Source organism: Sphingomonas sp. Sph1(2015) (assembly GCF_001970915.1).
Classification (GTDB): domain Bacteria; phylum Pseudomonadota; class Alphaproteobacteria; order Sphingomonadales; family Sphingomonadaceae; genus Sphingomonas; species Sphingomonas parapaucimobilis.
On record NZ_MQUI01000004.1, the window covers coordinates 1 to 113,533 of the forward strand.

Annotated in this window: 101 protein-coding genes and 1 riboswitch (1 of these 102 cut by a window edge); of the genes, 42 read left to right on the forward strand and 59 right to left on the reverse strand. The window is 66.9% G+C overall.

From position 1 onward, the window contains the following. Positions 1-120: 120 nt before the first annotated feature. Positions 121-2,142 carry a protein-disulfide reductase DsbD family protein gene (locus BSZ14_RS02465; RefSeq protein WP_076709650.1) on the reverse strand — a complete coding sequence of 674 codons (2,022 nt, stop codon included), beginning with the start codon at positions 2,140-2,142 and terminating at the stop codon, positions 121-123. A gap of 67 nt (positions 2,143-2,209) precedes the next feature. On the opposite strand from BSZ14_RS02465, the gene BSZ14_RS02470 reads away from it, so the two are divergent. Further along, positions 2,210-3,904 (forward strand): alkaline phosphatase family protein, encoded by a 1,695-nt coding sequence (locus BSZ14_RS02470; RefSeq protein WP_076709651.1) that lies wholly within the window; start codon positions 2,210-2,212, stop codon positions 3,902-3,904. A gap of 135 nt (positions 3,905-4,039) precedes the next feature. Here the strand turns inward: BSZ14_RS02470 and BSZ14_RS02475 are convergent, their stop codons facing one another. From BSZ14_RS02475 to BSZ14_RS02500, 6 genes are all read right to left on the reverse strand, one after another. Continuing rightward, on the reverse strand, positions 4,040-4,636 hold the full coding sequence (locus BSZ14_RS02475) for a DUF1989 domain-containing protein (RefSeq protein WP_076709652.1): 597 nt from the start codon (positions 4,634-4,636) through the stop codon (positions 4,040-4,042). Beyond that, the gene (gene gntA / locus BSZ14_RS02480) at positions 4,633-5,289 is read right to left on the reverse strand and encodes a guanitoxin biosynthesis heme-dependent pre-guanitoxin N-hydroxylase GntA (protein WP_241823610.1); all 657 of its coding nucleotides are present in this window, start codon (positions 5,287-5,289) and stop codon (positions 4,633-4,635) included. The genes BSZ14_RS02475 and gntA overlap by 4 nt, the downstream gene beginning before the upstream one ends. A gap of 411 nt (positions 5,290-5,700) precedes the next feature. Continuing rightward, positions 5,701-8,298: a methionine synthase gene (gene metH, locus BSZ14_RS02485; protein WP_076709654.1), complete on the reverse strand. Its 2,598-nt coding sequence runs from the start codon at positions 8,296-8,298 to the stop codon at positions 5,701-5,703. A gap of 128 nt (positions 8,299-8,426) precedes the next feature. Continuing rightward, a complete protein-coding gene (locus BSZ14_RS02490; RefSeq protein ID WP_076709655.1) occupies positions 8,427-9,473 on the reverse strand; it encodes a homocysteine S-methyltransferase family protein in 1,047 nt (348 codons plus the stop codon). 250 nt (positions 9,474-9,723) lie between these two features. Continuing rightward, positions 9,724-10,665, reverse strand: a complete 942-nt coding sequence (metF, locus tag BSZ14_RS02495; protein WP_076709656.1) for a methylenetetrahydrofolate reductase — start codon at positions 10,663-10,665, stop codon at positions 9,724-9,726. Beyond that, positions 10,662-11,624 (reverse strand): ArsR/SmtB family transcription factor, encoded by a 963-nt coding sequence (locus BSZ14_RS02500; RefSeq protein ID WP_076709657.1) that lies wholly within the window; start codon positions 11,622-11,624, stop codon positions 10,662-10,664. The genes metF and BSZ14_RS02500 overlap by 4 nt, the downstream gene beginning before the upstream one ends. Before the next feature lie 125 nt (positions 11,625-11,749). Between BSZ14_RS02500 and BSZ14_RS02505 the strand changes: the two genes are divergently transcribed. Further along, a complete protein-coding gene (locus BSZ14_RS02505) occupies positions 11,750-12,127 on the forward strand; it encodes a hypothetical protein (protein ID WP_042484946.1) in 378 nt (125 codons plus the stop codon). Between the two features lie 188 nt (positions 12,128-12,315). On the opposite strand, the gene arfB is transcribed toward BSZ14_RS02505, so the two are convergent. Both arfB and BSZ14_RS02515 read right to left on the reverse strand, forming a co-directional pair. Continuing rightward, the gene (gene arfB / locus BSZ14_RS02510) at positions 12,316-12,741 is read right to left on the reverse strand and encodes an alternative ribosome rescue aminoacyl-tRNA hydrolase ArfB (protein ID WP_076709658.1); all 426 of its coding nucleotides are present in this window, start codon (positions 12,739-12,741) and stop codon (positions 12,316-12,318) included. 11 nt (positions 12,742-12,752) lie between these two features. Continuing rightward, positions 12,753-13,394, reverse strand: coding sequence for an RluA family pseudouridine synthase (locus tag BSZ14_RS02515; RefSeq protein ID WP_076709659.1), 642 nt, complete (start codon positions 13,392-13,394; stop codon positions 12,753-12,755). 49 nt (positions 13,395-13,443) lie between these two features. On the opposite strand from BSZ14_RS02515, the gene BSZ14_RS02520 reads away from it, so the two are divergent. Next, positions 13,444-14,217, forward strand: coding sequence for a M15 family metallopeptidase (locus tag BSZ14_RS02520; RefSeq protein WP_076709660.1), 774 nt, complete (start codon positions 13,444-13,446; stop codon positions 14,215-14,217). A gap of 152 nt (positions 14,218-14,369) precedes the next feature. Here the strand turns inward: BSZ14_RS02520 and wrbA are convergent, their stop codons facing one another. Beyond that, positions 14,370-14,972 (reverse strand): NAD(P)H:quinone oxidoreductase, encoded by a 603-nt coding sequence (wrbA, locus tag BSZ14_RS02525; protein ID WP_042484900.1) that lies wholly within the window; start codon positions 14,970-14,972, stop codon positions 14,370-14,372. Positions 14,973-15,001: 29 nt separating this feature from the next. Further along, positions 15,002-15,736 carry a pirin family protein gene (locus tag BSZ14_RS02530; RefSeq protein ID WP_076709750.1) on the reverse strand — a complete coding sequence of 245 codons (735 nt, stop codon included), beginning with the start codon at positions 15,734-15,736 and terminating at the stop codon, positions 15,002-15,004. 131 nt (positions 15,737-15,867) lie between these two features. Here BSZ14_RS02530 and BSZ14_RS02535 point away from each other — a divergent pair, with 131 nt between their 5' ends. The 3 genes from BSZ14_RS02535 to ctrA all read left to right on the forward strand — a co-directional run bounded on the left by BSZ14_RS02535 (position 15,868) and on the right by ctrA (position 18,683). Next, positions 15,868-16,791 carry a LysR family transcriptional regulator gene (locus tag BSZ14_RS02535; RefSeq protein ID WP_076709751.1) on the forward strand — a complete coding sequence of 308 codons (924 nt, stop codon included), beginning with the start codon at positions 15,868-15,870 and terminating at the stop codon, positions 16,789-16,791. After that, complete coding sequence (locus BSZ14_RS02540; protein WP_076709752.1) at positions 16,788-17,882, forward strand: AI-2E family transporter; 1,095 nt, start codon at positions 16,788-16,790, stop codon at positions 17,880-17,882. Before BSZ14_RS02535 ends, BSZ14_RS02540 begins: the two co-directional genes overlap by 4 nt. 99 nt (positions 17,883-17,981) lie before the next feature. Then, positions 17,982-18,683 (forward strand): response regulator transcription factor CtrA, encoded by a 702-nt coding sequence (ctrA, locus tag BSZ14_RS02545; protein WP_076709661.1) that lies wholly within the window; start codon positions 17,982-17,984, stop codon positions 18,681-18,683. 173 nt (positions 18,684-18,856) lie between these two features. Here the strand turns inward: ctrA and BSZ14_RS02550 are convergent, their stop codons facing one another. From BSZ14_RS02550 to BSZ14_RS02560, 3 genes are all read right to left on the reverse strand, one after another. Then, on the reverse strand, positions 18,857-19,930 hold the full coding sequence (locus BSZ14_RS02550) for a choice-of-anchor A family protein (protein WP_042484889.1): 1,074 nt from the start codon (positions 19,928-19,930) through the stop codon (positions 18,857-18,859). Between the two features lie 99 nt (positions 19,931-20,029). Next, a complete protein-coding gene (locus BSZ14_RS02555; RefSeq protein WP_076709662.1) occupies positions 20,030-21,703 on the reverse strand; it encodes an amidohydrolase in 1,674 nt (557 codons plus the stop codon). 174 nt (positions 21,704-21,877) lie between these two features. Then, positions 21,878-22,321: an Lrp/AsnC family transcriptional regulator gene (locus BSZ14_RS02560; RefSeq protein ID WP_042484883.1), complete on the reverse strand. Its 444-nt coding sequence runs from the start codon at positions 22,319-22,321 to the stop codon at positions 21,878-21,880. A gap of 127 nt (positions 22,322-22,448) precedes the next feature. On the opposite strand from BSZ14_RS02560, the gene ald reads away from it, so the two are divergent. Beyond that, positions 22,449-23,555 carry an alanine dehydrogenase gene (gene ald, locus BSZ14_RS02565; RefSeq protein WP_076709663.1) on the forward strand — a complete coding sequence of 369 codons (1,107 nt, stop codon included), beginning with the start codon at positions 22,449-22,451 and terminating at the stop codon, positions 23,553-23,555. 369 nt (positions 23,556-23,924) lie between these two features. Beyond that, positions 23,925-24,137, forward strand: a complete 213-nt coding sequence (locus BSZ14_RS02570; RefSeq protein WP_076709664.1) for a DUF3072 domain-containing protein — start codon at positions 23,925-23,927, stop codon at positions 24,135-24,137. A gap of 4 nt (positions 24,138-24,141) precedes the next feature. On the opposite strand, the gene BSZ14_RS02575 is transcribed toward BSZ14_RS02570, so the two are convergent. From BSZ14_RS02575 to ccmC, 6 genes are all read right to left on the reverse strand, one after another. After that, positions 24,142-24,804, reverse strand: a complete 663-nt coding sequence (locus BSZ14_RS02575) for a hypothetical protein (RefSeq protein WP_083748053.1) — start codon at positions 24,802-24,804, stop codon at positions 24,142-24,144. Continuing rightward, complete coding sequence (locus BSZ14_RS02580) at positions 24,768-25,145, reverse strand: cytochrome c-type biogenesis protein (protein ID WP_076709665.1); 378 nt, start codon at positions 25,143-25,145, stop codon at positions 24,768-24,770. The genes BSZ14_RS02575 and BSZ14_RS02580 overlap by 37 nt, the downstream gene beginning before the upstream one ends. Next, positions 25,142-25,669, reverse strand: coding sequence for a redoxin family protein (locus BSZ14_RS02585; RefSeq protein ID WP_042484877.1), 528 nt, complete (start codon positions 25,667-25,669; stop codon positions 25,142-25,144). The genes BSZ14_RS02580 and BSZ14_RS02585 overlap by 4 nt, the downstream gene beginning before the upstream one ends. Further along, a complete protein-coding gene (locus BSZ14_RS02590) occupies positions 25,666-27,600 on the reverse strand; it encodes a heme lyase CcmF/NrfE family subunit (RefSeq protein ID WP_076709666.1) in 1,935 nt (644 codons plus the stop codon). The genes BSZ14_RS02585 and BSZ14_RS02590 overlap by 4 nt, the downstream gene beginning before the upstream one ends. Continuing rightward, positions 27,597-28,031: a cytochrome c maturation protein CcmE gene (gene ccmE, locus BSZ14_RS02595; protein ID WP_076709667.1), complete on the reverse strand. Its 435-nt coding sequence runs from the start codon at positions 28,029-28,031 to the stop codon at positions 27,597-27,599. The genes BSZ14_RS02590 and ccmE overlap by 4 nt, the downstream gene beginning before the upstream one ends. Positions 28,032-28,128: 97 nt before the next feature. Beyond that, the gene (gene ccmC, locus BSZ14_RS02600; protein WP_076709668.1) at positions 28,129-28,854 is read right to left on the reverse strand and encodes a heme ABC transporter permease CcmC; all 726 of its coding nucleotides are present in this window, start codon (positions 28,852-28,854) and stop codon (positions 28,129-28,131) included. 314 nt (positions 28,855-29,168) lie between these two features. On the opposite strand from ccmC, the gene BSZ14_RS02605 reads away from it, so the two are divergent. Further along, complete coding sequence (locus BSZ14_RS02605; RefSeq protein WP_076709669.1) at positions 29,169-31,232, forward strand: TonB-dependent receptor; 2,064 nt, start codon at positions 29,169-29,171, stop codon at positions 31,230-31,232. Between the two features lie 51 nt (positions 31,233-31,283). Here the strand turns inward: BSZ14_RS02605 and BSZ14_RS02610 are convergent, their stop codons facing one another. The 5 genes from BSZ14_RS02610 to BSZ14_RS02630 form a co-directional block, all read right to left on the reverse strand. Further along, the gene (locus tag BSZ14_RS02610) at positions 31,284-31,733 is read right to left on the reverse strand and encodes a MaoC family dehydratase (RefSeq protein ID WP_076709670.1); all 450 of its coding nucleotides are present in this window, start codon (positions 31,731-31,733) and stop codon (positions 31,284-31,286) included. Next, positions 31,730-33,583, reverse strand: a complete 1,854-nt coding sequence (locus BSZ14_RS02615; RefSeq protein WP_076709671.1) for an acetyl/propionyl/methylcrotonyl-CoA carboxylase subunit alpha — start codon at positions 33,581-33,583, stop codon at positions 31,730-31,732. Before BSZ14_RS02615 ends, BSZ14_RS02610 begins: the two co-directional genes overlap by 4 nt. After that, entirely contained in the window at positions 33,583-33,855 is a 273-nt protein-coding gene (locus tag BSZ14_RS02620; RefSeq protein ID WP_158069155.1) for a barstar family protein, read from the reverse strand. Before BSZ14_RS02620 ends, BSZ14_RS02615 begins: the two co-directional genes overlap by 1 nt. Before the next feature lie 5 nt (positions 33,856-33,860). After that, on the reverse strand, positions 33,861-35,459 hold the full coding sequence (locus tag BSZ14_RS02625; RefSeq protein ID WP_076709673.1) for a carboxyl transferase domain-containing protein: 1,599 nt from the start codon (positions 35,457-35,459) through the stop codon (positions 33,861-33,863). A 136-nt stretch (positions 35,460-35,595) separates the two neighbouring features. After that, complete coding sequence (locus tag BSZ14_RS02630; RefSeq protein ID WP_076709674.1) at positions 35,596-36,762, reverse strand: acyl-CoA dehydrogenase family protein; 1,167 nt, start codon at positions 36,760-36,762, stop codon at positions 35,596-35,598. 192 nt (positions 36,763-36,954) lie between these two features. Here BSZ14_RS02630 and BSZ14_RS02635 point away from each other — a divergent pair, with 192 nt between their 5' ends. After that, entirely contained in the window at positions 36,955-39,111 is a 2,157-nt protein-coding gene (locus tag BSZ14_RS02635; RefSeq protein ID WP_076709675.1) for a histidine kinase dimerization/phosphoacceptor domain -containing protein, read from the forward strand. A 162-nt stretch (positions 39,112-39,273) separates the two neighbouring features. Here BSZ14_RS02635 and BSZ14_RS02640 read toward each other — a convergent pair whose 3' ends face one another. From BSZ14_RS02640 to rpiA, 7 genes are all read right to left on the reverse strand, one after another. Then, the gene (locus BSZ14_RS02640) at positions 39,274-39,759 is read right to left on the reverse strand and encodes a biliverdin-producing heme oxygenase (protein WP_241823611.1); all 486 of its coding nucleotides are present in this window, start codon (positions 39,757-39,759) and stop codon (positions 39,274-39,276) included. A 20-nt stretch (positions 39,760-39,779) separates the two neighbouring features. Beyond that, positions 39,780-40,526, reverse strand: coding sequence for an HAD-IIB family hydrolase (locus BSZ14_RS02645; protein WP_076709677.1), 747 nt, complete (start codon positions 40,524-40,526; stop codon positions 39,780-39,782). Further along, entirely contained in the window at positions 40,523-41,344 is an 822-nt protein-coding gene (locus tag BSZ14_RS02650) for a Cof-type HAD-IIB family hydrolase (RefSeq protein ID WP_076709678.1), read from the reverse strand. The genes BSZ14_RS02645 and BSZ14_RS02650 overlap by 4 nt, the downstream gene beginning before the upstream one ends. Next, positions 41,341-42,324 (reverse strand): phosphogluconate dehydrogenase (NAD(+)-dependent, decarboxylating), encoded by a 984-nt coding sequence (gene gnd / locus BSZ14_RS02655; RefSeq protein WP_076709679.1) that lies wholly within the window; start codon positions 42,322-42,324, stop codon positions 41,341-41,343. Before gnd ends, BSZ14_RS02650 begins: the two co-directional genes overlap by 4 nt. 70 nt (positions 42,325-42,394) lie before the next feature. Beyond that, a complete protein-coding gene (tal, locus tag BSZ14_RS02660; RefSeq protein ID WP_076709680.1) occupies positions 42,395-43,519 on the reverse strand; it encodes a transaldolase in 1,125 nt (374 codons plus the stop codon). Beyond that, positions 43,519-45,606: a transketolase gene (tkt, locus tag BSZ14_RS02665; protein WP_076709681.1), complete on the reverse strand. Its 2,088-nt coding sequence runs from the start codon at positions 45,604-45,606 to the stop codon at positions 43,519-43,521. Before tkt ends, tal begins: the two co-directional genes overlap by 1 nt. A gap of 72 nt (positions 45,607-45,678) precedes the next feature. Beyond that, positions 45,679-46,350, reverse strand: coding sequence for a ribose-5-phosphate isomerase RpiA (gene rpiA, locus BSZ14_RS02670; protein ID WP_076709682.1), 672 nt, complete (start codon positions 46,348-46,350; stop codon positions 45,679-45,681). A 264-nt stretch (positions 46,351-46,614) separates the two neighbouring features. Here rpiA and BSZ14_RS02675 point away from each other — a divergent pair, with 264 nt between their 5' ends. From BSZ14_RS02675 to BSZ14_RS02685, 3 genes are read left to right on the forward strand one after another with little or no spacing between them, the layout of a single operon-like run. Further along, a complete protein-coding gene (locus tag BSZ14_RS02675) occupies positions 46,615-47,799 on the forward strand; it encodes an efflux RND transporter periplasmic adaptor subunit (RefSeq protein WP_083748062.1) in 1,185 nt (394 codons plus the stop codon). A gap of 7 nt (positions 47,800-47,806) precedes the next feature. Beyond that, entirely contained in the window at positions 47,807-51,034 is a 3,228-nt protein-coding gene (locus BSZ14_RS02680; RefSeq protein ID WP_076709683.1) for a multidrug efflux RND transporter permease subunit, read from the forward strand. Then, a complete protein-coding gene (locus BSZ14_RS02685; protein WP_083748054.1) occupies positions 51,034-52,599 on the forward strand; it encodes an efflux transporter outer membrane subunit in 1,566 nt (521 codons plus the stop codon). Before BSZ14_RS02680 ends, BSZ14_RS02685 begins: the two co-directional genes overlap by 1 nt. Positions 52,600-52,666: 67 nt before the next feature. On the opposite strand, the gene BSZ14_RS02690 is transcribed toward BSZ14_RS02685, so the two are convergent. From BSZ14_RS02690 to BSZ14_RS02715, 6 genes are all read right to left on the reverse strand, one after another. Beyond that, positions 52,667-53,032 (reverse strand): phasin family protein, encoded by a 366-nt coding sequence (locus BSZ14_RS02690; RefSeq protein ID WP_076709685.1) that lies wholly within the window; start codon positions 53,030-53,032, stop codon positions 52,667-52,669. A 111-nt stretch (positions 53,033-53,143) separates the two neighbouring features. Further along, the gene (locus tag BSZ14_RS02695; protein WP_158069156.1) at positions 53,144-53,617 is read right to left on the reverse strand and encodes a hypothetical protein; all 474 of its coding nucleotides are present in this window, start codon (positions 53,615-53,617) and stop codon (positions 53,144-53,146) included. Then, the gene (locus BSZ14_RS02700) at positions 53,599-54,057 is read right to left on the reverse strand and encodes a hypothetical protein (protein ID WP_042484774.1); all 459 of its coding nucleotides are present in this window, start codon (positions 54,055-54,057) and stop codon (positions 53,599-53,601) included. Before BSZ14_RS02700 ends, BSZ14_RS02695 begins: the two co-directional genes overlap by 19 nt. A 52-nt stretch (positions 54,058-54,109) precedes the next feature. Beyond that, a complete protein-coding gene (locus tag BSZ14_RS02705; protein WP_174435505.1) occupies positions 54,110-54,457 on the reverse strand; it encodes a hypothetical protein in 348 nt (115 codons plus the stop codon). Between the two features lie 53 nt (positions 54,458-54,510). Further along, positions 54,511-55,071 (reverse strand): helix-turn-helix domain-containing protein, encoded by a 561-nt coding sequence (locus BSZ14_RS02710; RefSeq protein ID WP_076709687.1) that lies wholly within the window; start codon positions 55,069-55,071, stop codon positions 54,511-54,513. Positions 55,072-55,223: 152 nt separating this feature from the next. Continuing rightward, entirely contained in the window at positions 55,224-55,424 is a 201-nt protein-coding gene (locus BSZ14_RS02715; protein WP_042484770.1) for a hypothetical protein, read from the reverse strand. A gap of 394 nt (positions 55,425-55,818) precedes the next feature. Here BSZ14_RS02715 and acnA point away from each other — a divergent pair, with 394 nt between their 5' ends. Continuing rightward, positions 55,819-58,506, forward strand: coding sequence for an aconitate hydratase AcnA (acnA, locus tag BSZ14_RS02720; protein ID WP_076709688.1), 2,688 nt, complete (start codon positions 55,819-55,821; stop codon positions 58,504-58,506). Positions 58,507-58,852: 346 nt separating this feature from the next. Here the strand turns inward: acnA and BSZ14_RS02725 are convergent, their stop codons facing one another. Continuing rightward, positions 58,853-59,527 (reverse strand): hypothetical protein, encoded by a 675-nt coding sequence (locus BSZ14_RS02725; protein ID WP_076709689.1) that lies wholly within the window; start codon positions 59,525-59,527, stop codon positions 58,853-58,855. 4 nt (positions 59,528-59,531) lie between these two features. Continuing rightward, positions 59,532-60,746, reverse strand: coding sequence for a TIGR04063 family PEP-CTERM/XrtA system glycosyltransferase (locus BSZ14_RS02730; protein WP_076709690.1), 1,215 nt, complete (start codon positions 60,744-60,746; stop codon positions 59,532-59,534). A gap of 97 nt (positions 60,747-60,843) precedes the next feature. On the opposite strand from BSZ14_RS02730, the gene BSZ14_RS19830 reads away from it, so the two are divergent. Beyond that, positions 60,844-61,005 carry a hypothetical protein gene (locus BSZ14_RS19830; protein ID WP_198930436.1) on the forward strand — a complete coding sequence of 54 codons (162 nt, stop codon included), beginning with the start codon at positions 60,844-60,846 and terminating at the stop codon, positions 61,003-61,005. Next, a complete protein-coding gene (locus tag BSZ14_RS02735) occupies positions 60,998-62,383 on the forward strand; it encodes a putative O-glycosylation ligase, exosortase A system-associated (RefSeq protein ID WP_076709691.1) in 1,386 nt (461 codons plus the stop codon). Before BSZ14_RS19830 ends, BSZ14_RS02735 begins: the two co-directional genes overlap by 8 nt. On the opposite strand, the gene BSZ14_RS02740 is transcribed toward BSZ14_RS02735, so the two are convergent. Then, positions 62,358-63,284 carry a right-handed parallel beta-helix repeat-containing protein gene (locus BSZ14_RS02740; protein ID WP_076709692.1) on the reverse strand — a complete coding sequence of 309 codons (927 nt, stop codon included), beginning with the start codon at positions 63,282-63,284 and terminating at the stop codon, positions 62,358-62,360. The genes BSZ14_RS02735 and BSZ14_RS02740 overlap by 26 nt on opposite strands. Before the next feature lie 94 nt (positions 63,285-63,378). Further along, positions 63,379-63,951: a type 1 glutamine amidotransferase domain-containing protein gene (locus BSZ14_RS02745; RefSeq protein WP_076709693.1), complete on the reverse strand. Its 573-nt coding sequence runs from the start codon at positions 63,949-63,951 to the stop codon at positions 63,379-63,381. Between the two features lie 123 nt (positions 63,952-64,074). Here BSZ14_RS02745 and BSZ14_RS02750 point away from each other — a divergent pair, with 123 nt between their 5' ends. Further along, positions 64,075-65,076 carry a DNA topoisomerase IB gene (locus tag BSZ14_RS02750; RefSeq protein ID WP_076709694.1) on the forward strand — a complete coding sequence of 334 codons (1,002 nt, stop codon included), beginning with the start codon at positions 64,075-64,077 and terminating at the stop codon, positions 65,074-65,076. 26 nt (positions 65,077-65,102) lie between these two features. After that, entirely contained in the window at positions 65,103-66,269 is a 1,167-nt protein-coding gene (locus tag BSZ14_RS02755; RefSeq protein WP_042484756.1) for a mechanosensitive ion channel family protein, read from the forward strand. Between the two features lie 109 nt (positions 66,270-66,378). Here the strand turns inward: BSZ14_RS02755 and BSZ14_RS02760 are convergent, their stop codons facing one another. After that, a complete protein-coding gene (locus tag BSZ14_RS02760; RefSeq protein WP_083748055.1) occupies positions 66,379-69,309 on the reverse strand; it encodes an L-glutamate gamma-semialdehyde dehydrogenase in 2,931 nt (976 codons plus the stop codon). A 458-nt stretch (positions 69,310-69,767) separates the two neighbouring features. Here BSZ14_RS02760 and BSZ14_RS02765 point away from each other — a divergent pair, with 458 nt between their 5' ends. Next, positions 69,768-70,247, forward strand: a complete 480-nt coding sequence (locus BSZ14_RS02765) for a pyridoxamine 5'-phosphate oxidase family protein (protein WP_076709696.1) — start codon at positions 69,768-69,770, stop codon at positions 70,245-70,247. 196 nt (positions 70,248-70,443) lie between these two features. On the opposite strand, the gene BSZ14_RS02770 is transcribed toward BSZ14_RS02765, so the two are convergent. Continuing rightward, positions 70,444-71,661: a polyhydroxyalkanoate depolymerase gene (locus BSZ14_RS02770; RefSeq protein ID WP_076709697.1), complete on the reverse strand. Its 1,218-nt coding sequence runs from the start codon at positions 71,659-71,661 to the stop codon at positions 70,444-70,446. 225 nt (positions 71,662-71,886) lie between these two features. Here BSZ14_RS02770 and BSZ14_RS02775 point away from each other — a divergent pair, with 225 nt between their 5' ends. Both BSZ14_RS02775 and BSZ14_RS02780 read left to right on the forward strand, forming a co-directional pair. Next, the gene (locus BSZ14_RS02775) at positions 71,887-73,680 is read left to right on the forward strand and encodes an ABC transporter transmembrane domain-containing protein (protein WP_042484743.1); all 1,794 of its coding nucleotides are present in this window, start codon (positions 71,887-71,889) and stop codon (positions 73,678-73,680) included. Between the two features lie 77 nt (positions 73,681-73,757). Further along, on the forward strand, positions 73,758-75,698 hold the full coding sequence (locus tag BSZ14_RS02780) for a beta-N-acetylhexosaminidase family protein (RefSeq protein ID WP_076709698.1): 1,941 nt from the start codon (positions 73,758-73,760) through the stop codon (positions 75,696-75,698). Here BSZ14_RS02780 and BSZ14_RS02785 read toward each other — a convergent pair. Continuing rightward, a complete protein-coding gene (locus BSZ14_RS02785; RefSeq protein ID WP_076709699.1) occupies positions 75,682-78,177 on the reverse strand; it encodes a family 20 glycosylhydrolase in 2,496 nt (831 codons plus the stop codon). The two genes, BSZ14_RS02780 and BSZ14_RS02785, sit on opposite strands and share 17 nt — an antisense overlap. 229 nt (positions 78,178-78,406) lie before the next feature. On the opposite strand from BSZ14_RS02785, the gene rnr reads away from it, so the two are divergent. Together rnr and BSZ14_RS02795 are read left to right on the forward strand one after the other, a co-directional pair. Then, positions 78,407-80,605 carry a ribonuclease R gene (gene rnr, locus BSZ14_RS02790; RefSeq protein WP_076709700.1) on the forward strand — a complete coding sequence of 733 codons (2,199 nt, stop codon included), beginning with the start codon at positions 78,407-78,409 and terminating at the stop codon, positions 80,603-80,605. A 182-nt stretch (positions 80,606-80,787) separates the two neighbouring features. Further along, the gene (locus BSZ14_RS02795; protein ID WP_076709701.1) at positions 80,788-81,756 is read left to right on the forward strand and encodes a glutathione S-transferase family protein; all 969 of its coding nucleotides are present in this window, start codon (positions 80,788-80,790) and stop codon (positions 81,754-81,756) included. A gap of 149 nt (positions 81,757-81,905) precedes the next feature. Here BSZ14_RS02795 and proS read toward each other — a convergent pair whose 3' ends face one another. Beyond that, entirely contained in the window at positions 81,906-83,438 is a 1,533-nt protein-coding gene (proS, locus tag BSZ14_RS02800; protein ID WP_076709702.1) for a proline--tRNA ligase, read from the reverse strand. Positions 83,439-83,530: 92 nt separating this feature from the next. On the opposite strand from proS, the gene BSZ14_RS02805 reads away from it, so the two are divergent. Further along, positions 83,531-84,427 carry a DMT family transporter gene (locus BSZ14_RS02805; protein ID WP_076709703.1) on the forward strand — a complete coding sequence of 299 codons (897 nt, stop codon included), beginning with the start codon at positions 83,531-83,533 and terminating at the stop codon, positions 84,425-84,427. A gap of 129 nt (positions 84,428-84,556) precedes the next feature. Here the strand turns inward: BSZ14_RS02805 and bluB are convergent, their stop codons facing one another. Further along, positions 84,557-85,180 carry a 5,6-dimethylbenzimidazole synthase gene (bluB, locus tag BSZ14_RS02810; protein WP_076709704.1) on the reverse strand — a complete coding sequence of 208 codons (624 nt, stop codon included), beginning with the start codon at positions 85,178-85,180 and terminating at the stop codon, positions 84,557-84,559. Positions 85,181-85,279: 99 nt separating this feature from the next. On the opposite strand from bluB, the gene BSZ14_RS02815 reads away from it, so the two are divergent. Beyond that, positions 85,280-85,537: a SemiSWEET family transporter gene (locus BSZ14_RS02815; RefSeq protein WP_198930437.1), complete on the forward strand. Its 258-nt coding sequence runs from the start codon at positions 85,280-85,282 to the stop codon at positions 85,535-85,537. Positions 85,538-85,715: 178 nt separating this feature from the next. Here the strand turns inward: BSZ14_RS02815 and gcvPB are convergent, their stop codons facing one another. The 5 genes from gcvPB to BSZ14_RS02840 all read right to left on the reverse strand — a co-directional run bounded on the left by gcvPB (position 85,716) and on the right by BSZ14_RS02840 (position 91,512). Continuing rightward, positions 85,716-87,272, reverse strand: a complete 1,557-nt coding sequence (gcvPB, locus tag BSZ14_RS02820; protein WP_042484719.1) for an aminomethyl-transferring glycine dehydrogenase subunit GcvPB — start codon at positions 87,270-87,272, stop codon at positions 85,716-85,718. Beyond that, complete coding sequence (gene gcvPA / locus BSZ14_RS02825; protein WP_076709754.1) at positions 87,269-88,627, reverse strand: aminomethyl-transferring glycine dehydrogenase subunit GcvPA; 1,359 nt, start codon at positions 88,625-88,627, stop codon at positions 87,269-87,271. The genes gcvPB and gcvPA overlap by 4 nt, the downstream gene beginning before the upstream one ends. Before the next feature lie 189 nt (positions 88,628-88,816). Then, positions 88,817-89,188, reverse strand: coding sequence for a glycine cleavage system protein GcvH (gene gcvH, locus BSZ14_RS02830; protein ID WP_042484716.1), 372 nt, complete (start codon positions 89,186-89,188; stop codon positions 88,817-88,819). 2 nt (positions 89,189-89,190) lie between these two features. Further along, positions 89,191-90,366, reverse strand: coding sequence for a glycine cleavage system aminomethyltransferase GcvT (gcvT, locus tag BSZ14_RS02835; RefSeq protein ID WP_083748063.1), 1,176 nt, complete (start codon positions 90,364-90,366; stop codon positions 89,191-89,193). Positions 90,367-90,528: 162 nt separating this feature from the next. After that, positions 90,529-90,637: riboswitch (glycine riboswitch) on the reverse strand. A gap of 236 nt (positions 90,638-90,873) precedes the next feature. Further along, a complete protein-coding gene (locus BSZ14_RS02840; RefSeq protein ID WP_076709706.1) occupies positions 90,874-91,512 on the reverse strand; it encodes a hypothetical protein in 639 nt (212 codons plus the stop codon). A gap of 102 nt (positions 91,513-91,614) precedes the next feature. On the opposite strand from BSZ14_RS02840, the gene ispH reads away from it, so the two are divergent. From ispH to rnhA, 3 genes are read left to right on the forward strand one after another with little or no spacing between them, the layout of a single operon-like run. Continuing rightward, the gene (gene ispH / locus BSZ14_RS02845; RefSeq protein ID WP_076709707.1) at positions 91,615-92,583 is read left to right on the forward strand and encodes a 4-hydroxy-3-methylbut-2-enyl diphosphate reductase; all 969 of its coding nucleotides are present in this window, start codon (positions 91,615-91,617) and stop codon (positions 92,581-92,583) included. A gap of 3 nt (positions 92,584-92,586) precedes the next feature. Next, complete coding sequence (thrB, locus tag BSZ14_RS02850; RefSeq protein ID WP_076709708.1) at positions 92,587-93,540, forward strand: homoserine kinase; 954 nt, start codon at positions 92,587-92,589, stop codon at positions 93,538-93,540. Positions 93,541-93,548: 8 nt separating this feature from the next. Beyond that, positions 93,549-93,986 (forward strand): ribonuclease HI, encoded by a 438-nt coding sequence (rnhA, locus tag BSZ14_RS02855; RefSeq protein ID WP_076709709.1) that lies wholly within the window; start codon positions 93,549-93,551, stop codon positions 93,984-93,986. A 39-nt stretch (positions 93,987-94,025) separates the two neighbouring features. On the opposite strand, the gene BSZ14_RS02860 is transcribed toward rnhA, so the two are convergent. The 4 genes from BSZ14_RS02860 to BSZ14_RS02875 form a co-directional block, all read right to left on the reverse strand. Next, on the reverse strand, positions 94,026-94,736 hold the full coding sequence (locus BSZ14_RS02860; RefSeq protein WP_076709710.1) for a GNAT family N-acetyltransferase: 711 nt from the start codon (positions 94,734-94,736) through the stop codon (positions 94,026-94,028). 148 nt (positions 94,737-94,884) lie between these two features. After that, positions 94,885-95,061, reverse strand: coding sequence for a YegP family protein (locus BSZ14_RS02865; RefSeq protein ID WP_076709711.1), 177 nt, complete (start codon positions 95,059-95,061; stop codon positions 94,885-94,887). 25 nt (positions 95,062-95,086) lie between these two features. Next, positions 95,087-96,172: an NAD(P)/FAD-dependent oxidoreductase gene (locus BSZ14_RS02870; RefSeq protein WP_076709712.1), complete on the reverse strand. Its 1,086-nt coding sequence runs from the start codon at positions 96,170-96,172 to the stop codon at positions 95,087-95,089. Beyond that, positions 96,169-97,107, reverse strand: a complete 939-nt coding sequence (locus BSZ14_RS02875) for an alpha/beta fold hydrolase (RefSeq protein ID WP_076709755.1) — start codon at positions 97,105-97,107, stop codon at positions 96,169-96,171. The genes BSZ14_RS02870 and BSZ14_RS02875 overlap by 4 nt, the downstream gene beginning before the upstream one ends. A gap of 50 nt (positions 97,108-97,157) precedes the next feature. On the opposite strand from BSZ14_RS02875, the gene BSZ14_RS02880 reads away from it, so the two are divergent. The 8 genes from BSZ14_RS02880 (at position 97,158) to BSZ14_RS02915 (ending at position 104,686) form a co-directional block, all read left to right on the forward strand. Next, entirely contained in the window at positions 97,158-97,652 is a 495-nt protein-coding gene (locus tag BSZ14_RS02880) for an A24 family peptidase (protein ID WP_076709713.1), read from the forward strand. A 50-nt stretch (positions 97,653-97,702) separates the two neighbouring features. Then, positions 97,703-98,728, forward strand: a complete 1,026-nt coding sequence (gene cpaB / locus BSZ14_RS02885) for a Flp pilus assembly protein CpaB (RefSeq protein ID WP_083748057.1) — start codon at positions 97,703-97,705, stop codon at positions 98,726-98,728. A 2-nt stretch (positions 98,729-98,730) separates the two neighbouring features. After that, on the forward strand, positions 98,731-100,281 hold the full coding sequence (locus BSZ14_RS02890) for a type II and III secretion system protein family protein (RefSeq protein WP_076709714.1): 1,551 nt from the start codon (positions 98,731-98,733) through the stop codon (positions 100,279-100,281). 26 nt (positions 100,282-100,307) lie between these two features. Then, a complete protein-coding gene (locus BSZ14_RS02895; protein WP_158069157.1) occupies positions 100,308-100,994 on the forward strand; it encodes a CpaD family pilus assembly protein in 687 nt (228 codons plus the stop codon). Beyond that, on the forward strand, positions 100,991-102,253 hold the full coding sequence (locus tag BSZ14_RS02900) for a pilus assembly protein CpaE (RefSeq protein WP_076709716.1): 1,263 nt from the start codon (positions 100,991-100,993) through the stop codon (positions 102,251-102,253). Before BSZ14_RS02895 ends, BSZ14_RS02900 begins: the two co-directional genes overlap by 4 nt. A gap of 5 nt (positions 102,254-102,258) precedes the next feature. Continuing rightward, positions 102,259-103,239, forward strand: coding sequence for a type II secretion system F family protein (locus BSZ14_RS02905; protein WP_076709717.1), 981 nt, complete (start codon positions 102,259-102,261; stop codon positions 103,237-103,239). Continuing rightward, the gene (locus BSZ14_RS02910; RefSeq protein ID WP_076709718.1) at positions 103,240-104,232 is read left to right on the forward strand and encodes a type II secretion system F family protein; all 993 of its coding nucleotides are present in this window, start codon (positions 103,240-103,242) and stop codon (positions 104,230-104,232) included. A 79-nt stretch (positions 104,233-104,311) separates the two neighbouring features. Further along, positions 104,312-104,686, forward strand: coding sequence for a hypothetical protein (locus tag BSZ14_RS02915; RefSeq protein ID WP_076709719.1), 375 nt, complete (start codon positions 104,312-104,314; stop codon positions 104,684-104,686). Positions 104,687-105,301: 615 nt separating this feature from the next. Here BSZ14_RS02915 and ppdK read toward each other — a convergent pair. The 3 genes from ppdK to BSZ14_RS02930 all read right to left on the reverse strand — a co-directional run bounded on the left by ppdK (position 105,302) and on the right by BSZ14_RS02930 (position 111,343). Continuing rightward, complete coding sequence (ppdK, locus tag BSZ14_RS02920; RefSeq protein WP_076709720.1) at positions 105,302-107,962, reverse strand: pyruvate, phosphate dikinase; 2,661 nt, start codon at positions 107,960-107,962, stop codon at positions 105,302-105,304. A gap of 124 nt (positions 107,963-108,086) precedes the next feature. Beyond that, complete coding sequence (gene glyS / locus BSZ14_RS02925; protein WP_076709756.1) at positions 108,087-110,456, reverse strand: glycine--tRNA ligase subunit beta; 2,370 nt, start codon at positions 110,454-110,456, stop codon at positions 108,087-108,089. Further along, positions 110,456-111,343: a glycine--tRNA ligase subunit alpha gene (locus tag BSZ14_RS02930; RefSeq protein ID WP_198930438.1), complete on the reverse strand. Its 888-nt coding sequence runs from the start codon at positions 111,341-111,343 to the stop codon at positions 110,456-110,458. The genes glyS and BSZ14_RS02930 overlap by 1 nt, the downstream gene beginning before the upstream one ends. On the opposite strand from BSZ14_RS02930, the gene BSZ14_RS02935 reads away from it, so the two are divergent. The 6 genes in view from BSZ14_RS02935 to BSZ14_RS02960 are tightly spaced (at most 55 nt apart) and all read left to right on the forward strand, a layout consistent with a single transcriptional unit that may run on beyond the window. Further along, complete coding sequence (locus BSZ14_RS02935; protein WP_076709721.1) at positions 111,294-111,488, forward strand: hypothetical protein; 195 nt, start codon at positions 111,294-111,296, stop codon at positions 111,486-111,488. The genes BSZ14_RS02930 and BSZ14_RS02935 overlap by 50 nt on opposite strands. Positions 111,489-111,543: 55 nt before the next feature. Then, entirely contained in the window at positions 111,544-111,747 is a 204-nt protein-coding gene (locus BSZ14_RS02940; protein ID WP_076709757.1) for a helix-turn-helix transcriptional regulator, read from the forward strand. After that, the gene (locus tag BSZ14_RS02945; RefSeq protein WP_139330268.1) at positions 111,725-112,174 is read left to right on the forward strand and encodes a hypothetical protein; all 450 of its coding nucleotides are present in this window, start codon (positions 111,725-111,727) and stop codon (positions 112,172-112,174) included. Before BSZ14_RS02940 ends, BSZ14_RS02945 begins: the two co-directional genes overlap by 23 nt. Continuing rightward, positions 112,171-112,362, forward strand: coding sequence for a hypothetical protein (locus BSZ14_RS02950; RefSeq protein ID WP_076709723.1), 192 nt, complete (start codon positions 112,171-112,173; stop codon positions 112,360-112,362). Before BSZ14_RS02945 ends, BSZ14_RS02950 begins: the two co-directional genes overlap by 4 nt. After that, positions 112,359-112,796, forward strand: a complete 438-nt coding sequence (locus tag BSZ14_RS02955; RefSeq protein ID WP_076709724.1) for a hypothetical protein — start codon at positions 112,359-112,361, stop codon at positions 112,794-112,796. The genes BSZ14_RS02950 and BSZ14_RS02955 overlap by 4 nt, the downstream gene beginning before the upstream one ends. A gap of 52 nt (positions 112,797-112,848) precedes the next feature. Next, on the forward strand, positions 112,849-113,533 hold the 5' portion of the coding sequence (locus tag BSZ14_RS02960; protein WP_083748059.1) for a TraB/GumN family protein. 215 nt of this gene lie beyond the right edge of the window; only the first 685 of its 900 coding nucleotides appear in the window; the start codon lies at positions 112,849-112,851; the stop codon falls past the right edge of the window.

Genomic DNA, 113,533 nt, shown 5'->3' on the forward strand with positions numbered 1-113,533 from the left:
CACGGGGAGGGGGACCGCCGCGAAGCGGGGGTGGAGGGGGATCGCCGCCAAGGCCTCGTTTCGTGGAGAGCCCCCTCCACCAGCCTGCGGCTGGTCCCCCTCCCCGTGCCGGGGAGGATCTTACGCCCCCAGCTTCTCCAGCATCGACGGGGTCAGCACCTGCGGCAGGACCTGCGGCGCCTTCGCGCCCGGTGCATAATAGAGGTACAGCGGCACCCCCGCCCGGTTATGCCGCTCGATAAAGCGTCCCAATACCGGATCGCCGTCCGTCCAGTCGCCGACCAGCACCGCCACCTTGTTGCGCGCAAACGCTTCGCGCACCGACGACCGCTCGATGGCGGCCGCCTCGTTGACCTTGCAGCTCAGGCACCAGTCGGCGGTGAAATAGGCGAAGACCGGACGGTTCGCTTTCCGCAGGTCTTCCAGCTTCGCCTCGGTAAAGGCGGTGTCGGCGGTCGCCTTGGCCACTGCGGCGGCGGGCTTGACCGTCACCACGATCCCGACCGCCAGCACCAGCGCCACGACAGCGGGCCAGCCCGCCCGCCCCTTGCCGCCATGCTGGCGCAGGCCCGTCCACCAGAAACCCAGCGACGCGATCAGCGCGGCGGCGAGGCCCAGCGTCATGCCGGTCACGCCAGCCTCCTGCCCCAATATCCAGGCCAGCGCGAGCGCGGTCAGGAACATCGGCACCGACAGGATATGACGAAGCCGCACCATCCACATGCCCGGCTTGGGCAGCCGCCGCCGCAGCGCGGGAACGAAACCGATCGCGATGAAGGGCAACGCGATGCCGATCCCCAGCCCAGCGAACACCGCCAGCGCGGCGGCAGCGGGCAGGACCAGCGCGGCGCCCAGCGCTCCCGCCATGAACGGTCCCGAACAGGGCGTGGCAACGAACGCCGCCAGCGCGCCGGTCGCGAACGACCCCATCGCGCCCGAGCGCCCGGCAAAGGCGGGCGTCGGCAGCTCGAACAGCCCGGCCAGATTGAACGCAATACCCGCGACCAGCAGCAGCAGGATGCCGATCACGCGCGGGTCCTGAAGCTGGAACGCCCAGCCCGCGCTCTGCCCGCCCGCCCGCAACGCCAACAGCACGACGCCCAGCCCGACGCACACCAGCACGACGCCCGCCGTATAGGCCAGCGCCTCGGTCCGGGCATGGCGTTCATCGCCGCCACCCTTGGCCAGGCTCAGCGCCTTGAGGCTCAGGATCGGGAAGACGCAGGGCATGATGTTGAGCAGCAACCCGCCCAGCACCGCGCCCAGAAAGGCCAGCGCGATCGCGCCGAAGCCATGGTCCGAAGTCGCGCTCGCCCCGGCGATCGCCCCCGGCTTGGCGGCGAAGGACAGTCCCTGCCCCTCGCCGATCGACAACACGCCCGACACCGGCCCCGGTGTCGGCACGGCGGCGGCGGGCATGGCGAGGATCAGCTGGTCGCCGCTCCGCGTCATCGCTTGCGGCGCGGCATGGTCGATGATGCCGCTGCGCTCGGGGTAGAAATAGGCGTCCTTGACCGCGACCGACGCGGGCAGCGGCACCGCGATCCGCACCTGCTTGCCTTGCGTCTCGATCACCCCGTCGCCCCCAAGGGGCTTGGGCAAGGCGGCGCGCCACCGGTCGAACTCGGCGCGCCGGGCCGGATCGATCGCGCCGTCACCGACCGTCATCGTCGTCGACAGAGTCTGGCTCTCGGGCACGCAGATCGTGTCGGTGCAGACCAGATAGTCGAGCTTCACCGTGACCGGCAGCGGGGTCCCCTTGGCGAGCCCCGCAGGCACCGAAAGGTCGACGAGCAGCGTGAAGGGCCGCTCATAGACATAGTTCATCAGCCCGGCGATCTTCAGCCGCCCCGGCACCGGATAGCGCAGCTCGCCCGCGCTCACGCCCTTGGGCAGCGTCCAATGCGCCTCGGTCGGGAGGCCCGCATCGCCGCCATTCTTCCAATAGCCATGCCAGCCCTTTTCAGGCGTCGCGACGATAGCCAGGGTCGTATGGCTGCCCGCTGCCGGCGTTTCGCTTTCGGCGACCAGGCCCATCGCCAGATGGATGGCCCCCGGCGCGGGCGCGCTCTCCGCCATGCCGGGGCCTGCCGCCACCAGCATGAACAGAGCCGTCATCAGGATGTAAAACCAACCGCGCATCGACCTTGCCCTCACCCGCTTTCGCGTTCCATAGCGCCCCTGTTCCCGCTTTGCATCAAGGTTGCCCATGAACTCCCTGACTGCCGCGCTCCTGGCCTCCGCCGCGCTTCTCGCCGCCCCCGCGACCGCCCAGAATGCCAGCCCCGTGCCGGGCTATTCCGCGCCCGCCCCCGTCGTCACGCTGCCGGGGACGCCGCAGCCGCCCTTTCCCACGACGCCGCCCAAGCTGATCGTCGCGATCTCGGTCGACCAATTCTCGGCCGACCTGTTCCAGCAATATCGCAACCACTTCACCGGCGGCATGGCCCGCCTGCTGACCGGCGCGGTCTTCCCCTCGGGTTATCAGAGTCATGCCGCGACCGAGACGTGCCCCGGCCACTCGACCATCCTGACCGGCTATCGCCCCGCCCATACCGGGATCATCGCCAATAACTGGGTCGACCAGTCGGTGAACCGCCCCGACAAGATCGTTTATTGCTCGGAGGACGAAAGCGTCACGGGCATGAACCACAACAATTACGTCGTGTCGGACAAGCATCTGAAGGTCCCGACGCTGGGCGAGCGGATGAAGACCGCCGATCCCCGCGTCCGCACCGTCTCGGTCGCAGGGAAAGACCGTGCCGCCGTGATGATGGGCGGCCACAAGATGGACGAGATCTGGTGGTGGGACGGCAAGACCTATGTCTCCTATGCCGGACGCGCCGTGCCACCGGTGGTCGAACGTACCCGCAAGGCGGTGGCCGATCTGGTCGCCCGCCCGCAGGAGCCGCTGCCGCTGCCCGGTTTCTGCAAGCCGCTCGACCGGCCGATCACCGTCGGCAGCCAGACGCTGGGCACCGGCCGGTTCCAGCGCATGGCGGGGGACCTGAAGGCGTTCCGCGTCTCGCCCGCCGCCGATGCGGCGGTGCTGGCGATGGCCGCGGGCTTCGTGCAGGACATGAAGCTGGGCCAGGGACCGCAGACCGACATCCTGTCGGTCGGGCTGTCGGCGACCGACTATATCGGCCATGCGCTGGGCACCCAGGGCGCCGAGATGTGCATCCAGATGTCCGAGCTGGACCGTTCGCTGGCGGGCTTCTTCGATGTGCTCGACGCGACGGGCGTGGATTATGAGGTGATGCTGACCGCCGATCACGGCGCACACGACATGACCGAACGCCAGCAGATCCGCGCCATGCCGATGGAAAGCCATGTCGCGCCCGAGGCCAAGACCAAGGCAATGTCGGCCGCGATCGCCAAGGCGATGGGCCTGCCCAACGATCCGCCGCTCCTGATGAGCGCGGAGGGCGACATCTATGTCAATTCGGCATTGCCCGCCGCGACCCGCGCGAAGGTGTTGGCCGAGGCCAAGCGCCGCTACGAAGCACTGCCGCAGGTCGCCGCCGCGCTGACCCGCGACGAGATCGCAGCGACGCCTTGGCCGACGACCCCGCCGGAGACCTGGACGCTGAAGGAAAAGGCGCGCTCCTCCTATGATCCGACCCGCTCGGGCGACCTGCTGATCCTCCTCAAGCCTCGTGTGACGACCATCGAGGAGCCGGCCCCCGGCTATGTCGAAACGCACGGCTCGCCCTGGGACTATGACCGGCGGGTGCCCATCCTGTTCTGGCGCAAGGGCATGGCCGGGTTCGAACAGCCGCTGTCGGTCGAGACGGTCGACATCGCCCCGACGCTGGCCGCGACGATCGGGTTGCCGATCCCGGGTGTGGACGGGCGCTGCCTGGACCTCGATCCCGGCGCGGCGGATACGTGCAAGCGGTGACCTGGTCCTTCCCGGTACGGGGAGGTGGCAGGCCGAAGGCCTGACGGAGGGGGGCATCGGCAAAGGACACCCCGTGCGGCGATCCCCCTCCACCACCGCTTCGCGGCGGTCCCCCTCCCCGTGCCGGGGAGGATGTCAGGCCCGCTCCACCCGGTACTCGATCGGCTTGAAACTGCCCCCATTGGACGCTGGCGCCGAACAGGCGGTCAGGCCGATCACCAGATCCATATGCGCCACGAAGCGGATATGGTCGCCCGGCTTGCTCAGCGGGGGCAGCACCTCCAGCTTGCCGGTCGTGCCATCGATCGGCACGTTCATGAAACAGTTGAACGCCACCGGAATCCGGTCGGGCACTACGCCATAAGGCTCCAGCGCCGCCGCCAGATTGCCGAAGCACCCCCGATGGCGCGGCAGATCGGGATAGAAATGGTCGAAAGTATCGACCGAGCACGGCGTCAGCAGGAAGTCATGCATCCCCACCCTGTCCTCGACGATCTCCAGCATCACCCGCGAGCGATTGGAATAGAGCTTGTGCCCGGTCGTCAGCCGGATCGTCTCGGCATAGTCGAGCGTACGCCCCGACGAGATCACCTCGTCCAGATCGTCGGCGTTGAAGGCGAGCAGGTCGGCCACTTGCCGCCCGCGCGGATCGATGACGATCAGGCTGTCGCCCTTGGCCATGCGGAACGCGTCGCCGCTGCGCGGGGGGATTTCCACCGTTTGGCCGCTCATGGCTTGGCCTCGCGCGTATCGCCTGCATAATGGAAGGGGCAGCGCCAGCCCTCCTCGACCACGCGGCCGCTATACTGGCGTGCCTCGCTCAATTCGCCATGGCGGGTGAGCATCGGATTGCGCGAACCGGCCAGCGCCTCGTCGCGCATCAGGATCTTCTCGCGCATCGTCTCGTATTTCCCCTGTGCGCGCAGGATCTCGAACTGGTCGTGCAGGTTGAAGATCATCGCAGGGCGCGGGAAGCGACGCGCCGGGCGGCTGGCATTCGGGTGCAGCCCCACGACGAAAAACGCTTCGCCGCCAAAGGAGAGCGAGAAATGCGGGTCGTCGGGATCGGTGCTGACGCGCCTGTCCCAATCCTGGCCCAGCCAGACATCCTTGTCCGATAGCGACTGGATGCGCGACCAGACCCATTGCTCGAATGCAGCTTCGTCGAGCGTATCCGGCCCGGCGAACACCACCGCAAGGCTGCGGAAAAGCTGCGGCTCGGCGCGGTAGCGCTCGGCGAAACGGCGCAGGCCATCATGGATGCGCAGGTCGTCCCAGGCACTGGCGATATCGCGCGCACCCAGGATTTCCAGGGTCCCACGCGCCATCGCGGCCTTCGCGCCGACGCACGGGAAATCGGCCTCCGCAATATGAGCGCGGAGCATCGCGGCGGATTCCGGCTCACTGGGGTCTTGAGCGGGGAAGAGACTGCTGATCATATCTGACATGGAACAACCCAACGCCGCGGCGAAACGGTACGTTCCAAAAGATATCGCAATCACAATAGATTGCAGATCATTTTTCAGCAATCTTGATAAGGATCAACGCCATGGTTGATCGAGGTTGCCCGGCGCTTGCCAATAACGATGCGCACCACCGAGCCGGGATGCGGGGCGGGTCGGCATAACCGACGGACCGGCTGCCGATGCATCGTCATCCCCCCTCGTCCGCGCGGCGACAAGGTCCGGGCGATCAAGCGCGGCGGCGATGCCTGGACTCGCAACGCCGCCGGGGGATCGGGCCGCTGATGAAATGCCGATTTCCCTGGAACCCAAGCCCAATCGGATTCGAGATGATCAATCCAGATTGGGGCGCAGCCAGCGAGTGGCCTGCGCCACATCGATGCCGCGCCGGGTGGCATAGTCCGCCACCTGATCCTCACCGATCCGCGCCACGCCGAAATATTCCGCCTGGGCGTGCCCGAAATAGAAGCCGCTGACCGCCGCCGTCGGCAGCATCGCGAAGCTGTCGGTCAGTTCCAGCCCGACCGCCTGTTCCGCGCCCAGCAGGTCGAACAGCGTGCGCTTGATGCTGTGCTCGGGGCATGCGGGATAGCCCGGTGCCGGGCGGATGCCGCGATATTGCTCGCGGATCAGCGCTTCGTTGGTCAGCTGCTCACCTGCCGCATAGCCCCACAGGTCGGTGCGGACATGCGCGTGCAGGCGTTCGGCAAAGGCTTCGGCCAGACGGTCGGCCAAGGCTTTCAGCAGGATATCGTTGTAATCGTCATGCCCGGCCCGAAACCGCTCGATATGCGCATCGATGCCGTGGATGCCGACCGCGAAGCCGCCGATCCAGTCGCCTGTGGGATCAACGAAATCGGCCAGACACATGTTCGCGCGGCCTTCGCGCTTGGCGATCTGCTGGCGCAGGAAGGGGATGCGGGTTTCCTCGCCCTTGGCGGTCAGGATCACGTCGTCGCCATCGCGGCGGCAGGGCCATAGCGCGGCGACACCGCGTGCGGTCAGCCACTTTTCGGCGATGATCGTGTCGAGCATGGCCTGCGCATCGGCGTACAGCCCGCTGGCGCTCTCGCCCACGACCTCATCGGTCAGGATCGCCGGGAAATTGCCCGCCAGCTCCCACGCGCGGAAAAAGGGCGTCCAGTCGATATAGTCGCGCAGGTCGGACAGGTCCCAGTCCTGATAGACATGCACGCCCGGCTGCTTCGGATCGCCCGCCTTCAGCGCCATGTCCGCGACGAAGCCGCGTGCCCGTGCTTCCTCCAGCGGCAGGAGCGCATTGGAACCCTTGCCCTCGCGCGCCTTGCGGACAGCTTCGTAATCGGCCGCCACCTGCGCCACATAGGGATCGCGCTGGGTATCGGACACGAGCGTCGTCGCCACGCCGACCGCGCGGCTGGCGTCGAGGACATGGACCACCGGCCCCTCATAGGCGGGCGCGATGCGCAGTGCGGTGTGGACCTTGGAGGTGGTCGCGCCGCCGATCAGCAGCGGCATGGTCATGCCCGCCCGCTGCATCTCCTCGCCCACCGTCACCATTTCGTCGAGCGACGGGGTGATGAGGCCCGACAGGCCGATCATGTCGGCATCATGCTCGACCGCCGAAGCGATGATCTTCGCCCAGGGGACCATGACGCCCAGATCGACCACCTCGAAGCCGTTGCACTGGAGCACGACGCCGACGATGTTCTTACCGATATCGTGGACGTCGCCCTTCACGGTCGCCAAGACGATCTTGCCCTTGCCCTTCGCGCCCGGCTCCTTCGCCGCCTCGATGAAGGGTAGCAGGTGCGCGACCGCCTTCTTCATGACGCGGGCGGACTTCACCACCTGCGGCAGGAACATCTTGCCCGATCCGAACAGGTCGCCGACGACGTTCATACCGTCCATCAGCGGGCCTTCGATCACCTCGATGGGACGGGCGAATTGCTGGCGGCATTCCTCGGTATCGTCGACGACATGCGCGTCGATGCCCTTGACCAGCGCATATTCCAGCCGCTTGGTGACGGGCAGGCTGCGCCATTCGGCGGCCTGCTTCTCGGCGACCGCATCGGTGCCGCGATAGCGCTCGGCCAGCGCCACCAGCCGCTCACCCGCTTCCGGGTCACGGTTGAGGACGACATCCTCGCAGGCCTGGCGCAGTTCGGGGTCGATCGTGTCGTACACGTCGAGTTGCCCCGCATTGACGATCGCCATGTCCATGCCCGCCGGGATGGCGTGGTAGAGGAACACCGAGTGCATCGCGCGGCGCACCGGCTCGTTGCCGCGAAAGCTGAACGACAGGTTCGACAGGCCGCCCGAGATATGGACGTGCGGGCAGCGCGCCTTGATTTCGCGACACGCCTCGATGAAGTCGACGCCGTAATTGTTATGCTCTTCGATGCCGGTGGCGACCGCGAAGACATTGGGGTCGAAGATGATATCCTCGGGCGGGAAGCCGATGGACATGAGCAGATCATAGGCGCGCGCACAGATCTCGACCTTGCGGTCCTTGGTATCGGCCTGGCCCACTTCGTCGAACGCCATGACGACCACCGCCGCGCCGTAAGCCATGCAGCGGCGGGCATAGTGAAGGAACGCCTCCTCGCCTTCCTTCATGCTGATCGAGTTGACGATCGGCTTGCCCGACACGCACTTCAGCCCCGCCTCGATCACGCTCCATTTCGAGCTGTCGATCATGATCGGCACGCGCGCGATGTCCGGCTCGGCGGCGATCAGCTTGAGGAAGGTGGTCATGGCGTATTCGGCGTCGAGCAGCCCTTCGTCCATATTGACGTCGACCACCTGCGCGCCATTCTCGACCTGGCTGCGCGCCACCTCCACCGCGCGGGTGTAGTCGCCCGCCAGGATCATCTTCTTGAACGCCGCCGATCCGGTGACATTGGTCCGCTCGCCGACATTGACGAAATTGGTGGAGGTGTTGGTGGTCATCGTCTTGTTCCTAGCCCCTCCCCTTCAGGGGAGGGGTTGGGGTGGGGCCTGTCCAGGCAGTCAAAGGTCCGGGATGAAGGCCACGCCCCACCCCCAACCCCTCCCCTGAAGGGGAGGGGCTTTACGGGTCACGCCGCCATCGTGAACGGCTCCAGCCCGGCCAGGCGGGTGACGACCGGCGGGGTCGGGATGGCGCGGGGTTTCATGCCCTTCACCTTGTCGGCGATCGCCTTGATATGCGCAGGCGTCGAGCCGCAGCAGCCGCCCAGCACATTGACCTGCCCCTCGACCGCCCATTCGCCGACCAGCCCGGCGGTGGTCACCGGCGCCTCGTCATAGGCGCCCAGCTCGTTGGGCAGCCCGGCATTGGGGTAGATCATGATGAGCGTGTCGCAGATTTCGCTCAACGTCTTCACATGCGGGCGCAGCTGCTCCGCGCCGAACGAGCAGTTCAGCCCGATGGTCAGCGGCCGGGCATGGCGCACCGCGTGCCAGAAGGCCTCGACCGTATGGCCCGACAGGTTGCGGCCCGACAGGTCGGTCAGCGTCATCGACAGCATGATCGGGATTTCACGGCCCAGCGCCTCGCCCGCCTCGATCGTGGCCATGATCCCGGCCTTGGCGTTGAGCGTATCGAACACCGTCTCGATCAGGATGAAGTCCGCGCCACCCTCGACCAAGGCGTCGATCTGTTCGCGGTACACATCCTTGAGGAAATCGAAATCGATCTCGCGATAGCCGGGATCGTTCACGTCCGGCGACAGCGACAGCGTCTTGTTGGTCGGCCCGAGTGCGCCCGCGACAAAGCGGGGGCGGCCATCCTTGGCCTGGTACTCGTCGGCCAGGCGACGGGCGAGCTTCGCGCTCTCGACATTGATCTCGCGCACCAGATGTTCGGCACCGTAATCGGCCTGGCTGATCCGGTTGGCGGAGAAGGTGTTGGTCTCGGCGATGTCCGCCCCCGCCTCGAAATAGGCGCGGTGGATGGACTCGGGCACCTCGGGCTTGGTCAGCGCGAGGATGTCGTTATTGCCCTTCTGGTCATGGGTCAGGCCCAGCGTCCCCGCATAAGCCGCCTCGTCCAGCTTCCAGTTCTGGATCTCGGTGCCGAACGCGCCGTCGGTGATGAGAATGCGCTTGGCGGCTTCGGCCAGGAAGGTGTCGCGGGTCGTCATCGTCTTGCTCCTGCTCGGGCGAGCGGTTGTTCCGTTAGGGTAGAGAGCCTCAGACGATTTGCCTGTGGCCCTGCCCTCCCCCATCCCCTCCCGCCTGCGGGAGGGGCGTGCCTGGGTCGTCGGTCATGCGCTGTCGCCAACCCCGACCCTCCATTTCATCTCTCCCCTCCCGCAGGCGGGAGGGGCCGGGGGAGGGAAAGCCGCAAGCGACACAGCTTGCCGAACCGGCCCTACCCCCGAAGCGTTAAGATCACGCCGCCACGACCGCCTCGGCCTTCTTCCCCCGCACGCCCAGCAAATGGCTGATCGCGTACGCCAGCTCGGCGCGGTTGAGGGTATAGAAGTGAAACCCCTTCACCCCGCCCGCATAGAGCCGACGGCACATCTCGGCGGCGATCGTCGCGGCGACGAGCTGGCGCGCGCCGGGATGGTCGTCCAGCCCCTCGAACAGGCGGTCCATCCAGTCGGGGATGCGCGCGCCGCACATGGCGGCGAACTTGCGGGTCTGCGCGACGTTCGACACCGGCAGGATGCCCGGCACGATCTCGGCGGTGATCCCCGCCGCCGCCGCCGCGTCGCGGAAACGGAAATAGGCTTCCGGCGAGAAGAAGAACTGCGTGATCGCGCGGTTGGCCCCGGCGTCGATCTTGCGCTTCAGATTGTCGATATCCGACGCCTGATCCGTCGAATCCGGGTGGCATTCGGGATAGGCCGCGACCGAAATCTCGAACGGATGCAGCTTCTTGAGACCCGCCACCAGATCGGCGGCATTCTCATAACCGCCCGGATGGCTGACGAAGCGCGCGCCCTCGGCGGGAGGATCACCACGCAGCGCGACGATATGCCGCACGCCCGCCGCCCAATATTCATGGGCGACCTGGTCGATCTCCTCACGGGTCGCCTCGACACAGGTCAGGTGCGCGGCGGCGTCCATCGTCGTCTCACGCTGGATACGCGCAACCGTCGCATGGGTGCGCTCACGGGTCGAGCCGCCCGCGCCGTACGTCACCGAGACGAAGCGCGGGTCCAGCGGCTCCAGCGTGCGGATCGCATCCCACAGCTGCGTGTCCATCTTCTCCGTCTTGGGCGGGAAGAATTCGAAGCTGACCGCGATATCGCCGCCGACATCGGCGAACAGCGGTTCCTCATGCGCCAGCGCGGCCTCGGCCCGCGTCAGGATCGTGTTCGTCATGCCGCCCTCACCCTATTCGTCTCGACGGGCCGAAGCCCCTTCTTCACACCCAGCCAGAGCTTGACGGTCAGTTCGCCGCCCTCCAGCGTTTTCGTCTCCGCCAGCGTCAGCCCGGCGGGGCCGAACCAGCTGGCCATTTGTTCGTCGGCAAAGCCCAGGCGACTATGCGCCGCCTTTTGCCGCAATTCCTCGCGATCATGCGGCGCGAAATCGGCGATCAGCAAGCGCCCGCCCGGCCCCAGCACCCGCGCCGCCTCGGCGATCGCAGCACCCGGCTGCTGCGCGAAGTGCAGGACATGGTGCAGGATCGCGATATCCGCCGCGCCGTCGCCCATGGGCAGCGCATAAAGGTCCGCCTGCCGCAACTCGGTATTGGCGCGCCCATGCAGCTTGGCGCGGGCCAGCCGCAGCATCTCCGAGGAACGGTCGATGCCCAGCGCGCTGTCCGCCCGGTCGCCGAACAGCTCCAGCATCCGCCCGGTGCCGGTGCCGATATCGATCAGCGCGCCCAGATCGCCCTCGCCGATCAGCCCGGCCATCGCCTCCTCAATCTCGCTGTCCGCGACATGGAGAGAGCGGATCGCATCCCACTCGCCCGCATGATCCTCGAACCAGGCCGCCGCGCTCGCTGCCCGGTCGGCGCGCACCGCCGCCAGCCGCGCAACATCGGCCACCACCCAGGGGTCGAGCGTCTCCGCCGTCCAGCGGTCGAGCGCCGCCGTCACCGGCTCCACCGCCTCGCGGTCGCCCAGCGCGACGAAGACCCAACTGCCTTCCTTGCGCCGCTCGGCCAGTTCGGCGTCGACCAGGATCTTCACATGGCGGCTGACCCGCGGCTGACTCTGGCCCAGCACCTGCGCCAGTTCGCCGACCGAAAGCTCCATCGAGCGGAGCAGCGCCAGGATGCGCAGCCGCGTCGGATCGCTGAGGGCGCGAAAGATTTCGAGCGCATTGGCCATGGATCACGATATAAAGATATCTTTATATGCGGTCAACGGAGGGAATTCATGAAGACCGGCTCGGACCCGAAACGGTTCGTCTGCGTTGGCACGCCGATCATATGTTCGAAACGGGAGTGTTTGCCATGAAGAAGGCCCTTATCCTCGCCCTGACCGGCGCCGCCGCGATCTCGCTGGCCGCATGCAGCCAGAACAGCCAGCAGCAGACCAAGGAGGCCGCCGACGCGATCGGTTCGGACGTGAAGGCGACCACGCAGAACGCCTCCGACGATGTCGAGGCCGCGACTGCCAAGGCGCTGAACTCGGCCGAGAACGCGATGGACAAGGCGGGCGACAAGCTCGACCGCGCCGGGGACCGCGCCGCCGTGCAGGCCGATCGCGCAGGCGACAATCTCGACCGCAGCCTGGACCGCGCGGGCGACAAGATCGAGAATGGCACGGCCAAGGCTCGCGAGGCGACCGGCAACGCGCTGGTCCGTGCGGGCGAGGATGTTCGCCGCTAAGGGCTTATCCTTTCGGATCAGGGAAGCGGGTCGGCGAGGGATCGTCGGCCCGTTTTTTGTTTGGTGAGGGTTTCGCGCGGCCTTCGACTTCGCCCAGGCTGAACGGCGTGAGGGGTTTGGACACTCATTCCAACGTCCGTTCAGCCTGAGCGAAGTCGAAGGCCACGCCCCAACGCCCGCCGCCAAACCTAGTCGAACCGAACCTTCCCCCGCCCCGCCTTGACCTGGGCGCGCCCCTTCTTGGCATCCACCCGCCGGGTCTGCGACGCGCGTGTCGGCTTGGTCGGCCGCCGCTTCTTCGGCACGATGGTGGCCTCGCGGATCAGCTCGATCAGCCGCTCGCGCACCTCGCGCCGGTTCATCTCCTGCGATCGGCTGGCATCCGCGCGCAGGGTAAGGATGCCGTCCTTGCTCAGCCGCTGCCCCGCCAGCACGGCGAGGCGCGTCTTCACCGCCTCGGGCAGGCTGGGCGAGCCGCCGACGTCGAAACGCAGCAGCACCGCGCTGTCGGTCGTATTGACATGCTGCCCGCCCGGCCCGGAGGCGCGGGTGAAGCTTTCGGCGATCTCGCGCTCGTCGATCGCGATGGCGCGGGTGACGGGGATCAGCGCCATCGCATGGCCGCCTAGTTCTGGAAGATGCCGAAGCGTTCCGGGACCGGCGCCTCGGCGGTGATCGGATCCTTCTCGCCGCGCGGCACGGTCAGGTTGGCGGCGTGGAGCAGCATGCCGCCCGGCTCGCCCGCGCCATAGACCGGATCGCCGACGACCGGAGCCCCCAGGCCGGTGGCGGCATGGACGCGGATCTGGTGCGTCCGGCCGGTCTCGGGCCGGAACTCGACCAGCGTGCGGCCATCCTCATGACGCAGCGCGCGCCAGCCGGTCCGCGCGGACTTGCCCGCCGGATCGGCGACCATCCGCCAGCCTTCCTCCATCGTCGATACCTTGGCCAGCGGCAGGTCGATCATGCCCTCCCCCTCGACCAGGCCGTTCAGCACAGCCAGATAGCGCTTTTCCACCAATCCCGCCTCGAACGCCTGCTGGAAACGGGCATGGGCCTTGGGATTGCGCGACAGGAGCAGGCAGCCGCTGGTGTCGCGGTCCAGCCGATGGACCGCATGGGGCCAGCGCTTGAAGCCGAACTTCAGCGATTCCAGATGGTTTTCGAGGCTGATCGACCCGTTGCGGGGCCGATCCACGGGCAAGCCCGCCGGTTTGTCGATTACCAGCGCTTCGCCGTCGATGAAAAGAACGCGATCTCCGTGCATCGCGCTCCCTTGCCACCGTGCGCGCCGACATGCCAGAGGCGCGCGCGTCATGCCGACCGCTCCTGCTGCTTTCCTGCGTTTTCTGGCGCTGCTGATGTTCGCCACGCTGCCCGTGGCGGTACAGGCGCAGTCCTGCGACGGTGCGCTGCCGCCGCCCGGCCCCGATGGCCGCGTCGCGGGCCATTTCCCCTATGGCGACGCCTCGTCCCAGGACATCGTGCCCGCCCCCGCCGGATTCGGACTGAAGCCCTATTGCCGGGTCCACCGGGCGATGCTGGGCGATCTGCAGCGGCTGCTCGATGCGGCGAAGGCCGATCCGTCGGTGGGCGGCACTTTGCGCGGCCTGTCCTGCCACCGCGAGGTCGCTCGCCAGCGCAACGTCTTCTGCCGCGACCGCAGCGTCTCCGCCGCCGAGCGCGCCATTTCGGTCGCGCCTGCTGGGCATAGCGAACATGCGACCGGCTATGCGATCGACTTCGCGGTGCGCCCGGCGCATGGCTGCCCGGATGCCGAGGCGTGCATGGCGGCGTCTCCGGCGGCGCGCTGGCTGATCGCGAATGCGCGGCGCTTCGGCTTCGAGATGAGCTTTCCGGCGGGGAACAGGCAGCGGGTGAAGTGGGAGCCGTGGCACTGGCGCTGGGTCGGGACCAGTCTGGCAGAGCCAGGTGCGGCGCAGGCGCGGGCGGTCTTCGCCAAGGCGCGGGCACAGTTCCCGGCCGATCCGGGGATACGCGATCCGTTGAAGATCGTGGTGGCGAACCAGCCGCCGGTGCCGTTTGTGGCTGCGCCTGCGCCTGCAAAAAAGAAGGGGCGGCGGCGATAGGGTTTCCCTTGGCCTTCGACTTCGCTCAGGCTGAACGGCTGTGGGGGTTGATCCCTATTTCCAACCTCCGTTCAGCCTGAGCGAAGTCGAAGGCCACGCCCGGCGCCCGCCACAAAAAACGGGGGCACCGACCGGCGCCCCCGTCCTTCCGATCACCCGAACAGCTTGGCGGCCGTCTCGGCGATACGCTTGCCCTGGTAGCGGGCGCCGTCCAGGTCGACCTGGCTCGGCTGGCGGCTGCCGTCGCCATCGGCCAGGGTCGACGCGCCATAGGGCGTGCCGCCATGGACTTCCTTGACGCCCATCTGGCCCTGGAAGCCGTAATCCAGCCCGACGATGGTCATGCCGTGGTGGATCAGGTTGGTCAGGACCGAGAACAGGGTCGTTTCCTGCCCGCCATGCTGGCTGGCGGTCGAGGTGAAGGCGCCGCCGACCTTGCCGACCAGGCCACCCTTCATCCACACGCCGCCGGTGGTGTCCCAGAAGGCCGCCATCTGGCTCGCCATGCGGCCATAGCGGGTCGGGGTGCCGACGATGATCGCGTCATAGTTCATCAGCGCGTCGGGACCCTCGATCTCGGGGTGCGCGGTGTCGGTCTTGAAGTGCGCGGCGGCGACCACCTCGGGCGGTGCGGTTTCGGCGACGCGGCGGATGTCCACCTCGGCACCACCGGCGCGTGCGCCCTCGGCGATGGCGTCGGCCATCTTCTCGATGTGACCATAGGACGAATAGTAAAGGACCAGAACCTTGGCCATGTCAGTTACTCCCTTCGAGAAAAACGAACTTATTCGGAATCGACCAGAACGATCTCGGCATCCTCGATCGCGGTGATCGTCACGGTCCGGCCACCGGAAAGCGCCGCACCGTCCCGAGCCGCGAACGGCACACCGTCGATTTCGATCCGCCCGGTGGCGGGGACGAGATAGGCATGACGCCCCTCGCCGACATTGTGCTCCAGACTCTCGCCAGCGCGCAGCGTCGCGCCCAGCACACGGGCGTCGGCCCGGATGCGCAGCGTATCGCCATCCTCGTCGAACCCGCTGGCCAGCGTCACGAACTTGCCCGAACGCTCGCCCTTGGGAAACGGCTTGGCGCCCCAGCTGGGCTGGCCGCCCCGGCTGCGCGGCTCGATCCAGATCTGGAACAGCGTCGTCGGCTCGGATTCAAGATTATATTCGGCATGGCGCACGCCCGAGCCAGCGCTCATCACCTGCACATCGCCCGCCGCGGTGCGGCCGACATTGCCCATCGAGTCCTGGTGCGTGATCGCGCCGGTGCGGACATAGGTGATGATCTCCATGTCGGCATGGGGATGCGGCGGAAAGCCCGCATTGGGGGCGATGACATCGTCATTCCACACCCGGATCGCGCCCCAGCCCATGCGGGCGGGGTCATAGTAATTGGCGAACGAAAAATGGTGCCGGGCCTCCAGCCAGCCATGATTGGCATGGCCCAGGCTTTCGAAGCTGCGGCGGTCGATGCCCCGATCGATGTCGGCGTCGGCAGTGATGGCAGTCATGGAATTTCTCCCTTTGTTGACCACAAGATAGGGCCGATTATGATCGCGTAAACGGAAACGCTGGAAACCGATCGTTTCCACGTTCATTGTAGCGCGCAGCGGACCGCCAAGGGTCGGCCAAGGGGGTGTCGATGCGTCTGCCGGATCTGGAAGCCTGGGCCATCTTCGCCGCCGTGGTCGAGCACCGCTCGTTCAGCGCCGCCGCCGATGCGATCGGCCTGTCCAAGGCCACCGTGTCCAAGGCGATCACCCGGCTGGAGGCGCAGCTCAACCAGTCGCTGTTCCACCGCACCTCGCGCCGCCTGGCGTTGACCGAAGCGGGAAAGCCGCTCGCCGACCATGCCGCGCGCATCCTGGCCGAGGCCCGCGCCGCCGAGGAAGCCGCGCGCGACGCCGCCAGTGCGCCCGCCGGTCGGATCCGGCTGGCGGCACCCATGTCGTTCGGGGTGACCAATATCGCCCCCATCATCGCCGACTTCCTGGCCGCGCATCCGGGAATCGAGATCGAACTCAGCCTGTCCGATGCGCGGGTCGATATCGTCGCCGAAGGCTATGACATCGCGCTGCGCATCGCCGACCTGCCCGACAGCTCCCTTCGCGCCCGGCGGCTGTGCGGGATTTCGACCCATATCGTCGCCTCGCCCGCCTATCTCGCCGACCATGGCACGCCGACCCATCCCAACGAACTGGGCGAGCACCGGCTGCTCAGCTATTCCAACATCACCGGCCCCTGGCGTTTCCGCCACCCCGGCGGCGCGGAAGTGTCGGTGCGTCCGCAAGGTCCGCTGACCGCCAATAGCGGCGACGCGCTGGTTCCCGCCGTCGTCGCGGGGCTGGGCATTGCGCGGCTGCCGGGCTTCATCATCGGGCCGCATCTCGCCTCGGGCCGCGCCGTCGCGATCCTGGAGGACTGGACGCCGCCGCCGATCGGGCTTCACCTGCTCACCCCGCCCAGCCCGCTGCGCCCCGCCCGTGTCGAGGCGCTGATCGCCTGGCTCGCCGACCGGGTGCGCGATCCGTGCATGGCCGCGCACGCGACGGAGGCCGTGCGATGAACCGGCTGTGTCCCGACGAGAGTGATGCGCGCTTCATCCGCCGCATCGTCCTGACCCTGCTGATCCTGGCCGTCACCGCCGCGTTGTTCCGCGCGGGCGACCTGCTGATCCTGGCCTTCGGATCGATCCTGGGGGCGATCGTCATCCATGCGATCGCCGACCTCTATGCCGATCACCTGCCCATCGGGCCGAAGCGTTCGCTGACCCTGTCGATCGCGACGGTGCTGGCGGTGCTGGGTTTCCTCGCCTGGCTGTTCGGCGTCGCCTTTCGCCAGCAGTTGAACACGCTGGTCACGCAATTGCCGATCCTGATCGACCAGCTGGCCGCCTGGGCCTCGCAATCGCCGGTCGGGGCCAAGGTCGTCGACGCGGTTCGTGCCGCCTATGCGGGCAGCCGGGTGGCGCAGGATATCGGGGGCATCGTGTCGGGCGCGGGCGAGTTCGTACTCAACTGTCTGTTGCTGCTGGTCGGCGCGCTGTTCTTCGCCGCCGATCCGAAAATCTACGAGCGTGGCTTCCTGCTGCTGATCCCCCGGTCGATGCGCCCCGCCATGGAAGACGCGCTGTTCGACACGGGTTCGACCCTGCGACTGTGGCTGCGCGCGCAGCTGATCCAGATGACGACGATGGGCGTGCTGGTCGGCGTCGGGCTGGCGATCGCGGGCGTGCCGTCGGCCGCCGCGCTGGGGCTGCTCACCGGGTTGAGCGAGTTCGTGCCCTATGTCGGGCCGATCGCCGCGATGCTGCCCGCGCTGGGGCTGGCGGCGCAGGGCGGGAACGGCGCGATCATCGGCACGCTCATCACCTTCGCGGTCGTCCGGCTGGTGCAGACCAATGCGATCACCCCCTTCGTCACCAGCCGGGTCGTCGCCATCCCGCCCGCCGTCACCCTGTTCGCGATCATCGGCATCGGGACCATCTTCGGCCTGTTCGGCCTTTTCTTTTCGGCCGCGCTGCTGATCGTCGCCTTCACCCTGATCCGCAGCCTGTATCTTCGCGAAGTTCTGGGCGAGGATATTCCCGCTGTGGAACATCAAACGCTGCTCGGCCCGGGAGCCCGGCTAAAACAAGAAGAGGAGATTCCCGGTTAGGGGTGAATTAACCTTTTACGTTCACATCCACGTTGGTTAATGATTGGAGTATCAGGTCGCCGGGGCAAGGGGGCGATCACTCGCAAATGGGGACTGTCGATGCGCGTATTGCTGATCGAAGACGAACCGATGACCGCCAAGGCGATCGAGCTGATGCTCGGCAGCGAAGGTTTCAACGTCTATACGACCGACCTGGGCGAGGAAGGCCTCGATCTCGGCAAGCTGTATGATTACGACATCATCCTGCTCGACCTGAACCTGCCCGACATGCACGGCTATGACGTGCTGAAGCGCCTGCGCGTCGCGCGCGTCTCGACGCCGGTGCTGATCCTGTCGGGCATCAACGAGATGGATTCGAAAGTGCGCAGCTTCGGCTTCGGGGCCGACGATTACGTCACCAAGCCGTTCCACCGCGAGGAACTGATCGCGCGTATCCACGCCGTCGTCCGCCGGTCCAAGGGCCATTCGCAGTCGATCATCCGCACCGGCAAGCTGGCGGTGAACCTCGACGCCAAGACGGTCGAGGTCGACAATGCCCGCGTCCACCTGACCGGCAAGGAATATGCGATGCTGGAGCTGCTCTCGCTCCGCAAGGGCACGACGCTGACCAAGGAAATGTTCCTCAACCACCTTTATGGCGGGATGGACGAACCGGAATTGAAGATCATCGACGTCTTCATCTGCAAGCTGCGCAAGAAGCTCAGCCTGGCCTGCGACGGCGAGAATTATATCGAGACGGTGTGGGGCCGCGGCTATGTGCTGCGCGAACCCGACGATGTGGAGCAGGCCGAGGTCGCCTGATCTTCCCACAAATACCGAAAAAGGCCGGTTCGCGGGGGCGCGGACCGGCCTTTTTTCTTGGGGTGTTCCCGCGGCCTTCGACTTCGCTCAGGCTGAACGGGTTGTGTGGCCTGGATCATTCCGCTCGCTCCGCTCGGCCTGAGCGAAGTCGAAGGCCACGCCCCCCTACCCCATCAGACCGCCACTCGCCGCCGCCGAAGCGCCAGAACCAGCAGCGCCAGCCCGCCGGCCATCAAGGCCATGCTGGCAGGCTCCGGCACCGGCGCCGGGCTTCCCCCGCTGCTCCCGGTTCCGCCCGAAGACCCGCCGGAGCTGCTCGGCGGATTGGACGTGCCCGGCACATAGGTGCCGATATAGGTCCCGAGATGGAACTCGCCATTCTGGATCAGGCTGCCGAACACCGCTGAGCCCTCGATATAATTGCCGGTAGTCGCTGCGGCCTTGGGCGCGAGGATCGATCCCTTCCAGGCGGTGGTCAATTCCAGGCTGGTCGCGTCGGGGAAGTTCCAGATGACATGCTCGCCCAGGCCGGACGCGCCGTTCAGGAAATTGTCGTCGAGGCGCACCGCACTGCCATGCACATTGACGATCACCGTGTCCGCGCCATTCGGGTTGAACGCGATCTCGCCGAAGCGCGTCAGGTCGGCGGCGTTCAGGTTGAACACGCCGACGCCGTTCGCCCCCGCCACGGCGTTGAACGTCGCGCGGTTGCCGCTGATCGATACCTGCGCCGTGGCGGACAGGGCGGCATAGCTGTTCGACAGATCGGTCATGCTGCTCGTCAGCAAGGACTTCTGCTGGTTCAACCCCGAGACGAAGCCGGGATCGCTGGCATTCAGGCCCGATTGGACGATATTCTGGTTGATGTTGGTGTTGGACAGCAGACCGCCGACCTTCACCGTCTGAACCCCGCCATTCAGGTTGAAGCCGCTCTCCACATTGCCGCCGATCAGCGCGCCAGAACCGTTATTGAGGTTCTTCGCCCCGCCCAGCACATTGCCGACCACCGTCAGGCCAGGCACCGCATAGGCCGAGCTGGGTACGGAACGGATCTGATAGTTGGACGAATTGCCACTCAGATTGCCGCCCACGAAAGTGCGCCCCTCCACCTCCGAACTGGAGGTCAGGTCGCCCAGGACGATGAGGTTCCATTCCTTGAGCGCGTCGATGCCGACCACGGGCGAAGCGGCGGCCAGCGAGGGGATGGCGGCCGCAATCAGGCCAATGGCGAGCAGACGGTTTTTCATACCCGCAAATTAGCAGAGTAAGTCCTGCCAAACCATTAGCGGTTTGGCCCACCGATTATCCCATTTCGAGGCGTTCTCCCGCCGATCTGGGCAGGGGCGTCAGCGACGCTCCCACACCTTCTGCCCGCCGATCCAGGTTTCCTCGACCTGGGTGGCGCGCAACTCGCTGGGGTTGATGTCCAGCGGGTTGCGGTCGACGATGATGAAGTCCGCCTGCTGCCCCTGTCCCAGTCGCCCGAACAGATCCTCGGCGAACCCGGCATAGGCGCCGTCCATGGTGAAGGCGCGCCACGCCGCCTCGCGCCCGACGATCTCCTGCGGCTGCCACCCGCCATAGGGCTGACCGTCCGGTCCCTGCCGGGTGATCGCCGCCGCCCAGCCCGCAAAGGGATCGGGCCGCTCGACCGGATAGTCCGAACCGAACACCAGGGTCGCGCCGTTCTTCAGCATCGTGTTCCAGGCATAGGCACCTGCCAGCCGCGCCGGACCCAGCCGCGCCTCGGCCATCTGGCGGTCGCTGGTCTCATGCACCGGCTGCATCGAGGCGATGATGCCATGCTTGCCGAAGCGCGGCAGGTCGACCGGATCGACGATCTGCGCATGTTCGATCCGCCAGCGCCGGTCGCCCTTATAGGTCTCGGCCAGCTCGTCGATCGCGTCGAGCACCTGCGCATTGGCCTTGTCCCCGATCGCGTGGACGGCGATCTGGTACTTGTCCATCGCCGCGCGGCTCATCAGGTTGCGGATCACGTCGTCCGACATGAAGCCCAGCCCGGTCTGGCCCGGCGCATCGGCATAGGGCTGCTTCAGCCACGCGCCGCGCGAACCCAGCGCGCCGTCGCCGTACAGCTTCACGCCGACCAGCCGCAGCTTGTTGTTGTACAGCCACGGCGTCGGCCCGGTGCCGCCGATGCGGACCGTATCGTCGACTCCGCCGCCATAGCTCATGATCCGCACGCGCAGGTTTCCGGCATCGCCCATCCGGCGATAGGTCATCCACTCGTCCAGCGTCGTGCCCATATCGGCGGTCGCGGTGATGCCGTGGGACAGCAGCTCGTTCTGCGCCTTCAGGAACGCGGCGTTGCGATCCTTGGCCAGCGGTTGCGGGATCGCCTTCTGGATCAATTGCATGGCGGCATCGACGAACACGCCCGAGGGCTGGCCGCCGACCTTCTCGATCCGGCCGCCGGAGGGAGAGACGGTCTTGGCGGTGATCCCCGCCGCCTTCATCGCCGCGCTGTTCGCCCAGAGCGCATGGCCATCGGCGCGCTCCATCACGACCGGACGGTCCGACACCACCGCATCCATGTCGGCGGCGGTCGGGAAACGGCCCAGCGCCCAGCTTTCCTGGTTCCAGCCGCCGCCCAATATCCATTTCCGCTCAGGATTGGCCGCGACATAGGCGGCGATCCGTGCCTTGGCCTCGTCCAGCGACTTGGTGGTCGCGAGGTCCAGTTCAATCTGGCGGAAGCCCAGCGCCATCACATGCCCATGCGAATCGACGAAGCCGGGCAGCATCACCCGCCCCTTCATGTCCGCGCGCCAGTCGAGCTTTTCGGGCCGCTTGTCCTTGGCGCCCAGCAGCTTCACGACCTTGCCGTCCGGGGTCAGCAGCAGGCCGGTGAAACGGACGACCTTGCCGTTCTTGTCCAGCGTCAGGCCCGTCACATTGTCGACCAGCGCATCCGCGAAGGCGGCGGCGGGGGTCAGCGTGATCGCCAGCGCGGTCAGGGCGGAGCGGAGAATGCGGGAGGGGGAAGCCTGCTTTGCCATGGCCGTTCCCTATCGGGTGTCGGGCTGAGTGGGAAGGTAGCTAACGATCCTCCCCGGCACGGGGAGGTGGCAGGGCGAAGCCCTGACGGAGGGGGGCTTCCACAAGGTCACAGCTTGCCGCACGCCCCCTCCACCATGCTGCGCATGGTCCCCCTCCCCGTACCGGGGAGGATCTCAGGACCGCCGCACCACCTCGCGAATCACGAAGTGCGAGGCCAGCCGCGTCACCCCCGGCAGGCGGGCCAGCGTCTCGCGGTGGATTCGTTCATAACTGTCGTCGCGGCGCACCTCGACCTGGATCATGTAATCCGCCTCGCCGCTCATCAGGAAACATTCTACGATCTCAGGACAGCGCAGGATTTCGCGCTCGAACGCGGCCATGGTATCCTGCCGCTGGTCCTTCAGCGTGACGTTGACCATCACGGTCGAGGGACGCCCGCGCGCCTCGTGGCTCAGGATCGCGCGGTAACCGGCAATGACGCCGCTTTCGCGCAACTGCGCCACGCGGCGATGCGCGGCGCTGGCGGACAGGCCGACCTTCTCGCCCAGCGCGGCGCTGGTCAGGTCGGAATCGCGGGCCAGCTGGGCCAGGATGCGGCGGTCGATCGCGTCGGACATTTCATCCCGATACATCGACATTCGACGCAAGAAAATCCCGTTGACAGCCCTTCACCGGGACCGCTTTGCACACCTCTCCCGCCCCGTCGGCGCTACTATCGCGTCAATATTCAAACGGAGAGTCCCCATGCGCGTCGGTGTCCCCAAGGAAATCAAGAACCACGAATATCGCGTCGGCCTGACCCCGCCATCGGTCGCCGAGCTGGTCGCCGCCGGTCACGAGGTGATCGTCGAGACCAAGGCCGGCAGCGGCATCGACTTCGAGGACCAGGACTATGTCGACGCGGGCGCGCGCATCGTCGCCACCGCCGCCGAGGTGTTCGACCAGGCCGAGATGATCGTGAAGGTGAAGGAGCCGCAGGCGGTCGAGGTCGCGATGCTGCGCCCGCACCATGTCCTGTTCACCTATCTCCACCTCGCCGCCGACAAGCCGCAGGCCGAGGGGCTGATGAAGTCGGGCGCGACCTGCATCGCCTATGAGACGGTCACTTCGCCCCGTGGCGGCGTGCCGCTCCTGAAACCGATGTCGGAAGTCGCGGGCCGCATGGCAGTGCAGGTCGGCGCGCATTATCTGGAAAAGCAGCAGGGCGGCCGTGGCATCCTGCTCGGCGGCGTGCCCGGCGTGGCCCCCGCCAAGGTCGCGATCCTGGGCGGCGGCGTATCGGGCGTGAATGCGGCGCAGATGGCGGTGGGTCTTCGCGCCGACGTCACCATCTATGACATCAACAATGATCGTCTGGCCGAGCTGGACATGTTCTTCTCCAGCCAGATCAAGACCGCCTATGCCTCCAAGGCGGCGATCGCGGCGGCGGTGAAGAATGCGCATCTGGTCATCGGCGCGGTGCTGGTTCCGGGTGCCGCGGCTCCGAAGCTCGTCACGCGCGACATGCTGAAGACGATGAAGCGCGGCTCGGTGATGGTCGACATCGCGATCGACCAGGGCGGCTGCTTCGAGACCAGCCATGCCACCACCCACCAGGACCCGGTGTTCGAGGTCGATGGCGTGATCCATTACTGCGTCGCCAACATGCCGGGCGCGGTCGCCCGCACCTCGACCTTCGCGCTCAACAACGCCACCCTGCCCTTCGCGGTGAAGCTGGCGAACATGGGGGCCGAGGCCGCGATGAAGGCCGATCCGCACTTGGCCGGTGGCCTGAACGTCTCGGGCGGCAAGATCCGCCACGCCGCGGTCGCCGAAGCCCTCGACCTGCCGTTCGAGGCTTGGGCGGGCTAAACACCATCGTTCATACTGGGCGAAGTTGAAGGGCATGTCCGGGCGTCATGCCCGTGGCCTTCGACTTCGCTCAGGCTGAACGGCTTCTGGGATTTAACCCCACCTCCGTTCGCGCTGAGCGTAGTCGAAGCGTACGCCGTGCCATCCGCCACGAGGCGCGGTTGAGTTCGCGCGGAGGCGCGGAGACGCAGAGGGGTTTAGAATGGGGTTGGCGGCTGGTGTCGGTTCCGCCAACGGATTTGCCTCACCGTGGCGGTTGGAGGCCAGCTTTGCGGCTGGATGCACCATCTCCGCGTCTCCGCGCCTCCGCGCGAACCAAAAAAGAAACAAAAATAGAACATGCGTGTTGATCCCCCGAAAGGATCACCGATGACCGACAATCCCAAGACCGAACCCTTCTCCAACGCCGAGAAGGACCCCGATGACTGGACCACCGGCGACGAGAAGATGACCGGCGCGCAGGCCAGCTATCTGAAAACCCTGTCCGAAGAGGCGGGCGAGCTGTTCGACGATACGCTGACCAAGGCGGACGCCTCCAAGCGGATCGACGCGCTTCAGGAAAAGACCGGCCGGGGCCAGTAAGCCCCTATTCCCCCATCATCCGAATAGCCTGGTCGAGCAGCATCACCCGCTGCTCGATCGCCGGGCGATAGGCGGCATTGGCGGGGGACAATTCCAGCGCCCGGTTCCAGAAGACCCGCGCCTTGCCGAAATCACCCGCCCGCATCCAGGCCAGCCCCTCGAAGAAGAAGGGCGCCGGGTCCCCAGGCCCCAGCGTTCGGGCGCGGCGAAAGGCGAAGCGGGCGGCGGGCGACATCTGATAGCCGTCATGCGCGAACAGGACATTGCCCAGCTCGGTCCAGTACGGAACGCTGGTCCGGTCGCCGCCCACCGCGCCCAGCATGATCTGCACCGCGGTGCGCTTGTTGCCCGAGCGCGACAGGGCATCGGCGGCGGTGAACATCGCCGCCTCTCCGCCATAACGTCCGATCAGCTGCCCGCGCAGCTCGGAAATCGCATCATTGTCGAGCAGCGCGTCGGGGCGCGGCGCGGGCGCGCTGGCCGCCAGGGTCGGTCGCCCCTGCCACGCATAGCCGACGCCCCCGAGCGCCAGCGCGGCCCCAAGCATCGTCCAGAGCGGTCGCGGAAACCGCAGCCACAGCGCCGCGCCCGAGGCTACGGCCGCGATCAGCAGCAGGATCAGCCAGCCCATCAGCGCCGCTTCCGAAAGCTGGACCACGCGATCCATGCGCCGATCGCCAGCAACAGGATCGGTGTCGCCCACAGCAACGCCGTCGCACCCGACAAAGGCGGGTCATAGCTGACATAATCGCCGTATCGCTCGATCAGCCAGGCGCGGATCGCCTCCGGGCTTTCCCCGCGCGCGATACGCTGGCGGACCAGTGCGCGCATGTCCGCGGCCATGTCGGCATCGCTGTCCGCGATCGACTGGCCCTGGCACACGACGCAGCGCAGCTCCCCCATCAGGGCGCGCGCCTGCGCCTCGGCCCGGCGGTCGGGCAATTGGGTGTTGCCGTAATCGGGCGTCGCCGTGGCGGCGGCCAGCAACAACGCGAGCGACAGGCTCATCGCGCGGCGGCCATATCGCGAACGATCTGGTCGACCTGATCGGCGCGGATATCGCCGATATATTGCCGCACGATCCGCCCGCGCCCGTCGATCAGGAAGGTCTCCGGCACGCCGGACGAGCCGAGCGCCATCTGCACCCGGCTGCGGCTGTCATCGCCGATCGCGGCATAGGGATCGCCGTTGCGGCGCAGGAAGGCGGCGATGGCAGGTCCCTTGTCATGAATGGCGACGGCGTCGATCGGGACGCCGCGCGCCTTGAGCGCCATCAGCTGCGGCGCCTCGGCGATGCAGGGGATGCACCAGCTGGCAAAGACGTTCAGCAGGCGCGGCTTGCCGCCCCGGAAATCGCTGCTCGCCAGACCGGGCTTGCCCGGCACCATCGGCTCGAGCGTGAACACCGGCAGCGGCTTGTCGACCAGCGTCGAGTGGACCGCCGTGTCGGCGGGCCGCATCAGCCCGGCCGCGACCACCGCGAAGAACACTCCGAACAGCCCCAGCGGCAGCCAGATCAGCGCGCGCTTCATCCCCACAGAGCCTCCCGCCGTCGTTGCTGCCACGCCTTGAACCACCGCCCGGCCAGTGCCATCACGCCGCCCAATGCGATCAGCGCGCCGCCCAGCCAGATCAAAGTCACGAACGGCTTCCACCACAGCCGCAACTGCCAGCGCCCGGTCGCCGCGTCCTGCTGTCCCAGCACCGTATAGAGCTGTCCGTCCCAGCGAGTCGCGATGGCGCTCTCGCTGGTCGTGGTCGGGGGATCGGTGAAGAAGCGCTGCTGCGGGCGCAGGGTGGCACCGTCGCCCTCGCGCGTCGCGGTCAGCCGCGCCTCCAGTGCCGACCAGTTCGCGCCGATATTGGGATAGATGCGGTTCAGCTCTACCCGCCACGGGCCGACAATGGTCGCCTGCCCCGGATAGAGCGCGACCAGCCGTTCGGCGGTGAACGCGCTGTCGCAGGCCATGCCGATCATGCTGACACCCAGACCGACATGCGCGACCACCATGCCCCAGATGGGCAAGGGCGTGCGCCGCCAGTTGCGCCGGGTGATCGGCAATACGCTGGCGACGATCAGCCCGACGCCGAACGACAAGCCCAGCAGCGACAACACACCCATGCCGCCGGTCAGCGTCAGCATCAGCGCAAAGGTCCCCGCCGCCGCGACCATCGGCCACAACATGCGGATCAGCACCGCCTCCGCGTCATCGCTCCGCCAGCGCAAGGCAGGCCCGACCGCCATGACGGCGACCAGCGCCAGCGCGATCGGCCCGGCGGCGGTGTGGAAGAAGGGCGGCCCGACGGACAGGCGCACACCGAACCCGGCGGCGACCAACGGATAGAGCGTGCCGATCAGCACGATGCCCAGGATGACCGAGAGCAGCAGATTGTTGACGACCAGCCCGCCCTCGCGGCTGACAAAGGTGAAGCTTCGCCCCGCCCGCACCTGCCCGATCCGCGCGCCGAACAACGCCAGCGCGCCGCCGATATAGAGGCCCAGCAACGCCAGGATGAACGCCCCGCGCCGGGGATCGACGGCGAAGGCATGAACGCTCGTCAATATGCCCGAGCGGACCAGGAACGTCCCGATCATCGACATGGAAAACGCCACGACCGCCAGCATCACCGTCCAAGCGCGAAGGCCATCGCGCGCGGCCAGCACATTGACCGAATGGAGGAGCGCCGTCGCTGCCAGCCACGGCATCAGCGAGGCATTCTCGACCGGGTCCCAGAACCACCAGCCGCCCCAGCCCAGCTCATAATAGGCCCAATAGGACCCCGCCGTGATGCCGATGGTCAGTAGCACCCAGGCCCCCAGCACCCAGGGCCGCATCGCGCGGGCAAAGGCCGGGCCGACCTGCCCCGTCACCAGCGCGCCGACCGCGAAGGAAAAGGCGACCGACAGCCCGACATAGCCCGCGTAGAGCGTCGGCGGGTGGAAGGCGAGGCCGGGGTCCTGCAACAGCGGGTTCAGCCCTTGTCCCTCGATCGGTGCCGGGTTCAGCCGTGCGAACGGGTTGGAGGCGAACAGCAGGAAGGCATAGAAGCCCAGCGCGATCGCACCCTGCGCCGCCAGCGTCGCGACATGGGTCGGCCGGTCGAGCGTCCGCTCCTTCCACGCGACCAGCGCCCCGCCCGCACCCAGGATCGTCACCCAGAGCAGCATCGAACCTTCATGATTGCCCCAGGCCCCGGCGAATTTGTAGATCCACGGCTTGGCCGAATGACTGTTCTCGGCGACCAGCTTGACCGACAGATCGGTGTTCAGGAACACCGCGATCAGCGCGGCCATGGCGATGGCGACCAGCGCGCCCTGCACGATCGCCACCGGGCCGATCGCCGCCATCGCCTGCTCGCCCGCTACGTCCTTGCGACGGAGCGCCAGAACGCCGAGCAACAGTTGCAACCCCGCCAGCATCGCGGCGAACCAGAGCGCGGCCAGGCCCGCCTCGGCGATCACGGCTCCAAACTCCGGCTCTCGTGCATGTTGCCCGCCATTTCGGGGGGCATGTATTTCTCGTCATGCTTGGCGAGCAGGTTGGTCGCGACGAAACGGCCATCGGGCTGGAACTGCCCCTCGGCCACCACGCCCGATTTCTCGCGAAACAGGTCGGGCGTGATCCCGGCGAAGGTGACAGGCGTCGTCGCCTTGCCGTCGGTCACGACGAAGCGCACCGTCACGCCGTCGGGCGCGCGGTGGACCGACCCCGCCTCGACCATTCCGCCCAGCCGGACCGCACGGCCCAGCGGCAGGCCCTGCTTTTGCGCATCGGAAGGCGTGTAGAAGAACGCCGCCTGGTCCTTCATCGCCGACATGGCGAGCAGGACCGCCGCGACGATCGCGGCCAGCGCCAGCAACACCAGCGTGAGACGTTGGGATTTGGGCGTCATTTCTCGGCGCGCTTCATCGCCAGATAGCTGATGAGGGTCAGCGCACCCGCGCCCCCCAGCATGACCGCATAGGCCGCCGCAACGAACGCCATCTGGTTCATGCGCGCGCCATCCGCCGCATCCGCGCCTCGGCCTTGGCCTGCGCCAGCAGCGCGCGCATCCGCATCAGCACGATGGCCGCGAACAGGAAGGTGAAGCCGCCCAGCGCGATGGGCAACGGCCAGAGCAGCGACGTGTCGATGCTGGAGCCGGTCAGCCCGATCGACTGCCCCTGATGGAGCGTGTTCCACCAGACGACCGAGTAACGGATGACCGGCAGCAGCGCGGTGCCCGCCAGTCCGTACAGCGCCGGAATCCGCCCGTCCCCGCCGCGATCCGCGTCGGCACGGGCGAGCGCGATATAACCCAGATAGACGAACAGGAGGAGCAGCATCGAGGTCAGCCGCCCGTCCCATTGCCACCACGTCCCCCAGGTCGGCCGCCCCCAGATCGAACCCGTCGCCAGACACAGCGCCGTAAACACCGCCCCCGGCCAGGCGATGGCGCGCCCCGCGATCTGCGCCAACGGATGCCGCCAGACGATCAGCGACAGGCTGGCGATGGCGATACCGCTCCATCCGCCCATGCCCAGCCAGGCGGCGGGGACATGGATGTAGAGGATGCGCACCGTCTCGCCCTGAAGATAGTCGGGCGGCGTCTGGGTCAGCCCCGCCCAGACCGCGACCGCGATCAGCGCGATGCCGAGCCCGAGGAAAATCCCGGTCAGCGGACGAGCGATCTTCAGGAAACGCGCAGGGTTCGCAAGGGTATGAAGGGTGGCCACGATACGCGGACTGTAAGAGGGTTTTTCGGGCGCGTCATCCGCCTTCTCCCATCTTAAGCCCCTCCCGCAGGCGAGTTTCAGGTCGGTCATGCCCCCGGCATGACCTAAACGATGCGGGGCATCGTTTACCTGAAACTGGGTTTGGGGAGGGCACGATGTCTCACCGAGGCCATCGCTCGCGGCCTGCCCTCCCCCATCCCCTCCCGTTTACGGGAGGGGCGTGAGACTCATCGATGACGGACCTGTTCACGTGCTGATTCGTCTTCACTCCACGACATCCCCAACAGGGGAGCAAAGGGGACCATCACAACATCATGCCAGCCTTCCACCGCCTGCCCTTCCTCGCCCTAGCGCTCATCCCCACCACTCTCTCCGCCCAAACCAACGAACCCGAAACCATCATCGTCACCGGCCGGGGCCTGAACGACCAACCCGGCGACCGCGCGCTGGACGTGGTGACGATCGACCGCGACCGGATCACGCAGAATGCTTCGCAGCGGCTGGAGAATGTCCTGGCCGACGCCGCCGGGCTCCAGCAATTCCGCCGCTCGGACAGCCGTTCGGCGCATCCCACATCGCAGGGCATCACCTTGCGAGGGCTCGGCGGCAATGCGTCGAGCCGGGCGCTGCTGGTCCTCGACGGCGTGCCGCAGGCCGATCCGTTCGGCGGCTGGGTGGTCTTCCCCGCCTATGCGACCGGGCGGCTGGGCCGCATCCGGGTGACGCGCGGCGGCGGATCGGGTTTCTGGGGGCCGGGCGCGCTGGCGGGCACGATAGAGATGGACAGTGCGACGCCCGACCAGCTCTCCCCGCTCGACCTCGCTTTGTCCTATGGCAGCCGCCATTCGGTCGATGCGCAAGGATCGGCCTCGCTGGTGCGGGACGGTGGTTTCCTGACGGTGTCAGGTGCCTATGCCCGCGGCGATGGCTTCACCCCCATCATCGAGGAGCAGCGCGGTCCGGCCGACCGGCCCGCCCCCTATGAGCAATATTCGGGCGCGGCGCGCGGCGTCGTCGCGATCGCGCCCGCCACCGAGTTGCAGATGACCCTCGCCGCCTTTCACGATGCGCGAGACCGGGGGACCGATTTCACCGACAATCGCTCGGACGGTGCGGATGCGAGCATCCGCCTGGTCGGACGGGGGGCCTGGGGCTGGTCGGCGCTGGCCTATGTCCAGACGCGGCAATTCGCCTCGCGCTATGCCAGCGTGAATGCCGCGCGGACGGCGGCGACGCTGACGCTCGACCAGTATAACGTCCCCGCCACCGGACTGGGCGGCCGGGTCGAGGTGTCGCCACCGCTGGGCGATACGGTCACGCTGCGGCTGGGCGGCGATATTCGCGATACCAGCGGGCGGACGCAGGAACGCTACACCTATGTCGCAGGTGCCCCGACCCGGCGGCGCGAGGCGGGCGGCGCGACGCGGACCATGGGACTGTTCGCCGATGGCAGCGTCGAGGCAGGGGCGCTGACCGTCACCGCCGCCGCGCGAGTGGATGACTGGCGCATTCGGGGTGGACGGCTGGATGAAGGCGTGCTGGCGACCGGCGCGGTGCTGACCGATACCGATTTCCCGAACCGCTCGGGGCAGGAATTTACCGGGCGGCTGGGGGCCGCCTTGCGGGTCGTCCAGCCGCTGGCCCTGCGGGCGGCGGCCTATCGCGGCTGGCGGTTGCCGACACTCAACGAACTCTACCGGCCGTTCCGCGCCGGGGCGGATGCTACCGCCGCCAATGCCGCGCTGAACCCCGAACGGGTCGAGGGCGTCGAGGGCGGGTTCGACCTGACCCCGGCGACGGGGGTTCGGCTGTCGGGCACCTATTTCTTCAACCGGCTCACCGATGCGATCGCCAATGTGACCCTGGGGCGCGGGCCGGGGACATTCCCCGGCGTCGGCTTCGTCGCCGCGAATGGCGTGTACCGGATGCGGCAAAATCTCGACGCGATCGGGTCACAGGGGTTCGAGCTGGAAGCCAATGCCGCCATTGGCCCGGTCAGCGCCCGCGCGTCCTGGTCGCATGTCGATGCACGGGTGGAGGCATCGGGCAACGCCGCGCCGCTCGACGGCCTGCGCCCGGCGCAGACGCCGCGCGACCAGTTTTCGGGCACGCTGGCGGTCGAGCGGCGCGGGGCGGTGGTGAGCGGGACCCTGCGCCATGTCGGGCGGCAATATGAGGATGACCAGAATATCCGCTCGCTGGCACCTGCGACGACGCTGGACGCCTATGCGGCGGTGCCGGTCGTGCGCGGCTGGCTGATCGAGGCGCGGGCGGAGAACCTTGCCGATGCGCGAGTCGAGGCGGCGTATAGCGGCGCAGGGATGATCGAGCGGGCGACGCCGCGGACCTTGTGGATCGGGGTTCGGACGCGGTTGTGATCCCTTGGCCTTCGACTTCGCTCAGGCCGAACGTAGTCGAAGGCCACGCCCCTACCCCCGCTTCTTCACCAAGGCCGTGCGCAGGCACCGGCACACCACCTCGTCCCGCTGGTTGAGCGCCTCGTGCCGGAACGTCACCAGCCCCGCCCCCGGCCGCGACTTGCTCTCGCGCAAGGCCGTCACCTCGCTCGTCGCCCGCAGCGTATCGCCCAGGAACACCGGCGCGGGCATGACCAGTTCGTCGTACCCCAGATTCGCCACCAGTGTCCCCAGCGTCGTCTCCCCCACCGACAGGCCGACCATCAGCGAGAAGGTGAAGGTGCCGTTGACAAGGATGCGCCCGAACTCGCTGGCCTTGGCCGCCTCGGCATCGATGTGCAGCGGCTGCGGATTGTGGGTCATGGTCGAGAACAGGAGATTGTCCGTCTCGGTCACGGTGCGGCGGATCGGATGTTCGATCCGGTCGCCGATCGTCCAGTCGTCGAAATGGCGCCCGCTCATGCCGCGTCCTCCGTAACGATGCGAACCAGCGCGACGCCCTCGGCCACCTGCCCGCCGGTCTCGGCCTTCAGGTCGGTGACGATGCCGTCGAACGGCGCGGTCAGGACATGCTCCATCTTCATCGCCTCCAGCGTGACGAGCGGCTGGCCTGCGCTGACCGCCTGCCCTTCGGCCACCGCGACCGCGATGATCCGGCCGGGCATGGGCGACAGGATCGCACCGTCTCCCGCCCCGCCCGCCGCCAAGCCGTCGGCGCGCCAGCGGGTAAAGGACCAGCTTTGCCCGCCCTCGGAAATCAGCACCTCGTCGGTAGGTGATGGGGGCACGTCGCCCGCCTCGCCGAAATCCACGGTAATGGCGCGCCCGTCGAGCAGGAAGCGCGCGCTCCGTCGGGGCACGGCGTTCAGGCGGAAGCACGACAATGCGTCCTGCCCGATCAGCGCGGCGGCTGCCTCGGCCAGCGCCTCTTCGGACGGCTCGGTCGGCGGCATCAACGCCTCGCCCTGGCGCGCGATCAGGCCGGTATCGACCTGCCCGCTGGCGAAGTCGGGATGGTCGAGCGCCTGGACCAGAAAGCCCGCATTGGTGCGCACCGGCCAGATCACCGCCTCGTCCAGTGCATCCGCCAGCGCCTCACGCGCATCGTCGCGGGTATCGCCATGGGCGATGACCTTGGCGATCATCGGGTCGTACCAGGGGGTGATCTCTGCCCCCTCCTCGACTCCGGTGTCGATGCGGATCGCGGGATCGTCGCCGAGGTCGAACACCTCCAGCGTGCCGATCGCGGGCAGGAAGCCCTTGGCCGGATCCTCGGCATAGAGCCGTGCCTCGATCGCATGGCCATGGATGGCGAGTTGGTCTTGCGCCATCGGCAAAGGCTCGCCCGCCGCGACGCGTAGTTGCCACTCGACCAGATCGACGCCGGTGATCGCCTCGGTCACGGGATGCTCGACCTGGAGCCGGGTGTTCATCTCCATGAACCAGACGCGGTCGGCGCGCAGGCCTTCGGAGGCGTCGGCAATGAACTCGATCGTGCCCGCCCCCACATAGTCCACCGCTTGCGCGGCGCGGACGGCGGCGCCACACACGACCTGCCGCGTCGCCTCGTCCATGCCCGGCGCGGGGGCTTCCTCGATCACCTTCTGGTGGCGGCGTTGCAGCGAGCAGTCACGCTCGAACAGATGCACGACATGGCCGTGCCGGTCTCCGAAGACCTGCACCTCGATATGGCGGGGCGAGAGGATGTATTTCTCGATCAGCACCCGATCGTCGCCGAACGAGGATGCCGCCTCGCGACGGCAGGAGGCCAGCGCCTCGGCGAAAGCGGCGGGGTCGTCGACGCGGCGCATCCCCTTGCCGCCGCCACCCGCCACCGCCTTGATGAGGACGGGGTAGCCGATTGCATCCGCTTCGGTCGCGAGGCGGTCGGGTGACTGGTCCTCGCCCAGATAGCCCGGCGTGACGGGAACACCGGCGGCGATCATCCGGGCCTTGGCTGCGTCCTTCAGGCCCATGGCGCGGATGCTGTCCGGGTTGGGACCGACCCAGACCAGCCCGGCGGCGATCACGCTTTCCGCGAACTCGGCATTTTCCGACAGGAAGCCATAGCCGGGATGGATCGCCTCCGCCCCGCTATCCCGCGCGGCAGAGAGGATGCGAGCGGCATCGAGATAGCTTTCGCGCACCGGGGCCGGACCGATCAGGATCGCCTCGTCGGCCATACGGACATGCAGCGCCTGTGCATCGGCCTCGGAATAGACCGCGATGGTGCGCAGGCCCATCTCGCGCGCGGTGCGGATGATGCGGCAGGCGATCTCGCCGCGATTGGCGATGAGGAGGCTCTTCATCATCAGGATTCCAGCTTCAACATGATGGCGTGCGGGCGTTCAGCGATGGCGTCGAGGATCACGGTCAGGATGCGATCGAAGCGCTCCCCGATCACCTTGCGTGCGGCGGCGGCGTTGGTGATGGTCAGCGCAATCGGCGGCTCGACTACCGCGATCAACAGATCGAACAGCGCATCCAGACTGCCGCCATACCATTCGACGCCCGAGGCTTCGCGGATACGGGCATGGAAATCGGCCTCGTCCACCACGGTCGCGCCGTCGATGGTCAGGTCCATGGCCATTACATGCGGAACACCCCGAAGCGGGGTGCCTCCGCGATGGGTGCATTGAGACACGCATCCAGCGCCAGCCCGAGAACGTCGCGAGTCTGCGCCGGATCGACGATCCCGTCGTCCCACAACCGCGCGGTCGCGTACCACGGGTTCCCCTCGTCCTCGTAACGCTGGCGGATGGGGGCCTTGAATGCCTCCGCCTCGTCCGGCGTCCAGTTCTCCGCGTCGCGATGGACGGTCGCCAGCACGCTCGCCGCCTGTTCGCCGCCCATCACGCTGATCCGCGCATTGGGCCATGTGAACAGGAAGCGGGGGCCATAGGAGCGCCCGCACATGCCGTAATTGCCCGCGCCGAAGCTGCCGCCGATCAGCACGGTGATCTTGGGCACCTGCGCCGTCGCCACCGCCGTCACCAGCTTGGCGCCATGCTTGGCGATGCCCTCCGCCTCATAGCGGCCGCCGACCATGAAGCCGGAGATATTCTGAAGGAACAGCAGGGGGATGCGCCGCTGGCAGGCCAGCTCGATGAAATGCGCGCCCTTCTGCGCGCTTTCCGAGAACAGCACGCCGTTGTTCGCCAGGATCGCGACCGGCTTGCCATGGATATGCGCAAAGCCGCAGGCCAGCGACGCGCCGTACAGCCCCTTGAATTCGTGGAAGCGCGATCCGTCGACCAGCCGGGCGATCACTTCATGCACGTCGTACGGCGCGCGCACGTCCTGCGGGATCAGGCCGTAGAGGTCCTCCGCCGGATAGAGCGGTTCGTCCGCCTCGGCGAGATTCACATCGGGCATGACCTGCGGCGGCAGGGTCTCGACGATATCGCGGACGATCGACAGCGCATGATCGTCATTCTCGGCGACATGATCGACCACGCCCGACTTGCGGCCATGCGTGTCCGCGCCGCCCAGTTCCTCGGCCGAGATGACCTCGCCCGTCGCCGCCTTCACCAGCGGCGGCCCGGCGAGGAAGATCGTCCCCTGCCCGCGCACGATGACGGTTTCGTCGGACATGGCCGGGACATAGGCCCCGCCCGCGGTGCAGCTGCCCATGACGCAGGCGATCTGCGGAATACCCGCCGCCGACATCTGCGCCTGGTTGAAGAAGATGCGGCCGAAATGATCGCGGTCGGGAAAGACCTCCGCCTGGTGCGGCAGGTTCGCGCCACCGCTGTCGACCAGATAGATGCAAGGGAGCCGGTTCTCGAGCGCGATCTCCTGCGCGCGCAGATGCTTCTTGACGGTCAGCGGATAATAGGTGCCGCCCTTCACCGTCGCGTCATTGGCGACGATCATCACCTGTCGGCCATGGACCCGGCCAATGCCCGCGATCACGCCCGCGCCGGGGACGGCATCGTCGTACAGGCCGTTGGCAGCGAGCTGCCCGATTTCGAGGAAGGGTGAGCCCGGGTCGAGCAACTGCTCCACCCGGTCGCGGGGGAGCAGCTTGCCGCGCGACACATGCCGGTCGCGCGCCGCGTCGCTGCCACCCAGCCCGGCCTTAGCGACATCGGCGCGGAGGTGTTCGGCGAGCGCGCGGTTGTGGTCCGCGTTCGCACGGAATGCCACATCGTCGCGCGGCACCCGGCTGGAAAGCACTGCCCCCATCAAATCCTCCCCATCTCTGATGGGGAGGGGGACCGCCGCGAAGCGGGGGTGGAGGAGCGAGGGGCTTGTCCCTCCACCACGCCCTGCGAGCGCGGTCCCCCTCCCCAAGCAAGCTTGGGGAGGAATGGGTTACGGTTCATTGCGCCACCTTTTCGAGCTTGCCGATCAGTTCGCGGCCGATCAGCATCCGGCGAATTTCATTGGTCCCCGCGCCGATGTCGAGCAGCTTGGCGTCGCGCGCGAAGCGTTCGACCGGCCAGTCCTTGGTATAACCCGCCCCGCCCAACGCCTGGATGGCTTCGAGCGACACCTTCACCGCATTCTCGCTGGCGAGCAGGATCGCCCCCGCCGCATCGAACCGCGTCGTCCGGCCTGCGTCGCAGCTGCGCGCAACGGCGTAGACATAGGCCCGCGCCGAATTGAGCGCGACATACATGTCGGCGATCTTGGCCTGGATCAGCTGAAACTCGCCGATCGTCCGGCCGAACTGGCGACGTTCGCGGACATAGGGGACCACCACGTCGAGGCAGGCCTGCATGATGCCCAGTTGGATACCCGCCAGCACCGCACGCTCATAGTCCAGCCCGCTCATCAACACGCCGACGCCACCGTTCACCGGCCCCATCACCTGCGCATCGCCGACGAAACAGTCGTTGAAGACCAGCTCGGCGGTCGGGCTGCCGCGCATCCCCATCTTGTCGATCTTCTGGCCGATCGCGAAGCCCGCCATGTCCTTCTCGATCAGGAAGGCGGTGATGCCCCGGCTCCCCTCACCTGTCTTGGCATAGACGACCAAGGTCTCGGCATAGGCCGCGTTGGTGATCCAGAACTTCGTGCCGTTCAGCACCCAGCCGCCATCGGCCTTCACCGCGCGCAGCTTCATCGACACGACGTCGGACCCCGCCGACACCTCCGACATGGCGAGACTGCCGACATGCTCGCCCGAGATCAGGCCGGGCAGATATTTCGCCTTCTGCTCCGCATTGCCCCAGCGGCTGATCTGGTTGACGCAAAGGTTGGAATGCGCGCCATAGGACAGGCCGAGCGAGGCCGAAGCCCGCGACACTTCCTCGATCGCGACGACATGTTCCAGATACCCCAGCCCCAGCCCGCCATCGGCCTCGGCAACGGTGATCCCATGCAGGCCCAGCGCGCCCATTTCAGGCCAGATGTCGCGGGGAAACCAGTCTTCCGCGTCCATCCGCGCGGCCAGCGGCGCGATCCGGTCGGTCGCAAAACGGCGGGTCGCTTCGCGGATCATGTCCGCACTTTCGCCCAGTGCGAAGTCGAAATCGTCGATCATGTCCTCTCCAGGCGGCTCTTTGAGTCCGTTGCGAAGCTTTAAACGGAAATTACCCAAACGCGCAATCTTCGTTCCATCCTGACCGATACTCCCTCCCCGCCCGATCCCATATCGGATCGATTGCAGGATCCAGGGATTTGCAACCCCGTATGAAACCCGCCATGTGACGGATTGAGAGGAATTTTTTGCCCGATGGCCACTCGCTCCGTCGCCACTGATCCCAATCTGGACATTACCGCTTGCGATCGGGAGCCCATTCATATTCCCGGCGCCGTTCAGCCACACGGGTTGTTGCTGGTGGTCGACGCCACGACGCTGGAAGTGATCGCCGGCGCCGGGCTGATCGAGGAGCGTTTGGCCCCTAACTGGCTGGGCCGTCCCTTGGCTGCCTTGCTGGGCGACGAGGTTGCACAGATGGTCTCCGACATGCCGATCGGTCCCGGCACGACGGTCGCCGCCGTGCCGGTCGAGGGTGTCTCGGAACGCTTTTCGGTCACCGCGCACCGCGTCGCGGGCGAGCGCGTGCTGATCGAATTGGAAGCCGGGAGCGTCGATGCGCCCTGGGGCAAGGGCAGCCCGCTCAACTGGATCGATGCCGCCGTCACCAGTTTCGAGCGGACCGCCGACCTGCCCATGTTGTTCGAACGCGCCGCCGCCACCTTCCAGATGCTGACCGGATTCGACCGGGTCATGCTCTATCGTTTCCTGGACGAGGATGCGGGTCGGGTCGTCGCCGAGGCGCGGTCGGCCGGGCTGCAATCCTTCCTCCATCATCATTTCCCGGCCTCCGATATCCCGAAACAGGCGCGCGCGCTCTACGTCCGCAACCGGACGCGCAGCATCCCGGATGTCGATTACGTCCCGGCCCCGATCCGGCCCGAAGGTTTCGAGACACTGGACCTCAGCGATGTCGGCCTGCGCAGCGTTTCGCCCATCCATGTCCGCTATCTGAAGAATATGGGCGTTGCGGCCTCGGCATCGATCTCGATCGTCAAGGACGGCGTCTTGTGGGGCATGATCGCCTGCCACCATTATACGCCCCGTCGCCTGTCGCCCGATCTGCGGGCCGCCGCCGCCGGTCTGGCCAGCGCGCTGGCGCGGCAGATCCGGGCGAAGGAAGAGGCGGAACTGTATCGCGAGCGGCTGCGCCTGCGCGCCGCGGAGGACAGCCTGTTGCCGCGCATCATCGGCATGGGCGACCTGGTCCCCGCCATACGCCGTTTGATGCCCGAGATGATGGCGATGATGGGCGCGACCGGCTTTGCCGTCGTCGAGCAGGGCAAGGTGTATCGCCATGGCACCTGCCCGCATGATCTGGCGATCCTCGACATCGCCGGCTGGGCCATGATCCGGGGCGCGGGCGACCTGTTCTTCACCCATGAGTTGCCCGCCCAGATGCCCGACGCCGCACCGCTGGCGACGACGGCGGCGGGTATGCTGGCGCTGCCGCTGGTCGATGGCGGCGTCACGCTGCTCTGGTTCCGGGCCGAGCATGTCGAAGAGGTCGAATGGGCGGGCAACCCGCACAAGTCCGTCGCCCTGACGCCCGATGCGACGCTCAACCCGCGCACCTCGTTCGAAAGCTGGCGGGAGACGGTGCGCGGCCGCTCGCGCCGCTGGACGATGGAAGAGGTCGAGGCCGGGCACCGCCTGCGCCGGGCGCTGCACGATGCCGCGCAGAATTACCGGCTGCGCGGACTGAACACCGCGTTGCAGCGCACGCTCGACGACAAGGAAGCGCTGCTCGTCCAGAAGGACGTCCTGATGAAGGAGGTCGACCACCGGGTCCAGAACAGCCTCCAGCTCGTATCGTCCTTCCTGTCGCTTCAGGCCAAGGCGGCGGACGACCCCCGCGTGCGCGAGCAGCTGGTCGAGGCCCAGGCACGGCTGTCGGCCGTGGCGCTGGTCCATCGCCGCCTGTACCGCGACGACCAGATCCAGACGGTCGACCTGGCCCGCTATCTGGAGGATCTGGTCGGCGACATGAAGCAGTCGCTGGGCCGCGACTGGGCCGCGATGATGCGGCTCGATCTGGCGCCGGTGCTGATGCCGACCGACCGGGCGATCAACCTGGGGCTGGTCACGACCGAGCTGATCATCAACGCCACCAAATATGCCTATGGCGGCGCGGTCGGCCCGGTGACGATCACGCTGGAGCAATATGGCAACCGCCTGCGCCTGATCATCGCGGATCAGGGCCGCGGCAAGGGCGAGGAAGACCCCGGCCAGGCCCGCGGCTTCGGCAGCCGGATGATGGCGGCGATGATGCAGCGGCTGTCGGGGTCGATCGAATATGACGACAACCAGCCTGGGTTGCGGGCGATCGTGATCGCGCCGATCGCGGATTGAAGACCAGACCCTGATGTCCTGAAATGGACACCCCCCTCCCCTTCAGGGGAGGGGCCGGGGGTGGGGCGCTCCCGCAAGCGAGACGTTCATGGAAAGGCCCCACCCCAACCCCTCCCCTGAAGGGGCGGGGCGCACATTGGATTGCTGTAATGTCGTCCTTATTCAAGCGGCCATACGATACAGTCCAAAGACTTGCTCAGCCGCGACAACAGCCCGGTCGATCCAGGCCGCATTCCCGGCCGCCGCGTCCAGAGCATGGCGAAAGTCCCGCCATTCGCCCGGCCCGAAGCCCGATTCCAGATAGGTTTTGGGCAACCCCTCCCCCACCTGTCGGGCGAGCATCACGCCGCCCAGGCGGGAGCCCTCCGTTACATAGAGCGCACCCCAGCGTGCGGCGTCTTCATCGGGAAGGGCAAAGGGCAACGGCTCGGGCATATCCTGCCCCAGAACCGCCAAATCCGCCGCCAGCGCCTCGCGCCGCGACCGCCAGGGAAAAGCGATGCTGCGCCGCGCCAGCCAGCCCTCAACCGCAGGGAGCGCACGGGCGTGGGCGATCAGGAACGCCGTATAGCCTTCCCGATCGTCCAGCCGATAGGCGCCATAGGCCGCATCCACCGCCTCATGCGCCGCACCCGTGCGGGCACGCAAGGCAGAGGACGCGCTGTCACTTACTTCAGGCAGGCGACGATTCCCGCGATGACCGCCAGCGTCTCTTGCGGATCGCGGACGCGCACCGTGTCCAGACCCAGTTCCTTGGCGGGATAGTCATTGCCGCCCGGGAAGATCGCGTCGCCGATGAACATCATCGCGTCGAGCGCAATGCCGCTGGCGTCGCGTAGCTTCTTCAGGCCGTACGCCTTGTCGACGCCCTCGCGGGTGATGTCGATCGAGGTCGCACCGCCCATGTTGATCGACAGGCCCGGCAGGCGCTGCTTCAGATCGGCCTGGATGATCTTGCGCTTTTCGAACTTGGGGTCCCAATGCTCCTTGGCGTCGATCGGCGCCTGCTGGCCGAGCGCGGAGAAGGTGATCTGGCTGCCGCGATCCTCGATCCGCTCGCCCCAGGTTTGTTCGGGCACGAAACCGGTCGCCTCCAGCGAGGCGTCGAACGCCTCCAGGATCTTGGCCTTGGTTTCGTCGTCGAACAGCTCGGCATAGACCGTAGTCCACTGGCCGTCCTGATAGGTGTAGAGCTTGGTGCCGGTGGTCGGCATCAGCCACAGCTTGGTACGGTCGGCGCGCTCGGGCAGGCGGCTGGCGACCTGCTTGTCGAACTGCGGCCAGTCGCCGCCCGAGATCACCGCGACATGCGCGACGTCGAGCAGATCGGCCAGCGCCTCCCCCATCGGCTCGCCCAAAGGCTGCTTGCTTTCGGCCAGCGTACCGTCGAGGTCGAACGCAACCAGTTGCTTCATGAAGGCACTCCGATTCTGGGCATGATGATGGTGTCGATGGCATAGGCTACGCCATCCTCGGCATTGGAACGGGTGTGTACCGAGATCTGTTCCCTAACGGCATCCGGCGCATTCGCCATCACGATCGGCAGCCCGGCGCGTGCCAACATGGGAAGGTCGTTCGCCTGGTCGCCCAGCACGGCCACTTCCTCGAGCGAAACGCCGAACGCCCTGGCGAGCGTCGCCACGCCGTCGCCCTTGTTCGCCTTCAGCGCGGTCACGTCGAGATAATAGGTCTGCGACTGAGCGATGGTCGCTGCTGCCCCATGCGCCGCATTGGCCTTGTCGTGCAAGCCGCGCAGCAGCTCGGCGTCGTCGCTGACCAAAGTGATCTTGTCGACCTTGTCGACCAGCGCGGCAAAGTCCTGCGTGATCACCGGCTCCTGCGACGACGCCTTGCGCTCATGATCGACATGCTTGCCCTCGCCGCTGGTGGCGTACCAGCGGTCGTCGGCGAAGACCCAGATGGCGAGCGGCTGGTCCGTCGTCATCGCCAGCACATCGTTGACGACCTCGACCGGCACCCGGAACTGCGCGTCGACCGAGCCGTCGCGGCGGAACACGGTCCCGCCGTTGAACGCCCCGATCGGCGCGTCGATCGCCAGCTCGTCGGCCAGCCAGCCCAGCCCCGAACGGGGCCGGGCGCTGATGATGGTGAAGGCGACGCCCGCCGCCTCCAGCCGCTTGACGGCGGCGATGGTGGCGGCGCGCAGCTTCTTGTCGGGGTCGACGAGCGTGCCGTCGACGTCCGACACCACCAGCCGGATGGGCTTCGTCATTGCGGGATTTCGGTGTGGCCGCCAAAGCCGAAGCGCATCGCCGACAGCACCTTGTCGCCGTACGTATGATCCACCCGGCTGCGATAGCGCGCGAAGAGCGAGGCGGTCAGGACGTTGGCCGGGACCTTCTCCTCCATCGCCGCGTCGATCGTCCACTGGCCCTCGCCCGAATCCGCGACATGGCCCGAGAACTGTTCCAGCATCTCGTCCTTGGCCAGCGCGATGGCGGTCAGGTCAAGCAGCCAGGACGAGATCACGCTGCCGCGACGCCACACTTCGGCAATGTCGGTGAGGTTCAGGTCGAAGCGCTCATCCTCGGGCAGCTTGTCGCTGTTCTTCGACTTCAGAATGTCGAAGCCCTCGGCATAGGCCTGCATCAGGCCGTACTCGATGCCGTTGTGGATCATCTTGACGAAGTGACCCGCCCCCGCAGGCCCGGCATGGATATAACCCTTCTCGGCACGCTCATCGACCTTGTCGGCGACGCGGCCCGGCGTGCGGACGATATCGCCCAGGCCCGGCGCCAGCGCGTCGAAGATCGGGTCGAGATGGTCGACCGTTTCCTTGTCGCCGCCGATCATCATGCAATAGCCGCGCTCCAGGCCCCAGACGCCGCCCGAGGTGCCGACGTCGACATAATGGATGCCCTGTTCGGCCAGCATCTTGGCGCGACGGATATCGTCCTTGTAGAAGCTGTTGCCGCCGTCGATAACGACGTCGCCGTCCTTGGCCAGCTTGGCGATTTCCGCGATCGTGTCCTCGGTCGGGCCACCGGCGGGCAGCATCACCCACCAGATCGCCTTATCGGCGAGCTTGGTCGCCATGTCCGACAAGCCCGTGGCGGCTTCCGCGCCGTCCTTGGCGAGCGCCTGCACCGCCTCGTCGCTGCGATCCCAGGCCACCACCTGATGCCCAGCCTGCATCAGGCGGCGTGCAATATTGCCACCCATGCGGCCAAGGCCGACCAGACCGATCTTCATGCGGGAACTCCGTTACTGTCGTTACAAAGAGAAAGGCCCCCTCTCCGGCTTGGAGAGAGGGCCTGTCGGCTCAGGCCTTGGCGGGCTGCTTCTGCCCGATCGCGCCGAGCAGATCGTCGAACGCCTTGACGAAGGAGGCGACCCCCTCGGCGACCAGCGTGTCGGTCACGCCGTTCAGGTCCAGACCCAGCCGGTCGGCTTCGGCGAGGATGTGCTTGGCCTCGTCGATATCGGCGGTCAGCGTCTCCGCCACCGTGCCATGGTCGCGGAAGGCGTCCATCGTCTTGGGCGGCATGGTGTTGACCGTGTCCGGCCCGATCAGCGTGTCGATATAGAGCGTGTCGGGGAAGGACGGGTCCTTGGTCCCCGTCGAGGCCCAGAGCAGACGCTGCGGCTGTGCGCCCTTGGCGGCCAGCGCCTGCCAGCGGTCGGACTTCAGGAAGTCCAGATACCACTGATACGCCATCTTCGCATTGGCGATGGCGACCTTACCGCGCACGGCCTTCAGCGCGTCCGACTCCGCGTCACCGGCGGCGATCCGCTCGTCGATCTTCTTGTCGATCGCCGAGTCGATGCGGCTGATGAAGAAGCTGGCGACGCTGGCGATCCGGTCGATCGGCTGCCCGGCCTTGACCCGCTCCTCGAGGCCCGCGGCATAAGCCTCGGCCACCTTGATGTACGCATCGACCGAGAAGAGCAAAGTCACATTGACGTTGATGCCCTTGGCGATGGTTGCCGAGATCGCCGGAGCGCCCGCATCGGTGCCCGGAATCTTGATCATCAGGTTGGGACGGTCGACCGCGTGCCACAGCTTCTCGGCCTCGGCGATGGTCGCGTCGGTGTCGTCGGCGATGTAGGGCGACACCTCCAGGCTGACATAGCCGTCCTTGGCATCGAGCTTGTCATAGACCGGCTTGAGCGTTTCCGCCGCCGCCTTGATATCCTGGATCGCGAGATGCTCGTAACGGTCGATGGTCGCCGCGCCGGGGTTCTCCTTGTCAAAGGCGGCAAGTGTGGCGTCATAGGCGTCGCCATGCCCCATCGCCTTTTCGAAGATCGACGGGTTGGAGGTGACGCCGGTCAGCCCGTCCTCGGCGACGAGCTTTTCCAGCCCCTTCGCCTCGAGGAACTTGCGATCGACGAAATCGAGCCAGGGGGCGCAACCCTTGGCGCCCAGTTCCGACAGCTTGCTCATCACTTGGTCTCCAGCATTTCGCGGGCCACCTTCACGACATTGTCGTGGGTGAAGCCGTACTTGTCCTGCAACTTGGCGAGCGGGGCCGAGGCTCCGAAGGTCGACATGGTGATCGTGCGACCGTCGAACCCGACATAGCGGTCCCAGCCGATCGACCCGGCCTGCTCGACCGCCAGACGCTTGGTCACGGTCTTCGGCAGGACGCTGTCCTTGTACGCGGCATCCTGCATCTCGAAGCGATACCAGCTGGGCAGCGACACGACGCGGACCTTCACGCCGTCGGCCTTCAACGTCTCATAGGCATCCGCGACCAGCGACAGCTCGGACCCCGTTGCGATGAGGATGATGTCGGGTGTGCCCTCGCAATCCGCAAGGATATAGCCACCCTTCTTCACGCCCGAGGCCGGTGCGTACTTGCTGCGGTCGAGCGTCGGAAGCGCCTGACGCGAGAAGATCAGCGCGGTCGGGTGGCTGGCCGACTCGACGGCACAGCGCCACGCCTCGGCCACCTCGTTGGCATCGCCGGGGCGGACGGTGTCGAGGCCGGGGATGGCACGCAGCGTCGCCAGATGCTCGATCGGCTGGTGGGTCGGGCCATCCTCGCCCACGCCGATCGAGTCGTGCGTGAAGACGAAGGTCGCGCCCAGCTCCATGATCGCGGCGAGGCGGATCGGCGCGCGCATATAGTCGGAGAAGACCAGGAAGGTCGCGCCATAGGAGCGCAGGTGCGACAGCGCCATGCCGTCGACGATCGCGCCCATCGAGTGCTCACGCACACCGAAGTGCATATTGCGCCCCTCATAGCTGCCCGCCTGGAACGAGCCGCCATCCTTGATGAGCGTCTTGGTCGAGGGCGCGAGATCGGCCGAACCACCGATCAGCCACGGCACCTTGGCGGCGATGGCGTTCTGCACCTTGCCGCCGGAGTCGCGGCTGGCCACGCCCTTGGCATCCGCCTCGAACACCGGAATGTCGGCATCCCAGCCCTCGGGCAGCTTGTCGGCGAGCATCGCGTCGAGCTGTGCGGCGAGATCGGGGTGCGCGGCACGGTACTTGTCGACCATCGCGACCCATTCGTCGCGCAGCGGCTTGCCACGGCTTTCGATCGCCTTGCGGAAGGCATCGCACACACCGTCGGGCACCAGGAACTTGGCGTCCTCGGGCCAGCCATAAGCCTTCTTGGTGGCACGGATCGCGTCGTCGCCCAGCGGCTCGCCATGCGCCTTTTCGCTGCCCGCCTTGGGGCTGCCATAGCCGATGACCGACTTCACGACGATGAAGGTCGGCTTGTCGGTGGTCGCCTTGAAAGTGTCGAGCGCGGCGGTCAGCGCGGCCACGTCATTGGCGTCGTCGACATGCAGCACGTTCCAGCCATAGGCCTCGAAACGCTTGCCCACATCCTCGTCGAACGCCAGGTCGGTGCCGCCCTCGATCGAGATATGGTTCGAGTCATAGATCCAGCAGAGGTTCGACAGCTTCAGGTGCCCGGCGGTCGAGGCCGCTTCCGACGCGACGCCCTCCATCATGTCGCCATCGCCGCACACGACGTACACGTCATGGTCGAAGATCGGGAAACCCTCGCGGTTGAAATGCGCTGCCAGCCAGCGCTCGGCGATCGCCATGCCGACCGAGTTACCGCAGCCTGCGCCCAGCGGACCGGTCGTCGTCTCGACACCCGTGGTGTGGCGATATTCGGGGTGGCCGGGGGTCTTGGAGTTGAGCTGGCGGAAGCCCTTCAAGTCCTCGAGGCTCAGCGCGGGCTTGCCCGACTTCTTGCCGTCCGCGTCGATCTCTTCGATCCCCGCCAGGTGGATCAGAGAATAGAGCAGCATCGAGGCATGGCCGACCGACAGCACGAAGCGGTCGCGATTGGGCCAGTCGGCATGGGCGGGATCGTAACGCAGGAATTTCGACCAGATGGTGTGACCGACCGGGGCCAGCGCCATCGGCGTGCCGGGGTGGCCCGAATTGGCCTGCTGCACCGCATCCATCGACAGGGTGCGGATGGTGTCGATGGTCAGGCGCTCGATCGACCCGTCCTCGTGGAGATGGCTGTCGGCCACGGCGGTGGTGGTGGCATCGGTCATGAAACTGGCCTCATCCTCTTTAAGTGCGATCGAACGCCTCGGCGCTCGCTCTGGTTGCCATGCGGGGCCGCCTTAGCGCGGGTTCCGTTCCCGTTCCAGCCGGGTAACGACCCCATTGTCGGCGATATAGGCGGCGTCGATCTCGGACAGGAACAGGCCGTGCCCGACGATGCCCGGAATCGCCATCAGCGCCTCCGCCAGCCCCGGCAGGTCGGCATCGTCCCAGCCATGGCCGTCGATCACGATGTTGCCATTGTCGGTCCGATAATCGGTACGTTCGTCAAGCCGTTCGAAAAGCCCGGAAAGCCGTTCCACCACGAAGGTGCGGGCGAAGGGCAGGATCTCGATCGGCAGCTTGACGTCGTGCAGCCGCGCGACCCTCTTGGAGCCATCGGCAATGACGATCATCCGATCGGCGGCGGCCGCGACGATCTTTTCCCGCAGCATCGCCCCGCCAGCCCCCTTCACGGCGGACAGGTCGGCGTCGATCGCATCCGCGCCGTCGATCGCGAGGTCGATCCGCGCCACCGAGTCGAACGGCCGGACCTTCAACCCGAGCCGCTCGGCCAGTTCCGCGCTGGCCCGCGAGGTGGCGACCGTCTCGATGGCAAGCCCCCGCTCGGCAAGCAGGGCGATGACATGGGCGGCCGTCGACCCGGTGCCCAGCCCGACGAGCATATTGTCGCATACCTCATCCACTGCGGCGGCGGCGGCCAGGCGCTTATCGGCATCACGATCGATCATGTACGTTGAAAATGCTTCGGAAACCCAAAGGCTCCCGCCGCCCGCGCTTTTGCCGCACCGCGACAAATTGCGACAATTAAGACGGGCATTTTAGGCCATGATCGCTTGCCTTTTTGAACCGCGTTCGTGCAATTTGACACAGGTCAGCAACGTTTTGCCGTCTCGCGCATTAAGGCGCGGGCCGGCTCCGCGGCAAATTTCAGGCAGGTGAACGAATTGAATTTTGCAGGTTTTCGCGGACGCCCGGTGTTTGCCGGGACGGCCATGGCTCTCGCACTGGTCAGTTTGTCGGCCTGTGGCGGCGGAGACAAGAGCAAGGCGAAAGGCGGTGCAGGCGGGCAGCAGCAGACCCCGACCGTCGGTTACGTGACCGTCCAGCCGACCAACGCGCCGATCGTGAGCGAACTCGCCGCGCGCACCACCGCCTTTGAAAGCTCGGACGTGCGGCCCCAGGTGACCGGCGTCATCCGCCGCCGCTTCTTTACCGAAGGGACGCTCGTGAAGCGCGGCCAGCCGCTCTACGAGATCGACCCGCGCCTGTATCGCGCCTCGGTCAACCAGGCCGCCGCCAATCTGCAAAGCGCGCAGGCCAATGCCGAGGCGACGCGAACGCTGGCCGAACGCTATCGCCCGCTGGCGCAGATCGAGGCGATCTCGAAGCAGGACTATACCAACGCCCAGGCCAGCGCGCGCCAGGCCGCCGCACAGGTGGCGCAGACCCGCGCCGCGCTGGAGACGGCGCGCGTGAACCTGCAATTCACCACCGTCCCCGCCCCCATTACGGGCCGTATCGGCCGCTCGCTGTTCACCGTCGGCGCGCTGGTCAGTGCGGGCCAGACCGATCCGCTGGCACAGATCCAGCGGCTCGACCCGATCTTCGTCGATATCCAGCAGTCCGCGACCGACCTGTTGTCGCTGCGCCGCAGCCTGTCGGCGCGCGACGGCCTGATCCCCGCCAGCGCCCGCGTGACGCTGCGGCTGGAAGACGGCACCGACTATGGTCAGACCGGCACGGTCGAATTCGCCGAGGCGGTGGTCGATCCGCAGACCGGCACCGTGACGCTGCGCGCGCGCTTCCCCAATCCGCAGGGCTTGCTGCTGCCCGGCATGTTCGTGCGCGCGCGCTTTGCCCAGGCGATCGACACCAGCGCCTTCCTGGTCCCGCAACAGGCGGTATCGCGCGATCCGAAGGGCAATGCGACGCTGTTCGTCGTCGGCGCGGACAGCAAGGTCCAGGAGAGGAAGGTCAGGGCCGAGCGGACCCAAGGGGCCTATTGGGTCGTCACCGACGGGCTGAAGCCCGGCGACAAGATCGTGACCCAGGGGCTGAACAACCTCCGCCCCAACCAGAGCGTGCGCGCGGTGCCCGCCAACAGTCCGCAAAAGGTGCAGCCCCCCTCGCCCGAACAGTTGAAAAAGATGCAGGCCGCCAAGGGCAAGGCGGGCTGACCGGATCATGCTCAGCCGCGTCTTCATCGATCGTCCCATCTTCGCCTGGGTCCTTGCCATCATCGTCATGCTGGCGGGCGTCGGCGCGATCATGGGCCTGCCCATCGCGCAATATCCCGACGTCGCCCCGCCCCAGGTGTCGATCCGCGCCACCTTCCCCGGCGCGTCGGCCCAGACGCTGCAGAATTCAGTCACCCAGGTCATCGAACAGCAGCTGACCGGCATCGACGGGCTGCTCTATTTCCAGTCGTCCTCGTCCAGCCGCGGCTCGGTGACGATCACCGCCACCTTCGCTAAGGGCACCGATCCCGACATCGCGCAGGTGCAGGTCCAGAACCAGGTCCAGCAATCGGTCGCGCGCCTGCCGCAGCAGGTGCAGCAACAGGGTCTGGTCGTCCGCAAGTCGAACCCCGACTTCCTGTTGATCGCGGGCGTCTATGACGAGACGAACCGGATGACGAACCAGGACGTCGCCGATTATCTCGTCTCCAATCTCCAGGATCCGCTGGGCCGTATCCAGGGCGTCGGCGACACCAACGTCTTCGGTTCGCAATATGCGATGCGCATCTGGCTGAACCCGCAAAAGCTGGCCTCCTACCAGCTGATGCCCTCGGACGTTACGACCGCCATCCAGAACCAGAATACCGAGGTCGCGGCGGGCGAGGTCGGCGGCACGCCCTCGGCAACGACGCAGATGCTGAACGCCACCGTGACCTCGCAGTCGCGGCTCCAGACGCCCGAGCAGTTCCGCGAGATCATCGTCAAGACGCTGAACAACGGCGCGACCGTCAAGCTGTCCGACGTGGCGCGGATCGAGCTGGGCGCGGAAAGCTATGCCGCGGTCAGCCGGATCAACCAGCATCCGGGTGCCGGTATCGCCGTCCTGATGGCGCCGGGCGCCGACGCGCTGAAGACCGCCGAACTGGTCAAGGCCGAGATCACCCGCGTCGCCAAGGGCTTCCCGCAAGGATTGAAGATCGCCTACGCCAACGACACGACCGCCTTCATCAAGCTGTCGATCGACGAGGTGGTCAAGACGCTGGTCGAGGCGATCATCCTCGTCGTCATCGTCATGTTCGTCTTCCTGCAAAGCTGGCGGGCGACGCTGATCCCGACGATCGCGGTGCCGGTCGTGCTGCTGGGCACCTTCGCCATCTTCTATCTGGCGGGGTTCTCGATCAACACGCTGACCCTGTTCGGGCTGGTGCTGGCGATCGGCCTGCTGGTCGACGATGCGATCGTGGTCGTGGAGAATGTCGAGCGCCTGCTCGAGGAAAATCCCGACATGACCCCGCGCGAGGCGACGATCGAGTCGATGAACGAGATCACGGTCGCGCTCGTCGCCATCGCGCTCGTCCTGTCGGCGGTGTTCCTGCCGATGGCGTTCTTCGGCGGGTCGACCGGCGTCATCTATCGCCAGTTCTCGATCACCATCGTCTCGGCGATGATCCTGTCGGTCGCGGTCGCGATCATCCTGTCGCCAGCCCTGACCGCCAGCCTGCTGAAGCAAAAGGCCAAGGAGCATGAGGACGGCGCATGGCTGGAGCGCAAGGCGCCCCGCGTGGCGCATGTCCTCCAGCGGGCGAAGGACGGGTTCAACACCCGCTTCGACTGGATGGTCGGCAAATATGTCTCGGGCGTGCGCACCGTCGTCGACCGCAAATGGCTGTTCCTGCTGATCTATGCGGGCGTCGTCGCACTGCTGGCGGTGCTGTTCCTGCGCCTGCCGACCGGCTTCCTGCCGACCGAGGACCAGGGATCGGCCATCGTCCAGTTCCGCCTGCCCGCCGGTGCGACCCAGGGCCGCACCATGGAAGTGCAGCGGCAGGTCGAGCAATATTTCGCCCAGCATGAGGGCAAGAACGTCAAGGTCCTGTTCTCGGTTTCGGGCGGCGGCGGTGGCGGCACCAGCGGCCAGAACACCGGCCAAGGCTTCATCAACTTCGTCGACTGGGCCGACCGCAAGGGCAAGGAGAACAGCGCCGACGCCATTACCGGCCGCGCCTCCGCCGCGTTCCGCGGGCTTCGCGATGCGCAGGTCTTCGCGCTCGTGCCCCCCGCCATCCGCGGTCTCGGCCAGTCGGACGGCTTCACCATGGAGCTTCAGAATATCTCCGGCATGCCGCTGGACAAGTTCGAGGCGGTGCGCGACCAGCTGCTCGCCAAGGCCAATGCCGACCCGATCCTGGCCTCGGTCCGCCTGACCGAGCTTCCCGACATCGCCACGCTGCGTGTCGATCTGGACCAGCAGAAGCTGTCCACGCTGGGCCTGACGCAGCAGCAGGTGAACTCGACCCTGTCGACCGCCTGGGGCGGGCAATATGTGAACGATTTCATCGATCGCGGCCGTGTGAAGCGCGTCTTCGTCCAGGGCGATGCGCCCTATCGCTCCGAACCCGAGGACCTGAAGCAATGGTTCGTGCGCGGGTCGAGCGGCCAGATGGCCCCCTTCTCGTCCTTCTCGACGATCAACTGGGGCGTCGCGCCGACCACCCTGTCGCGGTTCAACGGCATCCCCTCCTATGAATTCCAAGGATCGGCCGCGCCCGGCTACAGTTCTGGCGACGCGATGAAGCGAATGACCGAGCTGGCGGCGGAAATCCCCGGCACCTCGATCGCCTGGGCAGGCCTGTCCTATCAGGAACGGCTGTCGGGCGGACAGGCGCCGATCCTGTACGGCCTGTCGATCCTGGTCGTCTTCCTGTGCCTCGCCGCGCTCTATGAAAGCTGGTCGATCCCGTTCGCGGTGCTGCTGGTCATTCCGTTGGGCCTGATCGGCGCGGTCGCCTTCGTCACGCTGCGCGGGCTGACCAACGACGTCTATCTCCAGATCGGCCTGCTGACGACCATGGGGCTGGCGGCGAAGAATGCGATCCTGATGATCGAGTTCGCCGAACAGGCGGAGAAACAGGGCAAGCGCGTGATCGACGCCGCGCTGGAGGCCGCCAAGATCCGTCTGCGGCCGATCCTGATGACCAGCTTCGCCTTCATCTTCGGCGTGCTGCCGCTCGCCATCTCGACCGGCGCGGGCGCGAACAGCCGTATCGCCATCGGCACCGCCGTGATCGGGGGGATGCTGACCGCGACGGTGCTCGCGATCTTCTATATCCCGCTGTTCTTCGTGCTGGTCCGCCGTTCGGTCCGCAACGGCCTGGCGCGACTGCGGGGCAAGCCGATGAGCGAACATGGCGCGGGGCATCGCCCCGCCCCCGAAGGCGGAGCGGAGAAGGCCTGATGCGTATCCTGTCCCCCCTGCCTGCTCTGCTGCTGACCGCCACCGCGCTGTCGGGCTGCTCGCTGGCCCCGAAATATGAGCGGCCCGCGACGCCGGTGCCGCCCTCCTGGCCGGTCGGCGACGCCTATCTCCGCCAGTCGGAGGCCGCCCTGCCCACGGTGCGCTACAGCGACATCTTCCGTGACGCGCGGTTGCAACAATTGATCACCCAGGCGCTGGCCAACAATCGCGACCTGCGCGTGGCGGCGGCGAACATCGCCTCCACCCGCGCACAATATCGGATCCAGCGCGGCAGCCTGTTCCCTCAGGTCGATGCGACCGGCCGCTACAGCTATACCGAACGGGGATCGAGCGGTGCGGGTTCGCAGGCGATCGGTGGCGGTACGGGCACCGGCGGCACGGGGACGGGAAGCGGCACGGGAACCGGCACCGGGGGTGTCGGAAACGGCACGGGCGGGACCGGCGGCACGGTCGTGACCGGCGCCAATGGATCGGGCAGCGCCTGGTCGGTCAATCTCGGTACGACCGCCTTCGAACTCGATCTGTTCGGCCGCATCCGTTCGCTGACGGGCGCGGCGCTCGACCGTTACTTCGCGACCGAGGCGGCGGCGCGCGCGACTCGGCTGGCGCTGGTCGGTGACATCGCCGATGCCTGGCTGAATTACGGTGCGGACCAGAGCCTGCTCGCCATCGCGCAGCAGACCGCAGCCAGTGCCGAGCGCAGCGTCACGCTGACCCGCGCCCGGCTCCAGGGCGGCATCTCGCCGCGTACCGACTTGCGTCAGGCCGAACAGGTGCTGGCGACGGCGCAGGCAGACCTGGCGCTCCAGAAGACCGCCGTGGCGCAGGACGTCAACGCGCTGCAACTGCTGGTCGGCGCGCCGATCGACACGGCGCTCCTCCCCCGCTCGATCGAGGAAGCCGCCCCGACCGTCGCGACGCTGCCAGCCGGGCTGGATTCGGGCATCCTGCTGCGTCGTCCGGACGTGGTGCAGGCCGAATATCTGCTGCGCGCCTCCAATGGCCAGATCGGCGCGGCGCGGGCGGCGCTGTTCCCGCGCATCTCGCTGACCGGACTGGTCGGCTTCGCCAGCACCGCGCTGACCTCGCTCTTCTCGGGCGGCAGCTTCAACTATTCGGTCGCCCCCTCGGTCAGCTACCCGATCTTCCAGGCGGGAGCGGGAATCGCCAACGTCCAATATTCGCAGGCCCAGCGCGACGCGGCGCTCGCAACCTATGAAAAGGCGATCCAGACCGCTTTCCAGGAAACCGCTGACGCCCTCGCGCGGCAGGGCACGATCGACGACCAGCTGGGCGCCAATCGCCGCTTCCTGAACGCCGCGAGCGACACCTATCGCCTGACCGAGGCGAGCTATCGCGGCGGGGTGACGCCGTTCCTGAACACGCTGGATGCGCAGCGATCGCTCTATTCGGCGCAGCGGACGGTGGTCGCGACGCAGCTGACGGCGGCGAGCAACCGGGTGACGCTCTATCGGGTACTCGGCGGGGACTCGCTGCTGGAAGCGACCGCCAATGGACCGGTGGCGCTCGGCCCCGGCAATTAGGCGACAGGGCTACCCTCACCTTTCCGACCTACTTGAGGGAGGGTCGGAAGGATGAGAGGCTTCGCGTTTAATCCTGCTTCGGACGAACAGCGCCGACCGCGTCGCGACCGAATTGCACGATCATCTCGCCGATCTCGCGCGCCTGCGACATGGAGCGGTTGCCCTGCTCGCGCAGGAACTCGGTCTGGATGCGCATCACATCGCCCAGATCCTTGGCCGACGCGGCCGAGCGCATCGCAGCGAAGGCTTCGCGCGTGTTGGTCTCGGCCTGTTCCAGCATCTTGAGCGTGACCTGCGAACCGCCCTCGGCCATCTTCTGGCCCGAGGCCTGCATCGCCTCGCCCGCGCCCTTCATCCGGTCGGTGAAGGCGCCCGCGCCCATATCGCCACCGATCGCGCCCGCGCCGCCGCCTGTTCCGATATCCTCGGCCATGTCCGTCTTCTCCTATGGTTATGCCCGTATCGGTTGAACCCTCGGAGGGTTCAGGAGTTGCACGGCGTTACCGCCGTGTCCGCAAAGTTCACGATCCGGTCCGAACGTGACTCAAAGGCGCGTGAAATACCCGTTCAGGATCGTGATCATCTTCTCCGTCGCATGCAGATGGCCGTCGTCACGCCGTTCGACCCACCCGCGCGCCAGCAACAGCTTGATCCAGCGTCCACCGACCTGGCCGCTCGGCGACAGCCCGGCCATCTCCAGCAGCGCGGCGTCATTCTCCTGCCCCTCGGCGTGAAAGACGGCGAGCGCGATCTCCCATGCCGGATCGCCGAACATGTCGGCGTCGCCCCCGGCGATCGCGCGAACCTCCTGATGGTGCTTCAGGATCATCGCGGCGCATTCGCGCGGCGTCGCCACGCGCGGCGGACGCGGCACGGGGACGCCGCTCGCATCGCCCGAAATGGCCTGGATGCGCGCCTGCACATCCGCCATCACGGCCGCGAAGCGCCCGAAGCTCGCCCGGTCCTCGGCGGGCCAGTGCAGCAGTCGCAGATCGCCGTTCATCGGATACCCCGCCATGGCAGCGACCAGTCGGGGTCCGTGCCGTATCGCGCCAGCCTGATCCGGTGCCGCAGCACCCCGGCCGCCAGCAGCAGCAGCATGGGATAGGCCAGCTTGCCACCCGCCTGGGCATACATCCATGGCATCAGCGCGGTGTCGAACCCCTTGACCCCGTGAATCCCGACCGCCAGCAGATGCAGCGCGGCCAGCCAGAGCGGCCAGAAGCGATTGGCGAGCAGCGCGACCGCCATCAACCCGCCCATCAGCGCCACGTCGATGACGAGTTCCAGCGTCTCGACGCTGCGGAAACTGGTGGAGGGATCGAACGGCAGCACGATTGTCGCCACCGAGGCGCAGAGCAGGATGACCGCCGTCGCCCGCTCCGGCCAGCCGCCCAGCGCCAGCGCATAGAGGCAGACCAGCCCCTGAAGGATGTTGAAGACATAGATGTGCGTCACGGCGTGCCCCGCTGGCCAGGATGGGAGAAAGACACGCCGCGTCGCGCCGGGATCAGGCGGCCGCGCGCAGCGGCAGGGCCTCGACGATACCCGTCGTCTGGGGCGGCTTGGGACGGTTGTCGCCATATTCGTCCGCATCGAAACCGATGGTCTGGCCGACCTTTTCCAGGATCCGGTGGCTCTGCACCGCATGGCCGCGCGCCTGGCCGATCGCCATCATCGCCTGGCCCAGCATCTCGAACGCATGCTGGCCGACCACCGCGGACAGCCGCGCTTCTGCCCGCGCCCGAGGCAGCGCCATCGCCAGTTCGCCCGCCGTGGCGAATGCCGTGTCGAGTTCGTTTTCCAGCTTCCACAGGAGCTTGGTCACCTGAAGAGCCGCTTCATGTTCCGTCGTCATCGCCTGTGCCCCCTGATTTTTCATCCATGCGCGCCGGGCGGCATGGAGGATGGTCATCCGGCAAGGTGCGTCAAACGTCCGATCACCCGGGTCATCACGTCGAGTCCCGTCGCCAGCATGCCGAAGCCGATGGCGAGTGCGACGGCGATCGTGGGAACCCAGAGCAGCCTTTCGGCCATGCTCATGTCGTTGCGTGTCTGCCCTTGCCGCCGGACGGGGAGAGACAAGCGGGGCGATGCGTGGACATGGCCGTCCTGCACCGCCCCGCCGACCGTACTCCCATCCGGTGCCATCGGAAGTGGCACGGGCGGCGGCTCGGGAACCAGCCCCGTAGAATCGGGTATGATTTTATGCGGGGTAGCTTCTACTTGTTCTTCAATAACTTGGCCGATCGACTGAATGTCCGCCTGGGCCTCGTGATCGGCCAGCGCCATCGCCGCTTCGCGCCGGTTGCGCGCGCCGAGCAGCCGCACCGCCTCGGCCAGATAGCTGTCGACGGTCGACTTTCCCAAGCCGAGTTCGGTGGCGATTTCCTTCGAGCCCTTGAGCGCCTTGACCCCGCGAAGACATTCGCGATGGCGGCGGGTAAGCAGGGCGAAGCGTTCGGGCGTCATCTCATTTTCCGGTCGCGCCGGATATCGGTCCAGCCATCACGCCTGCCCTAGCCGGATGGACAGCGGCTCGCCAAGCCGTTCCGTCTCCGATGCGGGGGCTTTGAGCCATTAATAATCAGGGTTAACCGCACTCTGCATTTCATCCAGGCTGGTCAGTCCTTCCGGGGCGGCACGTGAATCGCTTCGATCGAATCGAGCGCCTGGAGCAGGTCGTCGAACGCCGTGTCCTCATGCACGGGAAAAGAACGGCGGAATCCCGAACCCAGCACGTCCAGGTCACGCTGGGTCAACAGGCCGACCGCCACGATCGGATCGGGACGGCGAGCGTCCTTGCGCGGTGGATGGGCGGTCATATCCGCCACCGCCAGCGCGGCTCGGCGAACGCACGCCCGTCCGCCGATCCCGTCCGCCCCGAAGGGGCATATAAGATGGCCGACCGTTCATTCTTCAGGGCACGCATGGTCCGAACTCCATTCATGATCATCTGAACCCGCTATCGACCATGGCTGTTCCACGCATTTTCAACGCGTGCGACCAGCCGCCCGCCGCGCTCCGCCCCGGGCGGCGTGGTGGATCGGGACCGGCCCGAAGTTGCGAATGGCTTTCACTGCGCTGCACCCTTCCCTGTCGGGCAACCCCTTGCTAAGGCCCCTTGCGTCAACCGGAGATTTCCCCGGCGCGCCCGCTCGCGGCTGCATGCTGCCGTGTCCCACTGGGCGTGCCCGGCTCGACCATGAAGGGACGCCCATGACTGCGATAGGCCAGGACAGCCTGAACACCCGCTCGACCCTCGACGTCGACGGCAAGAGCTATGATTATTACAGCCTCGCCAAGGCTTCCGAGCAGCTCGGCGACATCAGCCGCCTGCCCTTCTCGATGAAGGTGCTGCTGGAGAATCTGCTGCGTTTCGAGGACGGCAAGACCGTCACGCGCGAGGATATCCAGGCGATCGTCGACTGGCAGAAGACGCAGCGTTCGGACCGCGAGATCCAGTATCGCCCGGCCCGCGTGCTGATGCAGGACTTCACCGGCGTGCCGTGCGTGGTCGACCTCGCCGCGATGCGCGACGCGATCACCAAGCTGGGCGGCGATGCGGCCAAGATCAATCCGCAGGTCCCCGTTCACCTCGTCATCGACCACTCGGTCATGGTCGACGAGTTCGGCACGCCCCAGGCGTTCGAGGACAATGTCGACCTCGAATATCAGCGCAACATGGAACGCTATGAGTTCCTGAAGTGGGGATCGAAGGCGCTCGACAATTTTTCGGTCGTTCCGCCGGGCACCGGCATCTGCCACCAGGTGAACCTGGAATATATTGGCCAGGCCATCTGGTCGTCGACCGAAAGCGGCGAGCATGCCAAGGGTGGCGCGACCATCGCATACCCCGACACGCTGGTCGGCACCGACAGCCACACCACGATGATCAACGGCCTGGGCGTGCTCGGCTGGGGCGTCGGCGGGATCGAGGCGGAAGCCGCGATGCTGGGCCAGCCCGTGTCGATGCTGATCCCCGAAGTCGTCGGCTTCAAGCTGACCGGCAAGCTGCAGGAAGGCATCACCGCCACCGACCTGGTGCTGACCATCACCCAGATGCTGCGCGCCAAGGGCGTGGTCGGTCGCTTCGTCGAGTTCTACGGCCCCGGCCTGTCGTCGATGACGCTCGCCGACCGTGCGACGATCGCCAACATGGCGCCCGAATATGGCGCGACCTGCGGCTTCTTCCCGATCGACGACAAGACGCTCGACTATATGCGCCTGACTGCGCGTTCGGACGAGAATGTCGCGTTGGTCGAGGCCTATGCCAAGGCCAACGGCTTCTGGCGTCATGACGATGCCGCCGACCCCGTCTTCACCGACACGCTGGAACTCGACATGTCAACGGTCGTGCCGTCGCTGGCGGGTCCGAAGCGTCCGCAGGACAAGGTCGTCCTCACCGAGGTGGACGACGTGTTCAACGCCGACCTCGCCAAGGTGTACAAGAAGGACGCCCCCGCGCGCGTCGCGGTCGATGACCGTGGCCATGACATCGGCGACGGCGACGTGGTGATCGCCGCGATCACAAGCTGCACCAACACCTCGAACCCGAGCGTGCTGGTCGCCGCCGGTCTGGTCGCGCGCAAGGCGAACGCACTGGGCCTGAAGCCCAAGCCCTGGGTCAAGACCTCGCTCGCCCCCGGCAGCCAAGTCGTCACCGACTATCTCGACAAGGCGGGCCTGACCGCCGATCTCGACGCGATCGGCTTCAACTTGGTCGGCTATGGCTGCACCACCTGCATCGGCAATTCGGGTCCGCTCGCCGAGCCGATCTCGAAGGCGATCAACGGCAACGACATCGTCGCCGCTTCGGTCCTGTCGGGCAACCGCAACTTCGAAGGCCGCGTGTCGCCCGACGTGCGCGCCAACTTCCTCGCCAGCCCGCCGCTGGTCGTCGCCTATGCGCTGAAGGGCACCGTCACGCAGGACATGCGTGAGACGCCGATCGGCCAGGGCAAGGACGGCCAGGACGTCTATCTGAAGGACATCTGGCCGACGAACGAGGAAGTCCGCACCCTGATGGATGCGAACATCGACGACGAGATGTTCCGTTCGCGCTACGGCAACGTCTATGCGGGCGACGCCAAGTGGTCGGCGATCGAAGTCACCGGCTCGGACACCTATGCCTGGCCCGCCGCTTCGACCTATGTCGCCAACCCGCCCTATTTCGAGGGCATGGAGATGACGCCGAAGCCCGTCACCGACATCATCGAGGCCAAGCCGCTCGCCATCCTGGGCGACTCGATCACCACCGACCACATCAGCCCGGCCGGTTCGATCAAGGCCGACAGCCCCGCAGGCACCTTCCTGCAGGAGCATCAGGTCGCCAAGAAGGACTTCAACTCCTACGGCGCGCGTCGCGGCAACCATGACGTGATGATGCGCGGCACCTTCGCCAATATCCGCATCAAGAACGAGATGGTGCCGGGTGTCGAAGGCGGCATGACGAAGTATGACGGCGAAGTGATGCCGATCTATGACGCCGCGATGCGTCACAAGGCCGATGGCACGCCGCTCGTCATCGTCGCGGGCAAGGAATATGGCACCGGATCGTCGCGCGACTGGGCGGCGAAGGGCACCAACCTGCTCGGCGTGCGTGCGGTCATCACCGAGAGCTTCGAGCGTATCCACCGCTCGAACCTGGTCGGCATGGGCGTCCTGCCGCTGCAGTTCGCCGAGGGCGTGACCCGCGAGACGCTGAAGCTGGACGGCAGCGAGAGCTTCACCATCCAGGGCGTGGCCGGTCTGCGCCCGCGTCAGGATGTCGAGGTGATCCTCGCCCGCAAGGACGGCTCGACCGAGACCTTCCTGACCAAGTGCCGCATCGATACCGTCAACGAGCTGGAATATTTCCTGAACGGCGGCATCCTGCAGTATGTGCTGCGCAACCTGGCGGCGTAACACCCGCTAGAGACGCGAAGAGGCCCGTCCGGAGCGATCCGGGCGGGCCTTTTTGTGTCACGCGAAGCCGCGATGGCGCGAAGGGAAAAAAGAGTTGTTCGCGCGGAGACGCGGAGGCGCGGAGAGACAGGCCGCGCGGCAGCGCGCACAGATCATCGACAGCTCGAGAATAGAGGGCCGCTGGCGCGGCAAGGGCGAATTCTCCGCGTCTCCGCGTCTCCGCGTGAACCATCCTTCTTCGCGTCATCGCGGCTTCGCGCGAACGAAGTTCCGGGCTCTTCCCCGGCAACGGCGGGCATCATGTCACAGGTTTTGCAGCAACGCCTCTTACACGAGAGGAATGGGATCAATCCGCCCGCTTCAGCTTGCGCAGCGCCGTCTCACGTTCCAGCCGGTCGAGCAGCGTCTCGATCGACTCATCCTGTCGATCGGGCAGCGGCAGGGCGGCTCCCTGTATCTCGGGCGCAGGCTCGCGCATGGGCGGGATCGGCATCGGTTCGGACGGAGCCTGACGCATGGGCTCGCGTGGCGTCGACAGGATCGCATCCGGGTCATAGGCCGAAAGCGGCTGGTCGAGATCGGCAGGCAGCGTGCGCTCGACCGTATCGTCCTCGACCGGCGGCGGCGGCGCGCCCAGTTCGGCGGCGTTGAGCGGGCGGCGTGGCGGCGCATCCGGGTGTCGATCCGAGCGGCGGACCACCGGCACATAATCCTCGTCGTCTTCAGGCACGCGCCTGGCACGCCGGGCGAGCAGACCGCCCGGCCCCCAGAGCAGATACGCGGTCGCCCAGGTCACCGACCCTGCCCCCAGCCCTGCGACCAGCGCAAGCAAGATACGCGCCTTCATACCCAGCGGCGGACGGGCGGCGGCAAGGATATCGCCCAGGCTCAAGCCCGCGACCAGCGAATTGAGCCGCCATTCGGGCGCGATCATTGCCAGAAGCGCAAAAAACAGCCCGACGGCCCCGCCGATCCAGGCAGGTCCGAAGCGTCGTTGAGGGGGCATGGCGGTGAAGGTCATGGGTCTATATCTTCGCCCCGTTTAGCAATCGGTGGTAAACAGGTTCGTAACGCCGGATGTTCGACGCCCAATTCCGTTCCCTTTCAACAAAATCCCGGCCCGCCGCCCGTCGCGCGTCCCAACCGCCACGATCGGCCAGCAGGGCGGCCAGCGCATCGGCGATCGCGGTCGGGTCGTCGGGTGCGAACAGGGTGCCGGTCCGCCCGTCCTCGATCAGCTCGCGATGCCCGCCGACATCGGACGCGGCGACCAGCTTGCCCTGCGCCATCGCCTCCAGCGGTTTCAGTGGTGTGACGAGATCGGTCAGTCGCATCTTCTTGCGCGGATAGGCGAGGATATCGACCATGCTGTAATAACGCTCGACCTGCTGGTGCGGCACCCGTCCGACAAAGCGGATCGCCGCCGCCACCGGCGAGCTGTCCGCCTGGGCGCGCAGCGCCGTCTCCATCGGCCCGCCGCCGACCAGCAGCAGCCGCGCCTTGGGTCGCGCCGCCACCAGTCGCGGCATCGCGGCGATCAGGTCGTCCAGCCCTTCATAATCATAGAAACTGCCGATGAAGCCGATCACCTCGGCATCGGCAAGGCCCAGTTCCTCGGCCAGCACGGCATCGCGGGCGAGCGGCTGGCCGAACAGCCCCAGGTCTACGCCATTGGGAGACACGATGATCTTGTCCTGCGGCAGCCCGCGCGCGATCAGGTCGCCGCGCAACCCTTCGCAGATCACCGCGATCGCATCGGCCCGCCGACAGGCCCAGCTTTCCAGCGCGCGGGTCACACGGTAGCGGGTGCTGCCTGCCGTCCCCGTGCCGTTGCCGACCGCGGCATCCTCCCAAAAGGCGCGAATCTCATAGACCAGCGGCAAGCGCCGCCGCCGGGCAACGGCAAGCCCGGCCAGCGCATCGAGCACGGGCGAATGGGCATGAAGGATATCGGGCTTGAAGGCCGTCACCGCCCGGTCGATCGCCCGGATATGCGCAGCCAGCCCGGCGGCCTCGCCGACCAGTCCCCCGCGCATCGCGACCGGCGTTCGATAGAAGGTCAGGCCGTCGAGCGTTTCGACGGCGGCATCCCCTGCCCCCTGTCGCCCTCCCTGCCGAACACCCGTTACCGCCGCGACGTCATGCCCCGCCCCCTCCTGCGCCTTCAGGATGGCGCGGGTGCGAAAGGTATAGCCGCTTTGCAGCGGCAGCCCATGGTCTAGGATATGCAGGATACGCATCAGCTTACGACCTGTCATGCCAGCCCTTAACGCCGCGTCAACCGCCGGTTTATAAGCAGGTCGCGGTAGTGGCGTTAAGGGTTTGAGGACACGGGCGATGATCGACAGCTTTGCCCTTCTCCTCACCCATGGCCTGATGCTGGTCGCGGCATGGCGGCTGGTCGGACGGCGCGACCTGGACCAGGAGGGCGATATCGGCCCCGCCGCGAGCCGGCATGGCCGGAAGCCCACGACCAAGCGGCGTCTCGACAATGCGTGACCTGTTCCTGATCGGATTTCTGTTCAGCCTCTTCGCGCTGGGGCTGCGGCGGCCGTTCCTGATGGTGCTGGCCTATATCTATATCGACATCGTCTCGCCCCAGCGGCTGACCTATTATCTGCTCAACACCGTGCCCATCTCGCTGATGGCGGTCATCGCGGCGGTCGGCGGCTGGGCCTTGTTCGATGACAAGCGCGACAGCCGGTTCACCGTGCGGCAGGGCGCGATCCTGCTGCTGCTGGCCTATTGCGCGATGACCACCTTTTTCGGCGCCGACTTCCCCACCGAGGCGAGGGAGAAATGGGACTGGGTGTGGAAGGCGCTGGCCTTTGCCATCTTCCTGCCGCTGACCCTGCGCACCCGGCTCAGGATCGAGGCGCTGCTGCTGTTCATGATGCTGTCGGTCGCGTCGATCGTGATCGTCGGCGGGATCAAGACGCTGTTTTCCGGCGGCGGTTACGGCGAGCTGAACCTGATGGTCAGCAACAATGCCGGGCTGTACGAAGGGAGCATCATCTCGACCGCGGCGATCGCGGTCATCCCGATCATCCTGTGGTTCATGCGCTACGGCACGGTTTATCCGCCCGACTGGCGGGTGCGGGCGTTCGGCATCGGGCTGATCTTTGCCTGCCTGCTGATCCCGGTCGGCACCTCGGCGCGGACGGGGCTGTTGTGCATCGGGCTGCTCGCCATCCTGATGCTGCGCGATGTGAAGCGGCGGCTGCTCTATATCGGCATGCTGGCGGTGGCGGGCATGGCGGTCGTGCCGCTGCTTCCCTCTTCCTATACCGAGCGGATGAACACGATCCGCAGCTATCAGGGGGACGAATCCGCCTCGACCCGGCTGGCGGTGTGGAAATGGACGCTGGGCTATGCCGCCTCCAACCCGTTCGGCGGCGGGTTCGACGCCTATCTTCAGAACAGCTTCCGCTACGACCTGACCGTGGTCGAGGGATCCGCGCACGACAAAAAAGTCGAGCGAAAGGTCACCACCGACCGCGCCCGCGCCTATCACTCCAGCTATTTCGAGATGCTGGGTGAACAGGGCTGGCCGGGGCTGTTCCTGTGGCTGGGCATCAACATCGCGGGACTGTTGCGGATGGAGGCGCTGCGACGGCGGTATCGTCAGGCCGACGATCCGCTGCACTGGGGCGGCCAGCTGGCGGGTGCGCTCCAGCACGGGCATATGATCTATCTGCTCGGCGCGGCCTTTGTTGGAATCGCGTACAACCCCTTCCTCTATCAGCTGATCGCCGCGCAGATCGGGCTGGATACCTATCTGACCCGCAAGTCCCGCGAGGATCGGGTCAAACAGGTGCCCGGTCGTCGCTCGCCGTCCAAACTCAGCCCGCTCAAAACCGCCGCGCGGTCGGCGTGATTCCCGCACCCAGGATATTGCCCCGGATCACCAGCGGCTCGCCCGACCAGTTGCCGACAAAGACCGGCTTGAAATCGACGCCGGGCGCCAGGCGGGCGCGGTTGTTCTCGACCATCAGGCCCGACGAGTCGTTCTTGGCCCCCTCCGGCGCGACGGTGATCAGCGTCGAGTGGTTGTCCTTGTCGCGGCCGAAAACGAACTCGTTGCCCGCGATCCGGCCCTTCGCACCGTTGGACAGGTCGATCATATAGTTGGTCGCGTGGCCCTTGCTGTCGTCGAAACTGCTGTCCAGCACCTCGACATAGGGTGCGCGGGTCTTGACGTAATGGCCGCCCTGCCCATGCTCGAAACGGCAATTTGTTACGCGTAAGGACTTGTAGCGCCCCATATAGATGCCGTGCGCGCCATTGCCGGTCGGGTCGTGGCCGAGCCCTGAAAAGGTCGAATGGTCGACGGTGACGGTGCCATTGGGGTCCTCGGCCGACAGGATGCCCGACTGGCTGTCGAGGAACATCGCGTTGCTGACCGCCAGCGGCCCCTTTTCGATGCGGATGCCCGCGCCATTGCCGTCGCCGACCTCGATATGGCTGAAGACAATGCCCTGGACCGAGGCGCCGCGCCCCCGCAGGACCAGCGCCGCCTTCCCCTCGCAGGCGATGCGGGTGAAGATGACCTTGCCCGGCTCGGTCGCGACGTACGCAATCCGCCCCGCCCCCTGGATCGCGCATTCGCGGTAGGTGCCCGGCGCGATGCGGATCGTCCCCTCGCCATCGCCGATCGCGGTGACCGCCGCCTGCAGCGTGGCAAAGCCGCGTCCCCCGACCATGAAGGGCTGGGCGCTTCCCTGCGCGAGGGCGGCCGCCGACGTCATGCCGAGAAGTAGGAGCGGAACCAGACGCATGGGGTCATCCTGGAAAAAAAGAACGGACGCCGCATCCTGCCACGCATGGGCACAGGATGCGACGCCCGTGAGCGTCCCGTGACGGGATAAAGGTTTAGGCCTCTTCGGTCTCGTCCTCGTCGGCCAGTTCCTCTTCCAGCGCGGTCAGGATCGCCCGGTTGAAGGCGGGGATGTCGTCGGGCTTGCGGCTGGTGATCAGGTTGCCATCGACCACGACCTCCTCGTCCACCACATCCGCGCCCGCATTGGACAGGTCGGTGCGGATCGAGGGGTAGCTGGTCAGGCGGCGACCGTCGATCACGTCCGCCTCGGCCAGCAGCCAGGGACCGTGGCAGATGGCGGCGACGATCTTGTCGTCCTCCATGAACTCGGTCACGATCTCGACCGCGCGCTCGTTCAGGCGCAGCTTGTCGGGGTTGCAGGTGCCGCCGGGGATGACCAGCGCGTCGTAATCGTCGGTGTCGACCTCATCGACGGTCAGGTCGGGGGTCGCGGTCTCGGCCTTGTTGATATCGCCCTCCATGCCCTGGATCGGGTCGGACTTGAGCGAGGCGAGCTGCACCTTGGCACCTGCGGCCTCGAGTGCCTTGCGCGGTTCGAAAAGCTCGACGGTCTCGAAGCCGTCGGCGGCGAGCATCAGGACGCGTGCCTGGGAAAGATCGGCCATGATGGAAAACTCCTGTCGGGAAATACCTCGGGGGAAAGGCCCTTCCAGAACCCGCGACCGCATCGGCCGTTCCGGAACGAAGCGACCGGCGGCGCATTTGCAAAGATGACCCGAGAGAGAGCGATGGCCACCCGTCTAGTCTATTGCGATGATAGCAAACCCGGCATCACCCGGACCAAGGTCCGGGGCAAATGGATTTATTGGACCACCAGGGGCGAGCGGATCACCGACACGGACGAGATCGACCGGCTGAATCGTATCGGCCTGCCACCCGCATATAGAGATGCCTGGTTCTGCCCGCGCGCCAATGGCCATATCCAGGCGGTCGGCTGGGACGAGAAGGGACGCAAGCAATATCGCTATCACGCCGATTTCCGCGAAGCGCAGGAAGCGGCCAAATATGAACGCTGCGCCGCGTTCGGCCACGCGCTCCCCACCTTGCGCAAGCGGGTCGAGGCGGACCTGAAGAAGCGCAGCCTGTGCAAGGAGCGCGCGGTCGCCGCCGTCGTGCGGCTGCTCGACAACGGCCATATCCGTGTCGGGAACGAAGCCTATGCCGCGACCAACAAGAGTTTCGGCGCGACGACCCTGCGCAAGCGGCACGGCCAGGTGAAGGGCACGACCCTGCGCCTGCGCTATCGGGGCAAGTCGGGCAAGATGCGCGACATGACACTGACCGACCGTTCGCTCGCCAGCTTCGTGAAGCGGTGCCAGGATCTGGACGAGCAGCATCTCTTCGCCTGGGTCGACGACGAGGGCGCGGCCAATGCGGTCACGTCTTCCGATGTGAACGCCTATATCCGCGAAGCCACAGGCTGCGACTTCACCGCCAAGCATTTCCGCACCTGGGCCGCCAGCGTCGCCGCGTTCGAGGCGCTGGCGCTGGCCGAAGCGGACCTCAGCCTGAAGGCGATGCTGGAGCCGGTGGTCGAGAAGCTCGGCAACACGCCCGCCATCGCGCGCAAATCCTATGTCCACCCCTCGCTGATCGCGCTCGTCAAGGACGGGCAGGCGGCGTTTCGCAAGACCCTGCGCCTGCCGCGTGCACGCGCAGGACTGTCCCGCATCGAATGCGGGCTGATCGCATTTCTGGAGGCCGGAACCCCGGCCAGCAAGGCGGCCTGACCGCCTCTCAAGTTCAAGGAGTCCCCATGGCGAAATCCTCGCCCAAGGCGCCGATCTTCGACGGCTCCCGCATTCCCGACCAGGTCGGCGGCATTATCGACGCCACCTCCTGGTGGGTGCAACATTACTGGCTGAAGGTGCTGATCGCGATCGGCTTCGGCGCGGTCATCGTGCTGGCGCTGCTCTGGGTCCGCAGGCTGGGCGACCGCTTGTGCGGCCGTCCGGGTTTCGCAGGCGGATGGGGCGTGATCCTGGGCCATGCCATCGCGCGGACGAATCTGTTCTTCATCGTCACGCTCGCCGCCCAACTGGTGTCCGGCTATGCGGGCGCGCCGGGCGAAGTCGCCCGGACGATCAGCTTCCTGTTCACCATCGCCAGCACGTTCCAGGCGGCGATCTGGGCGCGCGAGCTGATCCTGGGCGCGATCGAGCATCGCACCCAGTCGGAACATTATTCGGGAGAGGCGCTGCTGTCGGCCATGGGGCTGATCCGGCTGCTGGTGACGGCGGTGCTGTTCGCGGTCGCGCTGGTCGTCGTGCTCGACAATCTGGGGGTCAACGTCACCGGCCTGGTCGCGGGTCTGGGCGTCGGCGGCATCGCCATCGGCCTGGCCGCGCAGGGTATTTTCGGCGACCTGTTCGCCGCGCTCGCCATCATCTTCGACCGGCCGTTCCGCCGCGGCGACAAGATCGCCTATGACAATACGACCGGGATCATCGAGGCGATCGGCCTGAAATCCACCCGCATCCGCGCCTTTACCGGCGAACTCCGCATCATCTCGAACCGCAACCTGCTGGACAAGGAAATCCAGAACCAGACGGTGCGTCACCATGTCCGCCTGTCGCTGACCATCGGCGTCGCCTATGAAACCCCGCCCGAGACGCTCGCGCGGGTGCCGCAGATGCTGACCGAGATCGTCGAGGGAGAGGGCAGCAAGGTCGCCCGCGCCAGCTTCGAGAGCTTCGGCGCGTCGAGCCTGGACTTCGTGCTGCAATTCGACGTGCCCGGCGACGACTGGCCGACTGCGCACGCCACGCGCAACCGGGTGCTGGTCACGCTGATGAAGCGTTTCGCGGCGGAGGGGATTTCCATCCCCTACCCCACCCAGACGACCTATACCGCCGCGCCGGATGGGACGCTGGTCATGCCCTATCCCCAAATCCAGCCAGTCGAGGTGCATCAGGCCAGCTAGAGCATGACGACATCCGCTTGATCGACCCCTCCCCTTCAGGGGAGGGGCTAGGCTTGGTTCGATCCTAGGTCATCATGCTCTAATCCTCCCCTGCAAGGGGAGGAAAGACTCAGATCCCGCCTTCGTCCAGTGACAACAGCGTGGCGTTGCCGCCCGCCGAAGTCGTGTCGACCGACACCGCCCGCTCGGCGCAGAAGCGGTACAGGTAATGCGGACCGCCCGCCTTCGGCCCGGTGCCCGACAGGCCCTCGCCGCCGAAAGGCTGGCTGCCTACCACCGCGCCGATCATCGAGCGGTTGATATAGAGGTTGCCGACCGCCGCTTCCGCCTCGATCACTTCGCCGGCGCGGGCGATGCGGCTGTGCAGGCCCATGGTCAGGCCGTAACCCTTGGCGTTCACCTTCGCGATCGTCTCGGACAGCGTGCCCGCTTCCCAGGTGGCGACGTGCAGGATCGGGCCGAACCATTCCTGGGTCAGGTCCTCCACGCGGTCGAGCCGGATCAGCGTCGGCGGCACGAACAGGCCATCGGCGGGCGCATCGAGCGTCTTGATCGTCTGCGCCACCATCGACGCGCGATAGGCCATCAGCTTGTCATAGGCGGCCTGGTCGATCACCGGGCCGACATCAGTCGCCGGATGGCCGGTCGCACCGAGCACCAGCGTCTCCATCGCGCCCTTCAGCATTGCGATGACATTGTCGGCGACATCGGCCTGCACCACCAACAGGCGCAACGCCGAACAACGCTGCCCCGCCGAGCGGAAGGACGAGGTGATGACGTCCGCCACCACCTGCTCCGGCAGCGCGGTCGAGTCGACGATCATCGCGTTGATACCGCCGGTCTCGGCGATCAGCGGCACGATCGGGCGGTCGTCATCCGCCACCAGGGTGCGCGCGATCCGCTTGGCGGTGGCCGTCGATCCGGTGAAGGCGACGCCCGCGATGCGGTGATCCTCGGTCAGTTTCTGGCCGACATCCGGCCCGCCGATCGCGAGCAGCAGCGCGTCACGCGGCACCCCCGCGCGATACGCCAGCTCGACCGCCGCCTGGGCGATGGCGGGCGTCTGCGGCGCGGGCTTGGCGACGACGGTATTGCCCGTGACCAGCGCCGCGACCGTCTGGCCGAGGAAGATCGCCAGCGGGAAGTTCCACGGTGCGACCGTCGCCCAGACGCCGCGCCCTTCCAGATGCAGCGTGTTGCGCTCGCCCGTCGGCCCCGGCAGCTCGACCGAACCGAGCCGCGCCCGCGCCTGCTGCGCATAATAGCGGCAGAAATCGGCGGCCTCGCGGACCTCACCGATCGCGTCGGGGATGGTCTTGAACGCCTCCTGCACCAGGATCGCCATCAGCCGCTCGCGGTCCTGCTCCAGCAGGTCGGCCAGCTTTTCCAGCACGGCGGCACGGGTGTCGAGCGGCGTCGCGTTCCAGGCGGGGAAAGCCGCATGGGCGCGCGCGACCAGCGCGGCCACATCGGCGGTGGCGGCCACCGGCTTCACGGCAGGCGCGTTGACCGCCTTCACCGTCGCGTCGAGCGTCGCGATGTCGCTGAGGTCGATGCCGGTCGAGTTGCGATGCCCCGGCGCGAACAGGTCGATGGGCAGCGGGATGCTGGGGTGGCGCGCGCCGCCGACCGCCGCGATCTTGGCAACCGGATCGGCGAGGATCTCCGCCTCGGTCAGCCGCGCATCGGCGAGCTGGTGGACGAAGCTGGAATTCGCGCCATTCTCCAGCAGGCGGCGGACCAGATAGGCCAGCAGGTCGCGGTGGCCGCCGACCGGCGCATAGATGCGGCACTTATGGCCATGCTCGCGCACCAGCCGCTCGTACAGGCCGTCGCCCATGCCGTGCAGCCGCTGGAACTCGAAGTCGTGGCTGTTGCCCGCCCATTCCAAAATCGTCGCGACGGTCAGCGCATTGTGGCTGGCGAAAGCCGGGCGGATATTCTCGGCGGCCAGCATGTCCTTGGCGACCGCCAGATAGGACACGTCGGTCGCCGCCTTGCGGGTGAAGAGCGGATAGTCGCCCAGCCCCTCGACCTGGGTGCGCTTGATCTCGCTGTCCCAGTACGCACCCTTGACCAGACGCACGTTCATGATCCGGTCGAGGCCATTGGCCCAGCCGATGACCGCGCGGGCGCGCTTGCCATAGGCCTGCACCGCCATGCCGAACCCGTCCCAGCCCTTCAGCGCCGGGAGCGCCGCCACGCCGCCGATGATGTCGAGGCTCATTTCCAGCCGCTCGGATTCCTCGGCGTCGACGGTCAGCGCGATGCCCTTGTCCGCCGCCTGCCGCGCCAGCTGCGCCAGCATGTCGGTCAGCGCGGGCACGCACTCATAGGCACGCGGCAGTTCGTAGCGCGGGTGGAGCGCCGACAGCTTGACCGAGATCGAATGCCCCGCCGCCGGGTCGGAGCCGACCGCGTCGATCGCCTTAACATAGGCCTGAAAATAGCGCTCGGCATCCTCATGCGTCCGCGCCGCCTCGCCCAGCATGTCGAAGCTGGCGGTGAAGCCCTTGTTCTCGGGCTTCTTCATGCGGCGCATCGCTTCCTCGATGGTGCGGCCCATCACGAAGATCTCGCCCATCATCCGCATCGCGGCGCCGACTGCCTGGCGCACGAAGGGTTCGCCCGCGCGCGACAACAGCCGCTTGAGCGGCCCCGCCTCGCCTTCCCCCACCAGCGCGCGGCCGACGACCAGCCCCCAGGTGGCCGAGTTGACCAGCTTCGACGCCGAGCGCCCGGTATGCGCGCGCCAGTCCGCCTCGCCCAGCTTGTCGGCGATCAGCAGGTCGGCGGTTTCGGGATCGGGCACACGCAGAAACGCCTCGGCGAGACTCAGCAGCGCGACGCCCTCCGACGAGTTGAGGCGATATTCCTGGAGGAACTGGTTCACCCAGCCGCGATTCTGCGCCGCGCGCAGATCGGCGAGCAGGCCCGAGGCATGACCCATGATCCGCTCGCGCGCTTCCGGCGTCGCGGCGGCACGGTCGAGCAGCGGCTTCAGCACATCGGGTTCGGGCGCGCGATACAGCGATTTCATGGTCTTGCGTGCGTCGGCGGTAACGGCAGAGGTCATAGGTCTTCGTCCGGTCGAGCGGCCCGGCGCGCGGTTGGGCGCTGGCGGGTCGCATGGCTATGCTGTGATGGACCTGCGCTTAGCGGGAAAATGGGAGATTGGGTATCGTTTGATACGATGTGAGGGTCCGCGAATTGAAGTCCAATTCTTATCAGCATCATGATCACGCGGCGGTGCCTTTGCTGACGGCAGCTCGGTTTTGAGGCTTTACCGGCCAAGGGCTGAGAAATGGCCTGAGGAGGGCGCATGGTATGGACATCCATTGCAGCTATTTCGGACATTTTGGTTCGCGTCCTGGATTAAATGGCGGATGCCGAGGCCATGAAGGTTATGAGGCGGCGTTTCCTCTGGTGGGATTTCCTCGCGCAACCATCCCCGCCCTCGCATCGTTCTCCCGCCAAACCCCTGAAAGGAGAGCCACGATGGCCGATGACAGCCCCCAGGAAATCGCCGCCAAGTTCCTCGACAAGCTGAAGAGCAGCCCGTTCGTCATGATCGGCCTGAACGATGGCCAGCATTCCGAGCCGATGACCGCGCAAATCGATGACGATCAGCCGAACACGCTGTTCTTCTTCGCCGGTCGCGACAACCGCATCGCGGGTGGCGGCGAGGCGATGGCGCAGTTCGTCGGCAAGGGCCATGACTTCTTCGCCTGTCTGGCGGGCCATGTGTCGAAGGACAACGACCCGGCGCAGATCGACAAGCTGTGGAGCAATCAGGTCGAGGCCTGGTTCCCGCAAGGCAAGTCGGACCCGAACCTGACGCTGCTGCGCTTCGACATCAACTCGGCCGAGCTGTGGGAAACCGACATCTCGCTGTCGGGCCGGGTGAAGATGCTGTTCGGCGGCACGATCCGCTCGGACGAGTCGTCCAGCCATGCGGTGGTCGGCTCGGTCGCGTAAATCGCGATTACCGGAATGTAAAACGCCCGGAGGCCGAGGCTTCCGGGCGTTTTTTCGTTCTACCCCTCACGCCGTTCAGCCTGAGCGAAGTCGAAGGCCAAGGGAAACCATCAGCCACGCACGGGGCAAAGGCTATCGCGTGGCCTTCGACTTCGCTCAGGCTGAACGGAGGGTGGGATTGGGGGTTATCCGGCCCTCAACCGTTCGCCTTGATCCACTCCTCCACCACCGGGGCGATGCGGTTGCGCCACTTGGAGCCGTTGAAGATGCCGTAATGGCCGACCTTCTCGGCCATGTAATAGCGCTTCTTTTCGTCCGACAGATGGGTCGCCAGCGTCAGCGCGGCGCGGGTCTGGCCCAGGCCCGAAATATCGTCCCGCTCGCCCTCGATCGCCAGCAGGCCGATATCGGTGATCGCGCCCGGATCGACAGGTTTGCCATGATGCAGCATCTCGCCCTTGGGCAGGGCGTGGCGCTGGAACACCAGCTCAACGGTCTGGAGATAGAATTCCGCGGTCATGTCGCACACCGCGCGATATTCGTCATAGAATCGCTTGGTGGAATCGGCGCTTTCGCCATCGCCCTGGACCAGATGCTTGAACATCTCCCAGTGCGAAATCATGTGGTTGCCCAGGTTCATCGACATGAACCCGGCCAGCTGCAGAAAGCCCGGATAGACCCGCCGCCCGGCCCCCGGATAGGTCATGGGTACGGTGGCGATCGCATTCTGCTCGAACCAGGCATGCGGGCGATCGGTCGCCAGCAGATTGACCGCGGTCGGGGCTTCGCGCGTATCGACCGGCCCGCCCATCAGCGTCAGCGTGCGCGGGGTGCAGGGATGCTTGTCCGCGCTCATCACGCAGGCCGCGACGTAACAGGGCACCGAGGGCTGGCACACTGCCAGCGCATGGGCGCCCGGCCCGATTTCGGTCAGGAAGTCGATGATGTAATCGACATAATCGTCGAAATCGAACCGCCCGTCGGACAGCGGCACCAGCTTCGCGTCGCGCCAGTCGGTAATGTAGACCTCGCAGGTCGGCAGCATCCGCTGGACCGTGCCGCGCAGCAGCGTGGCATAATGACCCGACATGGGCGCGACGATCAGCAGCTTGGGGCTGTCCTCGACACCCTCACGGCGGAATCGCTTCAACTGGCCGAAGGGCTTGCGCAGCACGATCTCTTCATGGACCGCCACCTCGCGCCCGTCGATCTCGGTCTTGGTCAGGCCGAAAGCGGGCTTGCCGCGCGGCGCGGCGGCATGGGCGAACACCTCCAGCGCCGATCCCATGATCGCGCCGCCGCCCATATAGGCGAAGGGATTGGCCGGGTTCTGGAGCAGCCCCGCGCCGAAATTGGCCAGCGCGCTTGCGCCCGCCAGCATCGAGCGCTGCATTTCATAGGCGTCGTACAACATCGTCGATTCCCCTGCGCTCCGCCGGACGGAGCCGTGACTGGCGTTTGTCTATCACGAAACCGTTTGCGCATGATGACCAGAATATGGCCGATCGGTCATAGTGCCGAACCCGTGACAGGTTCATGATCTTCACCACACGCGCTGAACGCACCAAAGCGCCCAAACGATGCGTAGCAAGCCCTGCCCGGCGTTGAGCCGATGCGCCCACGCTGCTAGGCCCCCGGCATGGCCAGATCCGCCGCGTCCCGCAAATCCGCCGAGTCCCCCGTCCCGGCCAGCCGCCGCCTGAGCAACCTGAAGATGGTCTGGCGCTATACGCTGCGCTATCCGGGGCATCTGGCCGCCGCCACCGTTTCGCTGGCGGTTGCCGCGCTCGCGACCCTGTTCATCCCGCGCACCTTCCAGAAGGTGATCGACCACGGCTTCGGCAACATTGCCGACACCGGCGATATCGCGCCCTATTTCCAAGGGCTGCTGGCGGTCGTCGTGGTGCTGGCGATCGCAACGGCGTTCCGCTTCTATTTCGTGTCGTGGCTGGGCGAGCGGACGGTCGCGGACATCCGCATCGCGGTGCAGGCCAATCTCCTGCGCCTGGCGCCCCGCTATTTCGAGGAGAACCGCCCCTCGGAGATCGCCAGCCGGTTGACCGCCGACACCGCGATCATCGAGCAGGTCGTCGGATCGACCGTCTCGATCGCGCTGCGCAATACTGTGATCGGGATCGGCGGCACCATCTATCTGTTCGCCCTGTCGCCCAAGCTGACCCTGTCGCTGCTGGTCTGCATCCCGCTGATCGTCCTGCCCATCGTGGTGCTGGGCAAGAAGGTGCGCAGCTATTCGCGTGACAGCCAGGACAAGCTGGCCGAGATCGGCGCGACCGCCGTGGAGACGCTGGGCGCGATGAAGGTCGTGCAGGCCTTCGGCCAGGAACGTCGCGAGGCCGAGCGGTTCGAACTGGCCGTCAGCAACGGTTTCGCGACATCGCGCAAACGCTTCCTGCTGCGCGCGGTGATGACCGCGATGGTCATCGGCCTGTTCTTCGGCGGGCTGACGCTGCTGCTGTGGGAGGCCGTGGCCGATGTCGCCAGCGGGCGGTTGTCGGGGGGATCGCTGACCGCCTTCGTCGTGACGGGGATGCTGGTCGCGGGGTCTTTCCAGGCCCTGACCGAGGTGTGGGGCGACATATTGCGCGCGTCGGGCGCGGCGCAGCGGCTGGCCGAACTGCTGGCCGAACAGCCGGAGATCGCGCCGCCCCCCGCCCCCGCCGTCCTGCCGGTCATTCCGATGGGCGCGCTGCGGTTCGACCATGTCGTCTTCCACTATCCGACCCGACCCGAGGTCGCCGCGCTGAACGACTTCACGCTCGACATCCGGCCTGGCGAGACGGTGGCGGTGGTCGGCCCATCAGGCGCAGGCAAGTCGACGCTGTTCCAACTCGCCGAGCGTTTCTACGACCCGCAAGGCGGCAATATCTCGCTCGACGGCGTATCCTTGCGCGACGCCGATCCGGCAGCGGTCCGCGCGCGCATCGCGATGGTGCCGCAGGAGACGGTGATCTTCGGCGCCTCGGCCCGCGACAATCTGCGCTATGGCCGGTGGGAGGCGAGCGACGACGAGCTCTGGGCCGCTGCCGAGGCCGCGAATGCCGCCGAGTTCCTGCGCGCACTGCCGCAGGGGCTGGACACCTTCCTGGGCGAAGGCGGCGCGCGCCTGTCGGGTGGGCAGCGCCAGCGGATCACCATCGCCCGTGCGCTGCTACGCGATGCGCCGATCCTGCTGCTGGATGAAGCGACGAGCGCGCTGGATGCCGAGAGCGAACAGCTGGTCCAGCAGGCGCTGGAGCGGTTGATGGCGAACCGCACGACCCTGGTCATCGCACATCGGCTGGCGACCGTGCGTGCCGCCGAGCGGATCGTGGTGATGGATGGCGGGCGGATCGTCGAACAGGGGCGTCACGGCGAGCTGATCGCGGGCGGCGGGCTGTATGCCCGGCTGGCGAGCCTGCAATTTCACGAGTGATGGGGCCGGTTTAGTACCATTGGGGTGAGGGATTCCCTTGGCCTTCGACTATACCAGTTAAATACCGGAGATTGAGGATGGCGCGGGCTGTATATAGATGGACGGGCGCGGCGATCGCCTTGGCGATGCTGACCCCGGCGGCGCAGGCGAACTCTGTTACCCTCCCCGCGATCTTCCCCGCCCCCGCCGCGATGACGCTCGGCACGGGCGAAGTGCCGCTCGGTCGTGCCGCCACGCTGATCGTCGCGCCGGGCACCGAGCCGGAGACCGCCGCACTGGTCCGCGATCTGCTGGCCAAGGCCGGGATTACTGACATCGCGACCGCCAAGCGCCTGCCCGCCACGCTCGACCGGCCGACCGTCGTCATCGGCCCGGACAGCGCCGCTTTGGTCCGCGACGCCCTATCGCGCAGCAACGCCAGCCCCGACGACGCCCGCGAAGGCTATACGCTGACCGCCATCGCCTCCGGTCAGGGCGGCCTCATCACGCTGGCCGGGCATGACGCGGACGGACTGTTCCACGCCGCCCAGACCCTCCGCCAATTGCTCATCCGCCAGACCATCCCCGCGCTGACCATCCGCGATCATCCCGCCATGCCGATCCGCGGCACGATCGAGGGCTTTTACGGCAAGCCCTGGTCGATGACCGACCGGACCAGGCATCTGGATTTCCTCGGCCAGATGAAGGCCAACACCTATGTCTACAGCCCCAAGGACGATCCCTTCGCCCGCGACAAGTGGCGCGATCCCTATCCCGCCGCGACGCTGAGCGCGCTGGGAACGCTGGCGGCGCGCGCCAAGGCCAACCATGTCGATTTCGTCTATGCCATCTCGCCGGGGCCGAGCATCTGCTTCTCCGACCCGGCGGACGAACAGGCGCTGCTGCGCAAGTTCGCGGCGCTGCGCGGGATCGGCGTTCACAGCTTCTATGTCGCGCTGGACGATATCGAATATCAGAAGTGGAATTGTGACGCGGACAAGGCCGCCTTCGGCCCGTCGGGCGCGCAAGCGGCGGGGGTCGCCCAGTCTAAGCTGCTGAACGCCGTCCAGGTCGACCTGCTGAAACAGGACCCCGCCTCGCGCCCGCTGATCATGGTGCCGACCGAATATTATGATGCGAAGGAAAGCCCCTACAAGGCGGCGCTGCGGGCGAATCTGAACCCGCGCATCGTCGTCCAGTGGACCGGCACCGACGTCGTGCCGCCCGCCATTTCCATTCCCGATGCCAAGGCCGCGACCAAGGCGTTCGGTCGCAAGACGCTGCTCTGGGACAATTATCCGGTCAACGATTATGCCAGTTCGGCCGGGCGGCTGCTGCTCGCCCCCTATGCCAAGCGCGAGGCCGGGCTGTCGTCCGAGCTGACCGGCATCCTGTCCAACCCGATGAACCAGGAAGCACCCAGCCGCGTCGCGGTGACGGGGGTGCTGGCCTTCGGGTGGAACGACAAGGGCTATGATGCCGAGCGCACCTGGCATTATGCCGCGCGCGATCTGGCCGGAGGCGACGTGCGGGCGACCGCCGCGCTGCTAGAGCTGTTCGACACGCAGCATCTCGCCCCCACTTTCGGCAGCCAGCCCTGGCAGGAACAGGCCCCGAAGTTGAAGGCGCTGCTCGATCATGTGCGCGAGGCGCTGGCGAATGGTGACGAGCATAAACGCCGTGCGGCATTAATCGAACTTCACGCCAAGGCCGATGCGCTGGCCGATGCCCCCGACACGATCCGTGCGGGCGTGGTCGATCCGGCCTTTGCCGAACAGGCCGCCCCCTGGCTGGAGGCGATGCAGCTCTGGGGCCGCGCACTGGGGCAGACCGCCGCCGGGCTGGATGCCGCCGAGCAGGAAAATGCGGCGGCGACGCGCTACTTCGCCGATGCCAAGCGGATCGCCGCGCAGGCCGCCGCCGTGCAGAGCATCAAGGGCGCGGTGCGCTTCGACGGGCCGATCAAGATCGCCGACGGCGTGCTCGACCGCTTCATCGCCGACGCCCCTGGCCTGATCGCGGTTACGGCGAAACCGTAACCGTCCGGCTGGCGCGGCGGCCATCCGGGGTGCGAATGCGAAGCTCGACCGCCCCCGTCACCGCCACCGGGCCGGTGTAGCGGGTCCACGAGGAGCCGCCGGTCCGATACTCGATCGGCGTTCCGGCGAACTCGGCATTGGCCTCCAGCTTGCCACCGGAAACACGCGCGCCCGGCGGGGCGAGGCGATAGGTCACGCCCGCCCGGTCGAGCAGCCGCATCTGCACGCCCATCCGCCCGGCGAAATCCCGCCACCCGGCGAGCAGCTTGGTCCGGTCCACGCGGGGATCATTGGGTTCATAGCCGGTGCCCGCGACATAGGCTGGCTCCCAGTCCGGCTTGCTCCACGCCCGCTCGGCCAGCGCCAGCAGGCGCGGGAACAGCATATAGTCGACCTGGCTGTCGCGGCGCACCGTCTCGCTCCACAACTGCGCCTGGATACCGGCGATGCTGCGGCCCGACTGGAGCGGCATGCTGTCGGCAATCGCCTTGGGCTGGGTGAGGATATTGGGGATCAGCGCGGCGTTCGCGGCCAGATTGCCCGGCATGAAGCCGAACACCTGGAAACTGTCCACCCCGCGCGAGGCCCAGTCATAGCCGGTCTCGTTCGGATCGGCGGCATAGGGCATGTCGAAATAGCCGAGATCGGGGATCGACAGCACCGTCTTCCACCCGCGATTGGCCTGGCCATGCGCTTCGGCCACGCCCCCCGCGTGCAGGTTGCTCCAGATATTGGTCTGGACGTTCGCGGGCATCTTCGCCGGGTCGGTATGGCCCAGCCCGTCACTCCACCCCGCCACCGCGATGCCGCGCCGGGCGAGATCGGCGGAAATCCGCTCGATGAAATAGGCCCCCAATTGCTTGGGCTGCATCCCCGTTTTCGCCATCATTCCCTTGCAGGCGGGCGACTGGACCCAGGCCCCCGCCGTCTCGTCCGCGCCGATATGATAGGTGGTCAGCGGCACGCCCGCCGCCTTGTGCAGCCCGGCGATGGTATCGATCACCGCGTCGATGAAGCGGTAGGTGCTGGGGATACAGACGTTCAGCGTGTTGTCGTCGTAATGCTGGACGCTGGAATAGCGGGTGGTGTCGCCCGGCTCGACCAGCCGGAAACGCTCGGCCCCCGCCTTGTCGCCCTTGGCCATCAACCGCTGATAGCGCACCTCCATCGACCGGATCGCCGCACGCGAATGGCCGGGCATGTCGAAGGAGGGGATGACCGCGATCTGCCGCGCGGTGGCGGCGCGCAGGATGTCGGTATAGTCGGCGGCGGTCAGATAGCCGTTGGTGGTGGCATCCCTCGCGGGGTCTGCCCCCAGTTGCGGCGACAGACAGCTCTTCTCGGTCAGGTCGAAGCAGCGATACGCCCCCACCTCGGTCAGTTCGGGCAAGCCTGCGATCTGCAACCGCCAGCCCTCGTCATCGCCCAGATGCAAGTGCAGCGTGTTCAGCTTGTACGCTGCCATCAGCTCGATCAGCTTCAGGATCTCGGCCTTGCTGTGGAAATTGCGCGCCAGATCGATATGCAGCCCGCGAAAGCCGTAGCGCGGCGCGTCCTCGACGATCAGCGGGCGGAGCGTCGTCCCCTCCGCCGCCATCTGCTGCGCCAGCGAACGCAGCGCATAGGACGCCCCCGCCGCATCCGCCGCCGCGATGGTCACGCCCCCGTCAGCGATAGTCAGGCGGTAGCCTTCGGGTGCGATTCCCGACTGCTTGCGGATGGTCAGCGGCACCGTGCCGACCGGCAATCCGGCCAATGCTGGCGCGATGGCGGCGCGGGTAAAGCCCTGAATCGCGACGCGCAGCCCCTTGGACAGGTCGATTGGAGCCCCCGCCGGACGCGTGGCCGTCATCGGCTTGGGCAGGATCGCGACATCGACCGGAGTGGCCGCACCGCGCTCGGCATAAAGCGCGAAGGCGCGCTCGGGCGTACGCCAGACCGTCTGGTCGTCGGGCGCGCTGCGGGCGAGCGCGGCTTCGTCGGTCATCAGCGCGACGAAGGGCAAGGTCTCCAGCCCCGTATCGGCATCGGTCCCCGTCCGGGTCGCGGCGATGACGCGCGGAGTGAGGCCCTTGGCTGCCAGCATCGCGTTGGGCATCATATGGTTGCGCGAGAAGAACGCGCCCAGCCCGGTCAGCTTCACATGATAGGTCTGTCCCGACTTCAACGACTGGCCGGGCTTCAGGGTCAGGACGTTAAGGTCGCCATTGATCGTGCGATTGTCGAACACCTCGCTGTCGATCTTCAGCACCGGGTTGACCAGGCTGTAGCGGATTTCGACCGGCAGGCTCGGCGCGCTGTCGGGCACGGCGATGGCGATATCCGCCTCGAAACAGCGGGGCACGCCGGTCGGGCAGGACGCCGGGCGATTGGTCAGGATGGTGTAGCGATAGCCCAGCGTCGCCGCCAGCCGGTCCAGATCGGCCTGCGCTGCGGGAGCCGCCGCCAGGATCGCGGCCGAAGCCCATAAAGTCATCATCGTCCGCTCGTCCCGCTACGCTATACTGGTATTACATTGGATCATGTCGTTATTAATCCTCCCCTGCAAGGGGAGGGGGACCAGCGAAGCTGGTGGAGGGGGCGTTCCACCAAGCGAACCCTATGTGGCGATCCCCCTCCACCACCGCTTCGCGGCGGTCCCCCTCCCCATGCCGGGGAGGATCAGCTTCGGGGGTGACGCCGCCTCCCCTACCCCCTATCTCCACCCCATGAAAAAACCCCAGCCGGGTCTGCCGACCCGTGAGCAAATCCTCGCCTTCATCGAACAGTCGGACCAGCCCGCTGGCAAGCGCGAGATCGCACGCGCCTTTGGCCTGTCCGCGCAGGAGAAGATCGGGTTGAAGGCCCTGCTCAAGGACATGGCCGATGAAGGGCTGATCGACAGCGCACCGGGCCGCGCCTTTCACAAGATGGGCGGGCTGCCCAAGGTGACGGTGCTGCGCGTCGTCGATGTCGATGACGGCGGCAATGTCTGGGGCCAGCCCGAACGCTGGGAAGCGGACGGCATTCCCATCCCCCGCCTGCGCATCCGCGAACGCAAGCGCGGGTCGCTCGGCATCGGCCAGCGCGTGCTGGCGCGGACCGAGGAAGCGGGCGGCGGCTGGATCGCGCATGTCATGAAGACGATCGCCCCCGCCTCCGAACAGGTGCTGGGCGTGCTGCGCGAGGAGGCGGGACGCTTCTGGCTTACGAGCGTCGACAAGAAGGACCGGCGCGAGATGATGGTGTCCGACACCGGGGCTGCGGAAGCGGGCGACCTGGTGCTGGCCGAGAAGGCGGGCCGCCCGCCGCGCATCACCGCGAAGGTGGTCGAGCGGCTGGGCGATCCCTTCGCCCCGCGCAGCTTCTCGCTGATCGCGATCCACAAGTTCGAAATCCCCGACCGCTTCCAGCCCGAGACGCTGGAGGAGGCGGCGCGGGTCGCCCGCCAGCCGCTGGGCGACGACCGCGAAGACCTGCGCGACCTGCCGATCGTCGCGATCGATCCGGTCGATGCGCGCGACCATGACGATGCGGTCTGGGCCGCGCCCGACGACGACCCCGCCAACCCGGAAGGCTGGCGCGCCATCGTCGCCATCGCCGACGTCAGCTTCTATGTCCGCCCCGGCTCGGCGATCGACAAGGATGCGCGGCGGCGCGGCAACTCGGTCTATTTCCCCGACCGGGTCGTGCCGATGCTGCCCGAGATCCTGTCGGCCGATGTCTGTTCGCTGAAGGAGGGGGAGGACCGCGCCGCGCTGGCCTGTCACCTTCAGATCACCAAGGACGGCAAGCTCAAGGGGTTCCGCTTCACCCGCGCGGTCGTGCGGCTGGCGGCGAACATCGCTTACGAGGATGCGCAGGCCGCCATCGATGGCGAGTTGTCGCATCCGCTGACCAAGACGGCACTACAGCCGCTCTGGAGCTGCTGGGCCGCGCTCGCCAAGGCGCGGGACGATCGCGAACCGCTCGACCTGGACCTGCCCGAGCGGCGCGTGGTGCTGGACGAGAATGGCCGCATCCTGTCGGTCGCGCCGCGCGCGCGGCTGGATGCACACCGGCTGATCGAGGATTACATGATCGCCGCCAACGTCGCCGCCGCCAAGGCACTGGAGGCGAAGAAGGCCCCGGTCATGTACCGCGTCCATGAGGTGCCCAGCCGCACCAAGCTGGTCGCGTTGAAGGAGTATCTCGAAACCTTCGACATCCCCTTCGCCATGGGACAGGTGATCCGCCCGGCGACCTTCAACCGGATCGTCGACAAGGTGGGCGACGCCGATTTCCGGCCGCAGGTGATGGAGCAGATCCTCCGCTCGCAGACCCAGGCCTATTATGCGCCGGTCAATCAGGGGCATTTCGGCCTGTCGCTGGGGTCATACGCGCATTTCACCTCGCCGATCCGGCGCTATGCCGACCTCGTCGTCCACCGGGCGCTGGTCGGCGCATACAAGCTGGGCGACGGCGGCCTCCTGCCGGAGGGCGACGAGATGGAGCGGCTGGGCACGGCGATCAGCCAGATGGAGCGCCGCGCGATGGAGGCGGAGCGCGAGACGATCGACCGCTATGTCGCGGCCTATCTGTCCGAGCATGTCGGTCAGGTGGTCGAGACGCGGATCACCGGCGTCACCAATTTCGGCTTTTTCGCGACCGTCGACGGCGTGGGTGGTGACGGCCTGATGCCGATCCGCGACCTGGGCGGCGATTACTTCCATTATGACGAAGGCTCGCAGCAGCTGCTCGGCGAGAAGACGCGGGAAATCTACAAGCTGGGCCAGCGCCTGCCGCTGCGCCTGGCCGAGGCGAACCCGGTGTCGGGGGCGCTGCGCTTCGAGCTGCCCGATGGCAAGGGCGCTGCTCCTGAACCGCGCCGGGTGCTGAAACGGCGCGGGCGCCCCGCGAACATCCGCCACAACGGCAAACGGCGCTGATCCTCCCCGGCACGGGGAGGTGGCAGCGCGTCAGCGCTGACGGAGGGGGGCTTCCACAAGCGACTCGCTTAACGGCACGCCCCTCCACCACCGCTTCGCGGCGGTCCCCCTCCCCGTATCGGGGAGGATAGTGGGATCGCTCCCCCACCCCCATGCGTACCCTCATCAAAGGAGACACACGCATGGGTAATATGGTGGACGGCGTCTGGCACGCCGAGGGACTGTTCAAGTCGGACGCAAAGGGCAGCTTTCAGCGTCCCGATTCGGGCTTTCGCGACTGGGTGACAGCGGGGGGCGAACCCGGCCCGGACGGCCAGCCCGGCCACCGCGCCGAGGCGGGACGCTATCACCTCTACGTCTCCTATGCCTGCCCCTGGGCACATCGCGCGATGATCGTCCGGGCGCTCAAAGGGCTGGAGGATATGATCGGCCTGTCGGTGGTCGATCCGCTGATGCGTGAGAATGGTTGGACCTTCGCCACCGAGCGCGGCGGAACCGGCGATCCCTTGCACGGCGCGGACTATCTCTGGCAACTCTATGGCGGCGCGCGTGATGGCTATAGCGGCAAGGTGACGGTGCCGGTCCTGTGGGACAAGGAACGCGACACGATCGTCAGCAACGAATCGGCCGAGATCATCCGCATGTTGAACACCGCGTTCGACGGACTGGGCGCGCGGGAGGGGGATTATTACCCGCCCGAGCTTCGCGACGAGATCGATGCGGTGAACGCCCCCGTCTATGACCGGGTGAATAACGGCGTCTACAAATGCGGCTTCGCCAAGTCGCAGCAAGCCTATGACGCGGCGGTCGGCCCGCTATTCGCCAAGCTGGACCGGCTGGAAAAGCGGCTGACCGGCCGCGAATGGCTGGTCGGCGACCGGATGACGGAAGCGGATATCCGGCTGTTCACCACGCTTGTCCGTTTCGATGCGGTCTATCACGGGCATTTCAAATGCAATGTCCGGCGGGTGCAGGATTATCCGGCGCTCGAGGGCCTGCTGGAGCGGATGCTGGCGATCCCGGAGATCGCGGCGACGGTGCATCTCGATCACATCAAGACGCACTATTATGCCAGCCATCTGGAACTGAACCCGACCGGGATTGTACCTGCCGGGCCGGACTTGCCGTGGGCGGGGTTGGTTCGGGGATAACACTTCTTCTTATTCTTTAAGCCCCTCCCGCAAGCGGGAGGGGTTTGGGGAGGGCAAGGAGTCTCACCGAGACCATCGCTTGTGGCCTGCCCTCCCCCATCCCCTCCCGCAAGCGGGAGGGGCGTGCCTGGCATTGGGCGTTCGGCTACTTAATACGCCCGCCCGATCAACACACGCTCGACCGCCTCGCGGCCGGTGAAGATGCAGGGGCCGTCGTCGCAACCGGTCTGGCCCATCGGCGCATTGCGGATGGTCAGCTTCAGGCCCTTCAGCTTCTCGACCACCGTCTCCAGCTCCTCGCCGGTCGGCTTGGCCCAGCGGACATCGACCCAGCCGGGGTTCTTTACCCCTTCCGCGAAATGCGCCTCGACAGCGGCCCAGTCGTCCACCGGCACGATCTGCGCCTTCAGCCGCTCGGTCGACTGGCGGTGGAGTTCGCCCTGGATGTCGGCCAGCAGGTCGGCGACGCCGCTCACGAAATCGCCGCGTGGGCACACGACCGAGTCCAGCTTGCCGTCCTCGCGATACAGCCGGTCGCGGCGGATGACCGAGACGTTGCCGCCCGCCATGTCGCGACCGCCGACCTCGATCACGATCGGCGCGCCCTTCTTGACCCAGCCCCAGCGCTTGTTGGCGGCCTTTTGCGCACGGCCATCGACCATCGCGCGGATCGGCTCGCCCAGCGCGGACTGGCCGACCAGTTCCTTTTGCAGATCGCGGCAATAGGCGAGCAGCGCCTCGTCCTCGGGCTGGTCGCGCAGCATGGGGACAATCACCACCTGCCACGGCGCGACTTTGGGCGGCACGCGCATCCCGTCATCATCGCCATGAACCATGATCATCGCGCCGATGGTGCGCGTGGTCATGCCCCAGCTGGTCGTCTGCGCATAATCCAGCCCGCCCTCGGCATTCTGGAAGCGGATATTCTGCGCCTTGGCAAAATTGTCGCCCAGGAAATGGCTGGTCGCGGTTTGCAGCGCCTTGCCGTCCTGCATCATCGCCTCGATCGAATAGGTCGAGACCGCACCGGGGAAGCGCTCATTTTCGGGCTTCTCGCCCGCGATCACATGGACCGCCAGGCAATCCTCGGCGAAGGTACGGTACACTTCCAGCATCTGGAGCGTCTCGGCCCGCGCCTCATCGACCGTGGCATGGGCGGTATGCCCTTCCTGCCACAGGAATTCGGCGGTGCGCAGGAACATGCGGGTGCGCATTTCCCAGCGGACGACATTGGCCCATTGGTTGATAAGGACCGGCAGGTCGCGCCACGACTGGACCCAGCGGGCAAAGGCGGTGCCGATCACCGTTTCCGAGGTCGGTCGCACGACCAGAGGCTCTTCCAGCTTCGCCTCGGGATCGGGAACCAGCCCGCCCTTGCCGTCGGCGATCAGCCGGTGATGCGTGACGACCGCCATTTCCTTGGCGAAGCCGTCGACATGCTCGGCTTCCTTCTCGAAATAGGAAAGCGGGATGAAGAGCGGGAAATAGCAATTCTCGTGGCCGGTCGCCTTGATGCGATCGTCGAGCAGGCGCTGGATCCGCTCCCAGATTCCATAGCCCCAAGGGCGGATGACCATGCAGCCGCGAACGCCCGATTCCTCGGCCAGATCGCCCTCGGCGATGACGGACTGATACCAGGCGGAGAAATCCGCGTCGCGGGTGACGGACAGAGCATGCTTCATGCGTGCGCGATAGCGGCAAAGGGGGCGGTTCGCCAAGGGGGCGGACGCCTGCGGCCTTTCGTCATCGGCGCGTAGCGGCTAGGAGCCGCCCCATGTCCGACGACCGCGTGCTGAAAGGCATCGGCCTGCGCCTGATCGCCATCTTCTTCCTGTCGACCATGTCGGCCTTTGTGAAGCTGGCCGAGTCGCGCGGGGCGACCTTGTCCGAAACCATGTTCTTTCGCCAGCTGTGCGCGCTGCCGGTCGTGCTCGCCTTCGTCCTGGCGGGGCCGGGCCTTGCCTCGCTGCGCACCACGCGGCTGAAGGGCCATGCCAAGCGGGCGATGGTCGGGCTGGTCGGCATGGTCTTCACCTTCGGCGCGGTGATGCTGTTGCCACTGGCCGAGGCGACGACCTTCCAGTTCACCGTGCCGATCTTCGCCACGCTGCTGGGCGCGCTGGTGCTGGGCGAGAAGACGGGGGTGCAACGTTGGGCGGCGGTGCTGGTCGGCTTTGCGGGCGTATTGCTGGTCGTGCGGCCAGGGGCCAGCGACATGTCGCTGTTCGGGGCGGGCGTCGGGCTGATGGCGGCGATGTTCGTCGCCATCGTCGCGATCGTGCTGCGCCAGCTGCGTGACGAGCCGGCGACGACGACGGTCTTCTACTTCACCGTCCTGACCCTGCCCTTCATCGCCGTACCTTACGCCTTCCATCTTAAGATGCATGATCCGCTGACCTGGGTGGTGCTGGTGTCGATCGGGCTGGCGGGCGGCCTGGGGCAGCTGGCGCTCACCGGCGCGTCGCGGCTGGCGCCGGTCGCCGCGGTGGTCCCGATGGACTATTCGGGGCTGATCTGGGCGACCGTCTATGGCTGGCTGATCTTCGGCGTGCTGCCCACGGCGGGCACATGGCTCGGCGCACCGGTCATCATCGCGAGCGGACTGTTCATCGTCTGGCGCGAACAGCGGCTGGGCAAGCAGCAGACCAGTTCGGCGGCGGCGGAGGACTGATCCTCCCCGGCACGGGGAGGGAGACCATGCGCAGCATGGTGGAGGGGGCGTGCGGCCGGGGACGTCCCGTGCGGAAGTCCCCCTCCGTCAGGCCTTCGGCCTGCCACCTCCCCGTGCCGGGGAGGATTTTCAGCGCACATCCCAGCGGGTCGGCGCATTTTCCTGCCACCCGGCCCGGTGGAGCAGCGGCGTGTCGTCGTCCCATTCGGCATGGCCGAGACAAAGATACGCCGTGAAGGCCCAGTCCTGGGGCACCGCGAAGATCCGCTCCATCGCGGCGGGGTCGAGGATCGACACCATCCCCATTCCCAGATTGGCCGCGCGCGCCGCCAGCCACAGCGTGTGAATCGCCATCGCGGTCGACTGGCGCAGCGTCTCGGGCATGGTGCGACGGCCCAGACCATGGCCCGCCGCCGGATCGATATGGGTGAAGACCGCCAGCTGCACCGGCGCGACGTCCAGCCCGGCCAGCTTCAGCGCGCGGTATGCGGCGGCCTGTTCGTCGGCATAGTCGGCCGCTGCCACCGCGTCGCATCGCTGGAAATCGGCGCGGACGGCGGCCCGCAGCGCGGGGTCCTCGACCCGGATCACCCGCCACGGCCGGGCATTGCCGACCGAAGGAGCCAGCGCCATCGCCTCGGCCAGCCGGGCCAGCGCCGCTTCGTTCACCGAACGGTCCAGGAAATGCCGGACATCGCGCCGCCAGCGCAGGATGGAGTCCAGCGAACGGGCCTGGGTTTCGTCAAAGCGCATGATCGCCCTCTCCCCGACCCGGAGCATCCTGCCGACCTTGTGCATTGTGCAGGAACGCTTCAATCGATTTATCAGCCATTTCGAGGAGATCCCGACACTGTGAGCGAACGGAAATTGATGCTGCTCGGCTGGATTGCGACGGCCACCGCCGTGGCGATGTATCTGTCCTATATCGACCAGATTCAGCTCAATCTGGCGGGACAAAAGGGTTCGGTGATTCAGCCGCTGGCGACGATGGTGAATTGTTCGCTCTGGGTCGCGTACGGATTTTTGCGTGAGAAGCGCGATTGGCCCATTGTATTCGCCAATGCGCCGGGCGTGATACTGGGCGGAATCTGTTTGTTTACGGCGCTCTAGAGCATGACGACATGGGATAGAACCAAGCCTAGCCCCTCCCCTTCAGGGGAGAGGTTGGGGTGGGGCGTCGCCGAAGACAGCATGCTTGCGGAAATGCCCCACCCCCGGCCCCTCCCCTGAAGGGGAGGGGTGAGTCCACCTCATGTCATCACGCCTCAGACGGCGCGGGATCGACCGATCAGGCCGCCTTGTCCTTCCACACCAGCACGGGCTTGCGCGCGGCCAGCGTTTCGTCGAGCCGCGCGCGCGGCGCGAAGTGCGGCGCGGTCTTGAGCGACTGGTCGCCCGCCTTGGCACGCTCCGCCACCGACGCCAGCGCGCCGATGAACTGGTCGAGCGCCGCCTTCGACTCGGTCTCGGTCGGCTCGACCAGCATCGCGCCGTGGACGACCAGCGGGAAGTACATGGTCATCGGGTGGAAACCCTCGTCGATCAGCGCCTTGGCGACGTCGATCGTCGAGAAGCCCTCGGCCAGGCCTTCGTCCGAGAAGATGGCTTCGTGCATGCACGGGCCGCTCTTGGCGAAGGGGGCGTCGAGCGTGTTTTCCAGCGAGCGCAGGACATAGTTGGCGTTGAGCACCGCATCCTCGGCGACTTGGCGCAGGCCGTCCGCGCCGTGGCTGAGGATATAGGTCAGCGCGCGGGTGAACATACCCATCTGGCCGTGGAAGGCGACCATGCGGCCGAAGCTGTCGGCGTGATGGTCGTCGGCATTTTCTTCCTCGACCAGCCGGAAGCCCTCGCCCGTCTTCTCGACGAAGGGCAGCGGGGCGAAGGGCGTCAGCGCCTCGGAGAACACCACCGGCCCCGAACCCGGCCCGCCGCCGCCATGCGGGGTCGAGAAGGTCTTGTGCAGGTTGATGTGCATCGCATCGACGCCCAGATCGCCCGGACGCACACGACCCACGATCGCGTTGAAGTTCGCGCCGTCGCAATAGACATAGCCGCCCGCTGCATGAACCGCGTCGGAAATGTCCTTCAGGTCCCGCTCGAACAGGCCGCAGGTGTTTGGGTTGGTGATCATCACCCCCGCCACGTCCGGCCCCAGACGGCTTTTAAGCGCCGCCGTGTCGACACGGCCATCCGCAGTCGCGGGGATGTCCTCGACCGAGAAGCCCGCAAACGCCGCCGTCGCCGGGTTGGTGCCGTGCGCCGATTCGGGCACCAGGATCACCTTGCGATGGCCTTGCCCACGCTTTTCCAGCGCCGCCTTGATCGCCAGGATGCCGCACAGCTCGCCATGCGCGCCCGCCTTAGGGCTCATCGCGACCGAGGTCATGCCGGTCAGCGTGACCAGCCAGTGGGCCAGCTGGTGAATAACCTCCAGCGCGCCCTGCACCGTGTCGACGGGCTGGAGCGGGTGAACGTCGCTGAACCCCGGCAGGCGCGCCATCTTCTCGTTCAGGCGCGGATTGTGCTTCATCGTGCACGAGCCGAGCGGGAACAGGCCCAGGTCGATCGCGTAATTCTGGCGCGACAGACGGGTATAGTGGCGGACCGTCTCCGGCTCCGACAGACCCGGCAGGCCGATCGGGTCCTTGCGCGACAGGTCGCCCAGGCGCGAACCGGCGACATCGCCGTCCGCGAAGTCGACGCCGGTCGTCTCGCTATCGCCGATCTCGAAGATCAGCGCCTCTTCCAGCATCAGCGCGCGGTTGCCGGTGAAGGTCGCGGGGACCGTCGCTTCATTGGCTTCGGGGCTCGTGGGCTTCCAGCCGCTCTGGTTGATCGTCATGCCAGCACCTCCTCAAGCGCTTGGGCAAGCGTCTCGATATCCTCCGCCGTCACCGTTTCGGTGACCGCCACCACCAGTCCGTTGGCGAGTGCGTCCTCGCCCGGATAGAGCCGTCCGAGCGACACGCCTGCCAGCACGCCGCGCTCGGCCAGCGTCCGCACGATCGGCCGCGCCTCGCGGCCCAGATCGAGCGTGAACTCGTTGAAGAACACGTCGTTGACCAGCTTGACGCCAGGCACCTTCGCCAGACGATCGGCCGCGCGGCAGGCGTTCGCGTGGTTGATCCCCGCCATGCGGCGCAGACCCGCCTCGCCCAGCAGCGTCATGTGGATCGAGAAGGCGAGCGCGCACAGCCCCGAATTGGTGCAGATGTTCGACGTCGCCTTTTCGCGGCGGATATGCTGCTCGCGGGTCGAGAGCGTCAGCACGAAGCCGCGCTTGCCGTCCGCGTCCACCGTTTCGCCACAGAAGCGGCCCGGCATCTGGCGGATATACTTGTCCTTGCAGCCCATCAGGCCGACATAGGGACCACCGAACTGGAGCCCGACGCCCAGCGACTGGCCTTCGCCGACGACGATGTCCGCATCCATCTCGCCCGGGCTGCGGATCGCGCCCAGCGCCACCGGCTCGGTCACGACGGCGATCAGCAGCGCCTTCTTGGCGTGGCAGGCCTCGGCCAGCGGGGTCAGGTCGGCGATGCGACCCAGAATGTCGGGATATTGCACGACGACGCACGAGGTGTCGCCGTCGATCGCCGCGATCATCTGGTCGATATCGGTCTCGGCGGTCAGCACGGGCGCAGCCGTTTCCAGCGTGTCGCCGGTATATTTCGCCATGGTCCTGGCGACCGAGACATAATGCGGGTGCAGGCCCGACGACAGGATCGCCTTGGACTTCTTGGTGATGCGCCGCGCCATGCCGATCGCTTCCCAGCAGGCGGTCGAGCCGTCATACATCGAGGCGTTGGCGACATCGGTGCCGAGCAGACGCGCGACCTGCGTCTGGAACTCGAACAGCATCTGCAACGTGCCCTGCGCGATTTCCGGCTGATAGGGCGTATAGGCGGTCAGGAACTCGCCGCGCTGGATCAGGTGATCGACGCTGGCGGGGACATGATGGCGATACGCGCCGCAGCCCAGGAAGAAGGGCACGTCGCCCGCGACCATGTTCTTGCGGGCAAGGGCCGTCATGTGCCGCTCGACCGCCAGTTCGGAGGCGTGGCCGGGCAGTCCCTCGATGGGGCCGGACAGGCGGGCGGATTCGGGTACGTCGACGAACAGGTCGTCGACCGATCCGGCACCGATGACCGAGAGCATCTCGGCCCGATCGGAAGAGGTAAGGGGCAGGTAGCGCATGCGTTCCATTTCTCCGCCCCTCACCCCGAAAACCTCGCGGATCGAGGGGTCATCGCCCTTCCCTTCTTCTCCCCTCCCGCAGGCGGGAGGGGTCGGGGGAGGGCAGTCGGCTTCAACGAGCCTGATGGTCCGAGGGAGAGCGAGTCCCCTCCCCCAGCCCCTCCCGCCTGCGGGAGGGGAGAAAGTAAGTTAGAGCTTGGCGACGAACGCGGCGTAGGCGGTTTCGTCCATCAGGCCGTCCAGCTCCGAGGCATCCGACAGCGTGATCTTGAAGAACCAGCCCTCGCCCTCGGGATCGCTGTTCACCAGCGCAGGCTCGTCGGCCAGCTGGGCATTGCCCTCGATGACGGTGCCCGACACCGGCGCATAGACGTCCGACGCGGCCTTGACCGACTCGACCACGGCGGCCTCGTCGCCCTTGGTCAGCTCGCGGCCTTCCTCGGGGACGTCGACGAACACGATGTCGCCCAGCGCGCCCTGCGCATAATCGGAGATGCCGACCGTGCCGACATCACCGTCGACGTCGATCCACTCATGATCTTCGGTGAAATAGCGGCTCATGGTCACTTGGCTCCTGAACGAACGTAACGATGGGGGACGAAGGGCATCGCCGTGACGGTGGCGTCATGGGTCTTGCCGCGCTGAAGCAGTTTGAGGGCCGTGCCGGGCGTCGCCAGCTCGGTCGGCACATAGGCCATGGCAATCGGCGCACCCATAGAGGGGGCGAAGCCGCCGCTGGTGACGCGGCCGATGACCGAGCCGTCCTCGGCGACCACCGACGCACCCTCGCGCACCGGCTGGCGGCCCGCGACGGTCAGGCCGACACGCTTGACGGCGGGGCCGTTCTCACGCTCGGCGAGGATACGCTCGGCGCCCAGGAAGTCGGCCGCCTCGCGACGCTTCTTGGCGAGCGCGAAGCCCAGATCGGCCATCACCGGCGTCGTCTCGGGGTCTAGGTCATGGCCATAGAGCGGCAACCCCGCCTCCAGACGCAGCGAGTCGCGCGCGCCCAGGCCGATCGGCTTCACTTCCGCCTGTTCGCACAGCAGGTCGGCGAAGGCGGCGGCATGTTCGGCCGGGATCGAAATCTCGTAGCCATCCTCGCCGGTATAGCCCGAGCGGCTGATCCACAGCGGCACGTCGTTCCACACGAAGTCGGCGGCGGTCATGAACACGAGGTTCTCGACGCCCGGCACGATCCGCGCCAGCGCATCGACCGCCTTCGGACCCTGGAGCGCCAGCAGCGCCTGCTCGTCGAGCAGGTTCAGCGTCGCATCGTCGGGGATGAAATCGAGCAGATAGGCGATATCGTCATACTTGGTCGCGCCGTTGACGACCATGTACAGCTCGTCCGCGCCATCGAGGGTGCGCTTCGTCACCATCAGGTCGTCGAGGATGCCGCCCTCTTCGTTGAGCAGCAGTGAATAGCGGTTCTTGCGATCGCCCAGCCCGGTGATGTCGCCCGGCAGAACCTTTTCCAGCGCGGCGATGACGGGCGCCAGGCCGTTCTCGCCGGTAAAGACGACCTGACCCATATGGCTGACGTCGAACAGCCCGGCCGACTCGCGGGTCCAGAGATGCTCGGCCATGATGCCTTCATACTGGACCGGCATCTCGTAACCGGCGAACGGGACCATCCGGCCGCCGCGCGCACGATGCCATGCGTCCAGCGGCAGCGTCTGGATGATCTCCTGACCCTCGGGGGCGTCTTCTACGTTCAGGTCGGTTGCGTCGCTCACGGGGCCGGTCTCCGTCAAAAGGGTGTCGGCTAGGGACATGACTGTCCTACCCGATCCGATCCCCCTCTGTCACGGAACCTGAGAGCTTTCGCCGGAAATTCCGGCTTACCCCTTCGGTGGCACGACGACCCGAGGCCGAGGCGCGCTTTCCAGAGTGTCGATGGCGATCGCGCGGTCCCATTTGCCTGAGAGATTCCGGGGTGGTTGCTCCTTCGGCGGCCGGGTTTGCGTCACCTGAAAGATGAACCCGGCGCTCTCCCGCGCGCGCCTATGTCGGACATGTCCGACATCGACGCCGCGCCCTCTGCCGGGCGGGTGGTTCCAAGTCAATCGGGAACGGTGGCGGCTGCGATCAATCTTGTGGATTGTGCGATGCTATTCCTCCCCTGCGAGGGGAGGTGGCAGGCCGTCAGGCCTGACGGAGGAGTGTCGCCCCCTCGATAGCGGGACACCCCTCCACCATGCTGCGCATGGTCCCCCTCCCCCTTGCAGGGGAGGAATAAGAATTTATCGAGTCGCGTTGTACCGCAGCTGCGCGTCGGTCAGCTGGAATCCGACCAGCGCCTCGAAGCTGGCGCTCGCCACCGCCTGGCGCACTTCGGGATTGGTCAGCGGATCGACCGCCGCATCCTCGTCCCCGGCCTTGCGACGGCGGGTCAGCTTGTCGCGGACGTCCTCGGGCAGCGTCGCCGCCGCGCGCGCGATGGTGGTGGACGCCTCGCCCGCCACCTGGCCACGCGCCTGGCCCGCGTCGAAATGCACGTTCACCCGGCCGACTCGCTTGGCGACGACATTGGTCCCGCCGCGTACGATCGCGATATAGTAAGGCAGCACTACGTCGCGCGCTGCCGCCGTGTCGGTACGCCGTGCCTCGACCTCGAAACTGACCGTCGTCACGATGTCGGACCCCGCATCGGCGCAGGTGCCGCGCACATGGGTCAGGTTGGCGATCAGGTCGATCGAGCCCTGGTCGGTCGCACCCGGCGTCTTGAACAGCGTGATGTCGCCGGTCCCCGCCGCGACACCGACGATCGGGCAAGCCGAGCGGACGGCGGTGATGCCGCCCGATGCATCGATCTCGCCCGTACGGGCGCAACCGCCGAGAACGAGCGCAAGGGCGACGGGAGCGAGAAACGATGCTTTCACAGGTCGAAACGCCTATTCTGGATGCCGAAGCAGGATGCCGGTTTGGTCGCCAGCATAGGAACCGGGTTGGACGCACGCAAGCAATGGCGTAGAGCCGTGTCCATGACACCAGCCACGACCGATGCCCCGAAGCCGCCGCTCGACCTGTTGATCGCCGCCCCGCGCGGTTTCTGTGCGGGCGTCGACCGCGCCATCCGCATCGTCGAGCTGGCGCTCGAGAAACATGGCGCGCCCGTATATGTCCGGCACGAGATCGTCCATAACAAGTTCGTCGTCGACAGCCTGAAGGCCAAGGGCGCGATCTTTGTCGAGGAACTGGACGAAGTGCCCGCCAACGCGCACGTCGTCTTCTCCGCCCACGGCGTGCCAAAGTCGGTGCCCGCCGATGCCGAGAGCCGGGGCCTCGAATATTTCGACGCCACCTGCCCGCTCGTGTCGAAGGTCCACCGCCAGGCCGAACGGCTGGTCGAGATGGGCCGCCATATCGTCTTCATCGGCCATGCGGGCCACCCCGAAGTCATCGGCACCTTCGGCCAGGTGCCGCAGGGGTCCATGTCGCTGGTCGAGACGGTCGCCGATGTCGAGGCGTTCACGCCCGCCGATCCCGACAACCTCGCCTTCCTGACCCAGACCACCTTGTCGGTCGACGACACCGCCGCCACCATCACGGCGTTGCAGCGCCGCTTCCCGACGATCCAGGGGCCGCGCGGCGAGGATATCTGCTACGCCACCTCCAACCGTCAGGCCGCCGTCAAGGCCATCGCGGCCGAGTGCGACGCGGTGCTGGTGATCGGCGCGCCCAATTCCTCCAACTCGCTGCGCCTGGTCGAAGTGGCCGAGCGGGCGGGCAAGCGCGCCATGCTGATCCAGCGCGCAGCCGAACTCGACTGGACGTTCCTGGACGGCGTGACGACGCTGGGCCTGACCGCCGGGGCCTCCGCGCCCGAACTGCTGGTCCGCGAGCTGGTCGACCGCCTGTCCGAACGCTTCACCGTCACCGAGCGCGAGGAAGAGACGACGCGCGAGACCATCGCCTTCAAGCTGCCCCGTGGGCTGGAAACGGCCGCCTGAGCCATGGCCGTCTATACGCAGGTTTCGGCCGAGGCGCTGTCCGCGTTTCTGGCACGCTATGACGTGGGCGACCTGATCTCCGCCAAGGGGATCGCCGAGGGCGTCGAGAACAGCAATTACCTGGTCGACACCACGACCGCGCGCTTCATCCTGACGCTCTACGAAAAGCGCGTGGCGGCGGGCGACCTGCCCTTTTTCCTGGCGCTGCTCGACCATCTGGCGGCCAAGGGGCTGCCCGTGCCGCCCGCGATCAAGGACCGGAACGGCGTCGAGATCCAGGAATTGGCGGGCCGCCCTGCCTGCCTGATCCAGTTCCTGACCGGCGTGTCGCTGTCTCACCCCAGCCCGGCGCAGGCGCTGGCGGCGGCGGACGCGATGGGGGCGATGCACCGGGCGGTGCAGGACTTTGCGCAGACCCGCACCAATTCGATGGGCCATGCCAGCTGGCGGCCGCTGTTCGCGCAATGCGGGCGCGATCTCGACCGGATTCAGCCCGGCCTGCACGACGCCATGGCCGAGGCGCTGGACACGGTGCTCGACGGCTGGGACGACCAGCCGCTGGATGTTTGCGTCATCCATGCCGACCTGTTTCCCGACAATGTTCTGGTGCTGGGCGACAAGGTTACCGGACTGATCGACTTTTATTTCGCCTGCACCGATTTCCGCGTCTACGACCTTTCCATCATGCACTCCGCCTGGAGTTTCGACGCGACCGGCGAGACCTATGCGCCCGAGATCGGCGCGGCTTTGGTCAAGGGTTATCAGCGCCACTTTCCGCTGACCGAGGCCGAGCGGGCGGCGTTCGCAAAGCTGGCTATGGGGGCGTGCTTGCGCTTTGCCCTGTCGCGCGCCTGGGACTGGCTGAACACCCCCGCCGATGCGCTGGTGACGCGCAAGGACCCGCTGGCCTATTGGCGGCGCTATATCGCCTATCGCGACGGAAAGGCCGGCCTGTGACACCCCCGATGACCCCCGTCGAGATCGCCACTGACGGCGCATGCAAGGGCAATCCCGGCCCCGGCGGCTGGGGCGCGCTGATCCGCTCGGGCACGCATGAGAAGGAATTGTCCGGCGGCGAGGCGCTGACTACCAACAACCGCATGGAGCTGATGGCCGCGATCGAGGCGCTGAACGCGCTCAAGCGCCCTTGCGCCGTCACGCTGTCGACCGACAGCCGTTACGTGATGGACGGCCTGACCAAGTGGATCCACGGCTGGAAGCGCAACGGCTGGCGCACGGCGGACAAGAAGCCGGTCAAGAACGCCGAGCTTTGGCAGGCACTGGTCGCGGCCGCCGAGCGCCACCAGATCGAATGGAAATGGGTCAAGGGCCATGCAGGCCACCCGGACAACGAACGCGCCGACAAGCTGGCGAGTGATGCAGCGGAGACGTTTCGGAAATAGAGGTAGAGGGTGGGTGAGGCCCAATACACGCTCCCCCGATCAGGGCGTATCAGCGGCCACCACCCATTGCCCGAACAGCGCAAAGCCGCATGATCGCGCCAACGCCACCGATGCGACATTGTTGAGCTGGCAACGATATTGCGGCTCATGGCCCTGCTGCCGCGCGTAACGACTGATCGCGTCGACGACGGCCCGGGCGAAGCCCCTTCCGCGCGCATCGGGAAGGGTCAGTACGCCCAGGTCGGCGATAGGGCTGTCATCCCACAGGTTCATGCTTGCCGCACTGACAAGCCTGTCGCCGTCGAAGCACCCGAACACCGCCGAATGGTCCAGTTCGACCCAGGCATCCTCCCGGTCCTGTTCGGGGGCCTCTTTGTGGAACATCTCAAAAACGCGCCGGTCGGCCTCGGTCAATTGACGGGGTTTCAGCACTTCGTCCGACGCATTCCCGGCATCGGCGGGCAGGTAGAAGAGATAGTCTGCATCATGCAGCACCACGCCGACCGCTTCCCATTGGCGCTTCAACGCGTCCGCTGAATACCCGCCCGGTGGCATGCCATCGAGGCGTTCGGCTATCTCCGGCCTGACGACCGCCTGCACCGAAGCATCCTGCCTTAACAGCATCATGGCCGGACGCGTTGGGTTCAGCGCTGCACTGACGGCCAAGGCCCCTGTCCCGTGGATGGGGGCGTCGTCCGTGGCAAGGGTTCGACACCAATAGTCGAGAACCAGCGGAGGAAAGTCGGTCATGCCGCGTCTTTTGCACGGTAACCCGGCAAACCCGAAATAATGCTCCCGGCAACCGGCGGAGAATCGACCCAACTCCCACGCTGCTCGACATTCATACAGGTGTTCACGACCATTTGATCCGAACAGCGACAGATTATGAGGGCGTCGGCTATTCCGGTTCGTGGATCGGCGCGTTCGGGCCGTTCTTCAGGATCGACTCGATGGCGTTGCGGGCTCCGGCCTTGCTGGCATAGCCTTCGGTCCACCAGATCAGTTCGCTGTTATAGCGGAACTTGGCGACATATTCGCCCGCCTTGTTCTTCTCGATCGCAAAGCTGTGCGCCATGATGATCTCTCCTGAAAAGAAGCGATCATTCCTTAGCAGAAAATCGGCCTGCGCCATAGCGTTCGGGGTCGAGCCCTTCGGGCACATACCCCTCACCCAGCAACAGCGCCGCCGCCAGCGCCGAGGCGGCAGGTGCTGTCTGAATACCGAAACCGCCCTGGCCTGCGCACCAGAAGAAGCCCGGTACGCGTCCGTCGAATCCGTAGACCGGTGCACGGTCGGGGGCGAAGCTGCGCAGGCCTGCCCAGCGGCGCTCGACCGCCTCGACGCGCCAGTCGACGACCTTTTCCAGCCGGTCGATGGCCACCGCCACGTCCCATTCCTCGGGCGCGATGTCGCAGGCGACGCTGGGGGTCTCGTCATGGGGGGTCAGCCAGAGCCGTCCGCCCGCCTCGGGCTTGAAGTAGAAGCGCCCCGCTATGTCGACGACATGGGGCAATCCCTCGGGCACGGGCGGGTTGGTGCGCAGTTGCACCATCGTCCGGCGATAGGGGGTGATGCCGATCGGCGCGACGCCCGCAAGCTTGGCCACGTCATCGGCCCAGGCGCCCGCCGCGTTGACCAGCATTCGGGCCGCGAACGGCCCGGCGCGGGTTTCCAGATGCCAGACGCCGCCGCGCCGCTCGGCCGCCAGCAGCGGCGCATCCGTCCTGATCTCCGCCCCGGCCGCTTTCGCCGCCGCCAGATAATCGGCGTGGAGCGCCGCGACGTCGATATAAGCGCAGCTCGGCTCCCAGACGCCATGCACCCATTCGGGGCGAAGGCCCGGGATACGCGTCGCCGGATCGACGCGTGACAGCGCCACACCGCTGTCTGCAAAATCGGCGAGCAGCCGCTCCACCCGCGCCTCGTCCTCCGCACGGCCGACATGCAGCGAGCCGAGCGGGGTCAGATAGCCGCCTTCGCGCAACGCCGCCCCGGAGGCGGTGGTCAGCGGCTGCACCGCCGGGCCGCCATAGGTTTCCGACCAGAACGCCGCCGAACGCCCCGTCGCATGGCGGCCGGGCATGTCCTCGGCCTCCAGCAGCAGGACGCGCGCGCGTGGACCGATCGCGGCGGCCAGCCCCGCCCCGGCCATGCCCGCGCCCACGATCGCGATGTCGTGGATCACGCCGCCACCCCGTCCAGAAAGCCATCGATCGCCGCCAGCGCCCGCAACCGCACCGGATCGACCTCGCGCAGCAATTCATGCGCGGCCTCCGGCCCGAACCGCTCGACCTGTGCGCCGATCCGGGCGGCGATGGCGGTGGCGGCCTTGGGATCGACCAGACGGTCGGCTTCGGCGATCAGCATCAGCGAGCGGACGCTCACCCGGTCCAGCCGGGGATCGCGCTCCAGCGCCCGGATCGAGCGTAGCGCGGCGGCGAGCCAGCCCCAGCTCGGCGGCCCCAGCGCCAGATCGGGCTGTTGGCCGTACCAATATCCCTCATCCTCGAAGCGCTCGACATCATGGGTCAGGTTGCGCTGGCGCGTGTGATGGCCGGGGCCTTCCCTGGCCTCCCATATACCCCGCTCGGCCCGACCCAGTGCGTTCATCACGGCGATGATCCCCGCCCCCAGCAGCGCGCCGGTCGGCAGGCGCAGACCCAGCATCGGCGCGACCAGGATCAGCGCGTCCAGGTCAACCGCGCCCTCAACCACCGCCCGCAGCGCCAGATGCCCGCCCATCGAATGGCCCAAAAGGACGTGAGGCCGCTCGCCCGCCAAATCCTCGGCCCGCCATGCCGCCCAAAATGCGCGCAGATCCTCGACCAATATCGAGAAATCGCCGCCATGCCCGACATGGCGATCGGCCAGCAGCCGCCCCGATCCCCCCTGCCCGCGCCAGTCGAAGGCGGTGACGCTCCACCCCCGCCCGACCAGATGGGCAAAGACTTCCAGATATTTCTCGATCACATCGGCCCGGCCGGTCTGGAACAACAGCCGTCCGCGCGGCGCGCGCGCCGTCCAGTCGAAGCGCCGATGCTCCCACCCGTCGGGCGCGTACCAGCGCGACAGCGTGGCGGCGGCCGGGAAACTGCGGCGAAGGGACAGGGTGTCGGTCATCCGCATCCCGGTTACGGTTTTGAAAGCCCCGCCGTCTAGGGCTTCATGCCATGGAATGGACCATAATGCGTATCGCGCTGCTGGTGGCGCTCGTCCAGCTGCTGGTGTCGGCGGGGATCGAGGATGCACGCACCCGCGAGATCGCCGATCGCAAGAATATCGCCATCGCGCTGCTGGCCCCGCTTTGGTGGTGGGCGAGCGGCATGTCCGTCTGGCCCGGCATGGCCGTGCAGATCGGCGTCGGGCTGGCGATGTTCCTGATCTTCGCCCAGGCCTTTCGCATCGGCATGATGGGCGGCGGCGACGTGAAGATGATCGCGGCCATAGCGCTATGGCTGCCTTTGCCGTCGCTCTTCCGGATGTTGCTGGCCATGTCGATCGCGGGCGGCGCGGTCACGATCGCGATGCTGATCGACCATCGCCTGCGTGTCCGGACGCTGGGCGATGCCGCCCCGGCGATCGAGGTTCCTTATGGCGTGGCCATCGCGATGGCCACGCTCGTCGTCCTTCAGGAACCGTTATTTAACCCCTTTCCGTCTACTTAACCAACCAATCGAACCGAGCATCGGGCTCGGCAAAGGCCGAAGAACGCAGGATGGACAGTCGAAAAGTGTTACTGCTGGTCGGTGCCCTGCTGGTCGCGGGGATCACGGCCCTATTCGCGCGGACCGTCACCGCCGGCAGCAGCGTTCCCCAGGCCCAGGCCGTCACGGTCGCCGCTCCCGTCGAGCCGCAGGCCGAGATCCTGGTCGCCACCCGCACCCTGCCGGTCGGCACGATCATCGACCCCACCGCCCTGAAGTTCCAGCCCTGGCCCAAGGACATGGTGGCCGGGGCCTATTATGTGCGCGGCAAGGCCGACATCGCCAAGTTGCAGGGCACCGTGCTGCGCTATGCGATCACCGCCGGTCAGCCGCTGACCCAGGGCGCGGTCGTCAGCCCGGGCGATCGCGGCTTCCTGGCCGCCGCCCTCACGCCCGGCATGCGCGCCGTCACGGTGCCCGTGTCGGCCCAGACCGCGGTCGCGGGCTTCGTGTTTCCGGGCGACCGGATCGACATGGTCCTGACCCAGGATGTCGCGGGCGGCGGCGATGGCCCTCCGCTCAAGGTGTCGGAGACGATCCTGCGCAACATCCGCGTGCTGGCGACCGACCAGCGCACCGACAATCAGGCGGCCGAGGACGGCAAGACGCAGGTCCACACCTTCACCACCGTCACCGTCGAGGCGACGCCGAAAATGGCCGAGCAGCTGGCGGTCGCACAGACGGTCGGCACGCTGTCGCTGTCGCTGCGCGCGCTGGCCGAGCGGCCGGCCGAGCTGGCCTCAGGCGGCGATCCGGCAGCCGTCGCACAACCGGCAATCGACCATGACTCCTATGCCACCGGCGCCGACGTGTCCCGCTATCAACGCCGGACCGTCCCCGGTCGCAACGCCAATAGCGCGCCGGACCACGGCACGATGGCCATGGCCAATGACAATTCCGCCATGGGCCGGAATGCACCTGCCGTCGGTCAGGCCACCGGTGGCAGGTCCGACAACGCGGGCGTGCGCGTCGCACGCGGCCGCTCCGTCGACACCGGGTCCACGCCGGGCGCCCCGCCGATGGGAAATGGAAATTGACCATGTCGCTTCGCTCGCTTCTGTCACGCGCGCCGCGCACCTCGGCCTTCGTGCTGGTGCTGGCCCCGCTGCTTCTCGCCCCGTCGCCCGCGCGGTCGGCGCCGTCCGGGCCGGGTGATTCGCCCCCGGCCAGCGATGGTTCCGGCGCGCTGGAGATCAATACCGGGCGGGCGCGACTGATCACCCTGCCCCGGCCGATGACCGACCTGTTCGTCGCCGATGACAGCATCGCCGATGTGCAGGTCCGCTCACCGACCCAGCTCTATATCTTCGGCAAGAAGCCCGGCGAGACCACCGTCTCCGCCACGGCGCGGGGCGGCGCGGTCGTCTATGCCGCGACCGTCCGGGTCGGCAACAATCTCGACTCGATCGGCCGGATGCTGAAGCTGGCCATGCCCGAGGCGCAGATCGTCGCCACGCCGATGAACGGCCTGATCCTGCTGACCGGCACCATCGCCGCGCCCGACGACGCCGCCGAGGCCGAACGGCTGGTCCAGGCCTATGTCGGCAAGGACACGCGGATCATCAGCCGGTTGAAGACCGCCACCCCGCTTCAAGTCAACCTTCAGGTCCGCATCGCCGAGGTGAATCGCAGCTTCGTCAAGCAGATCGGCGTCAATCTGCTCAACCGCGACGCCAATTCCAGCGGCTTCGTGTTCGGCATCGCGTCGGGCCGCAATGCGGGCAGCATCGAAAAGTTGACCGATGCGGCGGGTCTTCCGGCCGGCACCCGATATACGTTCAACCCCGGCACCCAGCGGACGACGCTGGGACTGGGCGGGCGCGTGCTGGGCATGGACCTGCTCGGCGCGATCGATCTGGGCGAGTCGCTGGGTCAGGTGGCGACGCTGGCCAACCCCAATCTGACCGCCCTGTCGGGGGAGACCGCGACGTTCCTGGCGGGTGGCGAGATTCCCATTCCGCTCGCCAGCGGCTTCGGCGCGGTGTCGGTCGAGTATAAGCAATATGGCGTCAGCCTGTCCTACACGCCGACGGTGCTGTCCGACGGGCGCATCTCGCTGCGCGTCCGGCCGGAGGTGTCGCAGCTGTCGTCGGTGGGATCGGTGACGATCAGCGGAACGTCGATCCCCGCGCTGACCACCCGCCGGGCCGAGACCACGCTGGAGCTGGGTTCGGGCCAGAGCATGATGATCGGCGGCCTGCTGTCCAACTCGCGCGACAATTCGATCGAGAAGACGCCGTGGCTGGGCGACCTGCCGCTGATCGGCTCGCTGTTCCGCTCCAACGCGTTCAAGCGCAACGAGACCGAGCTGGTCATCATCATCACGCCCTATCTGGTGAAGCCGGTCAACTCGCCCTCCGAGATCGCGCTGCCGACCGACGGGATGCGTCCGGCCAATGATGCCGAACGCGTATTGCTGGGCCGGATGGGCGGCGGCGGCGACACGTCGACGCCGCGCCCGGTGCCGAGCATGGCCCCGCCGGTTCAGGGTCGGCCGATGGCCGCCGGGGTCGCACCCGTCCCGCATGGCGCCGCGACGGCGCTGCCCGCGAAGAAGAAGAACATGCCGACTCCGGGCTTTTCCGAATGACCGCCTGCCCAAGGATAATGCGCTCCATGCGTCGCTTACCCCTCCTTCTGATGCCGTTCGGCCTGACGCTGATGACCGGTGCCTGCATGGGTGCCGGTCAGCCGGACCTGGAAACCCGGCACCAGCCGGTCGTGTCGCAGGCCGAATATGCGCTCGACCTGGCGCTGTCCGGCGGGCGGCTGGCGGCGGATGAGGATCGGCGGCTCGACGGTTGGGCGCGCAACCTGCATCTCGGCTATGGCGACCGCGTCGCGGTGGAGGACCCGGCGGGCGAAGGCCCCGGCGCCTATCGCGAGGTGGCGGGCATCGTCGGCCGCTATGGCCTGCTGCTCGGTCAGGCGTCGCCGATCACGCGCAGCCCGGTCGCGCCCGCCACGATCCGCGTGGTCGTGACGCGAGCCCGTGCCACCGTGCCGGGCTGTCCCGACCTGCGCAGCGACACCGCGCTCGACTGGGAGGGCAAGACCTCGTCCAACCATGGCTGCGCGGTCAACCGCAACCTCGCCGCGATGATCGCCAACCCCACCGACCTGATACAGGGCGTGCCCGGTGCCGCCACCAGCGATACCGAGATGGGCACCCGCGGGATCAAGGCCTTGCGCGCCGCCGCTCCGACCGGCCGTGGCGGCACCGTGCTGCGCGATCCCAATAGCAGCCAGGGTGGCGGTGGAGGTGGCGGCGGGGGTGGCGTGTCGGCAGGAGGCACGCCGTGAACGCCCCCTGGAAACCCGCCATGCTGACCGTCCGCGACTCGTTCCTCGCCTTTGTCAGCGACGACTGGACGGCCGAGGCGATCCGCCCGCTGGTCGCCGAGCAGGGATGGTCGGTCGACAAGGTCATGAAGGGCGGCCTGTCCGGCGCGATCCAGTCGCTGTCGGTGCAGGCCAGCCCGCAGATCCTGCTGGTCGACCTGAGCGACACGCCCGATCCCGCCAGCGAGATCGGCAATCTGGCCGAAGTGTGTGAGCCCGGCACGATCGTGATCGCGGTCGGATCGGTCAACGACGTCCGGCTGTACCGCTCGCTGATCGCCAGCGGGCTGCACGACTATCTGCTGAAGCCGATCAACGCCGACCAGCTGCGCGAGACGATCGCGCAGGCCCGCACCATCCTGCACGCGCCCCGCGCCATGGAGACCGCCCCCGAAAAGGCGACGTGCAGCGTCGCGGTGGTCGGCGTGCGTGGCGGCGTGGGCGCCTCGACCATCGCTACCTCGCTCGGCTGGCTGATGGCGGAGCGGCTCGACCGGACGACCGCGCTGCTCGACCTCGACGTGCATTTCGGCACCGCCGCGCTGGCGCTGGACCTGGAGCCGGGACGCGGGCTGGTCGATGCGATCGACAATCCCAGCCGCATCGACGGGCTGTTCCTGGAACGCGCCATGGTCAGGGCGTCGGAAAAGCTGGCGATCCTGTCGGCCGAAGCGCCGATCAGTGCGCCGATCCTGACCGATGGCCAGGCCTTTGCGCAGTTACAGGACGAGATGCGCCTGAATTTCGAGACGACGATCGTCGATCTGCCGCGCGGGATGATGATCCAGCAGCCGATGCTGGTCGGATCGGCGCAGACCATCGTGCTCGTCACCGAACTGACCCTGGCCGCCGCGCGCGACACCATCCGCCTGCTGTCATGGGCCAAGACCCATGCGCCGCAGGCGACCGTGCTGACCATTGCCAACCGGGTCCAGCCGCCCGGCCAGTGCGAGATCGCGCAGGGCGATTTCGAGGGGTCGATCGAACGCCCGATCGACTTCGTCATGCCCTATGATCCCAAGCTGGTCGTCCAGGCCGCCAAGGTCGGCAAGCCCATGGCCGAACTCGGTCGCACCTCGCGCACCATCGCGCCGCTGATCGAGCTGACCCAGCGGCTTTGCGCCTCGGCCGAGGGCACCGTCGACATGTCCGCCAAACGCAGGCTGCTCGACCGGTTCGACCTGAAGTCGCTGCTCGGCAAGCGGGCACGGGCCGACTGACGATCATGTCGATGACGGCGACCCTGATCCTGGCCATGGGCGTCTTCCTGACGCTGGTGCTGGCGATGGCGGCCTTTACCGCGCCCGCCCGCTCGCGCAGCCAGGCGCGGCGGCTGGCGGGACTTCGCGGTCGCGTCGCGCTCGACCTCGGCAAGCCGCTGGAGGCCGTCGCCGCCTCGCGCGGGATCGCGCTGGCCGGTGACACGCGGATGGACAAGGCGTTCGGCCGCCTGCTCCCCGACCCCGCCAAGCTGGCCACGCGGCTGGACAGGACGGGCCGCGACTGGACCGTCGGCCAATATGGCATGGCGAGTGCGGCGCTGTCGTTCGGACTGCTCATCCTGCTGATGCTGTTCGGCCTGCCCTTTTTCGGCGCGCTGCTGCTCGGCCTGGGCCTCGGCCTCTGGGTGCCGCACCTCGTCGTCGGCCGCCTGATCGCGGGGCGGCGCAACAAGTTCGTCACCCGCTTTCCCGATGCCATCGAGCTGCTGGTCCGCGGCCTGCGTTCGGGCCTGCCGATCAGCGAGACGATGGCGGTCGTCGCGATCGAACTTCCCGGTCCGGTCGGCGAGGAATTCCGCGCCGTCACCGACCGGATGCGGATCGGCCGCAGCATGGACGCAGCGCTTCAGGAAACCGCCGACCGGCTCGACATTCCCGAGTTCCGCTTCTTCGTCATCGCCATCGCCATCCAGCGCGAGACCGGCGGCAACCTGGCCGAGACGCTGTCCAACCTGGCCGACGTGCTGCGCAAGCGCGCGCAGATGAAGCTGAAGATCAAGGCGATGTCGTCCGAATCCAAGGCATCGGCCTATATCATCGGATGCCTGCCCTTTGCCGTGTTCGGCATGATCTGGATGATCAACCAGCCCTATATGGCCCGCTTCTTCATCGATCCGCGCCTGATGATGGTCGGGGCGGCGGGCTTTGTCTGGATGGGCCTGGGCGCCTTCATCATGTCCCGCATGATCAGTTTCGAGATCTGAATGACCAGTCCCGCGCCCGCCATTCTCGGCCTCGACCCCGCATCGCTCGGTGCGTTCCTGTGGGGCGTCTGCGTCTTTGCGCTGCTGGTCGCGGGCTATGTCCTGATCGGCAGCCGCGACCCGATGACGAAGCGGGTCCGTGCCCTGAACGAACGGCGCGAGCTGCTGAAGGCCGGGATCGACAGCGCGCCGAAGCGTCGTGCCCAGCTGATCGACCGCGCTACCCTGCTCGAGCGGATGCGTACCGTCCTGGGCGCGCTGAAAATGCTGCAGGACGAACAGGTCAAGGCGATCCAGCTGCGCCTGCTCCAGGCGGGCATCCGGTCGAAGGAGATGGCGTTCGCGGTCATCTTCGGGCGGCTGGCCCTGCCGATCGTGCTGGGCGGCGGCATGGCGCTGTGGGTCTATGGCACCGGGGACTTTGTCGACTGGAGCGGCTTCAGCTGCTACATGATCGTCGCGGGCACGCTGATCCTGGCCTATAAGGCTCCCGACCTGGCGTTGAAGAACCAGGTCGACAAGCGGACCGCCGCGATCCGCAAGGGCCTGCCCGATGCGCTCGACCTGATGGTCATCTGTGCCGAGGCGGGCCTGACCGTCGATGCCGCCTTCGCCCGGGTGTCGCGCGAGTTGCGCCGTGCCTATCCCGAACTGGGCGACGAGTTCCAGCTGACCTCGGTCGAGCTGGGCTTCCTGACCGACCGGCGGCAGGCGCTGGAAAACCTGGCCATGCGGGTCAATCTCGATTCGCTGCGCGGGGTCGTCACCACGATGATCCAGACCGAGAAATACGGCACCCCGCTGGCCAGCGCGCTGCGCGTCCTGTCGGCCGAATTCCGCCACGAACGCATGATGCGCGCCGAGGAAAAGGCCGCGCGCCTGCCCGCGATCATGACCGTGCCGCTGATCCTGTTCATCCTGCCGGTGCTGTTCGTCGTGATCCTCGGCCCCGCCGCCTGTTCGATCAAGGATACGCTGATCGCGGGGCAATAGCCCCGGCTTCGCAACCAGCGCCCCCGCCAGTCGTTGACCGGTCGTAACAGACCTAATTCAACAGGATGGGATCGACGCGATGCTGTTCACTTCGACGACGCAATTTGCCGTGCTGGGGCTGGTCCTCATCGCCGGGTGGCTCTTCGGGCTGGCCAGCCATCCCGGCGGGCGCAAATGGCGCAACCGCTATGCCACCGAGCGCGACGCCCATGCCGCACAGGTGAAGGACACCGAGGCCAAGCTGTCGGCGGCACAGGCCCGAATCGCCGAGCTGGAAAAGGAAAACCAGCGGCTGGTCAGTGCCCAGCCGGTCGTGGCCGCTCCGGTCGTGGAGCGGACGGCGCCCGCCTCAACCTATCGCCCGGTCGCGGCGAGCGCTGCGCGTCCGGCCTATCCGGCGGGCGAGCGTCGCGGATGGTTCGATTTCGGGAACCGGGTTACGACGCACGGATGATCAGGATGGGGACGGCTCGGTGAGACACCCTGCCCTCCCCCATCCCCTCCCGCAGGCGGGAGGGGAGCGTTGCCTGGCAGCTGTTTCGCTTCACCGAAAGGCCATAGTCTTGCTGAAGCGCTGGACGTTCCCGCTTGGCACGCTCTCCCGCAGGCGGGAGGGGAACGTTGCCTGGCAGCTGTTTCGCTTCCCCGAGAGGCCTTAGTCTTGCTGAAGCGCTGGACATTCCCGCTTGGCACGCCCCTCCCGCAGGCGGGAGGGGAGCGTTGCTTGGCAGCTGTTTCGCTTCACCGAAAGGCCATAGTCTTGCTGAAGCGCTGGACATTCCCGCTTGGCACGCCCCTCCCGCAGGCGGGAGGGGAACGTTGCCTGGCAGCTGTTTCGCTCCCCCGAGAAGCCACAGTCTTGCTGAAGCGCTGGACGTTCCCGCTTGGCACGCCCCTCCCGCAGGCGGGAGGGGAGCGTTGCCTGGCAGCTGTTTCGCTTCCCCGAGAAGCCATAAGTCTTGCTGAAGCGCTGGACGTTCCCGCCTGGCACGCCCCTCCCGCAGGCGGGAGGGGATGGGGGAGGGAAGGTTCCAGGCGATAAGATCGCCGAAACCGCCCCTCCCCGATATCACCGCGCCTTCAACGCCGCCTGCGCCGCCGCCAGCCGAGCGATCGGCACGCGGTACGGGCTGGCCGAGACATAATCCAGCCCGACCTGCTCGCAGAAGGCGATCGACGCCGGATCGCCGCCATGCTCGCCGCAGATGCCGAGCTTGATCCCCGGCCGGGTCGCGCGACCGCGCTCGGCGGCCAGGCTGACCAGCTCGCCCACGCCGTCCACGTCGAGGCTGACGAACGGGTCCTTGGCGTAGATGCCCTTCTCGACATAGGCACTCAGGAATCGCGCCGCATCGTCGCGGCTGACGCCCAGCGTGGTCTGTGTCAGGTCGTTGGTGCCGAAGGAGAAGAATTCGCCCACCTCGGCGATCTCCCCGGCCTTCAGCGCGGCGCGTGGCAGCTCGATCATGGTGCCGACCAGATATTCGACCGTCTTGCCGCGTTCGGCAAAGACCGCCTGTGCGGCCTTGTCGACCACCGTCTTCATCAGCTCCAGCTCGCGGCGCGTGGCGACCAGCGGGATCATGACCTCCGGGATCGGCGCCTCACCGGACTTTTCGGCAACGTCCAGCGCCGCCTCGAAGATCGCGCGGGCCTGAATCTCGTAGATTTCCGGGTAGGTCACACCCAGGCGACACCCGCGATGGCCGAGCATCGGGTTGAACTCGTGCAGTTCATTGGCCCGGCGCTTCAGCGTATCGACGTCCACGCCCGCCGCCGTCGCGACCTCGGCGAACTCGGCCTCCTGCTGCGGCAGGAATTCGTGCAGCGGCGGGTCGAGCAGGCGCACCGTCACCGGCAGGCCCGCCATCACCTCGAAGATCGCGGTGAAGTCGGCGCGTTGTTCGGGCAGCAGCTTGGCGAGCGCGGCACGGCGGCCCGCTTCGTCCGAGGCCAGGATCATCTGGCGCACCGCCGTGATCCGCGCCGAATCGAAGAACATATGCTCGGTGCGGCACAGGCCGACGCCCTCCGCGCCGAACTCACGCGCGGTGCGGCAGTCGAGCGGGGTTTCGGCATTGGCGCGCACCTTCAGGCGACGGACCTGATCGGCCCATTCCATCAGCGTGCCGAAATCGCCCGCCAGCTCGGGCTGCACGGTGGCGACCGCGCCGACCATCACCTCGCCGGTCGAACCGTCGAGCGTCAGGATATCACCCTCGCGCACCTCACGGCTGCCCACGCGCAGCAGCTTGGCCTTGTTGTCGATCGACAGCGATCCTGCACCCGAGACGCAGGGCCGTCCCATGCCACGCGCCACGACCGCCGCATGGCTGGTCATGCCGCCGCGCGCGGTCAGGATGCCCTTGGCCGCGTGCATGCCGTGAATGTCCTCGGGCGAGGTTTCGACACGGACGAGGATCACTGCCTCGCCCGCCGCCGCCGCGCGCTCGGCGGCATCGGCGTCGAACACCACCTTGCCCGACGCGGCCCCCGGCGAAGCAGGCAGGCCCTTGGTCAGCACGTCGCGGTGCGCGTTCGGATCGAGCGTCGGGTGGAGCAGCTGGTCGAGCGCCGCCGGATCGACCCGCGCGATCGCTTCCTCGCGGGTGATGAGGCCCTCATTCGCCATGTCGACGGCGATCTTCAGCGCGGCCTTGGCGGTGCGCTTGCCCGAACGGGTCTGGAGCATCCAGAGCTTGGCCTGTTCGACCGTGAACTCGATGTCCTGCATGTCGCGGTAATGCGTCTCGAGCTGGTCGAACACGGCGGCCAGCTCGGCGTACACCTCCGGCATCGCCTCTTCCATCGAGGCGGGCTTGGCATTCGCCTCCTCGCGCGCGGCCTTGGTCAGATATTGCGGCGTGCGGATGCCCGCGACCACATCCTCGCCCTGCGCGTTGATCAGGAACTCACCATAATAGGCGCGGTCGCCCTTGGACGGGTCGCGGGTGAAGGCCACGCCCGTCGCCGAGGTGTCGCCCATATTGCCGAAGACCATTGCCTGCACGTTGACGGCGGTGCCCCAGTCGGCGGGAATGTCGTTCAGGCGGCGATAGACCTTGGCGCGCTCCGACTGCCACGATCCGAACACCGCGCCGACCGCGCCCCAGAGCTGGTCATGCACGTCCTGCGGGAAGGGCTTGCCCCACTGCTCCTCGACCAGGCCCTTGTAGACGGTGACGAGCGCCTTCCAGTCCTCGGCCGTCATCTCGGTGTCGAGGGTGAAGCCGTTATCCTCCTTGGCGATCTCCAGCGCTTCCTCGAAAGCACCGTGATCCAGCTCAAGCACCACATCGGCATACATCTGGATGAAGCGGCGATAGCTGTCCCAGGCGAAACGCTCGTCGCCCGCCTTCTTCGCCAGCCCCTCGACGGTCGCGTCGTTCAGGCCCAGGTTCAGCACCGTGTCCATCATGCCCGGCATCGACACCCGCGCGCCCGAGCGGACCGAGACGAGGAGCGGATTTTCAGGGTCGCCGAAGCGCTTTTCCGTCACCGCCTCGATATGCGCGATGCCGTCGGCCACCTCGTCGCGCAGCTCCTGCGGGAACTGCTCGCCATCCTCGTAATAGCGGGTACACATCGCGGTCGAGATGGTGAAGCCGGGGGGCACCGGAAGCCCGATCGAAGCCATTTCGGCCAGGTTCGCGCCCTTGCCGCCAAGCAGATTCTTGTCCCCCTTGCCGCCGTCCGAAACGCCGCCGCCGAAGCGGTACACATAGGTCATCGGTTCGATCCTTTACTGGTCGTATCGTCCGACGCCCTGGGGACACAGGCGTCGGGTTTAATAAGGCGATATTGCCGGAGGGGAAGACAGGAACGTTTGCACCCGTCTCCCGATCCGGCTCAGCTCACCCCTCGATCCGCGAGAAATCCGCCACGGTATGCACGGCCGCCCGGACACGGGCGAGCAGCGCGAGGCGCACGGTCCGCTTGGCCGGATCGGCGTCGTTGACGGTCACGTCGTCGAAGAAGTGGTCGATCGGCGCGCGAAGCGAGGCGAGCGCGGCCATCGCAGCCTCGAAATCCTCGGCCTTCACTGCTTGCGCAGCCTTGGGCTCGGCCGCGTCGAGCGCGGCGATCAGATCGGCCTCGGCGGGTTCCGGGGTGTAGGTCGGCGCGGTCCAGGCTTGGTCACCCTCGACGCCTTCCTTCTTCAGGATGTTCGCGGCGCGCTTGTAGCCTGCCAGCAGGTTGGTGCCGTCGTCGGTGGTGACGAAGGCTTGCAGCGCACGAACGCGGGCGAGCAGGCGGACGAGGTCGTCCTCGCCGCCGAGCGCGAACACGGCGTCGATCAGGTCGTGACGTACGCCTGCCTCACGTTGCTGGACCTTGAGGCGGTCGGCGAAGAACGAAAGAACTTCGGTTGATGTCATCTCCGAAGCGAGTACGAACTGCCTGGCACGCTCGTTGCTGACACCCGTTGCTCCCGCGATCAATCGATCAAAAACTTCATTCCAACGGAAATCTGTTTTGAGCGCACCAATGGAGTCCAAGACGGGCAACACCTGCTGAATAGGCGAGACCTGCTCTCGGAACGCTACGTTGCCAGCAGCCAGTTTGACTACGCCGAATAGCGGTGCTGCAAAACTCGATTTTTCAACTAAACGAATGACACCGAGCGCGGCCCGACGGAGCGCGAACGGATCTTTCGAACCCGTTGGCTTTTCCCCGATCATAAAGAATGCAGCAATCGTATCCAGCTTATCCGCCAGCGCTACGGCCACCGTCACCGGCGCTGTAGGAACGTCATCGCCCTGCCCGACCGGCTTGTAGTGATCGCGAACCGCCTCGGCCACGCGCGGGTCTTCGCCCTGTGCGGCGGCGTAATAGCCGCCCATCAGACCCTGCAATTCGGGGAACTCGCCGACCATGCCGGTGACGAGATCGGCCTTCGCCAGATACGCGGCGCGCTCCGCCAGATCGGCAAGCTCGCCCCCTCCGTTCACGAGTTTCAGGTCGGTCATGCCCCCGGCATGACCTGAACGATGCGGGGCATCGTTCACCTGAAACTGGGATGGGGGGGGGACCTCTCCACCAGCGACGTCGCTCGGGGCAAGGCCCTCCCCTAGCCCCTCCCGCCTGCGGGAGGGGGATTCGGTGACGATGCCCTCTTCCACCAGCCAGCGGGCGAGCTTGGCCACCCGCTCGACCTTGTCGGCGACCGTGCCGAGCTTTTCGTGGAAGACGATCTTTTCCAGCTTGGGCCGCAGATCGTCGAGCTTCGTCTTCAGGTCCGTCTCATAGAAGAAGCGCGCGTCGGACAGGCGGGCGGCGAGCACCTTGCCATTGCCCTCGACGATCTTCGCGCCGCCGTCGCTCGCCTCGATATTGGCGGTGCAGACGAAGGCGTTGGCCAGCTTCCCGTCCGCCGAGCGGCAGACGAAATATTTCTGGTTCACCCGCGCGGTGAGCTGGATGACCTCGGGCGGCACGTCGAGAAACGCTTCGTCGAAGCGTCCGAGCAGCGGCACCGGCCATTCGGTCAGTCCGGCATTCTCGGCAACCAGCCCTTCGTCCTCGACCAGCTCCAACCCGGCCTCGGCAGCCAGCGCGGAGGCGCGTTCGCGGATCATCGCTGCGCGCTCGTCCTGGTCGACCAGAACCTTGGCGGCGCGCAGTTGTTCGACATAGGTGTCGGCGCCGGTCAGCACGATTTCGGCGGGTGCGTGGAAGCGGTGGCCTCGCGTGACATTGCCGCTGGTGATCCCGGCGATCTCGAACGGCACCACCTCGGCTCCGAACAGCGCGACGATGGCGTGGAGCGGGCGGACCCAGCGCATCGACTCGGTCGAGGCGGATTCCGCGCCCCAGCGCATCGACTTGGGCCAGGGGAAGGCGCGGACGATCGCGGGGATCGCCTCGGCCAGAACCTCGGCGGTCGCGCGGCCGGGCTTCTCGGTAATCGCGAAGAGCACGCCGTCACGCTCGGTCAGTTGCTCGCGCGTCAGCCCGGTCTTGCGCAGGAAGCCCTCCAGCGCCTGCGGCGGGGCGGAGGCACGCGGCCCCTTCACTTCCTCGGACACCGCCTCGGTCGCGGCAGGCAGCCCGCGCGCGATCAGCGCCAGACGGCGGGGACCGGCATAGGTGACGATCTCACCCGCCGACAGACCGGCCTTCGCCATTTCAGCGGTGAACAGCTTGGCGAGGTTCTCGCGCGCGCCCGCCTGCATCCGGGCGGGGATTTCTTCGGAGCGGAGTTCGAGCAGAAAATCGGTCATCACGCGGCCCAGCCGTTCTTGTCCATCCAGGCGCCGCACGCGCCCTTCGCGAGGTCGCGGACGCGGCCCATATAGGCCTGGCGCTCCGCCACCGAGATCACGCCGCGCGCCTGCAACAGGTTGAAGGTGTGGCTGGCCTTGATCGCCTGTTCATAGGCGGGAATGGGAAGCTTGGCCTCCAGGCAGCGTTCGCACTCGGCCGCTGCCTTCTTGAAAGCGTCGAACAGCGTGTCGGTGTCGGCGACCTCGAAGTTCCAGGTCGACATCTGCTTCTCGTTTTCGAGAAACACGTCGCCGTAACTAACGCCCTGATCGTTGAACGCCAAGTCGTACACATTGTCGACGTCCTGGATATACATGGCCAGACGCTCCAACCCGTAGGTCAGCTCGCCCGCGACCGGCTTCATGTCGTAACCGCCCATCTGCTGGAAATAGGTGAACTGCGTCACCTCCATCCCGTCGCACCAGACTTCCCAGCCCAGCCCCCAGGCGCCCAGCGTCGGGCTTTCCCAGTCATCCTCGACGAAACGGATATCATGCTTGGTCATGTCGACGCCGATCGCCGCCAGGCTGCCCAGATACAGGTCCTGCAGGTCGGCGGGCGACGGCTTCAGGATCACCTGATACTGGTAATAATGCTGGAGCCGGTTGGGGTTCTCGCCATAGCGGCCATCGGTCGGGCGACGGCACGGCTGGACGAAGGCGGCGTTCCAGCTGTCCGGCCCCAGCGCGCGCAGCGTGGTCGCGGGGTGAAAGGTGCCCGCCCCCATCTCCATGTCATAGGGTTGCAGGATCACGCATCCCCGCTCGCTCCAATAGTCATGGAGGGTGAGGATCATGCGCTGGAAGGAAAGTGGGCCTTCCGGGGAGCCGTTTCGGGTCTGCATAATGGCGCAGGCTTTGGCGGATGCCCCTTTCGCGGTCAAGGCGAGCGGCTATGCCTCCAAGACCTTCCAGTCAGTGACGCATGATATTTTGTCAGGTCTTGTTGACAATGTCGCGACTCACTGTCACTTTGTCATGGTCACCTGACATTACGTCATGCATGGGTGACAAAGGGAGGTTGGCCATGCAAGAGGAGGTGGACATGAAAAATCGCCTCAAGGTGCTGCGCGCCGAACGCAACTGGAGCCAGGCGGAACTCGCCGGGCGGCTGGATGTGTCGCGCCAGGCCGTCAACGCCATCGAGACGGGGAAATACGACCCGTCGCTGCCGCTCGCCTTCCGCATCGGACGGCTGTTCGCCATGCCGATCGAGGAGATTTTCGATGATGAACATGACGGCGAGTGAGCGCGACGCCCGCTGGGGCGAAAGCCGCGAGGCCGCGCGGGCGTCCCGCCGTAAGCAGCGGCGAATCTTGTTGGTCGTCATGGCGATCCTGCTGATCGTCGGCCTGCCCTTTCTGGAGGGGTTCATCGACGGCTTCCTCCATCGTCCTCAAGCACCCATGCCCCATCCTTCGGCACAGCTTGCTGCGGTCATCATGCTGATCGTCGTCGGCGTCATGACGTGGCGCAACTGGCGCGAAACCGACGAGATGCAGCGGCGGCTGGCAATCGAGACCTGGGCCGTGATCGGGGTGACGAACTTCGTGCTTCATCCGCTGCTGACCATTATCGGCGCGCAGACGGATCGGGCCGATTTCGAGGACTATAGCTGGGGCGTGTCGGTCATGATCGGGCTGGCCTTCTACCTCATCCGGCGGGTGCGGTCATGAGCCGCCGCCTGACCCGCGCGGCCATCGGCAGCGGCATCGCGCTGTCGCTGCTCGGCTGGGGAGCCGGACGGGTGGGCGAGGTCACGCTCGACGCGATCCGCCCCGACATCCAAGCCGCCGCCGTCGCCGCCCATGGCGCGCGAATGCCGACATTCTCCGTCCATCTGTCCATCGAGGTGCGACCATGACCATCAATTCCTCGCGCATCGCCGGGGGGCCGAGCGAGCGCGCCAACCACCGGCTGCTGGCGATTTCCGGCGCTGTCGGCGGCATCGCCGGGCTTTCGACCGCACTGATCGTCCTGCAACAGCCCAAGGATGCGGTCGCACCTGCCGATCCCTGGTCCTCGCCGCTGCCGCTCTGGTTCGCTGTGCTGATGGCGCTGATCTGGGGCGTCGTGATACCCGTCATATCATGGCGCTGGCACCGGGTCGTCGACGAGCATGAGCGCCAGGCGTATCGCGACGGTGCCGTCGCCAGCTTCTATACGGTCGGCCTCGGCGTGCCCGTCTGGTGGTTCCTGTGGCGCGGCGGCGCGCTGCCCCCGGTCCAGATCGAATGGGTATATGGCGCGATGCTGGGCGTCGGCGGCATCGTCTGGCTGTGGCGCAAATACGCCTGATCGTCGCCGCCTTCTACCATCCGGCCCCTTCCTTTTCCGAAAGTCCGATCCCATGAAGACGATCATGAAAGCCGCCCTCACCTCGCTCGCGCTGATGCTGGCGCTTCCCGCCTGTGCGCAGGGCAAGCCCGCGCCGAACCCCAATGACGCCGATCCCGCTTTGTGGGTGGTCAAGGATGCCGATACCACCATCTATCTGTTCGGCACCATCCATGTGCTGAAGCCCGGCCTGTCCTGGTTCGACGAGGCGGTGAAGACCGCCTTCGACAAGTCCGATCAGCTGATGCTGGAAATGGTGCAGCCGGATCAGGCGACGATGCAGCAGATCGTGATGAAGAACGGCATCGTCACCACCGGCCCGACCCTGACCGAGCAGCTGCCCGCCGACAAGCGCGGCGCCTATCTGAAGGCGCTGACCGATGCGGGCCTGCCGCCCCAGGCGTTCGACCGGATGAAGCCGTGGCTGGCGGGCGTCACCCTGTCGCTCGCGCCGATCCAGAAGCTGGGCTATGATCCCAAGAACGGGCCGGAGACCGTGCTGGCCGACGCCGCCAAGGCCCAGAACAAGCCCGTAGCCGGGCTGGAAACTGCCGAGCAGCAGATCGGCTTTTTCAACGGCCTGTCGCAAAAGGCACAGATCGAGTTCCTGACCTCGACGGTCGACGACCTGCCCAAGGCGGGCGAGGAAATGGCCGAGATGGTCGACGAATGGGCCAAGGGCGATCCCGACGCGCTGG

Bases quoted from the DNA above. Each gene is read 5' to 3' on its own strand.
- BSZ14_RS02560 (WP_042484883.1), bottom strand. From the start codon at position 22,321: ATGTCCGACGCGATCGACCGCCGCATCCTGGCCCAGCTGGCCCGCGAT.
- BSZ14_RS02580 (WP_076709665.1), bottom strand. From the start codon at position 25,145: ATGAGCCTGTCGCTCGCGTTGTTGCTGGCCGCCGCCACGGCGACGCCC.
- BSZ14_RS02650 (WP_076709678.1), bottom strand. From the start codon at position 41,344: ATGACGAAGCCCATCCGGCTGGTGGTGTCGGACGTCGACGGCACGCTC.
- BSZ14_RS02750 (WP_076709694.1), top strand. From the start codon at position 64,075: ATGGCCACCCGTCTAGTCTATTGCGATGATAGCAAACCCGGCATCACC.
- proS (WP_076709702.1), bottom strand. From the start codon at position 83,438: ATGAAGCATGCTCTGTCCGTCACCCGCGACGCGGATTTCTCCGCCTGG.
- bluB (WP_076709704.1), bottom strand. From the start codon at position 85,180: ATGCGCTTTGACGAAACCCAGGCCCGTTCGCTGGACTCCATCCTGCGC.
- BSZ14_RS02755 (WP_042484756.1), top strand. From the start codon at position 65,103: ATGGCGAAATCCTCGCCCAAGGCGCCGATCTTCGACGGCTCCCGCATT.
- BSZ14_RS02520 (WP_076709660.1), top strand. From the start codon at position 13,444: ATGCCGACCGCTCCTGCTGCTTTCCTGCGTTTTCTGGCGCTGCTGATG.
- BSZ14_RS02575 (WP_083748053.1), bottom strand. From the start codon at position 24,804: ATGGATCGCGTGGTCCAGCTTTCGGAAGCGGCGCTGATGGGCTGGCTG.
- gcvPB (WP_042484719.1), bottom strand. From the start codon at position 87,272: ATGACGATCAACCAGAGCGGCTGGAAGCCCACGAGCCCCGAAGCCAAT.
- BSZ14_RS02715 (WP_042484770.1), bottom strand. From the start codon at position 55,424: ATGACCGCCCATCCACCGCGCAAGGACGCTCGCCGTCCCGATCCGATC.
- BSZ14_RS02895 (WP_158069157.1), top strand. From the start codon at position 100,308: ATGCGTCGCTTACCCCTCCTTCTGATGCCGTTCGGCCTGACGCTGATG.
- BSZ14_RS02550 (WP_042484889.1), bottom strand. From the start codon at position 19,930: ATGAAAAACCGTCTGCTCGCCATTGGCCTGATTGCGGCCGCCATCCCC.
- rpiA (WP_076709682.1), bottom strand. From the start codon at position 46,350: ATGATCGATCGTGATGCCGATAAGCGCCTGGCCGCCGCCGCCGCAGTG.
- BSZ14_RS02675 (WP_083748062.1), top strand. From the start codon at position 46,615: ATGGCTCTCGCACTGGTCAGTTTGTCGGCCTGTGGCGGCGGAGACAAG.
- BSZ14_RS02915 (WP_076709719.1), top strand. From the start codon at position 104,312: ATGCTGTTCACTTCGACGACGCAATTTGCCGTGCTGGGGCTGGTCCTC.
- BSZ14_RS02875 (WP_076709755.1), bottom strand. From the start codon at position 97,107: ATGACCGACACCCTGTCCCTTCGCCGCAGTTTCCCGGCCGCCGCCACG.
- BSZ14_RS02645 (WP_076709677.1), bottom strand. From the start codon at position 40,526: ATGAAGCAACTGGTTGCGTTCGACCTCGACGGTACGCTGGCCGAAAGC.
- BSZ14_RS02570 (WP_076709664.1), top strand. From the start codon at position 23,925: ATGACCGACAATCCCAAGACCGAACCCTTCTCCAACGCCGAGAAGGAC.
- rnhA (WP_076709709.1), top strand. From the start codon at position 93,549: ATGACCCCCGTCGAGATCGCCACTGACGGCGCATGCAAGGGCAATCCC.
- BSZ14_RS02695 (WP_158069156.1), bottom strand. From the start codon at position 53,617: ATGGCGGGGTATCCGATGAACGGCGATCTGCGACTGCTGCACTGGCCC.
- BSZ14_RS02490 (WP_076709655.1), bottom strand. From the start codon at position 9,473: ATGACGACCCGCGACACCTTCCTGGCCGAAGCCGCCAAGCGCATTCTC.
- gcvPA (WP_076709754.1), bottom strand. From the start codon at position 88,627: ATGCGCTACCTGCCCCTTACCTCTTCCGATCGGGCCGAGATGCTCTCG.
- ccmE (WP_076709667.1), bottom strand. From the start codon at position 28,031: ATGACGCCCAAATCCCAACGTCTCACGCTGGTGTTGCTGGCGCTGGCC.
- BSZ14_RS02530 (WP_076709750.1), bottom strand. From the start codon at position 15,736: ATGACTGCCATCACTGCCGACGCCGACATCGATCGGGGCATCGACCGC.
- arfB (WP_076709658.1), bottom strand. From the start codon at position 12,741: ATGGCGCTGATCCCCGTCACCCGCGCCATCGCGATCGACGAGCGCGAG.
- BSZ14_RS02690 (WP_076709685.1), bottom strand. From the start codon at position 53,032: ATGGCCGAGGATATCGGAACAGGCGGCGGCGCGGGCGCGATCGGTGGC.
- tkt (WP_076709681.1), bottom strand. From the start codon at position 45,606: ATGACCGATGCCACCACCACCGCCGTGGCCGACAGCCATCTCCACGAG.
- BSZ14_RS02935 (WP_076709721.1), top strand. From the start codon at position 111,294: ATGCGCTGGAAGGAAAGTGGGCCTTCCGGGGAGCCGTTTCGGGTCTGC.
- gnd (WP_076709679.1), bottom strand. From the start codon at position 42,324: ATGAAGATCGGTCTGGTCGGCCTTGGCCGCATGGGTGGCAATATTGCA.
- BSZ14_RS02710 (WP_076709687.1), bottom strand. From the start codon at position 55,071: ATGACGCCCGAACGCTTCGCCCTGCTTACCCGCCGCCATCGCGAATGT.
- BSZ14_RS02770 (WP_076709697.1), bottom strand. From the start codon at position 71,661: ATGTTGTACGACGCCTATGAAATGCAGCGCTCGATGCTGGCGGGCGCA.
- rnr (WP_076709700.1), top strand. From the start codon at position 78,407: ATGAAAAAACCCCAGCCGGGTCTGCCGACCCGTGAGCAAATCCTCGCC.
- BSZ14_RS02890 (WP_076709714.1), top strand. From the start codon at position 98,731: ATGTCGCTTCGCTCGCTTCTGTCACGCGCGCCGCGCACCTCGGCCTTC.
- BSZ14_RS02760 (WP_083748055.1), bottom strand. From the start codon at position 69,309: ATGAAATCGCTGTATCGCGCGCCCGAACCCGATGTGCTGAAGCCGCTG.
- BSZ14_RS02555 (WP_076709662.1), bottom strand. From the start codon at position 21,703: ATGGCAAAGCAGGCTTCCCCCTCCCGCATTCTCCGCTCCGCCCTGACC.
- ppdK (WP_076709720.1), bottom strand. From the start codon at position 107,962: ATGACCTATGTGTACCGCTTCGGCGGCGGCGTTTCGGACGGCGGCAAG.
- BSZ14_RS02680 (WP_076709683.1), top strand. From the start codon at position 47,807: ATGCTCAGCCGCGTCTTCATCGATCGTCCCATCTTCGCCTGGGTCCTT.
- tal (WP_076709680.1), bottom strand. From the start codon at position 43,519: ATGAGCAAGCTGTCGGAACTGGGCGCCAAGGGTTGCGCCCCCTGGCTC.
- metH (WP_076709654.1), bottom strand. From the start codon at position 8,298: ATGACCACCAACACCTCCACCAATTTCGTCAATGTCGGCGAGCGGACC.
- metF (WP_076709656.1), bottom strand. From the start codon at position 10,665: ATGACGAACACGATCCTGACGCGGGCCGAGGCCGCGCTGGCGCATGAG.
- BSZ14_RS02470 (WP_076709651.1), top strand. From the start codon at position 2,210: ATGAACTCCCTGACTGCCGCGCTCCTGGCCTCCGCCGCGCTTCTCGCC.
- BSZ14_RS02635 (WP_076709675.1), top strand. From the start codon at position 36,955: ATGGCCACTCGCTCCGTCGCCACTGATCCCAATCTGGACATTACCGCT.
- BSZ14_RS02775 (WP_042484743.1), top strand. From the start codon at position 71,887: ATGGCCAGATCCGCCGCGTCCCGCAAATCCGCCGAGTCCCCCGTCCCG.
- BSZ14_RS02730 (WP_076709690.1), bottom strand. From the start codon at position 60,746: ATGCGTATCCTGCATATCCTAGACCATGGGCTGCCGCTGCAAAGCGGC.
- BSZ14_RS02905 (WP_076709717.1), top strand. From the start codon at position 102,259: ATGTCGATGACGGCGACCCTGATCCTGGCCATGGGCGTCTTCCTGACG.
- BSZ14_RS02950 (WP_076709723.1), top strand. From the start codon at position 112,171: ATGAGCCGCCGCCTGACCCGCGCGGCCATCGGCAGCGGCATCGCGCTG.
- BSZ14_RS02585 (WP_042484877.1), bottom strand. From the start codon at position 25,669: ATGAAGCGCGCGCTGATCTGGCTGCCGCTGGGGCTGTTCGGAGTGTTC.
- wrbA (WP_042484900.1), bottom strand. From the start codon at position 14,972: ATGGCCAAGGTTCTGGTCCTTTACTATTCGTCCTATGGTCACATCGAG.
- BSZ14_RS02540 (WP_076709752.1), top strand. From the start codon at position 16,788: ATGAACCGGCTGTGTCCCGACGAGAGTGATGCGCGCTTCATCCGCCGC.
- BSZ14_RS02535 (WP_076709751.1), top strand. From the start codon at position 15,868: ATGCGTCTGCCGGATCTGGAAGCCTGGGCCATCTTCGCCGCCGTGGTC.
- BSZ14_RS02630 (WP_076709674.1), bottom strand. From the start codon at position 36,762: ATGATCGACGATTTCGACTTCGCACTGGGCGAAAGTGCGGACATGATC.
- ald (WP_076709663.1), top strand. From the start codon at position 22,449: ATGCGCGTCGGTGTCCCCAAGGAAATCAAGAACCACGAATATCGCGTC.
- BSZ14_RS02515 (WP_076709659.1), bottom strand. From the start codon at position 13,394: ATGCACGGAGATCGCGTTCTTTTCATCGACGGCGAAGCGCTGGTAATC.
- BSZ14_RS02685 (WP_083748054.1), top strand. From the start codon at position 51,034: ATGCGTATCCTGTCCCCCCTGCCTGCTCTGCTGCTGACCGCCACCGCG.
- BSZ14_RS02930 (WP_198930438.1), bottom strand. From the start codon at position 111,343: ATGCAGACCCGAAACGGCTCCCCGGAAGGCCCACTTTCCTTCCAGCGC.
- BSZ14_RS02945 (WP_139330268.1), top strand. From the start codon at position 111,725: ATGATGAACATGACGGCGAGTGAGCGCGACGCCCGCTGGGGCGAAAGC.
- BSZ14_RS02785 (WP_076709699.1), bottom strand. From the start codon at position 78,177: ATGATGACTTTATGGGCTTCGGCCGCGATCCTGGCGGCGGCTCCCGCA.
- thrB (WP_076709708.1), top strand. From the start codon at position 92,587: ATGGCCGTCTATACGCAGGTTTCGGCCGAGGCGCTGTCCGCGTTTCTG.
- ctrA (WP_076709661.1), top strand. From the start codon at position 17,982: ATGCGCGTATTGCTGATCGAAGACGAACCGATGACCGCCAAGGCGATC.
- BSZ14_RS02465 (WP_076709650.1), bottom strand. From the start codon at position 2,142: ATGCGCGGTTGGTTTTACATCCTGATGACGGCTCTGTTCATGCTGGTG.
- BSZ14_RS02745 (WP_076709693.1), bottom strand. From the start codon at position 63,951: ATGGCCGATCTTTCCCAGGCACGCGTCCTGATGCTCGCCGCCGACGGC.
- BSZ14_RS02765 (WP_076709696.1), top strand. From the start codon at position 69,768: ATGGCCGATGACAGCCCCCAGGAAATCGCCGCCAAGTTCCTCGACAAG.
- BSZ14_RS02735 (WP_076709691.1), top strand. From the start codon at position 60,998: ATGCGTGACCTGTTCCTGATCGGATTTCTGTTCAGCCTCTTCGCGCTG.
- BSZ14_RS02475 (WP_076709652.1), bottom strand. From the start codon at position 4,636: ATGAGCGGCCAAACGGTGGAAATCCCCCCGCGCAGCGGCGACGCGTTC.
- BSZ14_RS02500 (WP_076709657.1), bottom strand. From the start codon at position 11,624: ATGGCCAATGCGCTCGAAATCTTTCGCGCCCTCAGCGATCCGACGCGG.
- glyS (WP_076709756.1), bottom strand. From the start codon at position 110,456: ATGACCGATTTTCTGCTCGAACTCCGCTCCGAAGAAATCCCCGCCCGG.
- BSZ14_RS02725 (WP_076709689.1), bottom strand. From the start codon at position 59,527: ATGACCTTCACCGCCATGCCCCCTCAACGACGCTTCGGACCTGCCTGG.
- gcvH (WP_042484716.1), bottom strand. From the start codon at position 89,188: ATGAGCCGCTATTTCACCGAAGATCATGAGTGGATCGACGTCGACGGT.
- BSZ14_RS02605 (WP_076709669.1), top strand. From the start codon at position 29,169: ATGCCAGCCTTCCACCGCCTGCCCTTCCTCGCCCTAGCGCTCATCCCC.
- BSZ14_RS02910 (WP_076709718.1), top strand. From the start codon at position 103,240: ATGACCAGTCCCGCGCCCGCCATTCTCGGCCTCGACCCCGCATCGCTC.
- BSZ14_RS02880 (WP_076709713.1), top strand. From the start codon at position 97,158: ATGGAATGGACCATAATGCGTATCGCGCTGCTGGTGGCGCTCGTCCAG.
- BSZ14_RS02625 (WP_076709673.1), bottom strand. From the start codon at position 35,459: ATGGGGGCAGTGCTTTCCAGCCGGGTGCCGCGCGACGATGTGGCATTC.
- BSZ14_RS02795 (WP_076709701.1), top strand. From the start codon at position 80,788: ATGGGTAATATGGTGGACGGCGTCTGGCACGCCGAGGGACTGTTCAAG.
- BSZ14_RS02865 (WP_076709711.1), bottom strand. From the start codon at position 95,061: ATGGCGCACAGCTTTGCGATCGAGAAGAACAAGGCGGGCGAATATGTC.
- ispH (WP_076709707.1), top strand. From the start codon at position 91,615: ATGACACCAGCCACGACCGATGCCCCGAAGCCGCCGCTCGACCTGTTG.
- BSZ14_RS02610 (WP_076709670.1), bottom strand. From the start codon at position 31,733: ATGAGCGGGCGCCATTTCGACGACTGGACGATCGGCGACCGGATCGAA.
- BSZ14_RS02740 (WP_076709692.1), bottom strand. From the start codon at position 63,284: ATGCGTCTGGTTCCGCTCCTACTTCTCGGCATGACGTCGGCGGCCGCC.
- acnA (WP_076709688.1), top strand. From the start codon at position 55,819: ATGACTGCGATAGGCCAGGACAGCCTGAACACCCGCTCGACCCTCGAC.
- BSZ14_RS02805 (WP_076709703.1), top strand. From the start codon at position 83,531: ATGTCCGACGACCGCGTGCTGAAAGGCATCGGCCTGCGCCTGATCGCC.
- BSZ14_RS02955 (WP_076709724.1), top strand. From the start codon at position 112,359: ATGACCATCAATTCCTCGCGCATCGCCGGGGGGCCGAGCGAGCGCGCC.
- BSZ14_RS02780 (WP_076709698.1), top strand. From the start codon at position 73,758: ATGGCGCGGGCTGTATATAGATGGACGGGCGCGGCGATCGCCTTGGCG.
- BSZ14_RS02940 (WP_076709757.1), top strand. From the start codon at position 111,544: ATGAAAAATCGCCTCAAGGTGCTGCGCGCCGAACGCAACTGGAGCCAG.
- cpaB (WP_083748057.1), top strand. From the start codon at position 97,703: ATGGACAGTCGAAAAGTGTTACTGCTGGTCGGTGCCCTGCTGGTCGCG.
- gntA (WP_241823610.1), bottom strand. From the start codon at position 5,289: ATGCTCCGCGCTCATATTGCGGAGGCCGATTTCCCGTGCGTCGGCGCG.
- BSZ14_RS02620 (WP_158069155.1), bottom strand. From the start codon at position 33,855: ATGGACCTGACCATCGACGGCGCGACCGTGGTGGACGAGGCCGATTTC.
- BSZ14_RS02505 (WP_042484946.1), top strand. From the start codon at position 11,750: ATGAAGAAGGCCCTTATCCTCGCCCTGACCGGCGCCGCCGCGATCTCG.
- BSZ14_RS19830 (WP_198930436.1), top strand. From the start codon at position 60,844: ATGATCGACAGCTTTGCCCTTCTCCTCACCCATGGCCTGATGCTGGTC.
- BSZ14_RS02860 (WP_076709710.1), bottom strand. From the start codon at position 94,736: ATGACCGACTTTCCTCCGCTGGTTCTCGACTATTGGTGTCGAACCCTT.
- BSZ14_RS02615 (WP_076709671.1), bottom strand. From the start codon at position 33,583: ATGATGAAGAGCCTCCTCATCGCCAATCGCGGCGAGATCGCCTGCCGC.
- BSZ14_RS02705 (WP_174435505.1), bottom strand. From the start codon at position 54,457: ATGACGACGGAACATGAAGCGGCTCTTCAGGTGACCAAGCTCCTGTGG.